The sequence below is a fragment of the Pedobacter sp. ISL-64 genome (assembly GCF_018613605.1).
In the GTDB taxonomy this organism is placed as follows: Bacteria; Bacteroidota; Bacteroidia; order Sphingobacteriales; family Sphingobacteriaceae; genus Pedobacter.
Genome location: NZ_JAGGPU010000019.1, coordinates 115,343 through 230,685, shown reverse-complemented (window position 1 = coordinate 230,685; position 115,343 = coordinate 115,343). Strand labels below are relative to the sequence as shown.

The window sequence follows — 115,343 nt, the reverse complement described above, 5'->3', positions numbered from 1 at the left end:
CTTTTTGCTAGCATTTTATCGAATTTTTATGGTTATAAAACTAAAACAATTACTATTTCAACTGTCTAGCAAGTGCTATTTTGGATAGAGTTAATCGTACGCCCACTCTGTTGACATTATTGCATTTAACAAATTCTATTGTTTTGCAGGTATATTATATTGGAGCAAATAGTAATTTTAGTTTAACAGGCCACTATGACTCATCATAGTGACCTGTTAAAGGTTCTCTTATTTTTTCTTAAAAGTTATGGTGTAAGTTCCCTGGTTTACGTTGGCACTATCAAAGTGCTGTAACCTTACCCCAATGGTTTGACTGCATGGAAGTACAACATTATCAGCGCTACCGTCTACACTAACGGCCGAATAGTTCTCTGTACCATATTTTCCATAAGTAACGTTTGTAACAGAGGTACTGTTATTACTCGCATTAATGGCTATTACAATCGGAATTGGGTTACTATCAACCAGATATACAAACGAAAGGTGCGTTGCATCAATTATCTTCAGATTTATTGTGGCGCCTACAGCATAATCTACCCATTCATCTTTAACTATAGTAAAAGGTACGGAGGTACCAATTGCACCAAAATCGCTCATGTTAAATAAACACGATGCCGTAAAAGAAACATTTGCGTTGTAGTTCGTTAATGATGCCGTATAGGCGTTACTCCTACTACCACTAGCCGGAAATGCATCAATTAAAGTACCATCGGTTAAAATGACATCTGCACCGAAAGTGTAATTATCTCCCAAAACCGTTGATGTTCCAAAAAGCTCCTTTAATTTACTTTCGGTAACCACTACCGTTGCCGGAAAAGTGGTAATATTAGTCTGCAAAGTTTTAACATTGGTTTTAACCCCATTTTTGATCACAACTATATTTAATTTGGCACCTTTAGTATCTTCAGGCTTAAATATGCTTACCGTAATTTTACCGTTAAATGCGCTTGGATTAGCAGCTGAAATTTTTGTATCACCTGTGTTATCTATAAGCAATTGAGGGAGTGGCGTCCTATCAAAACTGGGCAATTTTTGATCTTCGTTTTTTTTGCAGGCAGAAACCGAAAGCAAAGCCATTATGATGTAAAAAAATGTTTTTTTCATTTTATATTTTAATTAATGCTTAGAATTTATTCATGAATGATAATTTATGAATCTACATATCCTAACCGAATGGTCTGAATATGTAGAATTTCATTTCAATACAGGTCAATTTATTGGACTACAAGCTTGAATTTTTGGGCTGCAGATCCATTAGAAATATAAATTTGCACCTTCGTGCCATTAGCTGAACTGCCATTATTTAAATCCAGTACAGTCTAAAATATGCGCTGAATATACTATTGGCATTTGTCCAACCCGTAATACCCGCACTTGTTATCGCTTCTGCGCCCCCTGTAACGCCTGTGGTAACATAAGCATTGCCACCAAGGGGCACATTTAGGGAGCCCCCACCTGTTGGGGTGGTGACCAATGCCCTACTGCGTAAAGGTTCTGGTTGGCTATTTAAAACTGTTTTCTTACACGGCACGAGGCTAACTACCATAAATAAAATCACAGGAGTTACTAAAAAAATTGATTTTTTCATTTTATTTGAAATTTCAATGATCTCTTAAAAAGGTTAATTTTGTCAATTACCAACCCGGTGTTTGGGTAAAACCAGGGTTTTTGCCAGTTAACTTATCCATCTCAGATTGGGGAACAGGCATAAAGTAATGTTTTGAGGCATCGAACACCCTGTTCTGAGCTTGGAAATAGGTAAAAGTAGTGTCAGTTGCGTTGGTTGGTGATAAAGTATAATTTACACCAAAAACAGGTTTATTATCAACAATTTCGGCAATTTTCCATCTTCTTACATCCCAAAAACGATGACCCTCAAACACCAATTCTATCCTTCTTTCGTGCCTAATTGCCGTTCTCATCTGGCTTTGGGTTAAACCGGGAGAAATATTAGGCATCCCCGCTCTTGTTCTAATTGCATTAATAGCGCTATATACCGTTGCATCTGGCCCAACAGCTTCATTTTGCGCTTCAGCATAGTTTAGCATAAGTTCTCCGGTTCTAAATATGGTCCAGGTCTTATTTGACCCTCCTGTGTTACCAGGCAATACCAAGCTTTCGGTCATAAATTTTTTCCACCAGTAATTTGTACCAGGTTCACTAGCATTGTCCTTATCGTTGGTATAAATATTTATGGTACGGTTTTTCCATTTTGCACCAGGATATAAAATAGAAGCATAAAATCTTGGGTCCCTATTTTTATAAGGATGTTTGGGATCCCATCCCGATCCTACTGCGTTAATAGCTACACCAGTTTTCATTTCATATTCATCAACTAGGTCTTGTATTGGTCCACAGTTGGTATAACCACTATAACCAAGAGGCTGCATCACCTGATCAATTGCTGTAGCACCGCCGCCGCCGCCGTCACCCATGTTTCTGCCCCAGATACACTCTGTTGGTGCATAGGTTAAAAAGGCATCGGCATATTTTGGGGTTAAGGTATAACCGTTCGCCAAAGCCATATCTAGCGCTTGCTTGCTTAGTGTTGCAGCAGTTTGCCACCTTGTAATATCATTGTTAGGGTTAAACAATGCACTGGCATAAAATAAAGACATTCTGGATTTTATAGCCATACATATCGTTTTTGTACCCCTGCCCCATAATGCATTACTGCTATGCTTCTCGGGCAGTAATGCCATAGCATCATCCAAATCTTTATTTATAAAAGCAATTACTACAGGTAAATCACTTCTTTCTAAAAATACTGCATCACCATCAGTAGCTGGAGCCAAAGGTTTAGCTAACAATGGGATTTTACCCCAGCCTCTAAATAGTACAAAATGATAGTAAGCTCTTAGCATCAAAGCTTCACCTTTTAACCTCGTTCTTCTATCTGGGTCATTCGGATCTTCTGGAACTTTGTCATAATTAGCCAAAAAAGTATTAATAGATCTTATAATGGCATAACCCTGAGTCCAATCTAAACTAATTGGGGAGAAATTAGAAGGATTCCATGCTGCTGTGTTAAAAAGTATGGCCCCGTTTGCCCATCTTTGTTTTGACTCATCTGTCATGGCTGAGGTAACATAGGAAACACCACTACCATAATTCCAAGAACCAATGTTTACGTAAAAATTATTAACAAAACCTTCGGCGTTGTTAATGTTATTAAACACCTCATTTTCACTAATGTAATCACTCGGCACTCGGTCTAAAAAGCTCTTTTTACACGATACGCCTGTTATAACTATAATTGTAATTATAATTGTATATATGTTCTTTTTCATCTATATATAATTTGTTTTTAATGGTGATGAAATCTTCATGATATTATTTTTCATAAACTTTTGAAGTTTAAAGACCATGATGGTTTCTAAAAATAATATCATTAAAATGTCATGGATACACCTAGGTTATATATTTTCTGCGTAGGGTAAAGTGCTGTACCGTTTGCAGTTTGCTCTGGATCAAAATCTTTATACGGCAATTTATCCCATGTAAATAGGTTAAGACCTGATAAAAATACTCTGAACGTATTGATCTTTATTTTACTTAGTACCGATTTTGGAAGGGTATAACCAAGCTCAATGTTTTTCAATTTTAGATAATCAGATGAGTAAGCAAAAAAAGTATTTAGTTGAGCATTATTCTGGCCACCTGATAAGCTATAATGTACCACAGGATAGGTAGCTGTTTCTGCCGTCGCTACTGTCCAAACATCATTTAATCTGGCCGGGCCTAAATATGGCACATAGGTTTTACCACCCATGGTACCTTGAAAAAGAACCGAAAAATCAATTCCTTTATAGCTAGCCCCTAACGATGCCCCAAAGGTGTTAAACGGAAAGTTACTCAATTGGATGGCAACCCTATCATTTTCGTTAATTAAATTATCGCCATTCATATCTTTAAAGCGTATATCACCAGGGATTACCGAGCCAGCAAAAGCCTGTTTCGGTGATGCATCAATTTCTGCCTGATTTTTAAACAGACCGAGTGCCTGGTATCCCAGCTGATACCCAACTGGCAAACCCGTTAATGTTTGGTAAGGATAAGCTAAGTTGGGTTCATCTCTTTCTAGAATTTTGCTTTTGTTGTAACTCCAGTTCACGTAACCAAATACACTTACTTTATCAATAGCAGTATTAAAGTTTAAAGAGGTCTCAAAGCCTTTATTTAAAACACGGCCCACATTAATGGCTGCTGGATTGGTAATACCCAAATAAGTTGGTATAGTTAAAGGGCTACTTAAAATATTTTTACGGTCTTCCCTAAACACATCTGCTTCAAATTTTAAGTGGTTATTAAAGAAACCGGTTTCTATACCAATATCCATCTTTTGTGCCTTTTCCCAGGTTACATTTGGATTTCCAATCCTATTGGATAGATAACCTCCTGCTGTAGTCGCAGAAGTACCAAAATCAAAACCACCTCCACGGGCATAATCGGTAATAAACAACCAACGGGCACCGCCAATCTGATCGTTACCTACATAGCCAAAAGAGCCACGCAATTTTAAAAGATTTACCGTTTTTGATTTATACCACGATTCGCCAGAAATTACCCAGCCTGCCGAAACTGCCGGAAAAAATCCATACCTACTTCCTTTAGGGAAATTTTCTGATCCGTTATAACCAACATTAAAGTCAACAAAATATCTAGAATCATAATTATAAGCTAGCCTGCCCACAAAACCTTCATAAGTTCTTGGTAAATCGTTGGCAACCGAAGTATAGTTTCTGTTAAACAAAGCCAGCCCTGTAAAATTATTCTTAGCAAATGATCTATTATAATTTAATTGAACATTATAGTTAAAATACCTATTAGCGCTTGTTGAATAGCTTTTTGACAATGAGCTTACCTGGCTAAAAGGCGTATAGGTTTCCACACCAGTTACTGGATCTTTTTTATATCTAAAGGCATCGAAAGACTGTGTTTGAAGATAATTTATTGCAGAATAGTTTTCGAAAGAGTATAGTGCCTTTGCACTTAAACCTTTGGTAATAAATGCTAATTTATGGTTTACCTCAACTGTTCCGTTGGTGCTGTTCCAGTAATTATCAAAATACCCGGCATCTTTTGTTTGCCCTAATGGATTGTTAATATTCGAGGTTGTCATTCTACCGGCCGCATATGTACCGTTAGGATTAAAAATTGGTGTAGTATAGTTTTCCAAAAGGTTTACATAGGTAAAAACAGTTTGGTAAGAACTACCTGGCCCTGTTCTCTGTTCCAACCGGGAAGCCAAATCTACCCTAACGTCCATCATGTCGGTTGCCTTAATATCGATATTGGATCTGAAGTTATATCGATCATATTTCTGGCGAATACCATACCTATTATCATCTGCTGCTTTAAAAAGGTTGCCCTGATTTAAATAACCCAATGAAACAAAATATTTTACATATTCGTTACCACCATTAATATTGGTGTTATATTGTTGCTGTGGTGTGTATTTTTTAAAAATCACATCATACCAATTAATATCCGGGTAAGTATATGGGTCTTGCTGACTGGCAAATAGCTCTAATTCTTTATCCGTCCAAATTGGGGCAAGTCCATCTTTATACGCACCTAAATTTTCTATATATGCTTTTTGTGGGCTACTAAATTTCTGCTGAAGGCGTTGGGGTGTTTGTACGCCATAATTAGCATTAAAACTAATATTGGTTTTACCAATAAAACCACGTTTGGTAGTAACCAAAATTACGCCGTTTGCACCCTGTATACCATATAGTGAGGTTGCTGCTGCATCTTTTAATATACTAATAGATGCTACTTCGTTCACATCAATATCACCAAAATTTGCATCCCCTCTGGGCAAACCATCAATTACAATTAGAGGCGAGGTAGCCGAGCCATAAGTACCTATACCCCTTATGTAAATTGTAGAGGCGTCTGACCCTGGTACTCCTGATGATTGGATAGAGGTTAATCCCGGGAGTCGTCCGGCGAGGGCATTACTTAAGTTTGCAACTGGACTTTGCTTTAATTCTCTGGTTTGAATAGTAGAAATTGCTGCAGTTACACTAATTTTCTTTTGTGTTTGCCCATATGCCGAAACGACCACCTCATTCAAACTTCCTGCCTCCGCCAACAACTGGATGAGCATTTCATCTTTAAAACGAGCTTTAACTTCCTGAGTTTGATAGCTAACAAATGATATAGAAAGAATAGCACCTTCTTCGACATTTTTAAGGTTAAATAGGCCTCCATCACCTGTTACCACAGCTTGGGTTGTACCTTTTACCTTGATTGTTGCGCCCGGCAAACCCAATCCCTGCTCATCGATAACTTTACCTTTTATATCTCCGGTAGTTTTATTGTTAATAGATTTATTTTTTTTGTCGTCATTTGGAACTGCTCGTTCTCTAACTACAATAGTTGAGGCCTCTATAGTATAAGTTAAAGGCTGCCCGGAGAAACATTTATCCAAAACACTGTTTAGTGTTGCATCTTTTACATTGATAGAAATGGCATTTGTTCTTTTTACCCCTTTTGAGTTATAAAGGATATCGAAACCACTTTGACTACTTATTTTTTCTAAAGCCTTTTCCAAAGAAATATTCTTCTCTGCAAGGGTAATCTTATTCTGAGCAAAGCTACTGGCGCTTACCTGAAAAACAAGGCTAAAAAGTAGAAATACAGTAAATTTCATGGTTAGTAGGATTTTATTTTTGATACAGGCGTTCCTGTACGACTTAAAATCGTAAAATTTCATACATTTGATTAGGTTAGTTTGTTAACTGCATTCTAGAATAGAAAACAGTGTACTTAGTTGGTTCTTGAAACAATAATTGAGGTACGAACTGATCATATAACCGGGAGTGTTTCAGCACTTCCGGCTTTTAACAGTTTGCATATATCTATAATCTATGGCATAACTGTTACTCTCCTTTCTTTGACTTTAAATTTAACATCATTGGTAAGCGTTAATATGTTTAATACCTCTTTTAAGCTCTTGGACCGAGAAATTTGACCACTAAAGCTTAGGTTGTCAGTAGATTTAGTATTATATTCCACATCAATGTTGTACCATCTGGATAACTTTCTTAAGATACTGGCAAAATCTTCGTCCCTAAAAATAAATCGCCCATCTTTCCAATCAGTTTCGGCCATGATATCAACCTGATGCACATTAAAATCTTGTCCTGATAAAACGGCCTGCTCTCCAGATTTAAGATAGCCCTGCTTGGCATTAATTTTTGAAAACACTTTTACCTTTCCTTCCAGCAGGGTGGTTTTTACCGCTGGCTCATCAGTATAAGCGTTTATATTAAAATGAGTTCCTAAAACCGTAACTTCTTGCCTGTTCGTAACTACGATAAAAGGTTTTGATTTCTCATGTGCCACTTCAAAATAACCTTCGCCAGTTAACTCAACCTTTCTTTGTTTGCCATTGAACTCAACAGGATACCGCAATGAAGAAGCTGCGTTTAGCCAAACCACAGTTCCATCGTTTAGAACAACTTTATATTGCCCTCCCCTTGGAGTTTCAATTTTATTATAAACTTCTTCTTTTGTCTCATCTAACTGATGAGCGGAGGTCACGTGAACATATTCTAACAATCCATTGGCAACTTTCTTTATGCCGACACCATTATTGATAGCAATCATTTTATTCTCAGAACTGTCCAGCACTACTTTACTCCCATTTGCCAATGTTAATACCGCTTTGTCTACCCCAGCTTTAATTAGACTTGCATAGTCTGTAACGACAACTGCATTCTTCTTTTGAATTCTGTAAATCCAAAAACTCAAACCAGTAGTAACCAGTAGTATTGCAGCAATACCAATCCATTTCCAGTTAATTTGCCTTTTAAGTCTGATATTACTACCTGATTTATATTTTGATTCTTCTTGGATCTTCCGCTTAATCTGATTATATGTTTTTGCTTTTAAAAGCTCTTCATCATTTAATTTCAACTCATTTTTTTCCTGAGCTTCCATTCGATTATAATACTCCTCAACCAGAAGCTTTTCAGATTCAGTAGCTAAGTTGTTGATGTATTTATCAATTAAGGTTAGAAATCGTTCTTTTTTCATGCTATATAAACTATACGTACCAAAAATCAACCGATACCCTACGGCAAATCCTAAATTATTCACAATTAACTGAATACAGTTGATTAAAATTATTCAATAACAACTTTGTATTGCCATACTCTTGGAGTTTCAATTTTATTTTAAAAATTCTGCTTTGCCCTTATGTAACCGAGTAGAAGAAGCTGCATGAATATATAACAACAATCCATTGGCAACTTTCTTTATGCTAACGCCATTATTCGTTTCAATCATTTTGTTCTCAGAACCGTCTTATACTAATCACATCCACTTGCCAATGTTAAAACGGTTTTGTTGACCCCAGCTTTAATCAGACTTGCATAAGTTATATCCCTACGGCTTTCTCCTCTTGAATTTTGTAAATCCAAAAACTTAAACCAGTAGTATTATAACAATATTAACCTATTTCCAATTACTTTGCGTTTTAAGCCTGAATTACTACCTGATTTATGTTTTTGGTTCTTTATGGATCTTCTGCTTAATCCTATTATATGCTTATGCTTTTAAAGCGCTTCATCATTTAATTTCAACTCATTTTTTTCCTGAGTCTCCATTCGATTATACTCTTCAACCAGAAGTTTTTCAGATTCAGTAGCTAAGTTGTTGAAGTATTTATCAAATACGGTTAAAATTGTCCTTTTTTCATACTATATAAACTATTTTCATACTATATAAACTATACGTACCAAAAATCAATAGATACCCTACAAAAACTCCATGACTAATTACAATTAACTGATATACAGAAAATTAAAATCAAGCTAGATAGTGAGAAATTAAAATGAGCAGGCACAAATCCACACTTAGCCCTGACCGGATGATTTTTAAAGATTTAGACATCTTTTTCTCAACAGTTTTTTCAGAAATATTTAATTTAATAGCAATTTGTCTATAAACTAACCCATCTTGTCTGCTCATTAAAAAAATTTCTCTGCAATCAGATGGGAGTTGGTTAATTATTCCTTCTATTAATTGTTGCTGTTCCTTAAATAAGGTTGGATTTTCTGTAATTATTTCTGTTGTAATATTAGCCAATCGTATGTAAAAATGACGATCTGTTTTTTGGGCGCGAATGGCCTTTAACACGGTAAATCTTACTGATTGATGCAGGTAGGCCTTCAAAGTCACGACTTCCAATTCAGCTCTGCGCTGCCATAAACTGACAAATACCTCCTGCAGTGCGTCAGCAGCAGCTTCTCTATCCTTTAAAATTGTAAATGCAGTGTGATAAAGCTGTTTCCAGAAGTGATTGTAAATTTCAGTAAATGCAGATTCATCCCCATTTTTCAATCTGAAAAAGAGATCATTCTGCATCGAAATTTGATAATTGGACATTGCTTATTGTTAACTAAAGGTAGTAGAAAAATTACAAAACAACTTATTTAATATTTTAACAAAGGAAATAATATCTAATTAAGGAGGCGAGGTAATCTAAACTCCTAAATCTTTGGGAATTTCAGAAAAAACGGCCGCCTGTTCCGCATTTACACAGTCCTTTCTCACTTTCGGTGAAATCGAAAGATGCATTTAGTCTCAAGCAGGAAAAATTCTTAATTTTGATGAGATTTTTCTGTAGTAAAACAAGAATTAAATGCCTAGCAAAAACACAGCACCTTAATTACTCACAAACCTTTCGTTACATCTCAGTATCTATTTAATTTTCCAACCTCCGAAAAACTGCATCAAAATTCTCCGATCATTATCCAAAAACATAATCCTTATGGAAATCAACATCGAAAAACCAAAAAGGAAAGTTTTGAGAAAAGGGATGAGAAGCAAGGCCCGAGCAGCAGTACCGCCCAATATCAAACAAAAAACCTTCAAACAGAAAGTAATCCATACTGACAAAACAAATTCAAACAAACCCTTGCCATCAACACACTTGGACTTCTCAAAACTTGATATAAGGAACCAGAAAAGTATCGAAAAAACTGATGACACTATTACCAGTTTATCCAACGAAAAAGAAGAAAAATTGCTAAATTTAATAGTTAAAGTCCTGGTCAGAGCAACATTAGACGAAATATATGGAAAAGAAAGCAATTAGATATTTAAGGTTCAGCGACAAAAAACAGAGTGAAAATTCGATTGAACGCCAGCGGGTAGTCACCGATCATTATATCGAATTCAATAAAATCAACCTGGTCGATACCTTTATTGACAGAGGCAAAAGCGCCAAAACATTTGACAGACCCGATTTTATTAAACTACAGGAATTTATAGGCCTATATCATAAAAACGTTGATTACCTATTGGTAGATCAGATGGACAGGTTCAGCCGCGATGCAGGAGAGGCCATGGGCATGGTCAAATCGCTACAATCTAAATATGGCATTCAAATCATAAGCGTTTCCGAAGGCATTGAATTTGACTATGATAAACCTGGGAGTTTTTTTAGGGCAGGACTACAGCTACTATTGGCAGAAGAGGACAATATCAACCGCAGCATTAAAATAAGGTCTGGCATATATTCCAAAAAAACAAAAGAAGGAAAATTCGTTTTCCGCATTACACCCTATGGATACAAAAAACTAGGCGAGCCACGGGACCGCAGACTAGTCATCGATGAACCTGAAGCAAAAATCGTCAGATTCATTTACGAAGCTTACTTAAAGAATGTACCACTTTACCTGATCAAACAAAAGGCCAAAGAACTCGGATTTGACAGAAAGGGTAACATGGCAATTGAAAGGATTTTAAACAATGCAGTTTATGCAGGCCTGTTAAAAGCCAAAGCTTATAAAGAACACCCCGGAGGACTCTTCCCTGCTATTCATGAGCCGATCATTGACATGATTTCGTGGAAAATGGTGCAGAGTAAATTCAACAGGGTTTCTAAAGCACGCACCATCGTAGATGATTCACTCCCACTGAGAGGTATTTTAAAATGTCACTGTGGTAATTTTTTAACCGGTGCACCATCACGCGGCAAATCCGGACAATATTTCTATTACTATAAATGTAGGTTTTCAAAACATAATAATATCAGTGCAAGAAAAGCCCATAGTCAGTTCGATATTGCACTAGAGCTGATGAGCCTCCCTTCCAGATCAATAAAAAAAATCAGAGACAGTGCAAACCAGGAAATTGAAAAAGAGCTTGCAAACAACAGGAAAAGACTGGCGGAAAAACAATTGGAACTTACAAAAGAACAGGAACTGCTGTATGCTGTGGAAGAAAAATGGATAAAAAGTGAAATTGATCAGGCGACCTACCAAAGATGGCACATTAAATACAAAAGCAATATAGACAATCTGGAAATTGCAATAGGAAGGCTAAATACCAATCACAGCGAGGCTTACGAAATACTCAACAAACAATTGGACGGATTAACAGATATAAAATCCGTCTTTCACAAATTTGACACACTCGAAAAGCGGGAATTTATAGATCTGGTGTTCGACTCAAACCTCTACTATGAAAGTGGCATCTATCGAACACCCACAATGCTAAACATCCTATCGATTAATTATCTCAAAATGAGAGAATTAGGAGTTATGATAGTAGATAAAAAAAGGGATGATTTAAAAATCATCCCTTCAAGTGCACTTGTAGGGATTCGAACCCCAAACCTTCTCATCCGTAGTGAGATGCTCTATCCAATTGAGCTACAAATGCGTTTCCGTATCGTTAACGGACTGCAAAGGTATAATTTGATATTTTAATTTCCAATTAAATTTAAAAAAAACCTTAAAATAATTCTTTGCAGAATATGCTTTATGCGCTTAATGCATCATTAATTGCTTTAAAATCAGGCAAATCATGTGCATCCTCTAAAACTTCAGCATAAGCAATTTTTCCTTCCTCGTCGATTACAAAAGCCGCTCTTTTGGAAACACCTTTCAATCCGAACACAAATTCATCATAAAAAGCACCATAAGCTGCCGACACGTCTTTGTTAAAATCTGATAATAATGGGAACTGGTAACTTTGTACTTCTTTGAACTTAGCTAAAGAGAATGGGGAATCGACAGAAATACCGATTACCTGTGCATTTATTCCTTCGTAATAGCTAAAATTATCACGCATGGTACATAATTGTTCTGTACAGGTTCCGGTAAAAGCCATCGGAAAAAAGTGAATAATTACTTTTTTGCCTTTGAAACCGGAAAGCGAAATTTCTGCCAAATCAGAACTATATAATTTAAAATCAGGGGCGGTATCGCCAACTTGTAATGCCATTATGTATTTTTTAGTTAAAATAATATATTTTTAAATTTTTTTATTGTTCAATTGCTTTGAGGCTCACGACTTAAGGTTACGGACTCAAGACTATTTTTTCATCTGTTGATCTAAAATTATCAACCCTCTTCAAAACTATGCGGACGGTAATCTAGATCTTTAATGGTCTTATCTAAAACAAAACCAGTTCTAATCGGTCGTTTAGCCGATTGATTTAAACTTGTCGAACTTACTTCATTAATAAATGATTGACCAAGGTTCCAAAACTCGGCAACTTTTCGCACTAAATCTGCAATACTCATGTAATCTTTACCCGATACATGGTAAATTCCTTTTGCATTTTTTTCTACAGCTAACAAGCAGGCTTCAGCTAAATCCTCGGCCAAAGTGGGCATGCGCCACTGATCGTTTACTACGTTAATAGGTGATGCTTTTTCCAAGGCCCCTTTAGCCCAAAGTACAATATTGCTCCGGCTCATATCACTGCTTATTCCATATACCAATATTGTTCTTAAGATTGCCCAGTTTGCTTTTGAGTTCTTCAACAGCTCTTCAGCCAGCACTTTCGATTCGCCATAATAACTTACAGGATTAACTGCATCCTCTTCTTTATATGGTCCGTCGGCACCATCAAAAACAAAATCGGTACTTAAATGAATAAGTTGAATGTTCTTTTCTTCACATATTGATATCAGCGTTTGAACTGCATCTACATTTAGATGACGACAAACTGTTTTATTGGCTTCACAAATATCAACATTGGTCATTGCGGCGGTGTGCACAATGGCATCAGGGCTGTATCTTTCAATAACTTCCCTAACCTGAACAGCATTTAAAATATCCATTTCTGCATATCTATACCCATCCTTTACCTGATAACGATTTGTTCCTTTGGAAGTGACAACAAGCTTTACCCTGCCTTCGGCGAGAATTTTTTCAGTTAATTTCTGCCCTAAAAGACCGTTGCTACCTGTTGTTAAAATGGTTTTCATACGCCTTATTTATGGCTCTAAATTATCTATAAAAACCATGTTGAAAAAATTTATAATATATATTTAAAATTAAGTAAGAAAAACTTAACTTTGCCAACCGAATTGGAGCCCCTATAAACAGCTTTAATTCATTGACTGTAATAAATTTACTCACAACAGATATGCCTAACTTAGGAAAAATAGCACAAATTATCGGCCCTGTGGTTGACGTTAGCTTTGCTAATGATGCCCATCTACCTAAAATTTTTGATGCGTTAGAGATAACGAAAGAAAATGGACAAAAAATTGTTTTAGAAGTTCAACAACACTTAGGTGAAGATCGTGTACGCGCAATCTCGATGGACTCTACAGATGGTTTAGTTCGTGGAATGGACGTAGTTGACACTGGTGCTGCGATTAAAATGCCAGTTGGCGACCAAATTAAAGGTCGTTTATTTAATGTAGTTGGTGAAGCGATTGACGGTATCAACACAGTTGATAAAACTGATGGTCGTCCTATCCATGCTACTCCTCCTAAGTTTGAAGATTTATCAACTGAAACTGAGGTACTTTTTACAGGTATTAAAGTTATCGATTTATTAGAGCCATACGCGAAAGGTGGTAAAATCGGTTTATTCGGTGGTGCTGGTGTAGGCAAAACTGTATTAATTATGGAGTTGGTAAACAACATCGCTAAAGCTTATGCTGGTTTGTCGGTATTCGCTGGTGTTGGTGAGCGTACTCGTGAGGGTAACGATTTACTTCGTGAGTTTATTGAGTCAGGTGTTATCAACTATGGTGACGAATTCTTACACTCAATGGAAAAAGGTGGTTGGGATTTGAAAGCTGTTGATACTGAAAAATTAAAAGAATCTAAAGCAACATTGGTTTTCGGTCAAATGAACGAGCCTCCTGGTGCACGTGCACGTGTAGCATTATCAGGATTAACTGTTGCTGAATATTTCCGTGATGGTGATGGCGAAGGCGCTGGAAAAGACATCCTTTTCTTCGTTGATAACATCTTCCGTTTTACGCAGGCAGGTTCTGAGGTGTCGGCTTTATTAGGTCGTATGCCATCAGCTGTAGGTTACCAACCAACATTGGCAACTGAGATGGGTTTAATGCAAGAGCGTATTACTTCAACAAAACGTGGATCAATTACATCAGTACAAGCGGTATATGTACCAGCGGATGATTTAACTGACCCTGCTCCGGCAACAACTTTTGCCCACTTAGATGCTACTACTGTACTTTCGCGTAAAATTGCTGAGCTAGGTATTTATCCTGCGGTAGATCCATTGGATTCTACTTCACGTATCCTTTCTCCTGCTGTTTTAGGTGATGAGCATTATAACACAGCACAACGTGTTAAAGAAACTTTACAACGTTACAAAGAATTACAAGATATCATCGCGATCTTAGGTATGGACGAATTATCTGAAGAAGATAAATTAGTTGTATCAAGAGCACGTCGTGTTCAGCGTTTCTTATCTCAACCTTTCCACGTAGCTGAGCAATTTACGGGCTTAAAAGGTGTATTGGTTGACATTAAAGATACCATCAAAGGATTTAACATGATCATGGATGGTGAAGTTGATGAGTATCCAGAAGCTGCATTTAACTTGGTTGGTAGCATTGAAGATGCGATCGAAAAAGGTAAAAAATTATTAGCAGAAGCGAACAACTAGTATCAAGATATACTGTATCAAGTATCAAGACTAGAAATTCTATCTTGATACTTGATACTAAATACTTCCTACTCAATCTAAAGAAAAATGAATTTAGAAATATTAACTCCAGATAAAAAAGTTTTCGAAGGTGAAGTAACAGCAGTTACGGTTCCTGGTACTTTAGGCTCTTTCCAGATTTTAAAAGACCATGCCCCTATCATCTCTACTTTAGAAGATGGAGAAGTTATTATAAAAGCAAACAAAGCTGATGAGCAACGCTTTTTTATTAAAGGCGGTGTAGTAGAAGCTATTCACAACAAAATTGTGGTTTTAGCTGAAGGCGTCGCTTAATCTAATTATTCGTCATGCTGAATTTATTTCAGCATCTGTAAAAAGACTCTGAAACAAATTTAGAGCGACGAAAACAAAAAGCCTCCTAGATTTAAAAATCTGGGAGGCTTTTTGTTTTATTGGTATTTCAAAAAACAATTACCTACCTTTACCGTTAGTAACGTAAAAAGTTAGCATGATACTTTCTTTTGGCTCTAAAGACACAGAAAAAATATGGAATGGCATCAGAGTTTCTAAAATGCCATTAGAAATTCAAACCATTGGGCGTAGAAAATTAAGAATGATAAGCAATTCCCAAAACATTCAAGATTTAACTATACCACCATCAAATAAATTGGAAAAGAAAAAAGGTAACCTAAAAGATTATTATAGCATCCGAATTAATGACCAATGGAGAATAATTTTCAAATGGGAAAACGGAAATGCAAGTGAAGTTGAAATTATAGATTATCATTAAAAAGAAACAATGGAAAAGCTACCAAACATACATCCCGGAGAAATTCTGAAGGATGAATTTCTTATTCCTTTAAATATTACAGCTTACCGTTTAGCGAAAGAAACAAATATTCCTCAAACCCGTATTTCTGAAATAATTAAAGGCAAGAGAAGAATTACAGCAGATACAGCATTGCGTTTTAGCATCTTTTTTGGAAACTCTGCAAAATTTTGGCTTGGTTTACAAGATGACTACGATATTGAAAGTGAATTGAATGAAAAACAAAAAGAATTTCAAAACATCAAACTTTTCGCAATAACATCATAGTTAGTAAAAATCTGGGAGGCTTTTTGTTTTGTGTTATTATTTAACAAAATCACAAACTGTTGCCGTAAATTCCTTATTGTTTTCATAATAAAGCATATGCGAGCCGTTTAACTGCACTACCTTTTGGTTTTTAAATTTATAATTTTTGTAATAGTTCGGTCCAACAGCGTGATCATCCTTACCCGTTATAATCAAGGCCGGTGTTTTAATTTCACTGGTAAGTAAAGCATAATCTTTAAAATATTCCGAATACTTCTGCACCTTTGTGCTATCCATTAAAGGCATAAAAAGAGTCATTCCGAAATCCGATGTACGTTTATAGGAATTTTCGATGCTGTCCATTTTGATAACGGTATTTACATCATTGGCAATATATTTATATCCAAGATGCACCGCGCTTAACTTTTTTCTAACCAGCGCCGCTCCATTCATTAATTTTTTAAAATCTGTTTCATTTATAGTGGTATCCTTTTTTAGTAACCGATATCCATATTCAATTTGTTCCTTCACCTGGTTTGGATTCATGAAATGAGCTATTGTATTCGCCATGATGATGCCAGATAAATGTTCTGGATACTTCAAGGCATAGTTAATGGCCAGAATACCACCAAATGAATGACTAAGTAAGTACACTTTTTCTACACCCAATTTTAACCGCAGTTCTTCAACATCTTGAACAATCCGGTCTAAACTATATTTTTTTGCATTTTGCGATTGACCAGATCCTCTTTGATCGAGGTAAACCATCGTTAAACATTTCTCTAAACTTGCTCCACCCATTTTCTCAAAAGAAAGAAAGTCCTGACCAGGGCCTCCATGCAAGTAGATACAAACAGGTCCTTTGCCTGCTACCTTAATAGATAATTTTACCGCATCAGAAGTTGAAATGGCCTGGTTTCCCATTTTGAGATGTGAGTTTGAATCTGACTGGGAACAGCCACTAAATAACACGATTAAAACAACAAAAAAGATATAAATTGTTCTCATAGGAATAGTTTCTAATATTAAATTACACCGCTTTACAATAAACAATCAAGCAAGTTTAATAATACTTTAATATCTAAAAAAAACACCAATAATTCTTGGCATTTTAACATCAAAATACAACCTGAATTTTCAATTTCATACAGCCTTTAACTCGTTTTAGGCAGAAAAATAGAAAATTTATAATGCAAGCATAACAAACAGACTGTATACCGTTTTGATATTTGGTCTACGGCTATCGGCATTAAATAACTAATCCAACTCTAGTTAAGAATAATATTCTGATTATTAATATATTTTCAAAATAATATTCTTATTTAACTTTTTTCTGATTTCTCTTGCATATTAATGAACCAAAAACTAAATTGGTTTTTATAAACAATAAGATAACAATGACTATTCAGAACAACATATTTTCTACCGCTACTACTGCAAAAGCAGCTGGCAATGTAGTGTTGTTACCTGTCATTTTACTTAACCTCCTACTCCTAAACATTTTATGGGGTAATAAGCGGACGCAGTTTAAATAGATTTTAAAAAACTAAATATACCTAAAGCGTCCCGATACAAACGGGACGCTTTTTTTAAATAACAAAAAGACAGTATTATGAACCGCCCATGATAAATAGTCAAAATAAAAAATGGAATGCTTATTTATCATGGTAAGCTCCATCTGACGGTTAAAAACAATAAGAATAAACAGATGAAATACTATAATTCTAATACGATTATTTACCTTGATGGACAGTTTGAAAAAGCTGTAAATAGCAGTACCGACCTTTACGGGCAGTCGCTACACTACGGCTATGCTGCTTTCGAGGGTATTAGAGCCTATAAAACACACAACGGCAACCGCATTTTCAAAGCTGCTGCCCATTTCGATCGCTTAGAGCGTTCTTGCCAGTTGGCAAACATTCCTTTCCCTTGGGATAAACAGGAGTTAATTGCAGCAACCTATAAATTACTTCAGTTGAATAAACTGAAAGATGCATATATACGTCCCCTGGTATTTTGCCACCCGAACATGAAATTAAACGAGCCGAGTGGGGTTTCGATCTTAATCTGTGCCTGGGAATGGGATGCATATTCTGGTAACAAATTGTTAAAATTAACAGTTTCTGATTATGAAAGACCAAACCCAAAATCGATTCCAATGGAGGCGAAATTGAGTGGAAACTATGTTAATTCTATTTTAGCTACTACTGCGGCAAATATTAAAGGTTATGACGAGGCTTTGCTTTTGGATATGCACGGTTTTGTTGCCGAGGCATCTGGTGCAAACATCTTTCTTGAAAAAGACGGAAAACTGTTTACACCATCTTTAGGAAATATTTTACCAGGAATTACACGTGCAACCGTAAAAGAACTTTGCACCGTTCTGGATATAGAATGCATTGAGAAAAAATTAACCACAGAAGATTTAAAAAATGCCGACAGTGCTTTCTTATGTGGAACAGCAACCGAAATAGCAGGTATAGCATCAATTGATGATATTGTATATCGCCCGTTGTGGAGAGAATCTCTCGGTTATACCATACAGCGAGCTTATAAAAACCTGGTACTGGAAAAAGTGAATTACGAAGTGATTATATAGTCCAAAGTCGAAAAATCAATAAAATAACTGAATATTAAGTAAAAAAAAGCATCCAAGCAGTAAAACAGATGACTGAAGAAATCAATCAACACCTCCCGAAGGCTTACCAGCAAATTAATGGTGCAACAAAAGCATCAGGATTTGACATGGCATCTGATGTGTTGACTTGCTCTTTGCTCAGAACACTTGCTTCTACCAAGCCTTCAGGTAAATTTCTGGAACTTGGAACAGGAACAGGCCTATCTACTTCCTGGATATTAGATGGTTTAGATCAAAATAGTACACTTACCTCGATAGATAATGACGCTAAATTTTTAGCGATTGCCAAAACTTTTCTTGGTGAGGATGAACGCTTAACATTAGTTGATACCGATGGTGCTGAATGGATTGAAAAGAATAAAGACAAAAAGTTCGATTATATTTTTGCTGATACATGGCATGGGAAATATTTGCTTTTAGATGAGGCGATATCTATGCTTAATACTGGCGGACTTTACATCATCGATGATATGTTGCCACAATCGAATTGGCCTGATGGCCACCAGGATAAGGCTATAAAATTGATCAAAGATTTAGAATCCCGTGATGATCTGCACTTAACCAAGCAGGTTTGGGCAACAGGAATCGTGATCGGAGTAAAAAAATAAATAAGATTAAATAGTTCTTTACTTTTTTAAATAGTTAGTATGTTTGTGATTCATCAAGACATGAATATAAACACAAACATTATTAGCAACCTAATTATTGTCATTTCTCAAAAGAGAGGTGGAAATCGTTGCGTATAATATAAAAATATACCATATCGAAACCGCCTCCCACAAGAGGCGGTTTTTTTTTGCCTCAAAAAGAAATAATTGAAATACAACAGAATACATACAATTTAAACAATGAGCGAATTAAACAAGTACAGTAAAACATTTACACAAGACCCTACACAACCGGCAGCGCAAGCTATGCTTTACGGAATCGGATTAACTGATGCTGATATGGCTAAAGCACAGGTCGGTATTGCAAGTATGGGTTACGATGGTAACACCTGTAATATGCACCTTAACGATCTTGCAAAAGATGTGAAAAAAGGGGTCTGGAATAATGATTTAGTGGGCTTGGTTTTTAATACCATTGGCGTAAGTGATGGGATGAGCAACGGTACAGATGGTATGCGTTACTCGCTGGTAAGCCGTGATGTAATTGCTGATAGTATCGAAACCATTTGCGGTGGCCAATATTACGATGGAATTATCTCTATCCCTGGCTGTGATAAAAACATGCCTGGCGCGATTATGGCCATGGCACGTTTAGATCGCCCTTCAATTATGGTTTATGGTGGTACGATTGCGCCTGGCCATTACAAAGGCGAAGAATTGAACATCGTTTCAGCTTTCGAGGCTTTGGGACAGAAAATATGTGGCAACCTTTCTGAAGAAGACTATCAAGGCATCATAAAACATACTTGCCCTGGTGCAGGTGCTTGTGGAGGGATGTATACTGCAAACACAATGGCATCAGCAATTGAGGCTTTAGGTATGAGTTTGCCTTATTCATCTTCGAACCCAGCAATCAGCGAGGAGAAAAAACAAGAATGTTTAGATGCAGGTAAATACATCAAAATTTTATTAGAGAAAGATATCAAACCATCTGATATTATGACGAGAAAAGCATTCGAAAATGCCATTCGTTCTATTATCATTTTAGGTGGCAGTACGAATGCAGTATTACATTTTATTGCAATGGGTAAAGCTATCGGTATCGAAATCACCCAGGATGATTTCCAGCGCATGAGTGATGTAACACCCGTACTTGCCGATTTCAAACCTAGTGGAAAATACTTAATGCAGGATTTACATCAATATGGAGGTATTCCGGCAGTATTGAAATATTTATTAAACGAGGGTTTATTACATGGCGATTGTTTAACTGTTACCGGAAAAACCATGGCTGAGAATTTAGCCGATGTAAAATCGGTTATGGATTATGATCAAAAAATCATCCAGAAACTAAGTGAGCCGATTAAAGCCACTGGTCACCTACAGATTCTTTACGGAAACCTGGCTGAAAAAGGTTCTGTTGCAAAAATAAGTGGAAAAGAAGGTGAGAAATTTGAAGGCCCTGCACGTGTATTCGACGGCGAACACGATTTAATTGCCGGAATTTCAAGCGGACGTGTTCAACCTGGCGATGTAATCGTAATTAAAAATTCAGGTCCGGTAGGTGCGCCAGGTATGCCAGAAATGTTAAAACCAACTTCAGCAATTATTGGTGCTGGTTTAGGAAAATCAGTGGCTTTAATTACCGACGGACGTTTCTCTGGTGGTACGCATGGATTTGTGGTTGGTCACATTACACCTGAATCCTACAAAGGTGGCTTAATAGGCTTGGTAGAAGATGAAGACCGGATTTTGATCGATGCGGTAAACAACATCATTAGCTTACAGGTAAGTGACGAAGTGATTGCAGCGCGTAGAAAAAACTATGTACAACCAGCATTAAAAGTAACAAAAGGTGTTTTATATAAATATGCTAAAACCGTTTCAGACGCAGCTAGTGGTTGCGTAACTGACGAATATTAAAATCAAAAAATCATCCCCCAGATTAATTGATTACTAATAAAATAGATTATGCAAATAATTAAAAGTATTCAGAATAGGATTTATGAAATCCGGGGAGAAAGAGTAATGCTGGATTTCGATTTGGCATCGCTTTATGAAGTTGAAACGAAGGCACTGAATCAGGCGGTAAAACGTAACATAAAGCGTTTTCCTGAAGATTTTATGTTTCAGTTAACTTCTGCTGAGTTTGAAGAGATAAGACTTCAGATTGGGGCAAGTAATCAAGGTACATCATCACAAATTGTGATGACAGGCGGAACCAACTTGAAGTCACAAATTGTGACTTCAAGTTGGGGTGGTACCCGAAAATTGCCCTACGCTTTCACTGAGCAAGGGGTAGCCATGCTGAGTGGTGTTTTAAAGAGCGATAAGGCGATTAATATGAACATTGCCATTATGAGAACCTTTGTTGACGTTCGGAAAATTTTGCTGAAGCAAAGCAATCTTAATGAACAGTTAACAGAAATTAAAGAACGGATTGGTGAACATGATGTTCAGCTCAACGAGCTGTATGATGCAATGGAAAATTTAATAGACGAGAAAATTGCTCAATTAAAATGGAACGACAGACAAAGAATTGGGTTTAAAATTAAAGAATAGTAGAACCGCAAAAACATAACTATGGAAACTGCACAAGATACAATACAACAAAACGAGGCGAAAGCAGAAACCTCAAAAACCTTATTCAAAGGAACAGGCTCGCAAGTTTTGTTGAATGGATTAATTGAAGAAGGTGTAACCACCATTTTCGGTTATCCGGGAGGAGCAATCATGCCTATTTATGATGCTCTTTATGATTATGCTGATAAATTAGAACACATCTTAGTTCGCCATGAACAAGGTGGTATCCACGCTGCTCAGGGTTTTGCAAGAGCAAGCGGCGAAGTTGGTGTTGTTTTCGCAACCAGCGGACCAGGTGCAACCAATTTGGTTACTGGCTTGGCAGATGCGCAAATCGATAGTACGCCATTGGTTTGTATCACGGGACAGGTTTTCGCCCACCTATTGGGAACGGATGCTTTTCAGGAAACTGATGTGATTAACATTACTACTCCCGTTACAAAATGGAACTATCAGGTTACTGATGCCAAAGAAATTCAAGAGGTATTGGCTAAAGCTTTTTATATCGCTAAAAGCGGCAGACCAGGTCCTGTTTTAATCGATATTACCAAAAATGCACAATTACAATTGGAGGAATTTCCTGAATATGTAAAGTGCAACCACATCCGCAGTTATCGCCCGAAGCCAAAAGTTAGGGTAGAATATATCGAGCAGGCAGCCGAATTAATCAATTCAGCAAAAAAACCTTTCATTTTATTTGGACAAGGTGTTATTTTGGGTAAAGCTGAAGAAGAATTCAAAGCTTTTATCAATAAATCAGGAATCCCTGCTGCATGGACCATTATGGGCGAAGGTGCTATTCCAACTTCACACCCACTAAACGTAGGCATGTTAGGTATGCACGGTAATTATGGCCCGAATGTATTAACCAACGAAGCTGATGTAATTATTGCCATCGGTATGCGTTTTGATGACCGTGTAACCGGTCGTTTAGATAAATATGCCAAACAAGCTAAAGTGGTACATTTAGATATCGACCCTGCCGAAATTGATAAAAATGTTAAGGCAGAAGTTGGTGTTTGGGGCGACTGTAAAGAAACTTTGCCCCTATTAACCAATTTAGTTAACGAAAACAAACACGAAGATTGGTTAGCTAAGTTCAGACAATATAACCAGGAGGAAATAGATCAAGTCATTACTCCGGAGCTTTATCCAACTGGTGATGAAATGACCATGGGCGAAGTATTGCGCAACATCAACGAAATCTGTGGTGGCGATGCCATAATCGTTACCGATGTTGGTCAGCACCAAATGGTAGCCTGTCGTTATGCTAAATTTAACAATACCCGCAGCAACATTACTTCTGGTGGTTTAGGTACAATGGGCTTTGGTTTACCAGCAGCAATTGGCGCTAAATATGGTGCACCTGATAAAACCGTTATTGCCATTATCGGTGATGGTGGTTTCCAGATGACGCCTCAGGAATTGGGTACCATTATGCAATTTGGCGCAGCAGTAAAGATTCTGATCTTGAACAACCGCTTTTTAGGTATGGTTCGCCAGTGGCAACAGCTTTTTCATGATAAACGTTATTCTTTCGTGAATATCACCAGCCCTGACTTTGTTGCTTTAGCAAAATCGTACTATATCGAAGCGAGCAAAGTTGATGAGCGTGCAAACTTAAGACAGGCATTAGAAACCATGATCAACCATGAAGGTTCTTATTTATTAGAAGTAATGGTTGGCAGAGAAAACAACGTTTTCCCAATGGTTCCTCAAGGCATGAGTGTAAGCGAAATCAGGTTAAAATAAGTAGAAAGGTAAAAACTAGCGTAATCGTCATCTCGACTGTAGCGCAGTCCCGAACTTTCGGGAGAGAGATCTTTCTTAACAACATTTAAAGATTTCTCCACAAGGTCTAAATGACGAATAGGTAAATAAGAAATTATCATGAGTACTGAAAATACAATAGAACATAAAATAGATAAAGCCGATTTAGACGGAAAGCAGGAATATACCATTACGGTTTACGCCGAAAACCGCATTGGTTTACTCAACAGGATTGCGATTATTTTCTCGAAAAGAAAAATCAATATCGAAAGTTTAAACAGTTCCGCATCAGAAATTGAAGGAATACACCGTTTCAACATCGTCATCCACGAAGGTTACGAAGTAGTGAGAAAGCTGGCCCGTCAGATAGAAAAACAGATTGAGGTATTGAAAGTTTATTTCAACACCAACGAAGAAATTATCTGGCAGGAATTGGCGCTTTACAAAGTTTCTACAGATGAAATTGCAGAAAAAGTAACCGTAGAGCGTTTATTAAGACAATACGGTGCAAGTGCGGTAGTGATCCGTAAAGATTATACCGTTTTTGCAGTAACTGGTCACCGCGAAGAAACTGATGCTTTGGTAAAAGCTTTAGAACCTTACGAATTAATTGAATTTGTGCGATCTGCAAGAGTAGCCATTATTAAAGACAGTGCTGGATTCCACGAAAAACTAAAGGAATTCGAAGCTTTCGAACCAGGTGAAGAATTGGTAGAAAACGAGTTTTTAGAAAAAGGCGGAAAGATTTTTACCATGTAATATGAAATGCAATAAAGCCATACCGATTTTAAGAATTTTCGATTACGATAAAGCAGTAGAATTTTACGTAAACTGGCTGGGCTTTAAAATAGACTGGGAACACACGTTTGAAGAAAATACCCCCGTTTATATGCAGATTTCATTAGGTGGCATCGAACTACATTTAAGTGAGCACCATGGAGATAGTTCTCCCGGTGCAAATGTATATGTAGATTGTGTAGGATTGAAAGCGTTTCATAAAGAAATAATAGATAAAAAATATAAGTACAACAGGCCAGGTTTGGAGAAAACTTTTTACGGAACCTGGGCAGTAACAGTAAACGACCCGTTCTTTAACAAGATTACCTTTAACGAAACATTAACCGAAGCTGAAAAACAAAACGATAAGTAGATAGATACGAATTATATATGATGAACGAGGTATTTGATTTTATAATAAACTCACGCAAGGCATTTATTAAGTTGATAGATGATTTAACAATCGAAGAATTAAATAAAATTCCGGATGGTTACAACAATAACATTATCTGGAATTTTGGCCATGTTGTAGTGAGCACACAAACGCTTTGTTATGTTCGTACAGGTGTATTGCAAGATGCTGCTTCGGTAAAATTTAACGAGTATTATAAAAAAGATACAAAGCCAACTTACACCGTAACAGAAGAAGAAGTAGCTGAATTGAAAGTTATAGCATTGGAAAGCATTGAAAAAATAAAGGAAGATTATGCAAGCGGAAAATTTTCAAACATCACTCCTTTTACAACAGCTACCTATGGCGTACAGATGAACAGCATTGAAGAAATTCTGATCACAACTATTGGTCATGATAATGTACACCAAGGTTATGCATGGGCACTGAAGAAACTGGTATAAAATAGGAGATGTAAGATAGATGAGATATGACTGATAAAAAAAAAGCCAGTGTAATCACCTCATCTGTATAATCAACCCGAAGTAAAAAAGAATATATAACGATAATTAAATAGAAATTAACCAATAAAAACAATGGCAAATTATTTTAACACATTACCTCTTAGAGAAAAATTAAACCAATTAGGTGTTTGCGACTTCATGGACAGTTCTGAATTTTTAGATGGCGTTAGCGCATTAAAAGGCAAAAAACTGGTAATTGTAGGTTGTGGCGCACAAGGCTTAAACCAAGGTTTAAATTTAAGAGATAGTGGTTTAGATGTAAGCTACACTTTACGTAAGGAAGCAATTGAAGGCAAACGCGATTCGTGGAAAAATGCAACTGAAAACAATTTTACAGTTGGCACTTACGAAGAACTGATTCCAAATGCAGATGTAGTAATTAACCTTACTCCAGATAAACAACACACCGCTGTTGTAAATGCAATTATGCCTTTAATGAAAGAAGGTGCTACTTTGTTATATTCTCACGGTTTCAATATCGTTGAAGAAGGCATGCAGATCCGTAAAGATTTAACCGTGATTATGGTTGCACCTAAATGCCCGGGTAGCGAGGTTAGAGCAGAATATGTTCGTGGTTTTGGTGTGCCTACCTTAATTGCAGTTCACCCTGAAAACGATCCTCAAGGTAAAGGATTGGCACAGGCAAAAGCATATTGCGCTGGTACCGGTGGCCATAGAGCTGGTGTGTTAAAATCATCGTTCGTAGCTGAGGTGAAATCTGATTTAATGGGCGAGCAAACCATCCTTTGTGGTTTATTGCAAACAGGTTCTATCTTATCATTCGATAAAATGGTAGAAAAAGGAATCGACGCAGGTTACGCCTCTAAATTGGTTCAATATGGTGTTGAAGTGATCACAGAAGCCTTAAAACAAGGTGGTATTACAGCCATGATGGATAGATTAAGTAATGTGGCTAAAATCAAAGCTTTCGAAATTTCTGAAGAATTGAAAGACATTATGCGCCCATTGTTCCAAAAACACCAGGATGACATTATGAGTGGCGAATTTAGCCGTACCATGATGGAAGATTGGGCAAATGGCGATAAAAATTTATTAAAATGGAGAGCTGAAACTGGCGAAACTGCTTTTGAGAAAACTCCGGCTGGCGATGTGAAGATCGGTGAGCAAGAATATTTCGACAACTATACTTTAATGGTTGCTTTTGTTCGTGCTGGTGTTGAATTGGCTTTCGAGACAATGGTACAGGCAGGTATTAAACCAGAATCGGCTTATTATGAATCGTTACACGAAACACCACTTATCGCAAATACCATTGCACGTAAGAAATTGTTCGAAATGAACCGCGTAATTTCTGATACTGCTGAGTACGGTTGCTACTTGTTCGATCAGGCTTGTAAACCACTTTTAGGTGATTTCATGAAAAAAGTAGATACTGATTTAGTTGGTAAAAACTTCAACGAAGGTAAAGATGGCGCTGTTGACAACAGAAAATTAATCGATATCAACGAGGCTATCCGCTCTCACGAAGTAGAGCAAATTGGTGCTACGTTGCGTAAGGCAATGACTGCAATGAAAGCGATTAAAACTGCATAGAAAACTTACAAACCTCGCAGGTTTTAAAAACCTGCGAGGTTTAAATAATTATATAAAAAGATGTCAAAAACATTAGTAGAAAAAATTTGGGATGCACATGTTGTAAAAAGTGAAGAAGGATTTCCTGATATTTTATACATTGATACACACTTAATACACGAGGTAACCTCTCCGCAGGCATTTGATGGCTTGCGCAAAAGAGGCTTACCTGTTTTGCGTCCGAAGCAGACTGTAGCAACTGCCGATCATAATGTACCTACGTTAAATCAATTGTTGCCGATTAAAGAGGAGCTTTCGCGCTATCAGGTTGATATGCTGACCAAAAATTGTGCAGAATTCGGAGTGGAACTGTATGGTTTAGGGCATCCTTTCCAAGGGATTGTGCATGTTATCGGTCCTGAACTAGGCATTACTTTACCTGGCAAAACAATGGTTTGCGGCGATAGCCATACCTCTACTCATGGTGCTTTTGGTGCCATTGCATTTGGTATCGGTACATCGCAGGTAGAGCAGGTTTTTGCAACGCAATGTTTATTGCAGTCGAAACCTAAAACCATGAAAATCGAGGTAAATGGCGAACTTGGAAAAGGCGTTGGTGCAAAAGACATTATCTTATACATTATTGCCAAAATCTCTGCCGCTGGCGGTACAGGTTATTTTATAGAATACGCAGGTTCGGCAATCGAAGCTTTAAGTATGGAAGCCCGTATGACGATCTGTAATATGAGTATCGAAATGGGTGCACGCGGTGGATTAATTGCACCTGACCAAACCACTTTCGATTACATTAAAGGAAGAGAATTTGCTCCAGCTGGCGAAGAGTGGGATAAGGCTTTAGCTTATTGGAAAACATTATATAGCGATGTTGATGCGAAATTCGATAGTGTTTTAACTTTCGATGCGGCAGATATTGCACCTATGATTACCTATGGTACAAACCCAGGAATGGGTATGGGTATTCAGGAACATATTCCGGCAACTGGTGCACAACCAGAAAAAGAAAAACTTTCGTACCAGAAAGCGTTAGATTATATGGGCTTTGATGACGATTCTTCATTAATCGGGAAACCGGTTGATTATGTATTCATTGGAAGCTGTACCAACTCACGCATTGAAGATTTACGCGAAGTTGCCGATTTTGTTAAAGATAAACACAAAGCCGATAATGTTACGGTTTGGATTGTTCCAGGCTCGAAACAAGTTGAGCAGCAAGCTAAAAACGAAGGTTTGGATAAAATTTTCGAAGCCGCTGGTTTCCAGTTACGCGAACCAGGTTGTAGTGCCTGTTTAGGAATGAACGAAGATAAAATCCCGGCAGGTAAATATTGTGTATCTACATCAAACAGAAACTTTGAAGGCAGACAAGGGCAAAATGCACGTACGTTATTGGCCAGTCCGCTTACCGCAGCAGCAGCTGCAGTAACCGGAAAAATTACTGATGTGAGGGATTTGCTGGAGAAGGCTTAAAATAAAGTCATACTGACGAATGAAGCATCTGCAAGCTAAGAAACAGATTCTTAGTTCCTCAGAATGACAACTTTTAAAATATATGATACTAGAAGTTGCCATATTAAATGTAAAAGCCGGATTATCGGCTGATTTTGAAAAAGCTTTTAACAAAGCACAAAAAATCATTTCCTCAATGGAAGGTTACATTTCACATCAGCTTCAAAAATGTATAGAGGTAGAAAATAAATATATCCTGTTGGTAAACTGGAAAACACTGGAGGCACATACCGAAGGTTTCAGAGGATCAGCAGAATACCAGGATTGGAAAAAGTTATTACATCACTTTTATGATCCTTTCCCAACAGTTGAACACTTTACTAAGGTAGAGGGCTGAAGGTTTATAATAAATATTAAATCAGTGAAATCACCCCAATTGGTGAAATCATTTAAATCTGTGTAATCATCATTAATAATGAAAAAATTCACAAAATTAACATCGGCAGTAGTGCCTTTAAATATAGAGAACATCGATACCGACCAGATTATCCCTGCGAGGTTTCTAAAAGCGACAACACGCGAGGGTTTTGGCGAAAACTTGTTCCGCGATTGGCGTTATGAAAACGATAACCAGCCTAAAGCTGATTTCGTGATGAACAACCCAACCTATAGCGGTCAGGTTTTAGTGGCAGGAAAAAACTTTGGTTGTGGCAGTAGTCGCGAGCATGCTGCATGGGCTATTCAAGATGCTGGTTTTGACGCGGTAATCAGCAGTTTCTTTGCCGATATCTTTAAAGGAAATGCCCTGAACAATGGTTTATTACCCATCCAGGTAAGTGATGAGTTCTTGGCGCAGATTTTTAACGCGGTTGACAGCAATCCAAAATCAGCCCTAGAAGTTGATTTAGAAAATCAAACGGTTACCATTGTAGAAACCGGTGCTCAAGAATCATTTGAGATCAATCCTTACAAAAAATCGTGTTTGATAAACGGTTATGATGATATCGATTTCATCTTGGCCCAAAAAGAATTAATCGCAGAATTTGAACAGGCAAAGTAATGCTTAAACCATTTGTCTACATACAAAACCTAAACTTAAGTTACCGCAATAAAGCGGTGCTAAAGGATTTGTATTGGGAAGTAAATGTGTGCCAAAACTGGGTTTTATGGGGCGAAAGTGGCAGCGGAAAAACTTCTTTGGCTAAGGCGATTGCAGGTTTAATTCCTTCACAGGGCAGCATTGAAATCAATTACGACGCCCAAAGTAAATTACCGGCCGAAGTTTTATTTGTAGAAAGCTGGTATCAGTTTAAAAACCTCGAAGGTGTTGCAAACTTTTATTATCAGCAACGCTACACCAGTTTACAGGCCAATGATACTTTAACAGTACATGCAGAACTGGTAGCTTACGGCAAAGAAAAAGGACTTCATTTCGATCTGGTTGAACCCATTTTAGAAGCACTGGGCTTTGCTACTTTTGCCAGTTCACAGCTAATCGAATTATCAAGCGGCGAACATAAAAAACTGCAGTTGGTTAAAGCCTTATGGTTAAAACCCCAATTGTTAATTATCGATCAGCCTTATACTGGTTTAGATAAAGCATCGCGCAAAAACCTGAATACACTTTTAGACCAGATTACAGCAGAAGGTGTACAATTAATTTTAATCTGTAACGATTTAGAATTTCCAGAAAGCATCGATTCTTTTGCAGAGATTATAGACGGGCAGATTGCAAGTTCATTCTCAAGAGAAATTGGAGACCTTCCACCTGAAATACATAAAAGGAAAATCCCCGCTTTTTTAAAGGAGTCGCCAATTTATTCATCAACTGATATGGTAACGATGGTTGATGTCAACATCAGCTATGGCGAAAAACAGGTGCTAAAAAACATCAACTGGGAAGTTAAAGCTGGCGAAAAATGGTTATTGCAAGGCCCTAATGGCTCAGGAAAATCTACTTTATTGAGTTTAATCAACGGCGATCACCCCCAATCTTACGCCAACGAGCTTTATTTGTTTGGCAACAGGCGTGGAACTGGCGAAAGCATTTGGGATATTAAGCAGCATATTGGTTTAATATCGCCGGAGTTTCATTGGTACTTCGATGCCACTTCAACTGTTTGGAAGTGTATTGCTTCGGGCTTTTACGATACCGTGGGCCTGTTTCAGCAATTGCCTTATAGCAAAAGAGCACAAGTTGATGAGTTGATTGAATATTTTGGATTAACCGAAAACAAAAATGAATTATTAACCGCACTTCCACTCGGTAAACAGCGATTGGTATTATTAGCGCGAACGATTATAAAAAATCCGGAACTGTTAATTCTGGATGAACCTTGCCAGGGTTTAGACCAACAGCAAACACGGTATTTTAACCAATTGGTTGATGAATTGTGCAGCAACGGGATGACCTTAATTTACGTTGGCCATTTTGAATCGCAGCTGCCAACCTGCATAGAAAAAAGAATATTGTTAGAAAAAGGCGAGGTAAAAGTCGTCGAAACTATACTAGAAAGCGTTTAGTACAATGAAGAAGAACATTTTAGTAATACCTGGAGATGGTATTGGGCCCGAGGTTACCACTTGGGGAAAAGCAGCATTAGAAAAAATTGCCGAAATTTTTGGCCATGAATTTGTGTTCGAAGAAGCTTTAATGGGCCATGCGGCTATTGAAGTTACCGGCGAGCCTTTGCCAGATGAAACGTTAGAAAAAGCAAGACAAAGTGATGCTATCCTTTTTGGAGCCATTGGCCACGCCAAATATGATAACGACCCAAGTTTAAAAGTTAGACCAGAACAAGGTCTGTTAAAAATCCGTAAGGAACTGGGGTTATTCGCTAATCTCCGCCCAATATTACTATTTGATGAACTTCTTCAGGCATCGAGCATTAAACCGGAAATTTTAAGAGGAACCGATATTTTGTTCTTCCGCGAATTAACAGGTGATGTTTACTTTGGTGAAAAAACACGTTCGGAGGACCGTAATACGGCTTCAGATCTAATGATTTACCACCGTTATGAAGTAGAACGCATTGCACATAAAGCTTACCAGGCTGCACAGCAACGTAACAAAAGATTATGTTCGGTAGATAAAGCCAATGTTTTAGAAAGCTCTCGCTTATGGCGCGAAACCGTTCAGGAAATTGCAAAACAATATCCTGATGTAGAAACTGAGCATATGTTTATCGACAATGCAGCCATGCAGTTGATCAAAAACCCTAAAAAATTCGACGTGGTTTTAACCGCCAACTTATTTGGAGATATTTTAACAGATGAAGCTTCACAGATTGCAGGTTCAATGGGTATGCTGGCTTCGGCATCTGTTGGCGAAAGCACTGGGTTCTTCGAGCCGATACACGGTTCTGCACACGATATTGCAGGTAAAGATTTAGCTAATCCATTGGCTTCTATCCTATCGGCAGCACTAATGTTAGAAATTGGCTTCGGACTAAAAGAAGAAGCCAAATTATTGGTTGACACCATCGACCAGGTATTGAAAGAAGGTTTTAGAACACATGACATTGCCGACCAAAATACAAACCGGTTTAAAGTTTTAGGCACAGCCGAAATGGGCAAATTGGTTCTTAAATTCTTATCACAAAAATTAATCACTTCCTAAACTTAAGATTATGATTCACGACCCGAACAAAGTTTATATTTTCGACACGACATTGCGTGACGGTGAGCAGGTTCCAGGCTGCCAGTTAGATACAAACCAAAAAGTAGAAATCGCTAAATCACTTGAGCTTTTAGGTGTTGATGTGATTGAAGCAGGTTTCCCGGTATCTAGTCCAGGAGATTTTAATAGCGTAATTGAGTTATCAAAAGCGGTTACCAACCCAATTATCTGCGCCTTAACCCGTGCAAATAAAAATGATATCGATGTTGCTGCAGACGCTTTACGTTATGCGAAAAGACCACGTATCCACACCGGGATCGGTTCATCCGATTTCCACATTAAACATAAATTTAACAGTACCCGCGAAGAAATTTTAGAACGTGCTGTTGAAGCCGTAAGGTATTCGAAAAAATTTGTGGAAGATGTTGAATTCTACGCAGAGGATGCCGGCCGTGCCGATATCGAATTTTTAGCTAAAATGGTTGAAGCAGTAATTGCTGCCGGTGCCACCGTGGTAAATATTCCAGATACCAACGGATATTGCTTACCAGATCAGTATGGCTCGAAAATTCTTTTTTTGAAAGAGAACGTAAAAAATATTGATAAAGCCATTATCTCTGTGCATTGCCACAACGATTTAGGCTTGGCTACAGCGAATTCTATCGCAGGCCTACAAAATGGTGCCCGCCAGGTAGAATGTACCATTAACGGCATCGGAGAGCGTGCAGGCAATACATCTATGGAAGAAGTCGTCATGATTTTGAAAACGCACAAGATTTTAGGCTTAAACACCCAAATTGATGCTACCCGTTTCTATGAAATGAGCCATATGGTGCGGAACCAGATGAATATGCCGGTACAACCGAACAAAGCAATTGTTGGTGGAAATGCATTTTCACATAGCTCAGGCATCCACCAGGATGGTTTCTTGAAAAACCGTGAAAACTACGAAATTATTAAACCAGAAGATGTTGGTTTCCCTGATGCAACTATTGTATTGACTGCAAGAAGCGGACGCCATGCTTTAAAACACCATTTAGACCGTTTAGGCCATAAATTGGAAAAAGATCATTTAGATATTGTTTACAAACAATTTCTGGTTTTAGCCGATAGCAAACAAGGCATTAACGATTACGATTTAAACCAATTGGTTGCTTTGCATTTGGCGTAAAAGCTGAAAGGTTAAGGACCAAAGCTAAAAGCGATCGGCGAATTGCCTTAAAAAAACTTTGAGGGGTGCCCCCCTTTGGAGGGGGCAGGGGGAGGATTTAAGTTTGAAACACAAACTTAGTTCACCTAAACCTGATTGAAATGAGCATGAAGCGCAGCGAAATAAAATGTAAAGCAGGACAGCTGCAACCGATTGAACACCAAACCCTGCTTTACAAAAAAATACAAGTGAAATATTAGTCTCGATACTCATATCTCTCTTCTTGATACTAAATTATGAATACTACAACACCGAATACATTAGATTTTTTATCTGCATCGCAAAGGTTAAAAGGAGTGGTAAAACGTACGCCTTTAGAGTTTAACGCCGGACTTTCTGCTCATTACAATGCCAATATTTATTTAAAAAGAGAAGACCTGCAAATTGTACGCTCGTACAAATTGCGTGGTGCCTACAATAAAATTAGCTCCTTGCCACAAGATGCATTAATTAATGGTGTAGTTTGTGCAAGTGCTGGTAACCATGCACAAGGTGTGGCCTATTCATGTAAAAAACTCGGCATTAAAGGGGTGATTTTTATGCCAGAGATTACACCGAAACAAAAGGTTAAACAAACTTACATGTTTGGTGGCGACAATGTTGAAGTGGTTTTAGTAGGCGATACTTTTGATGATTGTTTAAAAGAAGCTTTAGCTTACAGTGCCGAAAAATCAGCCACTTTTATTCCACCTTTCGATGATGAAAAAGTAATTGAAGGACAGGCAACGGTTGGTGTAGAAATTTACGAAGATCTACCTGACCTGGATATGATTGTAATGCCGGTTGGTGGAGGCGGTTTAGCATCGGGTGTAAGCGCTTACATGAAAACCGTTAAGCCTGAAGTGAAATTAGTTGGTGTTGAACCACTTGGTGCACCATCAATGGTTACGGCGATGGAATATGGTGGTCCGTTTACCTTAGAAGAAATAGACCGATTTGTGGATGGTGCAGCTGTAAAAAGAATTGGCCATATCACTTACGAATATTGTAAGGAACTGCTTGATCAGATGCATTTAATCCCTGAAGGAAAAATCTGCACGACCATTTTAAAATTGTATAACGAAGATGCTATTGTGGTTGAACCTGCCGGAGCGCTGTCTGTGGCTGCATTAGATCAGCTTAAAGACCAGATTGCAGGCAAAACGGTAGTTTGTATCGTAAGCGGTGGAAATAACGATATTGAGCGCATGCAGGAGATTAAAGAGAAATCTTTGCTTTTTGAAGGCTTGAAACATTATTTCATTGTACGTTTCCCACAAAGACCAGGTGCTTTAAAGTTATTTGTGAACGAGGTTTTAGGTCCACAGGATGATATTACCCGTTTCGAGTTTATTAAAAAAACAAATAAAGAAAATGGCCCTGCGTTGGTTGGTATCGAACTTTCTAATAAAAACGATTATGCAAGTTTATTACAACGCATGAAAGATTTTAAATTTGAAATTATTGAGCTAAACCAGGACCAGACTTTGTTTGAGTATTTGGTTTAAGGTTCTTTAACTGCCAAAATAATTTCGTCATTTCGAGCGGAGTACAACGACGTCGAGAAATCTATTCTAGATCTCTCTCCCGAATGTTCGGGACTGCGCTGCAGTCGAGATGACGTTTTTTTTGCACCATGACACAACTTATAAAAATGAATTTCAAAGACTTAAACAACAAGGCATTAATTTCTGACAGCGGTATTGATTGGGAAGATTTAGGAGCCGGTGTTAAACGCAAAATTATGGCTTACGATGACCAGTTGATGTTGGTTAAAGTAAAATTTGAAAAAGATGCCATTGGTACCATTCACAATCATCCTCATTTACAAATGAGTTATGTAGCCAAAGGAAGTTTTGAAGTAACCATGGGCGATGATAAGAAAATCTTAAATGAAGGTGATGTTTTCTTTGCCCCATCAAATGTATTTCATGGTGTGGTTTGCTTAGAAGCCGGATTACTGATTGATATTTTCAACCCACATCGGGAAGATTTTTTAAAATAAATTTTAATTAGGTCGTCATTTCGAGCGGAGTACAACGCAGTCGAGAAATCTATCTCGAGGCAGATCTCTCCACTCCACTGCGTTCCGGTCGAGATGACGACACTATGTGAAGATCGCCTAAACCTTCCACCTTAAACCTCCTAAGCCTTAATCAAAAGTAAACTTCACATTCTTATAGCCTAAACCTTCTATAATCGGTTTAAGTACCGTTGTAGCATTGGTTTTAGTCTGCGTTAAGATACTCGATTTTTTAACCTCAGCAGTTACTTGTCTTTCGGCGGCTTTATACGCTTCATCTACCAAACCGGCTTCGCGGAAGAAAGCCATTTTCGTATCGTAAACACGCGAATTTTTATGGTCGATTTTTACATAACATATTTCAGGCTGTGGCAAATTTACTACAGCGGTGTCCGCATCAATATCAATATCTTCACGGGTAATTTTTGTTAAGTCGATACAGCCTACTGCTTCGGCTTTAACAATCAATAAAACACTGGCTTCAGGTAAAAAGTCTGTTTTATTTTTATGTTCTAAAACATCGCTGATCTGGTACCTTACCAGCTCCAATTTACCAATGGCCTCAATTTTCCCTACCAGAAGCTGATGTTTGCTCTCTACAGAGGTATTGATGCTGAACTTTTTGGAGATAAATAAATACCCCGCAACGACTAAAATTAACCAGGGTAAGAGGCGAAAAAAGAGCTTCATGTTTTAAAAAAATAAGGTACCAACATTTATGTATTTAATCTGTTGCACAATAATTAATCCATTAATCCACAATTATATTTTTTTGGCAACAGATTTGTAATACCAATATCACACACACAAATAAACATTAATCAACATGAAAAAATTTACCATCTTAATGCTTTGCGTTGCCACACTAGGTCTGGCTTCCTGCAAAAAAGACACGATTGTTCAGCCGAGCAATGCCATTTTAACTGTAGTTAAAGATATATCTCCCAATGCATGGGTATTAAGTAATGACCAAAAAACATTTACTGCAGATATTTCTGTTCCTGAAATCGACCAGTATCATGTCGACAATGAAGGAACTTTGGTTTACATTTCCTACAATAGCGGTGCAAGTTATATTGCATTACCATTTGTTTATAATGTTGATGCATACAGCTTCGAAGTATATAAAGGTGGAGTATCTATCGATGTACAAAGTTCAGATTACCAGGCAACAACTCCAATAAAACCTACATCAACAGTAAGGGTAAAAATAGTTCTTGTTGGAAACGATTTATAACTAGTATTTAAAACTCCAAAAAACGACTGATGTTCAATTGAACGTGGTCGTTTTTTTTATGCTCTCCCCTGTTTAGTTGCAGGGCACGGATGTTCACTCCATTTCTTTCCAAAAGCAGTTCATCATAAAAACCTTTGTAGTACACATCTTTTACCTCATAGCGCCTGCTGCTCCAACTATTGCTTACTTCGGCCCACTCGGGGTAAAAAACAACGAATTCTTTTTCCGTTTTTAAACCAATTTTTTCGGCATCGGCTTTTGATAAAACCACAGCATTGCCTAAAATCTGAGCAGTGTAAATGTGTTTTGGGTGCTGGTAAATGTCAGCTGGTTTTCCAGTTTGCAGCAATTCTCCATTTTTTATTATAAGTAACTGATCTGCTAAGAATAAACCGTCGGCCGGATCGTGAGAAACTAAAATTACGGTAACGCCAGTTTCGGAGGCCACACGTTTGATATCGGCACGCAGTTGATTCTTAAGTAGCGCATCAACCTGGCTAAAAGGTTCGTCTAAAAGTAAAACCTGTGTATCGGCAACCATTGCTTTTGCTATGGCTACACGCTGCTGCTCTCCTCCGCTCAGTTCGATGATTTTTTTGTTCTGGAGTGGCGAAATCCGAAGATGCTCCATAATCTGAAGCGTTTTTTCGGCTTTGGTTTTAAGATCGGTATTCGATAGCTGTGAGGCAATATTATCGTAAACCTTCGCATAAATATTTAACGAAAAATCCTGGGTAACCATTTTCATCTGTTTGTGGCCCGGGATGAGCTGTTCATCAGGCCCTTTAACCCTTTGATCTTCGAAAAAGATTTCACCCTCATCGGTTTTCAGCAATCCGTAAATGGATTTCAGCAAGGTCGATTTTCCACTGCCACTCTCTCCGATTATGGCCACTATATCGCCTCTTTTGATTTCGAAACTTACATTTTTAATCCCACCGGCCTGTTCTGCCTGATATTGCTTGGTTAAATTTTTAACGCTGATTATGGTATTGCTCACGTGGTAAAGATAAGAAAAGGTAGAGGGTTTTAAGGTGGAAGGTTTAAGGTAAATATGAGACGAAATAAAAAATCCTGTCTCGCCTAACCGAAACAGGATCTGTTTTATTTGTGTGCTGCAGTTTTAATTTAAGCCGAAGGTAACCCCGAAACTCATATTTTTTAAGCCAGCTTGTTGCGAGGTAGTAAACATGTCGTTAAAATAATACTTGGTAAATAATCCTATACCACCATAGCCAAATCTAATTGTACCTCCATAACGAACCGATTGAAAGTGGTAGCTATCATATTGTTTTTCTTTACCACGTTCTTCGCTTATCTGTTTAATTTTTCCGTTTAACAAAAAGCTAACCTCCGGACCTAAAACCAGGTAAAATCTTTTGCTGTTTTTGTTTTCGCTGGTACGGAATTCGAAGTTTAAGGGAATATGTACATAACTGCTCGAGAATCGGTTTTTTGAAAAATGTACAGGTGCCTGATCGGTATATACAAATTCGTTAGAATTTTTAGCAATAGTAATGTCTTTTCGTAAGCGGATCAATGTCCAGTCGAACCCACCGGCTACATAAACCTTAAAGTTAGAATTGAAACGATAGCCAAATTGCAGAACATCGAAAGAGAAAGCACTGGTTTTGCCGCCTTTATAATCCAAAAAATCGTTGTTTGGAGATAAGTTGAAACTGCCATTGTCTATTAGCCTGGAGAAACCCCAATCAACTCTGGTAAAAGTAATTCCGCCCACGAAACGGCCTTTTTTAACTGAATCTGTAGATTTGGTTTTAATGATGATACCATGCCCTTCACTATAATCCATTTTCTTTTTGGTAGTATCTTGTTGAGCAAAAGCTCCTGGAGCCATAACACCGGCAAGCCCGCTTACCAAAAGTGTTGTATAAATTAGACATTTCATATATGTGTGTGTTGTTGAGTTATTGAATGAGTGAATTATTGAATGGTTTGAATGTCGTATCCTAAAATCTGTTAATCCTGATCAATACTGGCTTACTTCTTATTTCGTTTACCTATTTTAAATGGGCCGATATTAATCGATGCCAAAGAAGAATCATCATCATCAGTACGGAACTGTATCAGTTTATCTTTTCTTTTGTCCATTTTATTAACAATGAGGTTTACCACATCGCCAACATTACGGATACCTTTATTGTTCTGTTCGTTTTCATTAACAGGTTCATCCGTTTTAATTGGCGTTGCAACAACCGCAGTTACAACCTCTTCTTTCGGCTGTAAAATCGCCTCTAGTATTTTTGTTTTAATATCTTTTTTAGGTTCTTCAGCTTTAGCTATAGTTGTTTCTTGCTTTTGCATTTCAGGGGCCGTAACTATGCGTGGTTGCTCCACAGCTGGTTTAACTTCATGTTTCACCTTTGTTTTGGCAATAGCACTTACCGCCTTAGGTTGAACTGGCAAAACTGGTGTTATATTTTCAACTGGAGCAACAATTGTAACCGAAGAATCTTTAACAACCGGCTCTTGTACCAGTAGTTTCGTTTTTTCAATCGTGTTACTGGCCAGTTGTTTACCTCCGCTGCTTATATTTTGCTGTTGATAAACCAAAACGCCAAGTGTAGCAATTAATAACACAGCGGCTGCCGATAACCAATAAATCGGCATGATTCTTCTTTTCTTAGGTGCTATTTCGCTTTCAATATTGCTCCATAAATCCCTCGAAGGTGTTACTTCCGCATCAGCAAAAGCATCTTTAAATAACTGATCAAAATCCTTATCCCGTATAGGTTGCATAACCAAATCCCTCCATTTTTATAATTTCTTCTTTTAATATTGCCCTTGCTCTCGATAGTTGCGATTTACTCGCGCCTTCTGAGATTCCAAGTGTTTCTCCAATTTCTTTGTGCGAATAGCCTTCAATTACGTACATGTTAAATACCATGCGGTAACCATCTGCCAATTTTTGTATCACCTTCATTAAATCCTGCATCCCTAAAGTGCCAAAATCAAATCCGGTTGATGGTTGCTCGTAAGCTTCATCTATTTCAACCACATTTAAGCTGCGTAAATTTTTACGGTAACTTTCAATTGCAGTGTTCACCATAACCCTTCTAATCCAGCCTTCAAAAGAACCATCGCCTCTATACTCCTTTATTTTCTGAAAAATTTTAATATATCCCATCTGCAGCACATCTTCTGCCTCCATCCTATCTTTGGCATAGCGCATACAAACGGCCAACATCTTCGATGCAGTTTGCTTGTAAAGCAGCTCCTGCATCTTCCGGTCGCCAGCTTTGCAGCCTTCCATCAAATCGTTTATCGTATAGCTTCGCGTCAATTTCATTGTGTGTTTGTATATAGAAGATGGCAGATTACAAACAATGGTTGCATGGGGAGAGAAAAAAAGTTAAATAAAGTTAAATTCAGAAATATGACTACTGATTATCAGACAGATATAATTAAAATATTTTTTAAGAAAGATATAGATTTTTTATTTGAAAATGAACATGCAGCATTTCATCGGGGGCAGCAGTCCCGTGCCAAAGGCACTCCTTTGGAGCTATCCGCTTCAAAGCCTAGGTTCGTTCCTCACCTTCGTGTTTTTCGCTACTATCGGGTTTAGTTGGCAGGGACTTCCGAAGTTTAAAAGGAACAAAGCGCTGGGGAACTTCGGAAGTCTATAAAACACAAAACCCCGTAGGTTTTAAAACCTACAGGGTTTGAAATCTTATGAGACTAATCACCCTCAACCTTCCTACCTTCTACCTTCCATCTTTTTTCACTTTAAACAATTTGAAATCCTGCTTGTAGGTTAAGAAGAATGAATGGTTAAACTGAAGTTGTTTATCGGTATGATCAAGATCGATATGCGGTTCGAAACGTACATCAAGGTATAAATGTGGAATTAATTCTTTTTGGTATGCATAACGCAACGAAACAATGTTTCTAGCACTTTGCTTTAAGCCTGGACTGTACAGGTTATCTGAAACCGATTCATAAAGTGGCATACCTTTAATCGAAATAAAGTTATTGCCTTTCCAGTAAGAAGCCACCAAGCTGCCCCATTTACTTTCTACACCCGCATTTAACCATAAACCAAAGCCACCTTGATAAGCCCTTCTTTTATCAGGTGAAAAATCCTTATACACCGCAATATAGTTATCGGTATATACCTGTTTAATGTTGGTATTAATTGCTTTGTGCAGTTTTAAACCAGTTGCCCCGTTAAACATAGTCGTAATCGGAATTTCTTTAAGTACATCAATTTGTCCACCTTGATGGAAAGCCAAAAATTGGGCAGGCAAACTAAACTTCCAGCCATTACCTTCCGCAATGATGCTTTCGGTAGATAAACCGCCAACAATTTCTTCTTTGGCAGGATCACCCTTATAAATCATTTTCTGCCAGGCAATCCAGGCATCTAAAGTAAACTTCTTGCGCTCAACCAATAACTGTGTTCCGTATTCAATTGGCGTAGTTAAGGTCCTTTCGAAATCGTATAAAGGTTCGATATACTTATGCTGAATATTACCTTCTAAACTTCCGAAAATTAAAGTAAGGTTTCTTTTGTGGTATTTTACGCTGAATAAAGGTTTCGCATCGGAAATCCCGTTTCTACCAAAATCCTTTCTGATAAAAGCACCGGCGGTAATCGCCAGATTAGGATGCGCGTAGTAAACAATTTGAGGCTGTAACTGTGTTCCGTACAAAGTATAACCATCATGAAAATCGTTGGTATACTCGTAATTACGGACGTAGTTTAAATTGTAAAAATTAAAATGAACCTCGTTGGTTAAGCTGCTATCGGGACGTATCCGATTTTCGAAAGCCGATTGATCAAACTGTGCCGAAGCGAAATAAGCACTAAAAAGAAATGGTATTAGCAGTAAGGTCTTTTTCAGACCTGTAGTTGTAAACATGCGCTTGAATTTTATCGCCCAAATTTAAAATAGTTTTTGGTTTATTTAACCGCGAGGCACGCGAAGTTTACGCAAAGGAAACAAAGTGATTTACGAGTCGACCACCAAGGTACAAAGGACACAAAGCTTTTATTAACACCTCTAATTACAAACAATATTCTCGGTGCCCTAGTGAATTGTGGTATAAAGATTATTCGCCACGTTTTTTACGATAGTTCTTGTACAGTTTAACCGCAATCATAATGGCCATTGCAATGCCCATTATCCCTATTAAACCGTAAATCCAGTTAATGGCGTTTTTCAGGATTACCACGAATACAATGCCAATCATAAAAATCGTCGCCAATTCGCGCCACAACCTCAACTGAAAGCTGTTTAGCCTATATTGGTTGTTTTTAAGCTGTTTAACGATGTTCTGACAGATGAAATGATAAATGAGTAAGCCAACAACAAAACCTAGCTTAACCCACATCCAATCGGCTTGAAGCAAGCCTTGGTTTAAAGTCAGCATAGATACACCTGCCAAAACAGAAATGATCATGGCTGGGGTGGCAATAATTTTCCATAAAGTAGCCTCCATTTTAACAAACTGTTTTTGGAGGATACTTTTTTCGGGTTCAGGTTTATCGTTTGCCTCGGTATGGTAAATAAAAAGACTCAGGATATAAAACAGTCCTGCCATCCAGCTGATTACAAATACAACATGTACTGCTATGAAATATCGATAATATGGCAATAAGGTTTCTATCATTTATCTATTATGGGTTGACGAGAATTTAATACCTAAACTCTTTAACCACTTCAATTGCGTATTTAACGTTATCGAAAGGAATATCTGGCATTATACCATGGCCCAAATTGAAGATAAAACCTTCGGTACCACGCATACGTTCAAACAATTTATGGATCTGTGCTTTAATTACTGCTTTATCTGCATATAAAATATGTGGATCTAAATTTCCCTGTACGGCAATACCTGCTGGCAAAGCATTTTTAATGTTCAATAAATCAGCATTCCAGTCAACTGAAATTACGTCTGGTTTAGCTTCTGCCATAATCGGAGCAAAAACCGAACTTCCTTTACAAAAAGAAATCACCGGAATATCTTTTCTGTTTAAGTTAGCAATGATTTCCTGAATGTAACGGTGAGAAAACTCCTGGTAATCATTCCATGATAAAGCAAGTGCCCAACTATCGAAAATCTGAACAGCATTAACTCCAGCAGCAATCTGAAGATTCAAATAATCTGCCGTTACTGTGGCAATTTTAGCCAAAAGTTTGTGCGCCAGCTCTGGCTGATTGTGTATAAAGAGCTTGGTTAATTTAAAATCTTTAGATGAACCTCCTTCAATTAAATAACTCATTACGGTAAATGGTGCTCCTGCAAAACCGATCAATGGAATTCTGTTATCCAATCGTTGTTGAATCACTTTAATCGCATCGGCAACGTATTGCAATTCGTCCAGACAATCAACATTTAAGTTTTCGATGTCTTTAGCGGTACGTACCGGATTTGCAAATTTAGGTCCAACGCCTTGAGTAAAACTCAAATCACCACCCATAGCCTCTCCGGTTACCAAAATATCACAGAATAAAATCGCGGCATCAATATCCAACAAATCAACCGGTAACATGGTCACATCTGCTGCAATTTCTGGGTTTTTACACATCTCTAAAAAAGAGTATTTGTTTTTAATTTCCCAATATTGTGGCATAAAACGACCTGCCTGACGCATCATCCATACTGGTGGGCGTTCGGTTTGTTTTGAAAATGCTGCGTCTAAAAATAAGTTATTCTTCATGATTGTATTTGGTGTCGCACTACGCGTCATGCTGAATTTATTTCAGCATCTTTCTTTAGTTAGATCCAGAACTGAGTTCAGGATGACGGGCTGCCTAAAATTTTAATTTTGCAAAGGTATAAATAAAAAAAAAACGAAGTACCTTTTTATCCCTAAACTGGTGCTTCGTTATTCAAAATGACAATATTAATATTATAACTTGCTTATTTCTTTTTCAATTTTAACGATAATGTCTTTCGAGCGTTGTGTTTCGGCAAGCTCTTTGGCCAATTTCGTATAAGTTTCTGCCCTTTCTCTATCTTTCTTCCGCAAAGCGAGATTAGCCAAATGGATCAGTACATACGATTTCTCGTTCTTTCCTCCCACAGGAAAACGACTGGCCAACTGAAAGTGATACTCGGCTTTATCATAGTCTTCTTCCTTCAAAGCCATATTGCCTTGCATAAATTCATAATAACCCCTTCGGCTTTTAGCCAAGCGCTCAGGCTTAACCACCTCAGCCAATAAGGCTTTGGTTTTACCGAATTCGTTATTCTTGAAATGTTTTGATGCCATCAAAACCGAACTATGCTTAAAATGGCTCCAAACAACAAAGGCAAACAACAGTCCTGAAACAGCGGCCAGCTGATATTGATTGTAAAATACACAAACCAATGCAGCAAGCGCAAAAACTGCCATTAAAGCATATCTGCCTTTATTATTGTACATTAATGACTATCAGTAAATTTATAGCCTACACCGCGGATCGAGTGGAAATAAACTGGATTTTTTTGATCTGGTTCGAAATACTTACGGAAAGTTAAAATGAAGTTATCGATTGTTCTTGTTGAAGGATAAACATCATAATTCCAAACGGTTTCTAAAATCTGCTCTCTTGAAACCGCATCGTTTTTACGCTCGATCAACAGTTTCAACAACATCGTTTCCTTTTTGGTTAACGGAGTGATGGTACCATCATCGTGTTTTAATTCGAAAGAGTTAAAATAAATTGTTTTATCACCGATTTTGTAAGAATTCAATTCTTTTAAATCATCAGATTTTAAACTGCGTTTAACCAAAATACCAACACGAAGAATTAATTCTTCTAAGTTGAAAGGTTTAACCAAATAATCGTCAGCTCCCTTTTTCAAACCTAAAACACGGTCTTCTGAAGTGTTTTTAGCTGTTAAAAACATAATCGGAACTTCTGCATTCTCTAAACGGATTGTTTCGCAAACCTGGAAACCATCCATTTCAGGCAACATTACATCTAAAATAATTAGATTAAAGCGTTCTTCTTTAAAAATTTTAAGAGCGGTTTTGCCATCTTTAACGGCGTGAACTTTATAACCCTCAAGTTCCAGGTTTAATTTGATAGCATCTAACAAGTGATCCTCGTCTTCTACCAATAGAATTCTTAATTTTTGTGACATAATTGAGATTAACTAAATGTTACTTCAAAAATACTTCCTTGAGGCAAATTGTCTTTTACTGTAATATCTGCATCATGGTATTGTAAAACCTCTTTCACAATAAACAAGCCTAAACCTGTTCCTTTCGCTTTTCTGACATTCTCGTTACCAACGCGGTAAAACTTATCAAATATCAACATTTTTTCGGCATCTGAAATACCTGGCCCCTGATCACTCACTCTTAATTGAATATGTCCATCCACATCGTTTAAATGCACATTTATCTCATCACATGGGTTAGAATACTTTACTGCATTCTCAATCAGATTGGTTACTACTGACGATAAGGCAAATTTGTCACCCATTATCTGCAAATTTGGCTGAATTTTAGCATTAATGATCTGCTCGCATCCGCAAGAGTGAACCTGTAGCCTATCCGTGATTTTATATACCAGCTCCGAGAAGTTAAATTCTTCCTTCGGAAAAGTATAGGAACGGTTTTCGATCTTGGTGGCCAACAACATATTTTCGACCAGATCATCCAAACGTTCAATGTCTTTTAGCGAATTGTTAAGCAATGAAGTTTGACGTGCTTTATCCAGATCACGTTTAACAATGGTTTGGATAGAAAGTTTTATCGCCGCCAAAGGCGATTTCAGCTCATGTGTAATTGACATCAGAAAGTTCTGCTGCTGTTCCCTCAATTTATCTTCACGTTTTAACGATTGATGAAGGAAATAACCACCTATACAGAGCAAAAACAAAAACACCGAACCTTCGCCCATAATCATGGTCATGCGGCTTGGCTGCAAACGCACCACTAATGTTCCCCACGAAATGAGTTGAATCAATGCGTAAAGCAATAATGCGTAAAATATAATTATAGATTTCTTCATTCGTCGATTTTTCCTTCGGGTTGATTACACAGATTTTTGGATTTCACAGGTTCTTTTTCCTCATCCTAGCTTAAAAAAAGCCTTACTTCTTAAACACTAAATCTAATGCTTCAAAAATAGCACGTTTCGCTTTTTCCAATTCGATCTTAGTATGTGCTGAAGATACGAAACCAACTTCATATCCCGATGGGCCTAAATAAATTCCTCTATTCAATAACTCGCGGTGCATAATTTTGAATTTCTCCATGCTGCTGGCATCAATATCATCAGCCGATTGGATTTTATCTTTATCGGTAAAAGCAAACCAGAAGATAGAACCAATGGTAAATACCTTAAATTTATAGTTACGTGCGGTTGCAAAACGCTGAATGCTAGCCACAAATTCTTGCGCTTTGGTATTCAGATCCTTATAAAAGCTTGATTTGTTCAGCTCTGTTAATGTTGCAATGCCTGCTGCCATAGCCACCGGATTTCCAGACAAGGTACCTGCCTGATACACACCACCATCAGGAGAAATATGTGCCATAATTTCAGCACACGCACCATACATACCAACAGGTAAGCCACCACCAATGATTTTACCATAAGTAACAATATCTGGTGTGATACCATAATGCGCTGCTGCGCCCTCAAAACCAACCCTGAATCCGGTAATTACCTCATCAAAAATTAACAGAGAACCGTTATCAGTACAGATTTTGCGCAAGAAATGGATATATTCTTCATCCTGAATAATCAAACCATTATTTGCAGGGATACCCTCAATAATTACCGCAGCGATCTGATCTTTGAACTGAGCAAAAGCTTGTTCAATAGCTGTTTTATCATTTAGGGGTACAACGATGGTTTCTTCAGCAAAAGATTTTGGCACACCCGCAGAAGAGGTTTCACCAAAAGTAACCAAACCAGAACCTGCTTTAACCAAAAGCGAATCGCTATGACCGTGGTAACAGCCTTCGAACTTTAAAATTTTATCGCGACCGGTAAAACCTCTTGCCAAACGAATGGCCGACATTACCGCTTCTGTACCTGAACTCGTAAAACGGATTTTCTCTACAAAACGGTTGTTTTTGATAATCAGCTCAGCCAATTCATTTTCTAAAGCCGTTGGCGCACCAAAGCTCATTCCGTTCTGCATTACCTCGGTAACTTTTTCGCGGATTTTAGGATTGTTATGCCCTAAAATTAATGGCCCCCAGCTACCACAGAAATCGATAAACTGATTACCATCGGCATCCCATATATAACAGCCATCACCTTTTTCGATAAAAAGTGGTGTACCGTAAACAGATTTAAAAGCCCTAACAGGTGAGTTTACCCCACCGGGGAAATACGTTTTTGATTTTTCGTACAGCTCAGCAGATTTTACCCTCGAAATATCAGGTTTACTACCTGTATTTACAGGAATATCGGCTTCGTTGCCTGAAAACATTTTCTTTAATGAATCTAACATTTTTGTTGAGGTGTAAGGTAAAAGCTGTAAGGTTTAAGGCTAATAGCATGTGCTAGAAAACCGAAATATTACATTTACCTATGTTTTTTATACGTTACAGATAAAGGATTGGCAATGAAACCCTACGCCCTAAACCCTTTACCTTTAGCCTTTTTAAAGCCAGTTGTTATTTAAAATATCTTTAATATGGTAGGTGGTAATAATACTTGCACCTGCACGGGCGAAAGCATGCATGGTTTCCATTACTACTTTTTGTTCATCTATCCAACCGCGTTCGGCAGCTGCTTTTACCATCGAGTATTCACCTGATACATTATAAACCGCAATGGGCAAATTGGTATCCTGTTTTAACCTTTGGATAATATCCAGATAAGCTAAACCTGGCTTCACCATTAACACATCAGCGCCTTCTTGCTCATCCAAAGCGGCTTCGCGTAAAGCCTCTAATGGATTTCTGAAGTCCATCTGATACGCTTTTCTATCGCCTTTGCTTGGCGCACAGTCTGCAGCCTCTCTAAAAGGGCCATAATAGGCAGAAGCAAATTTTGTGGCATGGCTCATAATAGCGGCATTTACAAAGCCATTTTCATCTAAGAGATTACGTATGGCTTCAATCCTTCCATCCATCATGTCAGACGGCGCAAACATATCGGCACCAGCTTCGGCATGTGTTAAAGCCATTTTAGCGATTACCTCTACTGTTTTATCGTTTTGAACATAATCGTTCTCTAAAATACCGCAATGGCCATGAGTGGTATAAGAACAAACGCAAACATCGGTAATTACATATAAATCATCACCGAACTGTTTTTTTAATTCACGAACAGCAGTTGGAACCAAGGAATGATCATGATAAGCAGATTTCGCGTCTTCAGATTTTTCATCGCCCACACCGAAAAGCATAATTTTGTTGAGTCCTTTTTTCATTCCGGCCGCTACATCTTTAACCAGGGTATCAACCGAATAATGGTTTACCCCTGGCATGGCATCAATGGCGTGGGTAACATTGCTGCCTGGCACTATAAAATAAGGGTACACAAACATATCTTTCGATAACCGGGTTTCGGCTACCATCTCTCTCACCAATGGGTTTTTCCTTAATCTACGCGGACGATTTAACATTTTATTTGTATCAAGTATTTAGTACCAAGTATCGAGACCTGAATATCTTTTTATTTTTTCCTTCGGGGTGATTGCACAGATTGAATGATTACACAGATTTTTGGATTTCATAAATGACCTTACGCTTTCTGCCTTTTACCTTATGCCTTAAACCTTACTTAATCTCAATCCCAAACACTGCCTCAGCTAGTCCAATTTCATCAGGCGAATAAGGCAAAGCATATTTCACACCCATTTCATCAAATTTCTTACCGGTAGAGTTTCCAATAGCAATTACCTGTTGGCCTGGTTCCAATAAATTATCAGCGAAATAGGCATCAACATTTGACGGACTGGTAAAAATCAGCACATCAGCATAACTTTGGTCAATATCATCTTCGATTACTGTTTCGTAAATCGGCAGATCGATTATTTTAGCATCAGCTGGTAATGATTTTTGAATCGATTGTAAAGAATCCTGTGCTCTTGGAAACAGTATTTGCTGACCGCCAACCAATTGCGCAAAATCTTCGGCAACTTCGGTAATATCGCCACTTTCACCAACAAAATCGGCAATATGGCCAAATTTACGCAAGGCATCTTCAGATCCCCTTCCTACCACACCAAACCTTGTTTTCTTTGGCATTACCGGTTTTAGGTTGAAAAAATATTCTACGCTGTTGCGGCTGCTGAAGAAAACCCAATCTACGTGTCTTAAGATAAACTGATCTAAAACCGTTACTATCGGGAATGTACGGATTAATGAACGTCCTTCTATTTCAATATTATTATTTTCTAATGCCCTACGGAAATAACTGTGCTCGCCAATTTCGCGCGAGATGAAAACCTTTGCAGGCTTTTTTCTTTCCGCATTAAACTTGGCCACAATTTTTTCTGCTAAGCCTTCGGTACTTTCTGCACGTAAAAACAAACGCTCAGGAAAATGATCGGCGGTTTCGGCCTTTGAAGTCCAAATTTCGAATTTTCCGTTTTCCTTTTTGCAATAACAGCCCAATGGCATGTGGCAACCACCTTCGAAAAGGTTTAAAACTTTACGTTCTATATTTACGGTTTCGGCTGTTTCCGGATCGTGCAATTTTTGCAGTGCATCAAAAAGTTCAGTATCGTTTGCCCTGATCTGAATTGCCAAAGCGCCTTGTGCAGGTGCAGGAATAAATTCGGTAGTTTCGAGTTCTTCTACATGCAAATCGCTCACATCAAGATTTAAGCGTTTAACGCCAGCTTTTGCAATCAGAATGGCATCATAATCTTCATCACGAAGTTTTTGGATACGGGTGGGTACATTTCCGCGTAAATCTTCAACCTCCAAATCGGGACGTAAACCCAATAACTGGGCTTTGCGGCGATTAGATGAAGTGCCAACCATTGCGCCTTTTTTTAACGAAAGCTTTTGCGAAACATCTACACAATCTTTTAAAATCAATAGGTATTCGCTTGCTTCTTCACGTGGTGGTAAAGCGGCGATGATCAATCCTTCAGGGTGTGTAGTAGGTAAATCTTTAAGGCAATGTACAGCCAGATCAATTGTTCCACCCAAAAGCTCTTCTTCCAATTCTTTGGTAAAAAAGCCTTTGCCTTCCAGTTTATCCAATCTTAAATTCAGGATTTTATCGCCCTGCGTTTTAATGATTTTTATTTCTGCTTCTATTCCAATCGCAGCCAATTCATCTTTTATATGATTTGCTTGCCATAAAGCCAGGTCGCTACCGCGTGTTCCAATGGTTAATTTCTTCACTATAAAGGTTAAATGAGTTGCAAATTTAATTTAATTAGTGGTTTATACCATGAATTGTTTAAAAATGAGACAGTGAGGTTACAGAACCTATAATTTAAAGGATTTCTATGACATTATGCAATGGGTATCACATTTTTTAGTCATTCGGAAAGTTGATTGGAGTGATAAGCGAATCTAAATCGGTCTATAAAGATCTCTCCATTTCGCTGCGCTTCAGTCGAGATGACGATTTTTCTATTGGGCCCCCACTAATATATTGGTGAAGCGAATGACAGAAATAAGAATGGCAAAAATAAACTTGATGTTCTTTGCGGTAAAATTAAGGTTGATTTACCAAAATTTCTTTTGCCATTACCATTGGAACGCTGATGTATTTTTTCTCCATGTAGTTCATTACACGTTCTAAAACTTCGCGTGAGGCTTCATCCATCTGACTAATTTCATCGGCAAATACACCATTTATGGCTGTATTTTTGATTTCTTTAATCTTTCTTGGCACTTCCTGCATCGCCAGTTCGATACGGCGTTGTTTTAAAACAGAGAAAAATTCGGTAATGTTATTGCTGATAATTTCTTCGGCGTGCACCAGTTCGTTGTAACGTTCCTGGATATTTTTGCGCGCTACCTCTTTTAGTGATTCTACTTCGATATAATGTACAGGGTTGTTATGGATCACTGCGGGCGTAACATCATTCGGAATGGCCAAATCTACAATTACCTTTTTGCCCTGATCGCCATTTAAAAGTTTAGCGTATAAGGCTTCGTTAATAATTGCCTCGGTTGAGCCGGTGCAGGTAATGATCACATCAAATCCTTCATTAAAATCTTCAAGCGCTGCTAAAGGATAAGCCTTACCACCCAGCTCTCCTGCCAAAGATTCAGCCTTAGAAAAGGTACGGTTGAAAATCGAGAAATTTGAGTATTTATGTTTGTTGAGGTACTTTGCAATGTTCTGATTGGTTTCGCCAGCGCCAATAATCAAGATACGTGAGTTGCCACACATATTTAACTCTTTTAGCTTCCGGTAGGCCAATGAAACAACAGAAACCGGATTTTTTGAAATATTGGTGTGCGTATAAACTTCTTTTGCAGTTTTAACCACACGCTCCATAATCATACGCATGTAATCGCCAGTAAAACCTGCATCGCGGCAGTTTTCATAAGCTTTACGGATCTGGGCAAGGATTTCCTTTTCGCCAACCACCAAACTCTCCAAAGAGCACGATGTTCTGAGCAAATGGTTAAAAGCTTCTTCGTTTTCGTATACCGTAACATTATCAAGAAAACGCTCCATAAATTCAGGAGGCAGTCCCATGTCTAAAACAGTAAGGAATCTGGTTACAAATTCTTTGTCGGTTTTCTCTTTGGTAAGGAAAACAAACTCCACACGGTTACAGGTTCCGATGTAGAAGATTTCACTAACGGGAAGTTCTGTTTGAACATTCTTCAACCTGCTATCTAAACTCTGATCACAAATAACCAATTTCCCTAAAGATTTCAGATCGATGTGGTGATGCGTAAAAGCTATTACTTTTAAATATTCCAAGTGCTTCCGTTATTAACTATTATCGGGATACAAAAGTAACAGGGTGAACGCATGTGACTGTCATTAACCTGTAATTTACATCAATTTAGAACGGTTTTAAATAAAGAGCTTAAAGACTAATCAAACCATATTGATTTATATGAACAAACCAATCGTAAAATTTTTCTTTGAATTTACGCCCTCTTCTATGTCCTGACTGAATGTAACCACTTTTTATCCATTGCAGTATATTACGTGATTATGCCAAAATGGTTGCCTTCATCTGGCTTTTAATTTATTTTTCCGGAATATTAGAAATTGTTTTTGGGGGTTATTGCTGATTAAGATGAGCGGAAAGCTAGCGGCACTGTTAATTATACTGATGTTGATCACCTTTTTACCAGTACATTTCTACATGATCCAGGTTATTATTAGATAATGTATTTCCTTTTTTTGAAGCGCAGTCCCAGTGCTAATGGGAAAGGTCCTGTCCTGCTGTGCATTCCAATCCTTTTGGATAAACTTCGCAAAACAACAATTAACCTATCCAAAAGGGATTTCCATTTCCATCAGGGCCATTATACTCACAGTTGTGGTCAATATCCTTCTATTTTAAACACAAAAAATACACAACAAAATTGTATTTTGTAGGTTTATAATTTGTATCAATTCCTTAAATTATGATTACACAAAGCAATTTTAGCCTTAGCGGTTCTGACGGAAAATTAATTATTGGTGATATCACTTTTGATGAAAAAAACCCTAATACGCCCATTGTACTTTTTGTTCATGGCTTTAAAGGTTTTAAAGATTGGGGCGCACACAATTTAGTGGCCAGGCATTTTGCCAGCAATGGCTACCGTTACATTAAGTTCAATTTATCGCATAGCGGTGTGCCAGTTAATCACCCAAAAGATGTAACCGATATGGATGTCTTTGCCAATAATACCGTATCAAAAGAACTTTTTGATTTAAATGCGGTACTCGATTTTATCGAAAAAGCATACGGTAAGGATACAAAGGTAAATCTGATAGGCCATAGCCGCGGTGGCGGATTATCAATCATTGAGGCTGCGAACGATTTAAGGATCAACAAACTGATTACCTGGAGTGCCATTGGCGATTTTGCCAGCCTATGGAAAAAAGAACAGGAAGCCGAATGGAAAAAAAATGGCAAAATCTTCGTTACCAATGCCCGTACCAAAGAGCAAATGCCATTAAATATTGGTTTATTGGAAGATCTGGAAGAGAATGCAGCAGCATTGAATATTTTAGATGCTGCAAAACGGGTAAACATCCCCTGGTTGATTATCCATGGCGATGATGATGTAAATGTTCCTTTTGAAACCGCACAAACTTTGGCGGAGGCCAATCCGAATAGCAGATTAATTAAAATTGAAGGCGCCAATCATGTGTATGGGGCGACACAGCCTTATAATAGCGAAACTTTACCACCGCTTTTGTTTAAGGTTTGCGAAAAGGTAATCACTTTTATAAGTGAAGTATAAATTAATTATCTTGGGCCATCATAAATTATGGCTCAAGATAAAATCAACTTCTCAGGCTTCAATCAAGCTCTATTTAAGAAGATCTTAATTGGATTAACATTATTTTTCTGTTTTATCATTTTTCTTGACAGTAATTTCTCGCCCGTAAAATCAAATACTGAATTTATTGTTGATTTTGAGGGCTATCGCTCCAAAAACGGAAAGGAACGCATTTTTAGTGTTCAAACCCTTCATGAAAAATATAGGATCCCACCTAAACTTTTCAATGAAATAAACGAGAAAGATTCCCTGCTAATCTATAGATCAAAAGTAACCGGCATTATCCTTTATTATGGTTTAAGGAAATCTGATGTAATTATTGTTTGTAAAACCCGGTTTTTTAAGGGTGATTTTTTTGGATTAGTTACCAGTACTTTAGGTGTTTTGCTAGCGATAATTCTCTATTTTAACAGTAAACTAGCACAAAACGTTACCCTTCAAGGAATTTTAGTCTTTTTGATTATCATTTCTTTGGTTTTCCTAAGAAACTACTTTGGTGGAGATTATTTATGGGAGTTCTAATTTCTCAATACTAATCATCCCCTCTCCTTACAAAATTTCGCATATCACTACCACTAGGACTTTGGAAAATTTCCAGGTCGAAGTAGGGAACAGCCGCCAACAAATGATCAAAAATATCAGCGGCAACTTCTTCAAAACGTTTTAAGCCTTTTTCTTTCGAGAATACATAAATTTCGATCGGCAATCCATTCTCTGTAGCCTGCAACTGGCGCACCATAAACGTTAAATCGGTATTGATATAAGGATTACTCTCCAGGTATTTCTCGGCATAAACCCTAAAAGTGCCAATATTAGTCATGTGGCGGCCATTAACCAGATTATTGGGATTTACCGTATTTTCGGCATTATACCTCTCTATAAAAGCCTGCGTTTCTTTAAGGTAATCTTTCAAAAAATCAATACTCTGCAACCTTCCAATCAGCTCTTCATCGCAGAATTTAATACTCGAAATTTTAATATTAATGTGGCGTTTAATCCTCCTGCCCTCACTTTCCTCCATTGCCCGCCAGTTCTTAAACGACTCACTAACAATAGCGTAACTCGGTACAATAGTTACCGTTTTATCCCAATTCCGCACTTTAATGGTTGTTAAATTAATTTCGGTTACTTCACCATCTGCCCCATATTTTTCTACGGTAATCCAATCGCCTACCCTAACCAGGTCAATAGCACTCATTTGTACAGAAGCTACAAAACCTAAAATCGGATCTCTGAAAACCAAAATAAAAACAGCGGTAACTGCGCCAAAACCACCAAAAACATAAAGCGGCGATTCGCCAAGAATAATGGACAGGATGAGCACAAAACCAACAATATAAAATACAATTTTGGCTACCTGTTTGTAACTCCTAATGGGTTTATCGGCGTATTTCTTTGATGATTCCATGATGGATACCAAAGCATTCAGAAATGCATTTACAGCAAACATTACGGCTAAAACCATGTAGATTTTAGCAAATATTAAAGCATAAAATAACCCGTTTTTAAAATCGATAAAAAGATAAGGAACAACATTATAGATGATATAGGCGCCAAATATTAAAGCAAAAGCCCTGAAAACCCTAAATTCAAATAAAGCTTTTTGCCAGTCTGACTTTGTTTTTGCACTTTTTACCACACCGATAAAAAGCTGTCGGGTTAAAAATATGGTGATGAACAGAAATAGAATAACACCAAGCAACCCGATAAAAAAGTAAGAATAAACGAGTTCGCCATCAGCAAGGCCTTTGCCAGCAAGCCAGTTTCTAAGTTCGTTAAACAGGGATTGAAACTCCGGGATATTCATTAAGGCAATTTAGTGTTTATTGATTAGAAATTTAAATGGTGCTCAGAATTGATTTTTTCGAATGTCATGTTGAGCTTGTCGAAACACATTTACAACTTAAGGCTCTTCGACAGGCTCAGAATGATATATGGCAAAATGATTTGAAAATTCCGTGGCCTAAATCCCTGGTCTGTGTTCTTACAGGCCGAATAAACTAGTAATTATATAATGGTAATCTGTGGGGACACAGACCAAGGAATAAGATTTCTCGACTGCGCTGCACTTCGCTCGAAATGACGATCTAACGCCCTCGGTCTGTGTCCTCACGGACCGAAATAAAAAAGTAAATTATAAAAGTGGTCTATGGGTATACAAACCACGGAGCGCATTTTAAACCTTCTCTACCCAGTTGCCATCATCTTTAATGATGTCGATCAGTTCATCAAGCGCATAGGCGGTAGTTACATTTTTCTTTACCACTTCTTTACCGCGGTACAGGGTAATTTTATCTGGCCCTGTGCCTACATAACCGTAATCGGCATCGGCCATTTCACCTGGCCCATTAACAATACAGCCCATGATACCGATTTTTATTCCTTTTAAATGATCGGTACGTGACCGGATCAGCTGAGTGGTTTCTTGTAAATCGAAAAGTGTTCTTCCGCAGCTTGGGCAAGAAATATATTCTGTTTTACTGATGCGTGTACGGGTAGCCTGTAAAATCCCAAAACTGGTAGAATTAATCAACGAAAGGTTTTGACCTTCTGCATCAATCCATACCCCATCTCCAAAGCCATCGGTAAATAAGGCGCCAATATCGGTTGCAGCATAAAGCATTAAATGATCTGTGTCAGCATCCTGATAAGTTCTCTTAATAATTACCGGGATCTGAATATTTTTCTCCTGCAAAGCAACAAAAAATGCCCTTTGCTCGGCCATTCCATGTGTTGAAGAAGTTTCTAGAATTAAAACAACCGTGTCATCCAACTGTGCAATTGTTGTATTACTAAATTGTTTTGAATCAATCTGTACGAAATTCAAAAATTCGTCTTTAACATCCGCAGAACCATATTCCGTAAGCGTATATAAAGGATGACAGTTGTTTTTATCGTTAAGTTTTAACCAGGTTTCGTAATTATAAACTTGCTTTAAATTCCCAGGGAAAGAAAAAGATGGCAAATTATCAGCTAAGAAGGCTAAATCGCAAGCCTGATCAGCGAGGTTATATTTATCTAAACCTGCACTGTAATTGTAACCAATTGAACTTAAAAAGTAAGGATCTTTTAAGTTTTCCTTCGAAACATCGATCATCACTACAGGATGATGATGCCCACCAATATGCTGTACAGGTGTTGTAACGCGACGGTTGTACTCATAAGGGCTATAAGTTGGGAGTTGAGAGTTGAGAGTTTGGACCTTTGCAGGCGACTCAAAACTCTGAACTCCAAGCTCCGAACTCCTTTTAGAGTATCGATCTGCTAAAGCCTTAGCTACTGGTGCTTCAAACTCAGGATCTTCTGTTAGTGAAACACGAATGGTATCACCCAGTCCATCTTCTAATAAAGTTCCAATACCAACGGCTGATTTAATACGGCCATCTTCTCCATCACCTGCTTCGGTAACGCCTAAATGTAAAGGGTAATTCATCCCTTCTTTAGCCATGGTTTCTACCAGCAAACGGTAAGCCTGAACCATCACCTGGGTATTACTGGCTTTCATCGAGATCACCAGATTATAGTAATTCTGGTCTTCACACATGCGGATAAACTCCATTGCCGATTCAACCATTCCGCGGGGAGTATCGCCATAATGGCTCATAATCCTGTCAGAAAGTGATCCGTGGTTGGTGCCAATGCGCATGGCAGTGCCATACTCTTTACAAATTTTTACTAAAGGAATAAACTTTTTGTAAATCCGGCTTAACTCCGCATTGTAAGCGTCCTGTGTATATTCTAGATTCTCGAATTTCTTTTTATCTGCATAATTGCCTGGGTTAACCCTTACTTTTTCTACAATACGCGCAGCCATTTCGGCAGCATTAGGCGTAAAATGGATATCAGCAATTAACGGTACATTATAACCTCGGAAACGCAGTTCTTTTTTAATATTGGCCAGATTTTCGGCTTCTTTAATGCTCGGTGCGGTAATACGAACATACTCACAGCCAGATTCTACCATGCGAATCGTCTGTTCTACAGTACCTAAAGTATCCATGGTATCGGTAGTAGTCATCGATTGAATCCGGATTGGATTGTGCCCGCCTAAAGCAATATCACCTATGTTAACTTCTCGGGTTAAATACCTCGAATAAGCCGTTAAACTGTTGCAATATCCGCCTGCCAAATCATGTTTTGCCAATATATTTTCCATCTGTTTGCAAAGATAAGGATTGTTGGAATGTTTTAATGTTGGAATGTTGTAAAAGATAAAGCCAGGAAAGGCGAATAGCCTTCATTGTTTTTTATTTATCCAAAAACAAAAGTACCTTATTATTAAATTCGGAAACCATTTCTACAGGCACGTAATGCGAAGCGCCCTTAAAAATAAACAGTTGTGATTTAGAGATATTAGCCGCAATAAATTTAGTGTGCTTCTCTAAAATCATATCCCGCTCACCTGCCATTACCAAAACTGGTGCTTTAATCTTCTTCAGGTCAAAAGCAGTAATATGCGGTTCGGTAAGCAACATGGTAAACAACCTAACCTGATACTTAGATTTAACATCTTGTCTGGTTTTTAAACTTTCAATTGCTTTGCTAACCTCTTCTAAAGTACTGGTCGAAACTGCTTCATTTGGGTTTGTACATGCTCCGGTAACGGCGAGTTTCTTTATATATGTAGGATATTTAGCAGCCATAATCAATCCTGTATTTCCACCATCGCTCCAGCCTAAAATATTGGTTTTACTGATATGTAAAGAGTCAAGTAATGTTTTCATATCCTCAGCGTAGAGGTCATATGAAAGTGGCTGAGTACTGGAATCCGTACTTTTTCCTTGTCCACGGGTATCTACTGCAATAACCTTATAAATTTTTGAGAATGCTTTAATCTGTTTTTTAAAAACGCTGATCGATTGGCTGTTTCCATGCAATAATAATAGGGGTTCGCCTTTTCCATAGGTTTCATAATATAATTCGGCATCCTTTACTTTCACCCTGCCAGCTGCTGCAGTATTGCCTCCGTAATTAATGGGTTGTGGGGTATTAGGATTATAATCTGGTTTTATTTTTGCCTGACTGATATCTACACCATCAATCAATATCTGAACGTCATCAATCCATAACTTACCCGAGCCATACAGGGTTGGCCAAAAACAAATCCTTCTTACGTCATGGTTTAATGGCAATGTTAAACTATACTGCTGCCAGTCTACATTACCAGATATTCGGGTTTTTAATGAATTTTTGTATTGTAACATATCATAATCTTCGTCATCAATACGAATCGCAAAATCAACATGATGTGCTACATCTTTAAGCTTGGCATATAATCTTATCTCTACTTCACGGCCTTCGTATTTTGAGGGGATAAAAATTCCAGATTGCGTATATTTTGCAGGTCCATCGTTATTGAGGTTTTCAATTAATAGAGAATGTTGCCCACCATGTTTTTCTGTTGTATCGGTAATTATCGAAACTCCTTTTGAATTATTGATGCTAAACCATTTTGAAGCAAATTTTGTATTGGGTATTAACTTTTCAAAATCTAAATTATACTCATCCTTTGCAGATTTTAACGAATCTGATGAGATTTGGCAAAAAGAAATAAGTTGATAAAAGACAAAAATTGTGGTGAGAAGGATACGTAACATATTAGATTAATTTTACTAAAACTAATCAATAGAATAGTAGCTTAATTCTTATTTAACATTTTTTAACTGAAAGCAGAAATTGAAATTGGCTTATTTTTTAACGGTAGGTGGGTTTGGCATGCTTGCACCGACCAAAGTTTCATAAACGGGATGGCAGCGGCATCCTTTGGCTGTAAGCCTGAGCTTAATCTAAGGACAGCCAAAGATATAGCGTACAGCCCGAGTAACGAAAATAGTTGTATTGACTTTGCTTTTCTAACTTATATCAACCTATCTTTTATCACCAACGTATTGGCTGCAATATCGTGCCAACACTGGTTTTTCTTATTGAGGAAACTGTATAAATAGCCAAAGAAAACAGGAATTACAGATAAGATTTTAGAAAAATTCCTGACTAGAGAAACACCAAAAGAAACCCGGCTACCTTCTAGATCGGTTACTTTAATATTGAGGAGTTTTTTACCTATAGTGGCCTGACTGGCTGATGCTTCGGCAATACTGCCATAAATTAGCTTAATGATAAATATAGATGGAAATGGGATTAGAAAAGCCATAATCCGCTGATCTTTGCCTTCAATAAAAATATAACTCGTTAAAATGATAATGCTATATATTCCAAAAATAATAAAATGATCAATTACCGATGCCAACAGCCTTTGATCGAAAGCGGCAAAATATTGGGGTGCTGTTTTTTGATAACTAAAACCCAGAAGCTCACGCAATTCGGGAATTGCGTGAGCTTCTTTATAATCGTCCATTCCGGGCTTACGTATAAACGTATTCGCACTGATGTTTAAATCTTTCAGTTCGGTTAAACTATACGGCCCCTGTGGCTTTCCATTAATTACAACTATATATTGATCAGGATTCATTGGATTGGATCAGGATGATGAGATTTTAGGATTGTAAGATCCGCATTTTATAAAAATTTCTTCTACAAGAATAAGCCTTACACCCTCCACCTTAAAACCTTCTGCCTTTTTAATATCTGCTTACTTCAAAGTTACTCAATCCGCCATCTAAATTAATAAAGATTTTTTTGGTTGAGGTTTTATAGTTTGAGGTTTCGTAAACACCATCGCTCAATTTCTCAAAACCATCGAAATCTTTAGCTGATAAACCTGTTTTGGTTTTAATTCGGCAGCCTGAATTAGTAGGCACCTTAATGTTAACATCGGCCACGCCAGATTTCACAATTACGTCGGTTATTGGCAATAAATCTCCGAATTTAATATCCAAAGCTGCTGCTCCACCATCAAAGCGGAAGGTACGCACTTTGTAATTGGCAAAATCAAAGTTCGCTTCGCCAGCTCCCAGTTTCATTAAAATATCCCAGTTGGCTTCTTTATTCAATTTAAAGTTAACATCGTTACCACCATCACCAAAATTCCATTTACTCTTTTTATCGTCCATTTGGAAAGTAAGTACGATAGTGCTATCGGTAAGCAATTTCTTTAAAGAGAAGTTACCATGTCTTTTCTTTACGTCGGCATTAATCAACTCGGTTGTTTCACCATCAAGATTAAATGAAATGCCACCTCCAGAAATATTTAGTACTGTTTTTTTCGCATTATCTGCAGCTACAAATGGCTCAGATAAACTTAAGTGATTATATGAGGTATCACTATCGTTATCATCATCGTCGTTGTCGCCATCATTATGGTCGATATTAACATCGATATCTTTTTTGAAATGGTGCCCCCACCAGTTACCATGCTCGGGTACTTGCTGTCCTTTGTAAAAAAGGAACGACAAAGCCACTACTAAAACGCCAATAGAAATGATACTACCTGTTTGCGAGTTGTTTTTATTGAACAGGATATTTAAACCTGCTATAATTAAGAACACTGGCCAAAAGCTCCAAACGTTGCGCCAATAAAAGTTGATTACACCAAAGTTTTCGAGTAGAAGTACACCGCCAATAAAAAGCAGGATAATACCCCAAATTAATCTATCTAATTTCATTCTATTTATACTTGAGGGTTAGCGGATGTTGAATTATCATCTTTGTTAGCTGGTGCTGTAGGTTCATTTTCTACAATAGTTTCAGAAAAATCAGCTGTTTTTTGTTGTTCAGCTTCTTTTTGTTGTTCAGCCTCCTGTTGGTTCTGAAAAGCAGCCCAGTCATTCTTTCTTTTTGATTTAGCTATAATACTTACACCTAAGGCAATAAATATCAATGGCCACATGTACTTGAATAAATTGTGGATACTAAACCAGTCGGGTATAAAATCCATTTCGCGCATCAGGAAAAAACATCCTATCACTAGCAATACCAATCCGCCTATGGTGCGGCCAGTATCGTTAGATTTATTGAATTTGTCGAAATTGGGCTGTGTTTCGAAAGGCGTTTTTTGTCCACCATCAACAGGTTGCGTCCAATTCTGGTTTCCCTGGTTCGCTGGTCCTGCAAAAGGATCGGCAGTCCCAAAGGGTTGTGCATTTGGGTTTTTCTTGCCAAAGTAATCGTTAAATTTAGAAAATCTTGCTGCCGGATCATTATTAACCGGAACAATAATCCACATTACTATATAGGCAACCAAGCCACCTCCAGCCATAAATATAGCCGATAATGCAAACAATAATCTAATTATGGTAACCTCCACCTGCATATAATCTGCAAGTCCCGAAGCTACACCGGCAATCATCTTATCGTGTTCGTTTCTAAAAAGCTTCTTTTCCATAACGTTGTTCATTTTGTGTTTAAAAATCAAGCGGAGTAATCAAAACCTCGTCTACATTTACCCCTTTACTTAAGTTTAAAATGGTAAACAAAGTTTCTGCAATATCTTCAGGCTGTACAAATTTTTCATCCGGAATTGTTGTTCCTTCCCAGGATGAAGTTTTAGTAGAGCCTGGCAAAAATGCAGTTACTTTAACATTGTGAGGTGCTAACTCTTGCCGCAATACATGATTAAGACTTAACATCGCTGCTTTTGTTACACTATAACTGCCTCCATTTTTCATAGGTGCTTTACTGGCCACCGAACAGATGTTGAATATATGGCCTAGCTTGGCTGAACGCATTTTTTTTCCAAAAAATTTACTGATGTAATAACAGGCATTTGTATTTATATGCTGCTGTTTTTCGAAGGTTTCGTCATCCTCATCGAGCATGCTGCCAGGCAAAAAGATCCCCACATTATTTACTAAAACATCTACTTGATCAAGATTTATAGCAGTCGAATTTAAAAAAGCATACACCTCTTCTTTAACAGAACAATCTGCTGTCTGCGTAAAAATAGCATTCCCATAAGGGGTTAGTTCCTGTCGAAGCCTGTCGAGTTCATCTAAACCCCTTGCTACCAAAACTAAATCGTACCCATTTTGGGCTAATTTAGTCGCAATAGCTCTACCAATTCCTTTAGTTGCTCCGGTTATTACAGCTTTCATTTATTTATGGTTTAATTTTTGTTAACAAAAAACCATATTTATATTCAAAACCACGAATATTTTTACAATTAGCAAAGTGCTCCAAATTTTTATTGTTTCTTTGTAGTAGTATAGAACGATCATTTAAATTAAGCAAATACATACGGAATGAATTTTACCAATTTCGGCAGATACATCCTGCTACTCAAGTCTGTATTCAGAAGGCCGGAAAAACTGAAAATATACCTAAAAGAAATCGCCAAACAAATGGATTATGTTGGTGTAGGCTCTTTAGGTTTAATTGCTATCATCTCTACTTTTATTGGTGCAGTAATGACGCTACAAATTGCTTTCCAGTTGGTTAGTGATTTTATTCCAAAAACAATTATCGGTTCTGTAAACCGCGACTCGAGTATATTAGAGTTAAGCCCAACCATTAGTGCAATTGTACTGGCAGGAAAAATCGGATCGGCCATTTCATCAGAAATTGGTTCGATGCGTGTTACTGAACAGATTGACGCTTTAGAAATTATGGGTATAAATGCACCAGGCTACCTCATCCTTCCTAAAATTATTTCGGGCATAACCATGGTACCCATGCTGGTAATCATTTCTATGTTTTTAAGTATTACCGGTGGATATATTGGCGGTTCTATTTCAGGTGCCGTTACCCCTGCAGAATATATTCAAGGTATAACAACTGATTTTAATCCTTACACCATCACGGTTGCTTTGGTAAAGGCATTTGTATTTGGTTTCATTATTACATCAGTTCCAGCTTACGAAGGTTTTTACGTTCGTGGTGGTGCTTTAGAAGTTTCGCAGGCCAGTACAAGAGCAGTTGTAATTAGCTGTATCTCTATTCTTGTTTGCGATTATTTAGTTACTCAACTTTTATTGTAATGATCGAAATTAAAGATATTTATAAATCTTTCTCCGGAAATGATGTATTACAAGGCATTTCTGGAAAGTTTGAAGAAGGTGTAACCAATTTAATTATCGGTGGTTCTGGATCAGGAAAAACAACTTTATTGAAATGCATGGTTGGCTTGCATCAGCCAGATTCGGGCTCGGTATTGTACGATGGCCGTGATTTTACGCCGATGACCTACGAGCAGCGGATTGAGGTGCGTAAAGAAATTGGCATGCTGTTTCAAGGCTCTGCCCTGTTCGATAGTATGACTGTTGAAGAAAACATCATGTTTCCTTTAAACATGTTTACGGATCAAAGCAGAAAAGAAAAGCTTGAAAGAGTTGATTTTTGTTTGGAACGGGTAAACCTTGCAGGTAAAAACAAATTATTCCCGGCAGAATTATCTGGAGGAATGAAAAAACGTGTGGGTATTGCACGTGCTATATCTATGAACCCGAAGTATTTATTCTGTGATGAGCCGAACTCAGGTTTAGACCCAAAAACTTCGATTGTAATTGATGAGTTGATTCAGGAAATTACCGAAGAATACAAAACCACTACTATTGTAGTAACACACGATATGAACTCGGTTATGGGTATTGGCGATTATATTTTATTCCTACACGAAGGAAAAAAATTCTGGGAAGGCAGCAATAAAGAAATTGCACATACTGATATCCAAGAATTGAACGATTTCGTATTTGCCAGCCGCTTCATGAAGGCAGCAAAAGATAAGTTTTAAGAAAATTCTTATATTTGTAATATGACAACGGCTACAAAAAATATCATTCACAAATTGGAAACCTTACCAGAAAGCATGGTAAATGAGGTAGAAGATTTTATTGATTTTTTAAAAGCTAAACAATCGAAGAGCTTTCCTAAATCAGCAAGTGAAAAAGCAAATGTTGTTGAAGAACCAAAAAGCTTATATGGCGCTGCAAAAGGTTTATTTATCATCCCTAAAGATTTTAATGATCCGATAAATTTCTACTAAATAAAATCGTCATTGCGAGGCACGCCTCGTGCCTCGCAATGACGGACTATACATAATAATACATGATACAATTACTTGCCCCAACCCACTGGAAAGATTATGAACTGATTGATTGCGGGGATTTTGAAAAATTGGAACGTTTTGGAAATGTAATCCTTATCCGTCCTGAACCACAGGCGGTATGGAAAAAAACATATTCAGAACAGGATTGGAAAAAAACGGCCAACATTACTTTCAGGGGCCGTTCAGCTACTTCTGGCGAATGGGTAAAGAAAAATCAATCTATTCCTGATCGTTGGCATGTAGAATATAAAAATGATGAAGTGGCCATTAAACTCCGCTTAGGTTTAACATCTTTTAAACATGTAGGCGTATTCCCTGAGCAGGCAGTAAACTGGGATTTCATCTCTTCGTCGATTAAAAAATTTAAAACGCCACAGCCTAAAGTTTTAAATCTTTTCGCTTATACTGGTGCGGCATCACTAATTGCCAATGCAGCAGGTGCTGAAACTACCCACGTAGATTCGATTAAACAGGTAGTTACCTGGGCAAACGAAAACCAGGAGCTTTCAGGCTTGAAAGATACCCGTTGGATGGTAGAGGATGCCTTAAAGTTTGTAAAAAAAGAATTAAAAAGAGGCAAAAAATACAACGGAATCATTTTAGACCCTCCTGCTTATGGCCACGGCCCTAATGGCGAAAAATGGAAACTGGAAGATCATATTCAGGAAATGATGCAGGATGTAGTACAGCTGCTGGATGAAAAAGAACACTTCTTAATCCTAAATACTTATTCATTAGGATTTTCATCGGTAATTGTAGAAAATTTAATCCGTACCTCATTCCCATCAGTTAAAAACCTCGAAACCGGAGAACTGTTTCTACAGGCTACTTCGGGCATTAAATTGCCATTGGGTGTTTTTGGCAAATTCTGTAATGTGTAAATGTTGATTACTTTATTTTAAACTACCAGATTTCCACCCTACTTTCATCAAAACAGATTCGGAAACTGTCTAAACTTTAATTATCTATATAATATTTATGAAATTCCCTCAATTAGCAGGCACACTAATACTTGGTTTTGCCGCAATCAGCTTATTTGCCAACTGTAATTCAGACGGTAAGAGCAGTGGCGGTATCGGCAAAATCTTCTCTTCTGATTCAACTAAAAAGAAAACGGACTCAACGGTAAACGTAATGAAACCGGTTGACCCAAAGCTTTACGATTCGTTGGTAAAAAAACTGGCAAACGGAGATACTACCGGAAGATGGCCAGTAAAAAAACAACCATATCCTTTGGCGGGAGCCATTTTACCTTTTAAACGCATCGTTGTTTATTATGGAAACCTACATTCGAAAAAAATGGGTGCACTTGGCGAATATGCGCCTAAAGAAATGTGGAAACGTTTAAATGCTGAGGTTAAACATTGGGAAAAGGCTGATCCCTCTACCCCTGTACAACCAGGATTACACTATATTGCTGCAGTAGCAAGCGGAACACCGGGGAAAGATGGAAAATACATCAACAGAATGGGCAACAAACAGATTGATTCTGTTTTGAAAATTGCCAAAATGCAACCCAACACCATTGTATTTTTAGATCTTCAGGTAGCTTTAAGTACCATAAAAGCCGAGTTACCGCATATCGAAAAGTACCTGCAATTGCCATACGTTCACTTAGGCATTGATCCTGAATTCTCAATGAAAGATGGAACATTACCAGGAAAAAAGATTGGTACTTATGATGCAGCCGACATTAATTACGTAACGGGCTATTTAGCAGATCTTGTTAAGAAATACAATTTGCCTCCAAAAGTATTTGTATTGCACCGTTTTACTAAGAAAATGGTAACCAATTCTCCAAGTATCAAATTACGCCCAGAAGTTCAGGTGGTAATGCATATGGATGGATGGGGTGAACCTGAATTAAAAAAAGGTACCTATCGCCACTTTATACAGGGTGAACCTGTACAGTTTACGGGTTTTAAAATATTTTACAAGAATGATCTAAAGAAAGACCCTAAACGCCTGATGACTCCAGAAGAGCTGTTAAAACTTACTCCAAAACCGATATATATCCAATATCAATAATATACCAGACGCCCGTGACCCGAAATTACGGGCGTTCTTAATTTAATCATATAATCCGCTCTCAAAATGAAAAACCTTATTGCACTAGCGTGCGTCCTTTTAGCAGTTTGTACTTCAGGCTTAGCCCAAGAACTAAAAACCTCAAAATCGCTGGAAACGGCTTTAGAACAGTCGTTCCTATCCAAAAAGCCTGTACTGCTAATTATAAATGTGACAGGAATATCAAAACCAGTCAATTTGCCTGCCAATGTAAAAGTTAATTTTAAATCGGCTCTAGAAGAACCTGAAGTTGTAAACAAGATTGACGAAAACTTTATCGTTTATAAAACCACAATGACAGACACCAACATTAGGTCGATCATTAGAGAAGCAAACATCAAATCTTTTCCTGCATTTGTTTTCCTTCGTTCAAACAAGGATGTCTTTTTTAAAGATTTCGGAAACTCTACCGATCAAAAAAAATACATCTCAATGATTAATAATGCCTTATTAGCCTCAAAAGAAGAATCGATTTCTGATATGGAAACTAAATACAATGCAGATAAGAGCAATAATGTATTGTTAAAAAAATTAATCGATACCAGGAAAAAACTTGGAATTACGAACAACGCGCAACTTATTGAACAATATGCAAACAACCTAAAAATAGGAGATTTTAACGACTATCAAAACGTATTGTATATTTTGGAGGCCGGTCCATATAGCGATGGAAGTGCTTATAAACTAGCTTACACAAATAGAAAGATAATTGACAGCTTATACAGGACTGAACTGCCTCAAAAAAGATCGGCAATTAATAATGTCATTATCTCCAATACGATTGCTGATGCTGCAAAAAACAAAAACACCGCTAGGGCAATTTCTGCAGCTTCTTTCGCAAGAAATACATGGACAAAAGACTACAGACGAGGAGACAAAGCATACAATACCCAGATTTTATGGTACTACAACACCGTAAAGGATACCGCAAGCTACTTAAGAACAGCCAGTTACTTTTACGATAATTTCTATATGAATGTTAGTGCCGACAGCATAAAGAAAATTGAGGCTAAAGACCGTGAAGCTTTAACCCAAAAACACATAGCTTTTAGCCCTTATAAACAAACCATTTCTAAAGAAAAATTAGACAGCTTACAAAAAACCGCAGGAGCAAAAGTAATCACACAATCATTTGTCAGTGTTGGATCTCCATCAAACTCATATGCAAACGAATTAAATAATGCCGCATGGAAGTTTTATGAAATTGGTACTAAAAACCTTAATTACCTTAGTAAAGCTATGATCTGGAGTAGACGTTCTATCGAGCTGAATCCTATTCCTGGATATTACGATACTTTAGCGCACATTCTTTACCGCCTAGGCTATAATGAAGAAGCAATAAAAACCCAAGAAATGGCAATAGACAAAGCAAAGAGTGAAAAGACTTCTACAGCTAATCTCGAATCAGAGCTGAAGAAAATAAAAACCAAAACACTCTAGATCACATCCATCTTTTTAATACAAAGGGATTTGTCGATATAAGAACGAAGCCCATAACCGAAAACCGCGGGCTTTTTGCTTACCAAATAATTTTTAACAGAAAAAGTTTATAGTTTGCCATATAGTGTATAAATACTATATTGATCCCCTGTAAGTTACCGGCTTTTAAAACTTTTAGGAATAATCGACAGCTAACCAAACTTTAATACCAAAAAAATGTCTTTTTTTGATAGGTTAAAAAAGTTGGAATAGATTTTAGATAGGTAGAATATGCAAACAGCAACATTTGGCGGGGGCTGCTTTTGGTGCACCGAAGCCGTTTTTCAGACGTTAAATGGAGTAATCCAGGTTACATCAGGCTACATGGGGGGAGATTTAAAGCATCCCACCTATATGGAAATTTGTAATGGTAATACCGGGCATGCAGAAGTAATTCGAATCGCATTCGATGAAAGTATTATTTCGTTCAGGGAGCTTCTATTGGTATTCTTTAAAACCCATAATCCAACAACCTTAAACAGGCAGGGTAATGATGTGGGTACACAATACCGCTCGGTGGTTTTTTACGATAATGAGGATCAGAAAAAACAGACAGAGGAAATGATAGAAGATTTAACCCAACAACATATTTTCGATAAGCCCATTGCTACCGAAGTTTCCCCCATAGCCGAATTTTATGAGGCTGAAGATTATCATCAAAACTATTTTAGCAACAATCAGGGGAAATCCTATTGTGCATTTGTGATACAACCTAAACTTAATAAGTTTGCTACTGATTTTAAAGATAAAATTAAACCAGCGCTTTTGGAATAATTAAATTTCGAAAGTAAGTAAAGCATGTTGGCTTGCCGTATGAATATCTCTCCAAACCCTATTAATTTCTGATTCCTTTTTTGCAGCCGCTAAGCCACAGTATGGGAATAAAGTAGCTGCCGATTTCCAACAGGCATGGGCCAATTTACGACTGATTGAACTCACCTCCATTAAGATATCCTCCTTAATTTCACCATCGCCCATTAACTGATCCCAGGACTCCTCAAACGCATGGTAGAATTTGGCGCGAAGATTTAGTACCTCTTCTTTACAACGGTTAAGTTCGTTGTTAAAAAACAAAATTTGCGCTTCATTATATCTCCCCAATCCAGAACGCGAATAAAAAGATTGCTCTACCAGTTTGATAAAATGATTGGTCATTCCTAAACTATTTACTGTTAACGTGGTTTCTGCGAGCTGTAAAAAGGGATAATCAAAGCCTGAATCTGCCACTTCAATATGCTGGTTAATTTTAAAGGTCCTATTTTCGTCGACGTTTAAATCACAAACTTCAAAAGCATGACTGCCTGTTGCAATTAAACCAAAGTAAGACCACCCAGGTAAAATATTTACTTCCTCCTTTTTAAGGATAAATGATTTTATTTCAGGTTCTCCATTTTCATCTAAAATATCATCACCATTTTCGTTTTTAAGCGTGCAGTTGGCTGTAAATATAGTGGCGTGTAATGCCCCGCTGGCATAGCTCCATTTTCCATTAAGCAGATACCCGCTTTGCGTTTTAATGGCCACCCCACCAACGGCACCACTCCCGGCAAAACAAACTTCACGATCGGCAAAAATCTCTGCAGCCAATTCAGGATTTAAAAACCCTGCAAACCAGCCTGCACCTGCACAGAGTGTAATGGTCCAGCCTAAACTTCCATCAGCTTCAGCCAATTCTTCTTCCAATCTTAAAATTTCAGGAAGTTTTTTGTTTGGTCCGCCATAAATTTCGGGTACAAAAAGCTTAAACCAGTTTTCCTGATAGGCCAGTTCTAAAATTTCGGGATGAAGTTTGCCCAGTTCTTCCGAAATTGCTGCATAAGCTTTTACTTTTTCCTGCCAGGTGGTGGTTAATGTTTCTTGCATGATTATTTTTTGCTTTGCGTATGAAGGTAATTAAGCCAATTTGAGTCTGCTTTTGTTAATGATCTTCTTCCAGTCTAAAAACCCAAATATGGCTACAGTGAACAAAAACGTAGTTAAACAGGCCATAAGTGGAAGCTTTTTATGAAACAGCAGCGGAATGGCCACAATATTCGAAATGTTCAGGAATATCCAGTTTTCTATTTTACGCTTGGCCAACAGCCACATACCTGCCCATGCTGTTGAAGATACAAAGGCATCAAAAACAGGCACATCCGAATCGGTATAATGCCTCAATACAAGGTAAAGTACGCCGAAACCAATCACAGAAATTAAAACAGCAATGGTTAATTCTTTATTGCTCGACCATGAAACCTGATTTTCTCCGTCCTGTTTTCTTTTCTTCCAGATTATCCATCCGTAAACACTCATCACCAGATAATAAATGCTCAGTAAGGTTTCTGCATACAGCTTTACATTTAAGAGTAGAAACATCGATAACAAGATCGAAATTATTCCTGTTGGATAAAGCCAGATACTATTCTTCTTCGCCAGTAAAACTTCAGATACCCCAAAACCTACAGCCAACCATTCGATTAATGAGGTGTGTAAAATTTGCTCCTGAAAAAGCTTAAACCAATCTTGAAAATTCATTTACAATAATTTGCGTTGTGGCCGGTAAAAATAATTTGATACCGTTTTCGGGGCGAAACAGTTTTGTAAATTTTAACCTCTTCCTACGGCGGCATTACCCGCATCAGGTTCATTAGAAGGTGTAAGGTTTGAGGTATAGGGTGTAAGGTTAAACCCTATACCTTAAACCTTTTGGCTTAAACCTCTAAATGGGTATAATCTCAGCAAATTGATGGCAACAGAAATTGCGGAATCAAAAAGCACCCCTTTGAGCAAGGCAAATATAGGTTTAAAAATGAAAGATTTTGATTTTTATTCGACTTTGCAGTTCTGAGAGGTTAATTTTTAGCAAAACATTAGTTCGTCATTCCCAACTTGATTGGGAATCTTAAAGCTATTGCATTAGGATTCCCACCTGCGTGAGAATGACGAACCGCCGGGGACTATATATCGCCAAATCAATTAAATTGACAACTCTGGAATCTATTTAGAACAAGCCTAACTGCCCTTTATCGTCGATATCAATATCATCCGGGTTGGTGATTTCAAAATCTATTTTTTTAACAGGTTTATCTTCCATTTCGGGTTTATCTCCGGTTTTAACTTCTTTTTTAACAGGTTCGGCTTCTGGCTTAGACTTTTCTACTAATGGCTTTTCTACAGTAACAGGTTTTTCTTTTACCTCTGGTTTTTCTGGCTTAACCACAGGCACTTCTTTAGGTTCTTCTTTGCGTTCGAACTTTGGTTTTGGCTGCGCTACAACAGGTTTTTCTTTTACCTCTTCCGGCACTTCTGGTTCTGTTACGGTTTCCTCGTTCGCAATCGCCTCTTCGCTTGTAACCACCTCATCTAGTGTTTCTTCAGCATCCTCTTCCTCGTCAATTGTTGCTTCCTCAACCGCCTCAATTTCTATCTCAGGCTCTTCTAACACTACTTTTTGAACGTCGTGCGGCGACAGTCTATTGCCATTTGCTTTTAGTCCTTTAACATCAATCAGTTCTGCTAAGATTAAATCCAATGTTTCTGGGATTTGGGTTTTACCTTTTAAAACATCAACAATAATTTTCGCTGCCGGATTTGAAGTAAGGAACAACAACCTCGATTTCTGCTCCTCACTAATGAAAATGGTTTTCCTACCATTAGCTTGCAGTTCGAACGCAAAACGTTTAATAAAATAATTTTGTGCTTTGCCTTCAAAATGGACCGCGGCAAAAATTTTCTCCGGATCAAACTTCTGGATCAAGATCAGGCCATCATCAAAGTGGTTACTCAACTCGAAAGAACTTAACTCATAGAAGCCATCCTTGTGTACCTGTAAAATGCGGTCATCGCCATCAAATTCGCCCAGGTATTTTCCGCGACCATCAACATTTAAGCGTTTTAATAAATCATCGTACCAGATTTTCAGCCCTGATAAGGTAGAAACCCCTTTACTCTTCAGGATGATTTTTTTGACAGGATATTTCGAAATGATATTTCCCTGCGATCCGCGCCCTTTAATCGCAACTTCTGCAAAATCCTGATCGAACTGAAGTTTGCGCAATTTAGAGTGCGGTTTTAATGCAACATTTACAATTTCCGCTTCGCCATTAGGGTTAGCAGTAAAATATAAAACCTTCGAACCTTTCGATCCTTTGGTTAAATCGTACTCCTTATCGCGGGTTACGCCAACAACTGCAAACCTTTTAATGTAAGATGTACCACTAGCGCCATCTTTATAAACCATATTGTAAATGGTCCGCTCGTCGTTTTTCTTAAAAACCTGTGCGTGTATGATGCCTTTACCTACAAAGGTCTTATCGGCTACCTTGGTGATAATGCATTTACCATCCTCACGAAAAACAATTACTTCGTCTATATCCGAACAATCGGCCACAAATTCATCTTTACGTAAACCCGATCCGATAAATCCATCTTCACGGTTCATATACAGTTTTACGTTGGCCAGTGCTACTTTCGACGCTTCTACCCGATCAAACAAACGGATTTCGGTTTTACGTTCTCTTCCCTTTCCGTATTTATCCTTCAGTTTTTGATACCAGGCAACAGCATAATCGGTAAGGTGTTTTAAGTGATTTTTAACCACTTTAATTTCATCTTCCAGATTTTTCATCTGCTCATCAGCCTTTTTCACATCAAAACGGGTGATGCTACTCATTGGCTTATCAATTAGTTTCTTAAAATCTTCAGGTAAAATTTCGCGATATAACGATGGTTTAAACGGATCGAATAAAAGATGTAATACTTCTACAACCTGATCAAAATTGGTTGAGTTTTCATATTCAGGATTTTTGTACATCCCCTCCTGAATAAATATTTTAAGTAAGGAACTAAAGAAAATCTTCTCCTGCAACTCGTGCAGGCGAATCTCCAATTCCCATTTTAATAAGTTTTTGGTGTGTTTTGTATTCTCAATAAGAATATCGTTCACACTTAAAAAAAGCGGCTTATCCCCTTGAATAATACAGGTATTTGGCGAAATAGACACTTCGCAGGCCGTAAAGGCATAAAGTGCATCAATGGTCACATCGGGCGAAATACCAGGTGCCAGATGCACCACAATCTCTACATTGGCTGCAGTGTTATCTTCAATCTTTTTAATTTTGATTTTGCCTTTATCATTGGCCGATAAAATACTATCGATAACAGAACCTGTGGTGGTGCTAAATGGAACTTCGGTAATCACCAAAGTCTTTTTATCCTTCTCGGTTATTTTTGCACGCACGCGGATTTTGCCTCCACGCTGCCCCTCATTATAATTCGAAAAATCGGCCATACCACCCGTAAAAAAATCGGGTAGAATATTTGGGCGAACATTTTTCAATGCTTCTATCGATGCATCTAACAGTTCGATAAAATTGTGCGGCATTACCTTGGTAGCCAAACCTACCGCAATACCTTCAGCCCCCTGCGCCAATAACAAAGGGAATTTAACCGGTAAAGTAATGGGTTCGTTGTTACGGCCATCATAACTTAACTGCCATACCGTAGTATCTGCATTAAATACCACATCATTGGCAAATTTTGATAAACGCGCCTCGATATAACGTGGTGCCGCAGCACTATCGCCGGTAACCGGATCGCCCCAGTTACCCTGCATATCGATCAGTAAATCTTTTTGACCAATCTGCACCATCGCATCACCAATAGAGGCATCACCATGCGGGTGGTATTTCATCGTATTACCGATTACATTGGCCGCCTTATTGAAACGCCCATCATCCATCTCCTTAAGCGAGTGCATAATGCGTCGCTGAACGGGCTTTAAACCATCGTTGATGTGTGGAACTGCCCTATCCAGAATTACATAAGACGCATAATCGAGAAACCAGTTTTCGTATAAACCGTTGATTGGGGTTATGGTATGTTTGTGCTCTTCGTTTACGTTTTGATCTAATTCTTCACTCATTTATTTACAAAAATTGGCAGCCGTAAATATAATAAAAATGATTTCATAGAATGAAGAGAGGTTATTCACATTTCGAGATGGGAAATTTGTTAAAAGACAAGGGCAAGGTGCGTTTTGCTTAGCTCTTGCCGTCATTCCCGCGCAGGCGGGAATCTTAATCTTGGATCTTATAAAATGATTTCTCATCCTATCGGCTGGTGTCTCACCTGCCGAAATCTAAATTTGTTTGTATTGATTTGGAAAGCAGGGTTCCGTAAATTTTGTTTAATGTTTCCTCCGGCTTTCCGATGCGATCTTTTTTGCTCTCCAGCTCAGCCCAAGGCAGCAAAAAAGGATCTTCTCTTCAATCCGGTTTAGAAAAATAGTTTCGTGCTGCTATTTAGGGTTGCAGGATGCATAGAAATATCCCTAGACACTATTTGAAAAGTAAAAATAAATAAACAATTATAGGGTCAGCCGAGCTTATATTCCCTTATATGTCTTATATGGTAAAAAAGAGATAAGAAAAGATCCTTCACCGCATGCAGGATAAAAGATTTAATAGAAAAGTCGTCATCTCGACTGTAGCGCAGTCCCGAATTTTCGGGAGAGAGATCTATCTAGACAGATTTTGCTTCGCAGAGCCTTTGGGTTCTCGACTGCGTTGCACTCCGCTCGAAATGACGATTCGCGTGAAGGTACTCATCTCCCGAAAAAATATTGCACTATTCCACCCCCAACAGCACACCCGAAACATTCCATGCGCTTGAACTCGAACCTTCGGGTTTACCCATCGGGATGGTTACTTTTATGGTATGCGGTCCGGCTTTTAAATCACCCAAACTTATCCATTCGGGATTGGTAACTGTGCCTGGGCACCAGTTGGAACGGCTTAAATCTGACGAGGAAAGACCCGTTTCGAAATTTCCAGAGGCAGGATTCGATAATCGGTACGAACCGCAATCCTGGCGCCATGGCGTAAAAGCGAATGTTTCTTTTTCATCCAGCCAGATGGTGTTTTTCCGTGGTACAAACTCATCGCCATTTCCCCAGCCACCATGCCCGGTTGTGATGTAGCGCAGTTTTGCATCTTTTAGGTCTTTTGCTAAGGTGAAAGAAACTTCCAAACCCTTATCGCTGCTAAACATGGTTGCATATTCTTGTCCAGCCATTTCCATTACATTGGTCGAATTAAATAAAGGCAAAATCACTTCTTTGGCTTCCTTTTGTCTTCCTCCATTATGCAGTGTTATATTTAAAGAAACTTTATGACCGCCCTTGTCATAGTTACCAACAAAAACAGCTATCCAAACTTCTTTTCCATTTACCAGCGGGAACAGTTCTGAAACATCCTGTCTGTAATAAACTTTCTCCGCCCATTTTTTATCCTTCAGTTTTAAATTATTGTATTTGCCAACACCGAAAGGGGTAAAAAAGCGCATCAATTCTATAACGGGATTATAATTTGCTGTAGCCACAACACCCTGGTATTTCTTTCCATTACCATTGTCGTAAACCGGTAGGTCTTTAACAGAATTTTTAAGTGCATCCATTAAACTGATCTGTTTATCGGTTGGGATGATAAATACCGATCCTGTTCGATCATAAGCATCGCCGTTCGATTGTTCGGTTAAATCGACAAAAACATTGGGGCTGGACTGAAGCTCAGGAAATTTAACTTTCCTGGCAATCACGGTCCCTCCAGCAAAGCGGAATACAGAATCGTTCGATTGTGGTTTATCTATAAAATTGATTGTTTCGTTATTAAAAACACTTAGCGTGGTAAACCTGCTTTTCCAAAGCAAATCTTTATATGTTAATGCATCGGTAAGCTTAGCACTTATTTTATGCAGATCGATCAATTTCGAATTTTTAACTTCTTCAATTTTTGTAGCCGTTACAAAGCTACTGCCGTTACGCACCTGCTCTAAAACCAAACCAAGGTTCTGGCCCAAATTGGTTGGTGCCGCTTTAATACCTGCTTCAGTAGTGTACCACAGATCAATTCTATTCGAATTAACTACCGTGGTGGCCTTTTTGCAGGTATAACCCAAAATCACTTTGGTTTCGTTGCTCAACTCAAAAGTTTGCTTGCCAATTGCAAGGCTATCGGCAGTTGCAATCTGCTTATCTATACTTAAATCGGCAACCTGAAACAAAATTTGTGCAGGTTTCGCAACAATGCTTTGTTCGTAAGGATACTTTGCTTTACGATCGAGAATAGCAGTATTACTAATTAAATTCTGGTTTGCTGAAGCCATTACCACAGTTGGATTACGGTCTTCCCTGGGCTTCCCATCAGCGGAACGGAAGTAGACTATTTTATAAACCGCACTATTTTTAAGGACGGCCTGCGCATTTGCGCCAAAAGAAATAAAGAGGGAGAAAACGAGGGTGTAGAGTTGCTTCATTATGGCTAAAAAACCAAATATAGGGAATAAGATAAGAATATTATTTTAGCCTCATTTATAGAGAAAAGTCGTCATCTCGACTGAAGCATAGTCCCGAACTTTCGGGAGAGAGATCTACCTCGATAGATTTCTCGACTACGTTGCACTCCGCTCGAAATGACGGCCGACCCTATCTCTCCAATCTATCTTCAACAAAAGAAAAGGGCAACAAGCTCTTAACACTCGGCACTTTAAGCACTTCGCCGTTTAAACAATAAAAAATCACTTCAATCGGTGTATTTTGCTTACGCTCAAACTCTGCCATCACCTGTAAACACCCGCCACATGAGGTGATTGGTTTTAAAATCTCAAAATTATCAGTTTGGGCAGTAATGGCCATACTTTCAATAACGGCATTTGGGTGAGCAGCACCAATGGTAAAAAGTGCAACACGCTCTGCACAAAGTCCTGAGGGATAAGCTAAATTTTCCTGGTTGCTGCCTAATATCGTTTCGCCAGAGGCCAAACGGATTGCTGTACCAACCCTAAATTTAGAATAAGGAGAATATGAGGTATTTAAAGCCTCTGCTGCAAGTTCGCAAAGCGTTTTATCTGCCAATGTTAATTCTGTAATACTTTCGTATTGTTCAAAAGTTATATTTAGATTTATTGAATTCATTTGTAACTAATTAGGAAACCGCCAATATTAAATTTTTATAGCGGGCGAACAATTTAAGTTATTTTTTGTATTATTTAGTAAAACATGCCTTAAAATTAATTTTAATGGCATGCTTTTGGCATTTATCAAACACCAAACACGCTTAGCTTTGAATAAATACGTACGCAAAAGTCTAAAAATTTTATTGTGGGTAATTGCTTCCATCATCATTCTGGTTGTTGGTTTGGCGCTATCTTTAAATATTCCAGCAGTTCAGAATTTTGTTAAAGACAAAGCTATTAACTATCTTAAAAACAAAACCAAAACCGAGGTAAGTTTAGAAAGCATTAAAATTGCACTGCCAAAAGATGTGGTTTTAAATAAATTCTATATCGAAGATCGCAAAGGCGATACCTTATTATATGCCGAAAAACTGGCGGTTGATATTAGCTTATTCAAACTGTTAAAAAACACCATTGAGGTTAACAATATTGAGCTGAAAAACATACGTGCAAATGTTAAACGTATTAGTCCCGATACAACATTCAACTTTTCGTTCCTGGTTGATGCTTTTATGAGCGATCAGAAAAAGCCTGAAGAAAAAATAGATAAAGACACCACCTCTACCCTTAAATTCTCTGTCGATAAAGTTTCATTTGAAGATATAGGCATTAACTATCGTGATGATGTGGCCGGTAATGACGTGAAATTATATCTGGGTGCCTTTAAAACCAAAATCAAAGATTTCGATTTAGCCAATCAGCACTACGTAATTAAAGAATTAAGTTTAGTGAACACTTCTTTACGTTATCTGCAGCAAAAACCACTAGTCCACCTGGTGCAGCACATTACAAACAGTGTTGATAGCAGCGAGAAAGAACAGGGCAAACTGCCATTAATAGAAGTGCAAAACTTCATTTTTAGTAAGGTAAAGGTAAATTACGACGATCAATTATCGACCACCAAAGCCGTTGCCGATGTAAACGATCTGGGTCTGGTAAACCTAAAAGTAGACTTAACCAACAGTAAGTATGCTGTTGATGATGCCCATTTAAATAAATCGAATATCCTTTTTGCTTTTAAACCAGCGCCAAGTAACGATTTAAAGAAAGTTAAAGATACCGTAGTTCCCGAAAAATCGCCTTTGGGTTTAATCATCAAAAACATCAGTTTGGCCGATAACAATGTACAGTTTGATAATATTGGGGCAAAGCCTGTTCCTAAAGGCACGGACTTTAACCACCTTAAAATTACCCAGCTAAACTTAGGCGTTAGTGATGTAAGTTATAGCGCCGCTGGTATAAAAGCCAATGTTAAAAATGGATCGTTAAAGGAAAAAAGTGGTTTTGTACTGGATCAGCTGAGAGGCGATGCGGTGTATAACGACAAACAGATCAAACTGAGCAATTTCATTTTAAAAACACCTAATACTTCAATCGAAAATGCGACTGAATTAAATTTTACCTCGATGGAGGATTTAACCAAACATCCTGAACGCGTAAAATTGAATTTGACCTTCAAAAACACAAGCATTGGTTTAAAAGATGCTGGCTTTTTCAGCAATGCCGTTCCAGCAAATTACCGCAACGAAAAAATAAAACTAACAGCAGATGTTAATGGCTATCTGAACAACCTGAATATCCCAAAACTGCAGATCAGTGGGTTAAAAAATACACAGATAGATATCAGTGGAAAAGCGAAAGGTCTACCTGATATCAAAAAAACCTATCTCGATTTAAATATCAAAAAGTTTCACCTAACCAAGGGAGATATTTTGGTGGTAGTACCCAAAAAATCGCTGCCACCGACGATCGAATTGCCAAATGTAGTTGATGCGAAAGGCACATTTAAGGGTTCAATGACCGATTTCAACACTAACCTGAACATCAACACCGATATGGGTGGAGCGGTTTTGGTAGCCGGTATGAAAGGACCAAAAGGTAAGGAAAGTTATAAGGCCGACATTAACTTAAACAACTTTAACGTTGGCAGGCTATTAAAAATGCAACCTAAACTGGGTAGGATTTCGGTTAAGGCAAATGTAGCAGGCACAGGACTCGATCCTAAAAAAATTAATGCAAAATTTAACGCCAAAGTAATTAGTGCCTATTACAACAAATACACTTACTGCAATTTAAATCTTGCCGGGAATTACAGTAATCAGAACATCAGCATCAAGAGTAGCATGCCCGATAGCAATGCCAACTTTAATTTAGATGCTAAAGTGAATCTGGCAGGAAAATATCCTGCTGTAAAAGCCGACCTAAACTTAAAGCAGATAAATTTACAGGCATTAAACTTTAGTCCAACGGTATTAAGTGCAGCAGGTATAGTTAAAGTAGACCTCGCTACCGCCGATGCTGATTATTTAAATGGGTCGGTTGATATTACGAGCTTACAATTGGTAAAAGACAAACAAAAAATCAATGTAGATACGATTTCCATCCGGGCTAAATCAACCGCGACAGAAAACGAGCTGACCTTAAAATCTGAAATACTATCAGCAAAAATTGATGGCAAGTACCAGCTCACCAAAGTTGGCGATGCCATTATCAACGAAATTAACAAATACTATGCTTTTGGCACCGTTGCGAAAGTTCCCGACCAAAGGTTAAGGTTTTTTGTACAGGTTTACGATTCTAAATTATTAAAGGAGTTTGTGCCCGAGTTAACGGTATTCAAACAATCGCAGTTTTATGGATTGATCGATACACAAAAAGACAGCTTACAGATTAAAGGGAATTTCCCACAGGTGGTTTATGGCGATTTTAAGGTAGATACTACGGTTTTAAACATCAATAATGATAACAATAAACTGGCTTATAGTTTAACGGTTAAAAGTCTCCAAAGTCCAGCTATTGCACTCTTTAATACGGAAGTAAGTGGCGATGCTTCAAATAATAACTTAGGCGTTAACATCTTCTTGCGAGATAGAAAGCTTAAAAATAAATATGTAATTGGTGGTACCTTTCAATCGATTAATAAGGATTTCAAATTCACTTTAGATCCGCAAAAACTATTGCTCGATTATCAAAAATGGGTGGTTTCGCAAGATAATTACATCCAGTTTGGTGCATCAGGCATATTGGTTAACCAGTTCCAGATTAGTAATAGTGGTCAATCACTTTCCATCAATAGTAATCCTACCGAACCAAATGCGCCCTTGGCAGTAGAATTTAAAGATTTCCAATTAGAAACCTTAACCAAATTTGCAGAAACCGATACCACTTTGGTTGGTGGTCGATTAAATGGAACAGCGAATGTTAAAGATTTAGCCAGCACACCGAAATTTGAAGCAAATTTAACCATCGATCAGTTGCGTTATCAAAAAGATCAACTGGGCACTTTACGCCTGGCCGTAAACAACAATACCGAAAACGCCTTTGAGGTAAACGTTGCTTTAACTGGGGTGCACGAGTTAAGGGTTAACGGCTTCTATTATACTGCACCAGAAAGCGCTTTAGATCTTACGGTAAACATCGATAAGATTGAAATGAAAAATATAGAGAGTTTATCTGCAGGTCAGCTTAAACGTGGTACTGGTACCTTAACAGGCGCGTTAACAGTTAAAGGTGCACTAACAGCTCCGAAAATACTGGGCGATTTAACTTTCAATAATGCAGGCTTTAATGTGGCTTATGTAAATTCATATTTCCGCATGCCTAACGAAAAGATTTCATTCACAAACGAAGGCATCAGTTTTAACAATTTTACACTCCTTGACTCCTTAAACCAAAAAGCAACCATCAATGGAAAAGTTTACACCACCGATTTTAAAAATTATCGTTTCGGTTTAGATATCCGAACAAACAATTTCAGGGCAATCAATTCGACCGCAGCTGATAATGATATGATTTACGGAACGGTATTCTTAACAAGCAATATTAAAGTACGCGGAGATTTGAACCAGCCAGATGTGAATATGAACATCAATGTGAATAAAGGCACAAAATTCTTCTTCGCTTTACCTTCGAGTGATCCGGCGATTATTGACCAGGAAGGTATAGTACAGTTTATCGATGCGGATGCACCTCCTTTTAATGGGCAAAAAGCGCTTAAAGTAGATAGCATCAGCAAATCACCTATTAAGGGTCTAAACCTGGTGGCATCGGTTAAGGTAGATCCAGAAGCAGAACTGAATGTGGTTGTAGATCCATCTACTGGCGATAACCTAAAAGTTAGGGGTGATGCAGACTTAAATGTAACGATGGATCCAAGTGGTAAAATCAGTATGACCGGTCGCTATGAAATAGTTGATGGTTCATACAATTTAACAATCGCAGTTGTAAAAAAAGAATTTAAACTGGTTAAAGGCAGTAGCATCGTATGGACAGGGGAACCTACTTCTGCAACTGCAAATATTACGGCATTGTACGAAGTTAACGCAGCTCCTATCGACCTGTTAAATCAACCAGATCTTTACGAGGCCAGAACCAAATTGCCTTTCCAGGTTTATTTGATGATAAAAGGTGAATTATTAAAACCAACCATTTCATTTAAGCTCGATTTACCAGAAAATGAGCGTGGTGCCTTAAGTGGCCAGGTTTATACCAAGCTGATTAATGTAAACCGCGATGAAAGTGAGTTGAACAAACAGGTTCTTGCTTTACTTGCCCTAAACAGGTTTATTGCGAATAATCCCTTCCAAAGTTTGGCCGGCGGTGGCGGCGGCGTTTCTACCCTTGCCCGTTCGAGTGTAAGTAAGCTGTTAACGGAACAATTGAATAATTTAACCTCCGATTTAATCCAGGGTGTTGATCTTAACTTCGGTGTAAATTCATCTGAAGATTACTCAACAGGTTCGATGCAGCAAAAAACAGATCTGGAGGTTGGCTTATCGAAAAAACTGTTGAATGACAGATTAACCGTTAGCGTAGGAAGCTCTTTTGCTTTAGAAGGACCACAGGCTCCAGGGGAAAAATCGACCAATATTGCAGGAAACGTGAACGTAGAATATGCACTCTCTGCCGATGGACGATACCGTTTAAGGGCCTACCGCCGAAACCAGAACGATATGATTGTACAGGGACAGATTGTTGAAACAGGTTTAGGTTTTACGCTGGTGGTAGATTACAATAAATTTAGAGAGATATTCCAAAAGAAAAGAATAAGAAGAATAAGAAACATTGAACAGAAAGCACAAGATGAGAAAACTAACTAGACCGCTTTTATTTTTATTGGCCTGTTTAGTTTGGGCGGCTTGCAGCAGTACCAAATCGTTAAAACCAGGGCAGATTTTGTATACCGGTGCTGAAGTAAAAATCAATCCTGATTCATCAGGGAAAATTGACAATGAAAAACAGGTCAAAACCGATCTTGAAGCCAAAACAAGACCACGTCCCAATAAGTCGATTTTGGGTATAAAATATAAGCTTGGTATTTACAATCTTGCAGGAGAACCCAAAAAGCCAAAAGGCTTTAGAAACTGGTTGCGCAGACAAGGCGAAGCGCCTGTGTTATTGAACGATGTAAAGTTGAAATACAACAATGATGTATTATCCAGTTATCTTATTAGCGAAGGATATTTACAGGCAAATGTAACCGGCGATACCGTTGTAAAAGGAAAAAAGGGTAAAGCTATTTATACTGCAGTTACCGGGCAGCGATATAAAATCAATAAAATTAATTTTCCTCCTGATACCGGGGTAATCACAAAAATCATTAATGCCAACAAAGATAAAACCTTGCTAAAAGTCGGCGATTATTACGATATTGATACCTACAAAAATGAGCGGATCAGGATTGATAACGACCTGAAAGAAAACGGCTATTTCTATTTCAGTCCTGATTATTTAATTATGCAAGTGGATAGCACCATTGGCAAAAACCTCGTTAATGTTTCGGTTAAAGTAAAGGACATTGCTCCAGATGCAGCATTAAAACCCTATACCATTAAAAACATTAACATATACCCTAATTATTCGTTAAGAAGAGATAGTACATTAAGAAAACTAAAGCCGTTACAGTATAACGATTTCAATATATACGATGACCGGAATACCTTTAAACCAAAGCTTTTCGACCGCTTGGTGTTCTTTCAAAAAGGCGAACCTTATAACCGTAAAGATCATAACCAATCATTAAACCGCATGGTAAATGTAGGTGCCTTTCAGGATGTAAGGGTTGAATTTTTACCGCTTGATAGTTTCAAAAACAATCAGCTCAACCTTAACATTTTTTTAACCCCATTAAAGAAAAACTCTCTTACCTTTTCGGTGGTAGGAACAAGTAAATCAAACAATTTCGTTGGTTCGGAAGTGAAAGTAACACAAACCACTAGAAACTTGTTTAGAAATGCAGAACAATTAGATTTAAGTGTTAGTGGTGGTTTTGAAACGCAAACCAAAGGCACTTCATTAGGCAAAAATTCGCTTTCATTAACTGCTGAAGGAAAACTGACCTTCCCCAGGTTTATTGTGCCTTTTTACAAACCGAATAGCACCAATGCTTTTATCCCGAAAACCATTGCCTCGCTTTCTTACCAGATGCTCAACCGTGGTTCTGAATATACTTTACATGCATTTAAGGGACAATTTGGGTACAACTTTAAAGAAAATCTTTACAAGGAGCATAATTTCAATCCAATATCAATAAGTTATGTTTCTACGAGCTTCCCTGATTACGATACCGAGGTAAGAATATACCAAGAAAATCCATTATTAAGAACTACGTTAGAAAAGCAATTTATCATTGGCAGTAACTATAATTTCACCTATACCAACCAGATGGAAGATAGCCGGAGAAATAATACTTATTTCTTTGGGGGGTTAGAAACCGGGGGTAATGTTTGGGGAGCTTTTGTACCAAAAGATGATGAAGGAAAACGTACGCTTTTTAACATACCACTAACGCAGTTTATCAGGGTAGAAGCTGATTTAAGAGACTATTATAAAATCACCAGAAACTTAATCTGGGCAAACAGGTTAAACCTAGGTTACGGTTATGCCTATGGTAACTCTACTTCACTCCCATTTGTTAAACAGTTTTTTGCAGGCGGCAGTAACGATATCAGGGCTTTTCCGGCCCGAACTTTAGGCCCTGGTACTTACAAAGTTCCTGATGATGCTATTTTTGCCGATCAGGGTGGTGATATTAAGTTAATGTTGAACTCAGAACTGCGTTTTAAAATAGTGAGCGTACTTTATGGGGCATTATTTGTTGATGCCGGAAATATCTGGCTAAGGAAAGAAGATCTTGGAGAGCCTGGCAAACCTGAGACGGCAAGACTTGGATCTGGTTTTAAGCTAAAAAATGCCTTTAATGAGCTGGCCGTGGGTACCGGTGCAGGTTTACGGGTAGATGTCAGCATTTTTGTAGTCCGCTTAGATGTAGCTTTTCCAATTCGTAAGCCATATTTACCAGAAGGGCAAAGATGGGTATTCGATGATATCGCTTTCGGAAATAAGGATTGGCGTAAACAGAATTTAATTTTTAACATTGGGATAGGGTATCCATTTTAATTTTTCAATGAAAATAAGAAGAATAGTACATAAGGTTAAATATTTCTTCATTGCCATTTACCACCTTTTTATTGCCGCTGGTAAAGGTTTTGTAGAAGACAGGGTTACTAAATTGAGTGCTTCGCTTGCTTATTACACCATTTTTTCACTTACGCCGCTGATTATTATCATGCTATCTGCCGCTACCCTATTTTTTGGCGACAAAAAAAATGAGGAAACAAGAGGTCAGTTTTATGGGCAGGTTACCAAAATGGTTGGCAAAGAGGCAGCTACACAAATCCAAGGTTTTGTAGAACATGCAAACAAATCCGGGCAATCTACCATTGGTTTAATTATTGGGATTTGTACATTGATTATTGGTTCAACTGCTATTTTTATTGAGATACAAGATAGTATCAACATGATCTGGAAAGTAAAGGCTGTGCCCAAAAAAGGCTGGATAAAAATGCTTTCTAACAGATTATTGTCTTTCTCTTTAATTGTTTCGATGGGCTTTCTGTTGCTTGTTTCACTAGTGGTTAACACTGTAGTAGTTGGTTTGGGTTCTAAATTGGCCAACCTACTTTCGCAAAGTAAGATAGATGAAGTAATCCCCGTTGCAAACGATACAATGGCCATTCTAATTTATATTTTAAACAATGTAATTACGCTTGCGGCTGTTACAGCGGTATTTGCTGTTATATTTAAGGTATTGCCGGATGTAATCATCCGCTGGAAGTCGGCAATAATTGGCGCACTATTTACTGCAGTTCTTTTCAGTCTAGGTAAATACCTGATTGGGATTTACATCGAAAAAGGCAATCCAGGTTCTGCTTTTGGAGCAGCCAGTTCGATCATCGTTATTTTATTGTGGATTTATTACACCTCGATAATACTCTACTTCGGCGCTGAATTTACACAGGCCTATGCCGAAAAGTATGATAATGGTATTTCACCTAGTAAGTACGCCGTATTTACAAAAATTACTATAGTAGAGAAAAAGGTAGATGTTCTGCCACCGCAGCACCCGGAAGATACAGTGAATGTGCCTAAAGAATAAGTCGGTCGTCATCCTGAACTTGTTTCAGGATCTTTCCAAAACGTGATCGTCAAGCTATCCCGAAGCTTTGGGATCAACATCTTTCCTGCAAAATAGACCCTGAAATAAATTCAGGGTGACGATTTACATAACAAACGCCTTAAACAAAAAAGTCAAGTTCTTTTAAAACTTGACTTTCCTTTTTTATGCTACTTCTTCAGTAATCACTTTCGGTTCTTCAGTTACCTCATCCTTCTCTACCCTTAGGTTGCGGATAATATGCTGCTGCCTATCAGGCGTATTTTTACCCATGTAATATTCAAGCAAACTTTTAATCGTTTGATCTTTCAAAATAACGGGGTCTAACCTGATATCTTTCCCGATAAACAAACCGAATTCATCAGGAGAAATTTCTCCCAAACCTTTAAATCGGGTAATTTCTGGCTTATTTCCTAATTTTTCGATTGCATTTCTGCGTTCTTCATCACTATAGCAGTAAATGGTCTCTTTTTTATTCCGAACCCTGAAAAGCGGCGTTTGCAAAATGTAAACATGGCCTGCTTTTACCAGATCGGGAAAAAACTGAAGAAAGAAAGTCATCATCAACAAACGGATGTGCATACCATCCACATCTGCATCTGTTGCAATTACAATATTGTTGTAATGAAGTCCTTCTAAACCATCTTCGATATTTAAAGCATGTTGTAGCAGGTTAAATTCTTCATTTTCGTAAACCACTTTTTTGGTAAGTTCGTAACAGTTAAGCGGCTTACCTTTTAAACTAAACACCGCCTGACAATCTACATCACGCGATTTTGTGATCGAACCTGATGCCGAATCTCCCTCGGTAATAAACAAGGTAGTCTCATATCGTTTCTCGTGCGTAGTATTAAAATGCACTTTACAATCGCGCAGTTTTTTATTGTGTAAGGATGCTTTTTTCGCCCTATCGTTCGCCAGTTTCTTGATGCCTGCAATATCTTTACGCTCGCGCTCCGATTGCATAATTCTTTTCAACAAGGCATCAGCAACATCCGGATTTTTATGCAGATAATCATCCAATTCTTTTTTAACAAAATCGTTGATAAAAGTAGCTACCGATGGTCCTTCTGGTCCCATATTTTGCGAACCTAGTTTTGTTTTGGTCTGCGATTCGAAAACGGGCTCCTGTACACGCACAGAAATTGCTGCTATAATGGATGAACGAACATCGGCTGCATCAAACTCTTTTTTGAAAAACTCCCGAACGGTTTTCACGACAGCTGCCCTAAAAGCCGCCTGGTGTGTTCCACCCTGTGTGGTGTGCTGTCCGTTTACAAACGAATGGTAGTCTTCGCCGTATTGTTGACCGTGGGTCATCGCAATTTCGATATCCGGTCCAATCATGTGGATAATTGGGTAACGGATTTCTTCTGGCTTATTAAATTTAGAAAGCAGATCGTACAGCCCTCTTTCTGAAAAATATTTCTGATTATTAAAATTTACGGTTAAGCCTGTATTTAAAAACACATAGTTCCAAACCATACTCTCCACAAAATCAGGGATGTAATGGTAATTCCTGAAAATGGTTTCATCTGGGTAAAAAGTAATCGCCGTACCATTGCGTTGAGTGGTATCGATAATTGGCTGTTCATTTACAATTTCTCCCTTAGAAAATTCTACTTTTTTCGTTTTTCCATCACGATACGACTGCACCATAAAACTAGTAGAAAGTGCATTTACAGCCTTAGTACCTACCCCATTTAAACCAACAGATTTCTGGAAAGCATTGCTATCGTATTTACCACCGGTATTGATCTTGCTTACACAATCGATTACCTTGCCGAGTGGAATACCACGACCGTAATCACGTATATTTACCTTTTGTTCGGAAACAGTAATTTCGATGGTTTTTCCGGTACCCATTACAAACTCATCGATAGAGTTATCGACAATTTCTTTTAGCAAAACGTAAATACCGTCATCCTGCGCAGATCCATCGCCAAGTTTACCAATGTACATCCCCGGACGAAGCCTGATGTGCTCTTTCCAATCTAATGAACGGATACTATCGTCGTTATAAATTACTTCTGCCATACTGTATTTATCTGTTCTTCAATGAAAAACCTTGCATTTTTTGGTTTGCAAAGCAATGAAGAATTTGTAGAAATAACCCTGATGATTGAAATAAAAATATTTTCAAATACCTTCTTCAGAATTATTATACAATAATAGATTTATTCTGTGAGGCTCGCAAAAGAAAATTTCCACATGTAAACAATGTATGGCGAGTGGTTCATTAGTCATTGGTTCATTTGCTAACCTGTTTAATTGCCTCTGAGAACTGCCAATTGGTAATTGCCAACTGATTATTGTTCATCGTCTCTTTTTCATCTTACATTCCCCATTCAATCATTCTCTCACCCATCATCAAATTTCCCTATCTTCAACCCAATATTCATAATTCTATTTAATGCAACAAAAGAAGCAACTTTCGCTATTCGATTTATCCATGATTGTGGTGAGTTTGGTTATTGGCATGGGTGTATTCCGTACACCTGTAAACGTAGCAGCTAAGGCACAAATTCCCGAACTGTTTTATTTGGCCTGGTTTATCGGTGGTTTTGTAGCCTTTTGTGGCGCGTTAACTTATGCGGAAATTGGTTCCCGCTTTCCGGTAACAGGAGGATACTATAAAATATTTTCAGCAGCTTATCACCCATCCATTGCCTTTGCCATTAATTGTATCGTGATCATTTCGAGCGCAGCATCGGTAGCGGCAATTTCAATTATTGGTGCAGAATACCTGAGCAAAATTATTTTACCTGTTGATAAACAGAATGAAACCTATCGGGTTGCCATAGCCATTACCACCATTTTGGTATTTTATTTCATTAATCTGTTAGGCTTAAAAGCGAGTTCTAAAACGCAGAATGTGTTAACGGTAATTAAAATCGGAATGATTTTAACACTTATTTGTGCTATATTTTTTGGCGGACAAACACAAACAGTTACCCCAATTTTTAAAACAGCAACGGGTGCTTTACCTACCTGGTCTGATTATGGAAAAGCCTTAGGACTGTGTTTAATTGCCGTTTCTTTTTCTTACGCAGGTTACGCCCAAACCATCAATTTTGGTGGCGAAGTTAAAGAAGCTAAAAAAGTAATTCCACGTTCCATTATTATCGGCTTAACCATCATTGTAATTCTTTATCTGGCCATTAACTATGTGTATGTAAAGGTTATCGGTTTTGAAGAATTAAAATCAGCAGAAAGCATAGCTGCAATATTGGCTTCGAAGATATTTGGTCTTGCCGGATTTAACGCACTTTCCGTAATCATCTTTTTCTCCGTAATGGGTATGTAAATGTAAATCTGCTGAGTAACCCAAGGGCCATGTTTGCCATGGGCGAAGAAGGGGCACTGCCAAAAATATTCAGCAGGATGAACAAAAAAACAGAGGTAATTACCATTAGCTTAACTGTTTTTACATTAATTGCTGTGGTAATTATTTTCTATGCCAAAACCTTCGACAAGATTTTAAACTATACTATTTTCTTAGAAAGCATTAGCATGGCCAGTTCGGCAGCTACGATTTTCATCCTCCGGAAAAGAACGGCAAATCTTGATAAAAAAACCATCTATACTGTTCCTTTATATCCTATATTGCCTATAATTTTTATTGCTGCTTATACTTTCGTGGCCTTTAGCATTTATGCCGATGATCCGAATGCAGCTTTGAACGGGTTATATATTTTTGTTGGCTTTCTGGTAATCTATTTTGCGAGCAGATGGTTTAATAAGAAATAATTTTAATTTGAAAAGCAGTTGCGGTGCTGGTCGGTTTCGATAGTCCCGCCATACGCTACAATCTTTTTGTCATTGTCATCCTGAGCCTGTCGAAGGAGCTAAAAAAAGTATTTCTGCTACTGTCGGGTTTAAGATAGAAAGGCAGACCAATTAACAAACCTGATTGGAATGAACATGAAGCGCAGCGAAATAAAATGGAAAGCAGGGCTGATCTAACCGATTAACACTGAAACCTGCTTTACAAAAAACATAAAACAACCTAAAATAATTAATGAATAAAACACTCTCCTTAAAACAAGAAATTGCTTACGCTGCTGGTATGATTGGATGGAGCACGATGACAAACATTATCATCGTAATGCTTCCCTATTTCTATCTTCCCCCAAGCAACGCTGGCCTGCCACCTTTGGTACCACAACTCGTTTTATTGGGTGCGTTTAATATCCTTTCTATTATTGCTGCTTCAGGAAGGCTGGTAGATGCCATTTACGATCCGTTTATTGCGTCTAAAAGTGATGCATGTACCAATAAAAACGGTCGCAGGATGCCCTTTATGAAATGGGCAATTGTTCCTGCTATGCTTTTTTGCGGACTGGTTTTCTACCCGATCCAAAAAATGGAGAGCCTGCATAATGCCTGGTGGTTAACCATCACACTTTGTTTATTTTTTGTATCGGTTACCACTTATATTATTCCTTATAATGCGCTGCTGGCCGAAGTAACCAATACGCCAAAACAAAAAGTTAAATTATCGAGTTATCAGCAGGTTGGTTTTGTAGTCGGAATCATTTTATCGGCCTGTACCAACAACTTTGCCGATCTGGTTGAGGCTCATTTTCATGTAGCCAACCGCAGCGAAGCCATCCAGACCGCGATATGGGGTTTGTGTATCTTATCCGGACTGGTGATGTTATTGCCAATTTTCTTCATCAATGAAAAGGAATTTTCGGTTGCAAAGCCTACCCATGTGCCTTTATGGCCAGCAATTAAAAGCACCTTTAAAAACAGCAATTTTAAATATTACCTGATATCAGATTTCGCTTTTTATACGGCCCTGAGTATTATTTCAAGCGGTTTATTGTTTTTTTGTACGGTTTTATTGGGTCTACCAGAATCGGAAGGTGGAAAATTTATGGCTGCCATGGTTTTTGCGTCCTTGCTATTTTACCCGTTGGTTAATTTTGGTTCGGCTAAAATCGGCAAAAAACCTTTTGTATTACTTGCATTTGGCGTGTTGTGCTTAATCTTCGTCACCATTTTCTTTTTAGGCAAATTACCATTTGGTCCACATACACAGATTTACATCCTGGTACTATCCGCTTCGTTTCCATTAGCTGCTCTTGGTATTTTACCAACGGCTATTTTGGCCGACATTGCCCAAAGAGATACCTTAAAAACCGGAGAAAACCACGAAGGCATGTTCTTCGCAGTAAAATACCTTTTTGTAAAACTTGGACAAACATTGGGTATCGCTATTTTCGCCATGCTTACCATTTACGGTAAGGACCCCGGCAACGATTTCGGATTACGATTGAACGGAATTGTAGGCTTCGCACTTTGTTTGATTGCCCTATTGTTTTTTAGCAGGTTTAAGGAGGAGAAATAATCCGTCAGTAAAATAACTATAAAAAAAACGCATGGATGGCTGGTGCCTGTCCATGCGTTTTGATTTAAGCAAATTAGAATTAATAACCCGGGCTTTGTTTTAGGGTACCGTTACTTCTATCAATCTGATCTTGCGGTAAAGGGAAATAATCATCTCTGGTTTCGATGGTAATGCCTTTTAAGTAATTGAAGTACCCACCTTCAAAAGAAAAATAACTTTCCAGTGTTTGTTTTGTTACACCCCAGCGTACCAAATCGAAGAAGCGATGACCTTCTAATGCCAACTCTAACCTGCGCTCGAAACGCACCGCATTTCTTGCATAGGTATCATTTGGAAACGAGATGTACTGGCTAACTTTGTAAGCCGCCGCAGGAGTTCCATTTATATCACGAGGGGTAATTTTAGCAGCACGGGCTCTAACTGCATTAACCAATATTAAAGCTCTGCCCAAATCGCCTTTTTCCACGGCGCATTCTGCCGCCATCAGGTAAACATCAGCTAAGCGGATCAGGTTTACGTTTAATCCGGTTACGTTGGAACTTCCTGGAGCTGTTCCGCTCGAAATCTGAGCAGCATCAATGGTATTCTTAACAGCCAGGAAAGGGCCGCCATTGCTGGCGTCGCGAATCCAGGTATCACCAGGCATTAAACCCCAATCGCGATATGGAACGCCACGTCTTCCTATTGTCGATTCAATTCGTGGATCTAAAGGTAAAGTCTTATCTACTGCATAATTTGTTTTATCCGTTCCGGTTAATCCATAATCAGATTTATATGGATTAGTACGATAGCTGCCGTCCAATAGCGGTAAGCCAAGGGCATTTACCTTAAAGGAGTTGGCCAGGTCTATCGTTGGCTGAAAGAAACCGCAACAGTTAATCGGCGCATTACCGTACGGGAAGTTAAGCATATCGCCTACATTACCATTATCGCCGCCTGTGCCATCTGTTCCAACTGAATGTTGAACAGACATAATCGTTTCTGGTCCGTCTTCCTTGGTAATGTCAAAATTATCGCCGTAAGGCATATCAACCAAACTTGGTTTGGCCAAAATTACGGCATTCAACAAATCGTAAGCTTCAGGATATTTCTTTTGATATAAAAGCACCTTTCCAAGATAAGCCTGAGCTGCATATTTATCTACTCTACCTTTTTGATTTTTTGGTTTGGTTGTACTTAAATTGGCTACGGCAAACTGAAGATCATCTACAATATTAGGATAAATGTCTTTATCATTAGGAACAAAAGCACCACTATTCGCCTCAGTAACATAAGGAACCATTTTAAATATGCGAACCAAAAAGAAATAATAATGTCCACGCAACAATCGGGCTTCGCCCTGAATTTCTTTTGCACGGGCATCATCAAATTTGGCCGATCCCGAACCTGACTGTAAGCTAGCAAGGACTTTTAGCGTACGGTTACAGCGTTGAATTCCTTCAAAACATCTGTTCCAAATATTCGATAAATTATCATTTGTACTGGTTGGCGAATGCTGTTCAATGGCATTCATAGGCGGCTGATCTCCTGTGCTACTCCCTTTATGGGCATTATCAGATGCAACCTCGCCAAATAACCATTGGCTTGGTGCTGCACCATAATTACCCCATGTTCCGTCTAAATTCCCATTAAGTAAACTATAGGAACCTATTAAAAGTCCTTCAACCCCCTCTTGGCTCATTAACTGTTCCTCGGTGAGTTCGCCCTGCGGTTGCAATGCTAAAAATTCCTTTTTGCAGGAAAAAGTACTGCAAATTAATAAGGAAAGAAGAATATATTTTATATGTTTCATTTTGATAATTTTTAATTAAAAACCAACATTAATACCGATTAAAAACTGACGTGGTGATGGGTAAACACCCTGATCTACTCCTGGCGCAGAGAAGCCATCTACAATTTGACTTATTTCCGGATCCAATCCTGTATATTTAGTGATGGTAAATACATTGGTTGCACTAACATAAACCCTAATCTTATTGATGCCAGAATTTGGTCCAAAAGCTTTGGCTGTTGGGATGGAGTAGCCGATTTGCAAATTTTTCAGCCTTAAAAAACTTCCGTTTTGAATATAATAACTCGAAGAAGCAAACTCCAGATCAGAGGCCCCGGCATAAGCAGAAGGAATCAGGCTTGATGTATTGGTTGGGCTCCAGGCATCAAGTAATCTAACACTTTTGGCTCCATCAAAGGAAGGGAAATCTGTAAAATAGCGTGTAGCTTCAAATATATCATTTCCTTTTACACCATATAAGAAAGCTGAGATATCAAAATTCTTGTAAGATGCGTTCAAATTTATACCGTAAGTGAAATCAGGATGTGGGCTTCCAATAATGGTCCGATCTTTTGGATCAATAACACCATCACCATTAATATCCTGATAACGTAATCCACCAACCCGGGCACCTGAATAAGAAGGATTATTCTGAATATCAGCAGTACTCTGATAAATTCCTGCGGTTTTATATCCAAAAAATGAACCCAGTGGGGCACCTTCTTGTAAAACGCTGGTTTGTAAGCTCCTATAATTGCCATAAACCTGATTGAGAATACCTGGTGCCAACCTTACGATTTTATTGTTATTTTTGGAGAAATTTGCACCAATATCAAATTTAAAAGGGCCATCAGCGCTTCTTCCATAATGATAAGCGACATTAAATTCGACCCCTTTATTACTCATATCGCCGATATTTACAAAAGGTGAACTTCCCATTCCTACAATGCTTGCTGGCAGCGGTACCGGGTAAAGCATGTCAGTCGTTTTCTTGTTATACCAATCTACTGATCCATCAACAGCCCCACCTAACAAAGTAAAATCAAGACCAATATTTAAAGAATTTACAGCTTCCCATTTTATATCAGGGTTTTGATAGGCATTTTGTCGCACACCAGTTGTAAGACCATTACCGCCACCAAGCGCATAAGCTGAATTAACAATAGAACTTTGAAATCTATTGATATATTGATATCCCGGTATCCGTTGGTTTCCGGTTTGTCCGTATCCAACACGAAGTTTCAAATCGCTAACCCAATTGAGACTTTTCATAAACTCCTCTTCAGATAATCTCCATGCAGCACTTGCTGCCGGAAAATTACCATACTTATTAGCAGAACCGAAGTTAGATGAACCATCCCTACGGATAGTAAAACTGGCGAGATAACGATCATTAAAGGAATAATCAAGCTTTGCAAACACGGAGAATAGCGACCCTATTGCTCCGGTACTGGCATTGCTGATATTTGAAGAACCTGTATTTAAATAATAATAATCCGGATTGCCCAAAAGAAAGAAATCATTTCTTCCTGCAGTTAATTGTCTGGTTCTGGATCTGATTGCCTCTGTACCAATTAATGCATTTAAACTGTGTTTTTCAGCAAATTTTTTGTTATAATTTAAAGTATTAGTCCAGGTCCATTCTGTATTATACCCTTGGATTTCGCTTAAATTATTTGAATTATTGCCTTCAGAGAATTCCAAATTTGGATAACGCATAGATAAGCTATTGTAATTTTCGTAACGTATCCCAAAATTGGTTTTTAATACTAAACCCGGAATAATATCACCCTCACCGAAGATATTTCCAAAAAAGAAGTTGTTTTTATTAACATTATCCTTTGCCCTGAATAGAAATGCGAGTGGGTTCTCTGCATTTCCCAACTGACTACCGCGGCTACCGGCAAAGTTTCCGGCAATGTCATAAACAGGGATAATTGTTGGGATACGGTATGCCCATCCTAAAGCACTTCCCTGATCCTGATAACCGCCTGGAGTATTCGGGTTAACACCAAACCCAACACCTTCAGAGTAACTATATTGTGCATTTTCTCCGAAACGCACCCTTTTATTAAAAGCAGATACCGCAGTATTGGATCTAAAACTATAACGTTTAAAACCTGTGTATTTTATCGTTCCTTTTTGGTTCAAGTATCCGGCACTAATAGAATAGGTTGCATTGTCTGAACCACCCAGTGCACTAATATTATAATTCTGAACTGGTGCAGATTCGGTTATCTCATCAAACCAATTGGTACCTTGCTTATTTGCTTTTGTAATCTGATAAAACAGATTTGGATCACGGCTATAGTTGTACTTAGAAGGATCTGCATCTGCAGCAGTAACATTCTGACCGAGTTTTAAACCTGCCACCAAATATTCAGGTAATACCGGTACTGCGCCCGAACCATAGTTATCTCCAGCAGCAATAGGCTTTCCGGCATTAGTATACCCATTAAATACATATTGTGCATATTGTTGAGGATTCATCATTTGTGGGAAGCTATTTTTTCTTGGCGACTGTGTGCCATAGTAAGAATCGAGCGTAATTTTTGGTAGTCCTGCTGAGCCTTTTTTTGTGGTAATGATAACCACACCATTATTTGCTCTTGAACCATAGATAGAAGCTGAAGAAGCATCTTTCAATACTTGCATGCTTTCGATATCATTTTGGTTAAGCCAGGATAGTTTTCCCTCAAACGGAACCCCATCAATTACATAAAGTGGGTCATTGTTATTAATGGTACTAAAACCCCGGATTCTGATTTGTGGCGTTGAACCAGGAGCCCCGTCATTTACAATTTGTACCCCTGTTGCTTTTCCTTGCAACGCTTCTACAGCACTTGCTGCAGGCTGGGCCTTTAACAGTTCCATACTTACTACAGCCACAGAACCAGTTAAGTCTTTCTTCCGTTGAGAAGAATAACCAGTTACCACAACCTCTGTAAGGTTATTATTGTTGGCTTGTAATACAATTGAAATGTTAGTTTGGGTACCCACTGTTACTTCTTTACTGCTATAGCCAACAAAAGAAATAACCAACACATCAGTAGGTTTTACGCTCAGCGAGAAGGCCCCATTTGCATCAGTAGCGGTACCACCGCTACCATTTTTAATTTTGATCGTGGCGCCAACCACAGGCAGTTTATCATCACTTGCAATAACTTTACCAGTGATTTTTGATTGGGCCATTGCGCCGAGGGCAAATAACATCCCCAAACACAAGAGAAGAAAACTCCTCTTGATACAAGATAGATTTTGTTTCATAGGTTATAAATGATTAGGTGAAATAATGCGTACTCAATACGACTGATGTACTTCTAGGTTAATAAACTTAGCAGTATCAGGTGATCTCTGTCAGTTATGACGAGGTGTTTAAGTGGTTTAGTTTTTTGCTGGATTATGCCAATGCACAAAAAAAGGCAGGCATGCAAGAAAAATGGATTTCTCCTGAAGAGTGGTAGATTTTTTCTCATAAGTAAGTGGTTAGATAGGTTGTTAGGTATTTTTATTAATGATTTACATAATGATATTTTTTTAATTAAATAATGAATTAGTGTACAATATACACTTGATTAAAAATAAATATACATATAAAAATAATAATACTACAAAAAATACATAGACAAACAGACTATAAAACACTAACTAAAAGGATTAAATGCATTAGATCAATAACAGATCTGAGTAATAGATAACGATTTGAAGTTACATTTATCAAAAAATAAATTCTCATACATTTTTTTGTATCTTTGCCGCCGAAGCAGGAATAAGGGCTTGCCATTCTGAATGGCATATTCTCTCCGCAAGTTAGTCCTTCAACAATTGATTGTTCTAGCTTCTTCGATAAATATTACACAGAAACATACATGTTATTCAAAGAATTAAACCTCATTGAGCCAATTTTAAAGGCCCTTGAGACCGAAGGTTATACACAACCGACACCAATACAGGAGCAATCCATCCCAACGATATTAAAAGGTAAAGATTTATTAGGTTGCGCGCAAACCGGTACCGGAAAAACCGCCGCCTTTGCTATCCCGATGTTGCAGTTATTGCACGAAAAACACATCAATACCAAGGCAACCAAAAACATAAAGGCTTTAATTTTAACGCCAACACGCGAGCTTGCCATCCAGATTGAAGAGAGTTTTAAGGCTTACGGCCGTCATTTAAATTTACGCCATTTAGTAATTTTTGGTGGTGTAAATCAACACTCGCAGGTAGAAGCTTTAAGAAAAGGCGTTGACATTTTAGTTGCAACACCAGGCCGTTTATTAGATTTAATGAACCAGGGTTTCATCAGTTTAAATACCATCGAATTGTTCGTATTGGATGAAGCCGACCGCATGCTAGATATGGGCTTTATTCACGATGTGAAAAAAGTAGTGGCTAAATTGCCTGCAAAACGGCAGACTTTATTTTTCTCGGCAACCATGCCAGATGAAATCCAGAAGTTGGCAAATACGATTTTATCTAGTCCGACAAAAGTAGAAGTTACCCCCATTTCTTCTACAGCGGAAACAATTGTTCAATCGGTTTATTTTGTAGACAAGCCTGATAAAAAGAAATTATTGATCCATCTTCTTGAGGATAAAAAGATCGAAACTGCTTTGGTTTTTACCCGTACCAAACATGGTGCAGACCGTATTGTTAAGGATTTGGCACATGCTGGTGTTAAAGCTGCTGCCATTCACGGCAATAAATCACAAAATGCCAGACAAAGGGCATTAACTGATTTTAAAGACAGGAAAATCCGCGTTTTGGTAGCTACCGATATTGCTGCACGTGGTATCGATATTGATCAGTTATCGCACGTTTTCAATTTCGAATTGCCAAATATTCCTGAATCTTATGTACACAGAATTGGCCGTACTGGCCGTGCTGGTGCAAACGGGATTGCCGTTTCTTTCTGTGATGCAGAAGAAAACGAATACTTATTGGATATCCAGAAACTGATTAAAATTACGCTCCCGGTTGTTGATGATCATCCTTATCCATTAAGCTGGGAAAGTATGCTTGCTAAAAACCAGGTTAAACGTAAACCACAAGCCCAATCTAAAGGCGGTGGCGGTGCTAAAAAAGGTGCTGATGGCAATATGAGCGGTAAACCACGCAATGCCAGCAACAACAGAAGATTTGGCGGAAATAGAAAAAGAGGCGAAAGATAGTTCTTGAGGTGAAAGGTTTAAGGTGGGAAGATAAGGGGCTTAATTCATCTTCAACCATGAATATCCAGAATTGATATAATTAGTTCCGTCACCCTGAATTTATTTCAGGGTCTTTATAGCATGAAAGATGCTGAAATAAATTCAGCATGACGATGCACGTAAAAACCCGAGTTGTAAAATACAGCTCGGGTTTTGTTTTTTATACCCATCGGCAGTTGAGGGCGAAAAATAGGTAAAAGTGGTCCGTCATTGCGAGAAGGCTTTTTCAGCCGACGAAGCAATGACAATCGCACGAAAATAAAAAACCGGATTACGAAATGTAATCCGGTTTTTTCTATTTCTGGTTTAAGGCAAAAAAAAGGAATCCCTAAACCTTCGGCCTTCAACCTTACTAAACCACCACATTAATAATCTTTCCTTTAACGAAAATAATCTTTTTAGGTGCTTTACTATCCAAGAATTTCTGGAATTGCTCATCAGCCAATAAAATGCTTTCTACCTCTGGCTGAGCTAAAGTTAAGCTCAAATTCAGGTTCATTTTCATTTTGCCATTGATTGAAACCGGATAGGCAAACTCATCTTCTACCAAATACTCAGGTTTAAATGTCGGGAAAGCCGTATACGATAAAGTTCCGGCTTCATTACCCAACAATACCCAAAGCTCTTCGCAGATATGTGGCGCATAAGGTGAAAGGATAATCACCATATCTTCCAAAATCTGACGGTTTTTGCATTTCAGATCGGTTAACTCGTTTACTGCAATCATGAAACTCGATACAGAAGTATTGAACGAGAAACGCTCTATATCATCCTGCACCTTTTTAATGATTTTATGCAGCGATTTTAATTCGGCTTTTGTAGGAACAGCATCGTTTACATGGAAAGCCCATTCTTCGTTGTGAAACAAGCGCCAGAATTTACGCAAGAACTTAAATACACCTTCAATACCATTCGTATTCCAAGGTTTACTCTGCTCTAACGGACCTAAGAACATCTCGTACATCCGCAAAGTATCAGCACCATAGCGTTCAATCAAATCATCGGGATTAACCACGTTGAATTTTGATTTCGACATTTTCTCGACCTCAACACCACAGATGTATTTCCCGTCTTCAAGAATAAATTCTGCGTTAGCATATTCTTCTCTCCAGGCTTTGAACTTAGCGATATCTAAAGTATCGTTCTCAACAATGTTTACATCAACGTGCAATGCTGAGGTTTTATATTCTTTTCTTAATCCAGCTGATACATAAGTGTTAGTAGGTTTTCCATTCTCATCGTTAATGCGATAAACAAAATTACTTCTACCCTGAATCATGCCCTGGTTAATCAGTTTTTTGAAAGGTTCTTCTTCTTTGGTGTAACCCAAATCTTTCAAAAATTTATTCCAGAAACGGCTGTACAATAAGTGACCGGTTGCATGCTCAGAGCCACCTATGTACAAATCGACATCTTTCCAATATTCAACAGCTTCTTTTGAAGCAAAATCGTTATTGTTATTGGCATCCATATAACGGTACCAGTACCAGCTGCTTCCTGCCCAACCTGGCATGGTGCTCAATTCATAGTGCCCGCCATCTTTTGGCACCCAGTCTTCGGCCCTCGCCAAAGGTGGTTCTCCTGTTTCAGTTGGTAAATATTTATCAATTTCAGGAAGTAACAATGGTAATTCTTCTTCTTTTACCAAATAAGGCAATCCATCTTTAAAGTAAACCGGAATCGGCTCACCCCAATAACGCTGGCGACCAAAAATCGCATCACGTTGGCGGAAGTTTACTTTTGCTTTCCCTACTTTCTCTTCTTCCAACCAGTTATTTAAAAATGGAACAGCTTCTTTATATGTCATTCCGTTTATGAAACCAGAATTAATGTATTTCCCTTCTTTTGTCGGGTCTGCCTGAACATCTATCTCTTTTTGTCCGTCCAAAATCTGGATAATTGGCAAATTAAAATGTGTGGCAAATAACCAATCGCGTTGATCGCCGCTCGGAACGCCCATTACCGCACCAGTTCCGTAACCTGCCAACACATAATCAGCAATCCACAACTGCACACGTTCGCCACTTACAGGATTAATTACATAGGTACCCGTAAAAGCACCAGACACCGTTTTGGTATCGGCCATACGGTCTAACTCTGATTTCTTTTTAGTTAAAGCGATGTAGTTTGCAATGTCCTCTTTTTGTTCAGGAGTAGTTAATTCTGCAACCCACTCATGCTCCGGAGCTAAAACCAGGTAAGAAACTCCAAAAATGGTATCTACTCGTGTAGTAAAAACTTCAATTTGTTTATCGTTTCCTTCAACCTGAAACTTAACTGATGCTCCAACACTTTTACCGATCCAGTTACGTTGCATTTCTTTAATTGGTTCTGGCCAATCGATGGTATCCAAACCCTGCAAAAGTCTATCAGAATAAGCTGTAATCCGCATGCTCCATTGCATCATTTTCTTTTGCTCAACAGGGAAACCGCCACGTTCCGAGAAGCCATCTTTAACTTCATCATTCGCCAAAACGGTTCCTAAAGCCGGGCACCAGTTTACAGTACTCTCGCGAAGATAAGTTAAACGGTATTTCAACAATTCAATCTGTTTCTCTTCATCGGTAAAGGTTGCCCAGTCGCTCGGCATAAATTCTTTAGTATCTTCATCACAAACTGCTTTAACATCAGCTGTACCAGAAGCATTAAATTTTTCGATCAACGTGGTCATATCTTCTGCCCTATCGTTTTCGATATTGTACCATGAATTGAACAACTGCATAAAAATCCACTGTGTCCATTTATAATAAGATGGTTCACTGGTGCGTACTTCTCTGCTCCAATCGAAAGAAAAACCAATTTGGTCTAACTGCCTGCGGTAGGTTGCAATGTTTGCCTCGGTGGTAATGGCAGGGTGCTGACCGGTTTGTATGGCATATTGCTCTGCAGGTAATCCGAACGAATCGTATCCCATTGGATGCAATACATTGAAGCCTTTAAGGCGTTTATATCTTGAAAAAATATCTGATGCAATGTAACCCAGTGGGTGACCAACGTGCAGGCCTGCTCCTGATGGATAAGGAAACATATCTAACACATAATATTTTGGTTTATCAGAATTGCTTTCGGCTTTAAACGTTTGATGATCTGCCCAAAATTTCTGCCACTTTTGTTCTATTTCTTTGAATTGGTAATCCATTGCAAGTTTTAAATTTTTAAAGGGGCGAAAATACGGAAATTAAGGGGCTTAAAAAAGCAGATTAATGATAATATTTTGCCAGCAGAAATGCAGAATTAGAAGAAGTTAAGGGTAAAAACCTACACGTCTTTTGTGCACTTAGATATCATCCGATGCTTTATGCCAAAATAAATGTTTCGCTAAATATTTATCATAATAAACAATTTTAGCTCTATTACCCAACGAGATCGGCACCCTGAATTCATTTCAGGGTCTATCTTGCTTGGAAAGATGCTGAAATGAATTAAGCATGACGGCCCTAAGATTTAACACAAAAAAAAGCGCCATTGATGTTAAAAACCAATGGCGCAGCAAATAATCGGGGGATTAAGATCTTATCTTGATAAAGAATATACTTTAGTAACGTTTGTCTTATCAATTTTAGCAGTAAACTCTAATTTGTTTGCAGTAATACTGTTTATTTTACAATAATTCAATCCATCATTAATATCCATGCTGAACTGATCAGAATAAATGATCACATAAGTTCCGATTGTTCTGTTACCAGATAAACTCAACTCTACCTGATCGTCATTATTTGATTTGTAGTCAACATAATCACTTGTTGTACCATAGGTAACAGTCCCATTAATCTTTTTTGGATCTTTCAATGTTTCTTCAGCAGTATAACCGGAAGTTACAATTTTATTTAACGTCCATCGGCCTAACATCTGGGCTTTTAAAGAAGTATCATCTTTTTTGCAAGAAATAATTGTCGAGGCGATAAGTAAGAATAGGCTCAGAATAGTAATTTGTCTTTTCATAGTTAAATTTAGTTTTAAGATATCCATAATTAACGCCGTTTCAACAAATTTCGTACCGCGTTTTCACAAAAAGTAAATTTAATTAAAGAATTAATACTCAAACTAAAAGCAAAAGCTTTCCGTTAATATTCATTTAGCAATCATTAATTGGTGTTTATCAGGTATAATTTATATTTTCGCAGAAACAAAAATGAAATACATGGAAGAATTCGAAGTAAGTGATGCATCTAAGAAAACCAAAACCGTTTATATCTCCACTATAATCAGTATTGCTTTGGTTTTATTAATGCTGGGACTGCTTGGTTTGGTACTTGTACATGCCAAAAACCTGTCTAACTACGTTAAAGAAAACATCGTTTTAAACATTATTGTTGATGAAGGTGCAAAAGAAGCCGATGTTTTGGCCTTTCAGAAGGAATTAAATGCAAATCCTGCAGTAAAGCAAACTCAATATGTAAATAAAGAGCTTGCCGCAAGAAACTTAACGCAGGATTTAGGTGAGGATTTTGTTAACTTTTTAGGATACAACCCGCTAACATCTACCTTCGACGTGTATTTAAAAGCAGAATATGCGAACAATAAAAGCATCGATGCCTTAAAAGCAAGTATTTCTAAAAACCCTGTTGTTAAAGAAGTGGTTTACCAAAGCTCTTTAATTGATATGGTAAACAAAAATATCAGTACCATTGGCTTAATTATTTTAGCCTTTGCTGCACTCCTATTAATCATATCTATCGCACTGATTAACAACACCATAAGGCTGGCAATCTACTCACAACGCTTTTTAATTAAAAGTATGCAGCTGGTTGGTGCAACGAAAAACTTTATTCGACGTCCTTTCTTATTGTATGCTGCTTTACATGGCTTAATTGCTGCATTTATTGCCATCATAATTTTGTTGGCAACTTTAATTTACGCCCGCAAAGAGGTACCTGAGATCATTATTTTAAATAACTACCAGGAATTTGGCTTCGTATTTATAGGCCTTTTAATTGTGGGTATTTTTATAACAGGCATTAGTACATGGTTTGCAGTAAGCAGATATTTACGTTTAAAATCTTATCATCTTTATAGATAATGGCAGAAAAAAAAACAGGTCCGGTTGTAAAGGACGTTAAAAGCGAATTGGTGTTTACCAAAAAAAACTATCAGTTATTGTTAATCAGCATTGCAATTGTAGCAGTTGGCTTTATATTAATGATGGGTACTACTGGCGATATTTATGATTTCAGAAGGACTTTATTGGCACCGATAGTGGTGTTGGCGGGTTTTGCTTTTGGCATTTATGCTATCCTAAAAAAATAACTTTATCCTAAAGGATTATACTTGAAACGCTTAATTTATTAATTAAGCGTTTTCTTTATTTCTTATCTTTTCTAAACATATGAACTCTTTTGAAGCCATTGTCCTTGCCATTGTTGAAGGACTAACTGAATTTTTACCTGTATCGAGCACCGGACACATGATTATTGCATCATCTTTTATGGGCATTGCATCAGAACCATTTGTAAAACTTTTCACCATTGTGATACAATTGGGTGCAATACTTTCTGTTGTTGTACTCTATTTCAAAAGATTTTTCAAATCAATAAATTTCTACATTAAATTACTGGTTGCATTTATCCCAGCTGCCATATTTGGTTTGTTATTGAGCAAAAAAATCGACGAATTATTAGAAAGCCCAATGGCTGTTGGTATTTCGCTGTTAGTTGGCGGTGTTATCTTATTATTTGTAGACAAGTGGTTTAATAAACCAACTATCCATGAAGAGGAAAAAATAACCTATTTAACTGCTTTAAAAATTGGTTTCTTTCAATGTATTGCTATGTTACCAGGTGTATCGCGCTCGGGAGCCACTATTGTTGGCGGCATGAGTCAGAAATTAAGCAGAAAAGTTGCTGCAGAATTTTCATTTTTTTTGGCTGTACCTACCATGTTTGCCGCAACAGCTAAAAAACTGTACGATTTTTATAAAGAAGGGCACACCATTACCCATGAGCAGACTAACCTTTTAATTATTGGTAATGTTGTTGCTTTTGTAGTGGCACTTTTGGCGATAAAAAATTTTATCGGATACTTAAACAAAAATGGTTTCAAGGTTTTTGGATGGTATAGAATTGCGGCAGGCTTAATTATTATCATTCTTCTATTAAGTGGCCACAACCTACAAATTATATAATCTATGTAAATATTAAATGACTATCTGCTAATTGAACCGCTTTAAAATAGCAGCGATCTGCTTGAACTGTTATTTGAAAAGCAATTGCTGAGCGTATAGGTTAATATAGCCCCGTTATTCACTTTATACCGATAAAGAATCGGTATGCCCACTCCTATCGGGTTTAGCCTGGCGGGGCTTGTTCTGTTATGCCGTTTTACTCTGCACAAGCCTTGATTTTAGCCCTGACAGAAGCGGGCACGAATCCCGATTTTTCATCGGGTGAGTAAAGCGGATGGCAGGAACATGCTTTAAAAAAAGTGGATAACCTTGCGCTTCTAATCAAAAAACGCCCGATTCCAGATTATAGATAGTCATTAAAAAAATGGAGTAAACGACATTGAATCTGTATCTTTGCGCAAAAAAGATTTGTGAGTACTGAAAATTCAAAATTCAAAGATTTCAATTTTGCTGAAGGCGAATTGCTTTTAATCAACAAACCATACAAGTGGACTTCATTTGATGTGGTGGGCAAAATCCGTAATTCTTTAAAACCGCTAAAACTAAAGGTTGGTCATGCCGGCACTTTAGATCCCCTTGCTACAGGCTTGCTCATCATCTGTACAGGCAAATTAACTAAGCAGATAGACACTTTCCAGGCTGAAGAGAAAGAATATACCGGAACAATGATTCTGGGTGCTACTACCCCATCTTTTGATATGGAGACTGAGGTAGATCAGACTTTCGATATCAGCAAGACTACTGAAGGCGAAATTTATGCAGCCTGTAAACCTTTTATTGGCGATATAGAACAATATCCACCCGCACACTCAGCAGTAAAGGTAAATGGCGAACGTTTATACGTAAAAGCACGGTTAGGTGAAGAGGTAGAGCTGCGTAAACGTTTTGTAAGTGTTCCAGCGTTCGAAATCACACGGATCGAACTACCAGAGATCGATTTCAGGATTGTATGCAGTAAAGGTACTTACATCCGCTCCTTAATATCCGATTTTGGTAAAACTTTAAATAGTGGGGCTTATCTTTCTAAACTTACCCGTACACGAAGCGGAAACTTTTTGCTTAAAGATGCGTTTGAGGTATTAGAACTTGTTAATTATATTCGTAGCAAAAAAGAAGAAGTTAAAACTGCAGCAGAGGCATGAACCGCATCAAAAATAGGAACATCAGGTTTATAAAAGAAATTCTTTTAATTATTGCAGGTGTAACTTCGGCATGTTTTGGCTTAAAAAGCTTTTTAATGCCCAGTCATTTTATTGATGGTGGTGTTACCGGTATTTCCCTTTTGCTAAGTACCTTAACAGGCTGGAATTTATCGTACCTTATTGCAATCATCAACATTCCCTTCGTTATTTTAGGCTACAGACAGATTGGTAAAGGTTTTGCCATTAAAACGGCTATCGCTATTGCTGCACTTTCGCTGGCTTTAATTTTTCTGCCTTTTCAACCCATTACACATGATAAATTGCTTATTGCATTTTTTGGCGGTTTGTTTTTAGGAGGAGGAATTGGATTGGCCATGCGCGGAGGCTGCGTAATTGATGGTACAGAGGTTTTAGCACTTTACATCAGTAAAAACAGCATTTTAACCGTTGGAAATATCATCCTGATTTTAAATATCATTATTTTTGCCTTCGCAGCTTATTTCCTAAACATCGAAACTGCGCTGTATGCCATTTTAACGTATTTATCTGCTTCAAGCACTATCGATTTCATCGTAAACGGTATAGAACAATATACTGGTGTTACCATTATTTCAGAACATCAGGAAGCCATTAAAAGTTTTATCATCAGCGAAATGAAACGTGGTGTTACCATTTATAAAGGCGAAGGTGGTTACGGAGAAAAGAAAGATATCGATATTATTTTCACCGTGGTTACCAAGCTAGAAATGAGCAAATTACAAACCGCTATCCGCCAGATCGATTCGGATGCCTTTGTAATCCAACAACAAATTGCCGACTTAAAAGGCGGGGTAGTGAAACGCCATGCTTTACATTAATAAATAACAGAAATTTGGGCATGCCCCTAAGCTGTGCAAAGGGTCGGGCTGTACGCTAAATCCCCGATGAAACCTGTGAAACAAGCAAGCATGCCACAAAATAATAACAATAATGCTTAAATCGGGGGATACCGCTTCCATCCCTCATGCAAACCCCACACCGATAAAATAGATTTACCATTGAAAATATATCATAACCTTTCGGATTTTAAAAAATTAGATAATGCCATTGTAACCATTGGCACTTTTGATGGCGTGCATTTCGGACACCAAAAAATCATTAAACAACTGGTAGAAAAGGCAAAATCCGACAACGGAGAAAGTGTAATATTAACTTTTTTCCCGCACCCTAGAATGATTATAGATCCTGAAAACCAGGAGCTAAAAATGATTAATACCATTAATGAAAAAGCCGAAATTTTAAAAGGGTTAGGTGTAGATCATTTAATCATCACGCCATTTACCAGAGATTTCTCTAATCAGCTTCCTGAAGATTATATAAAAAATACATTGGTGAACAACATTGGCACCAAACATATTATTATTGGTTACGACCACCGCTTTGGTAAAGACCGTTCTGGAAATTTAAGCGATTTAAAGGCTGCAGGTTTACATTATGGTTTTAGTGTTGAAGAAATTATGGAGCAGGATATTCATGATGTTGCAGTAAGCTCTACCAAAATCCGCCAGGCACTCTTAGCGGGTGATGTAAGCTTGGCCAACGATTATCTGGGTTATCCTTTTTCTATTTATGGAAGGGTAATTAAAGGCGATAAAATAGGCAGAACTATTGGTTTCCCCACGGCGAACATCTTTGTTGAGGAGACTTATAAACTGATTCCGGGCGATGGCATTTATGCGGTTACCGTAGAAATGGAGTCTGAAGTCCCAAACCCTAACCCCTCAACCTTAAACCCTCAACCATACAAAGGAATGGCCTACATCGGGCAGCGACCAACCATTAACGGGATGACCAGAAACATTGAGGTTAATATTTTCGATTTTAACCAGGAAATTTATGGGCAGGATATTAAGATGAACTTTTTGAAATTCTTACGTCATGATGTGAAATTTACCGGATTAGAAGCTTTGACTCTTCAGTTACAAAAAGATAAGCAGGCTACTTTAGCTTATTTTAATGGGTAGGTAATTTTCAGCGTACCCAACATGGTCGTCATCTCGACTGGAACGCAGTGGAATGGAGAGATCTATCTAGGCAGATTTCTCGGCTGCGCTGCACTCCGCTCGAAATGACGATAACTCAAGGGGATGTTATTTCACAAACTCAATGTTAGTAATCTAAGTTAAAATAAGCTTCAAGCCCATTTTTAATCAGACTTTCCTTTCAAAAAAGCCTCTTTTTCATTATATTAGCAGCAATGAGGCTTTTTTACATCATCTTCTTTCTATCTATCTCTATTAATTTTGCGGCCTTCGCATCGCAGGAAAAAAGAAATGATGTAATATTTAAAAACACCAAAATAAGTTTCATTTCAAGTAAAAAAAACATCAAATCCAATTCTGATTTCAATCAGGACAGTGAAAGTCTGCAAAAAGATTTTATCAACAGTTCAATTGTAAAAATATCTTCCAGTGCTTTTGTACTCATCACTTTTTTGCTGCTCCTTTTTTTTAAGAACAAGATCATTAATGCTAGAGTTGTAATCAAAAGATTAAAGCATAATTATTGGTGTTTGTTTAAGGTGCTTTATCCAAAACATGTTTTTTGGTAAGTAATTTCATTTTAACCACTTTAACGTGGGATTATCAATAAAATGCCAGGTAATAAATTATATCTGGAAATAAATTATTTAAACATCATTACCCTTTTATATAGATGCATTTACCCGATTTAATAGCCGATTTAGGATTAATCCTTGCTGCTGCAGGAATAACTACTCTCATATTTAAACGAATTAAACAACCGCTGGTTTTAGGCTATATACTGGCCGGCCTGTTGGTTGGCTCACATTTAGATTTTTTCCCTTCAGTTACCGATACAAAAAGCATCAATATTTGGGGCGAAATAGGCGTAATTTTCCTTTTATTCAGTTTAGGTTTAGAATTCAGTTTCAAAAAACTGGTTAAAGTTGGTGGTTCTGCCTCCATCACCGCGATTGTAAAAGTTTTATTTATTATTTTGGCCGGTTATCTCGTTGGTAAAGGTATGGGCTGGAAAGACATGGACAGTCTATTTTTAGGTGGAATTTTATCCATCTCATCAACCATGATTACCATTAAAGCCTTCGAAGAACTTGGCTTAAAGCATAAAAAGTTTGCTGGTCTGGTTTTCGGAGTTTTAATTGTTGAAGATCTGGTTGCCATCTTGTTATTGGTACTATTCTCTACCCTGGCGGTTAGTCAGCAATCGGCAGGTACAGAAATGCTGTATTCCATTTTAAAACTGGCTTTTTTCCTGGTACTTTGGTTCTTGGGCGGAATATTCCTGGTTCCTTCATTTCTTAAAGCAACCAAGAAATTAATGAACGACGAAACCATGTTGGTGGTATCTTTAGCGTTATGTTTGGTAATGGTATTACTGGCCGATAAGGTGGGCTTCTCTCCTGCTTTGGGTGCGTTTATAATGGGCTCCATTTTAGCCGAAACTACACAAGCAGAAAGAATCGAACATTTAACCAAATCGGTAAAAGACTTATTCGCAGCAGTATTTTTTGTTTCGGTTGGTATGCTGATTGATCCCGCAATGCTGGTTAAATACTGGGTTCCAATTTTAGTGGCTACCATGGTTATTATCTTCGGGAAAATTATATTTACCATTTTAGGTGCGTTATTATCTGGCCAGCCGTTAAAAACTTCGGTACAATCGGGCATGAGTTTGGCGCAGATTGGTGAGTTTTCATTCATCATTGCCTCATTAGGCTTAACCCTTAAAGTAACCAGCGATTTCCTTTACCCTATCGCGGTAGCAGCAGCGGCGATCACTACATTTACCACGCCATATTTAATTAAACTATCTGAACCTTTTTACCAGTATTTGAACCGTGTTTTACCCAAAAAATGGTTAGATGGTATAGAAAGATACAGCTCCAGTACCGAAGGAATTACTACGTTAAGCGATTGGAAGGTTTTATTAAGGTCTTATATCTTTAATACGATTATCCACTCGGTAATCATCATAGCCATCATATTTTTGGCCTACAGGTACGTTCAGCCATTTATTGTGAGCAATATTGCCAACAGTTTAACTTCTATTATTATCAGCGTAGTGGTTTCGTTCATTTTAATGTCGCCATTTTTATGGGCATTATCGATCAGAAGGATTCAAAGAACAGCCTATTCTCACCTTTGGTTGAACAAAAAGTATACCCGTGGTCCGTTAATCGCAATCGAGTTTTTCAGAATTGCCTTAGGCATTTTCTTTGTAGGTTTTTTAATGTATGAGTTTTTTGATACCTGGATTGCTGCTGTGATTGCGCTGGGACTGATCATCTTAGGAATGGTTATCTTCTCCAGAAAACTGCAGTCTTTTTATGATAAACTGGAAAGGCGTTTCATGCTGAACTTAAATGCACGTGAGAGCCAAAAACCGAATATTTTACCCTGGGATACCCACTTAACAGAACTCACTGTCTCTCCCGAATCGGAAGTGGTTGGAAAAACGCTTACCGAATTAATGATCAGGGAAAAATACGGGGTAAATATTGCCTTAATCGAACGCGGAAGAAACAATATCCCAACTCCCGGAAGAGATGAACGGCTTTATCCAAACGACAAACTGTTGGTGATTGGTGCGGATGATCAACTAGCAGCCGTAAAAGCACTTTTAGAAATAGACAGCCCAGAAACAGCCGAAGAAAGTAATTTTCCGAATAAAGAAATGACCTTACAAAAGGTTATTGTTCATGCCGAATCGCCTGTTTATGGCCTGAGTATTAGAAATGCAGGTATCCGCGAAAAAGCACAGGCCTTAATTGTTGGTATAGAAAGAGGTACTGATCGGATATTAAATCCTTCTTCTGACTTTGTTTTCGATAACGGTGATGTAATCTGGATTGTAGGGAATAACAAGAAGATCAAGGAGGTTATTTAGTTAGTCCCAAGTCATTAGTCCGAAGTCGGGAGTCTAGATGCATAGATAGTATGTTTTTTCTCTTGCGGCCCTCTGACTTCTGACTTCCGACCAAAAAAACTATCTTCGTATATAACCTAACCTATGAAAGTTGATAGAGAAAAGAGTGAGTTTCTTGATGATATGATTGAGCAATGGCAAAGTGACGGCTTAATTAATAACGAAACCGGCGATAAACTCCGCAAAAGTTATGAAGCCAAAAACTTCGATTGGTTACGCCTGGCACAGTATGCTTTTTGGGTAGCTTTGGCTTGTGGTTTTATTGCACTAGGTTCGCTACTCATTGATAACTCCATCTTAAACTATTTAAAACGGGTTTACAATACACCAAACATCGTAATTGCTATTGTTTCTGGCGGATTGGCAGCATGGCTTTATATCTTAGGTTTTAAGCGAAAAAAGAAACTGGCCCATTTAAAGTTTAGTAATGAAGCTATCGTTTTCTCAGCAATTTTACTTACCGCAAATGCCATTGCTTATTTCGGGAAGGTACTAGACAATGGATCTGGCAATTTCTCCATCCTTATCCTAATATCAGTTTTCATTTATGGTGCTTTAGGTTATATATTCAATTCGCGTTTAATCTGGATTTTTGCTTTGATATCTTTAGGTGCCTGGTTTGGTACCGAAACAGGTTATTTAAGCCGTTGGAATTATTACTTCCTTGGCATGAATTATCCTTTGCGCTTTGTAGTTTTTGGCGCTGCATTAACCGCAGCGTCGTTTATTATGAAAGCTTTCCCCAAAACACACAACTTCTTTCAGGTTACTTATATCGCAGGAATGGTTTATTTGTTTGTCTCGCTTTGGGCCTTATCAGTATTTGGCAACTTTGCCAGTTTAGAAGAATGGTATAAGGTTAGGCAACTAAGCTTGTTTTATTGGGCATTAATTTCAGGAGCTGTCTGTGTAGCAAGTACGCTCTTTGGTTTAAAATACCGTGATGACATTGCCCGCGAATTTGGCATTACCTTTCTCTTCATTAACCTCTACACGCGCTATTTTGAGTATTTCTGGGACAGCTGGCATAAAGCTTTGTTTTTTTCTGTAATGGCTGCATCTTTTTGGTTGATTGGCAGAAAAGCAGAGAAAATATGGAATGTAGAATTTTTGAAATAAAATCTTATGGTTAATTTAAAGGGTGATTTTAAATGGAATTTCTTACGATCGTCACCCTGAATTCATTTCAGGGTCCTAAACACAAGAAAGATGCTGACCACGAAGTAGCTACAAGACAATTAAAGTACTATTCTGCTTTTAAAATAAATTCAACATGACGGATCGCCCTGAATTGAAAAAGTCAGACAGCGTCTGACCAATCTGAAAATATATCAATTTCCGCGATACAATGTTCCAGAAATCTAAAATGAATTAAAATCAATGAAAATATACCAACAAACTTTAGCACTTAGAGAAAGAAGAAGGGGTTTCCATATCATTACCGACGAGGTTGAAGATGCTTTACCTCAAATTGATGAGATTAACATTGGCATTTGCCAGGTTTTTATACAGCATACTTCTGCTTCGCTTACCATCAATGAAAATGCAGATCCTACGGTTAGGGTTGATTTTGAAATGTTCTTTAATAAAACTGTAAAAGAAAATGATCCCGATTATGAGCATGACTATGAAGGATCGGACGACATGCCTGCCCATTTAAAATCGGCACTTTTGGGCAGTTCAGTAACCATTCCGATTAGAAACGGTAGATTAGCGCTTGGTACCTGGCAGGGCATTTATCTTTGCGAGCACCGCAACCATGGCGGCCAAAGAAGATTAATCGTTACAGCTTGGGGCGAATAAATAATTTTAAACTTTCTTAACCTCTTTTTTAATTTCGGGATGATTATCCTGAATGGATTTACGCCCTGTTTCTATCTCAATTTCTTTTGTGGTAACCGCATAATGAGAAGGGTAAATTTCAGATCCAAAAGCAACTGCATAAGCCTTGGTAAATTCGGCACCAAAATATAAAATGATAGAAGAATAATAAGTCCATAAAAGCACAACTACCAATGAGCCTGTTGCGCCATAAGTACTCCCAACATCGCTCTGCCCTATATAAAGTGAAATGGCAAATTTACCAATCATAAATAGTAAAGCGGTAACTATTGCACCAGCAATTACATCATGCCATTTTATAATTGCATCTGGTAATACCTTAAATATTACACCGAATATTAATGAAATAACAGCCAAGGTTACAATTTGATTAAGGATGTAAAATACGACAACAGATATTTCGGCAAAGCGGGCTTGCAAGCGATCACTAAAGGCATCGAGTACAGATGTAACCGCTAGCGAAACCAGCAGTACAAAACCTAAACTGATAATTACAGAAAACGATAGGAAACGGTTTTGCAACAGCTTCACCCACCCTCTTTTCGGCTTCGGTTTTAAACCCCATATGGTATTAATAGAATCCTGAATATCGCCAAAAACGGTAGTCGCCCCAATTAATAGGGTTATGATACCGATAATTAAAGCGATTGTACTTTTTCCATCCAAATAAGCATTCTTGATTAACTGCTGTAAGGAAACGGCCGATTCTCTACCTAAAAATCCCTCAAGCTGGGCATAAACCTGTCCTTCGGCTATTTCTCTCCCTAAAAATATACCGCACAAAGAAATAATAACCACGAGCAGTGGCGCCATGGAAAACACCGTATAATAGGCTAATGAGCCACTAAGTTTCGTTACTTTATGATCATTAAATCCTGTAAACGATGCTTTTAAAATGCCCCATATTCCTTTTAATGTGATTTTATTCTTTGCCATAACAAACGATTTAAGATGAGATGCTCTAAACTTAAACCGCTCATATTTTGAATTGTTTGTTAATTAATGGAGCGAATACAGGATGTAAAGAAACTAAATGCACAAAAAAAGCTCCGAATTTGGTCGGAGCTTTTCTTTATCGATTAGATGATTTAATTTTATTTGGCCTTAATCCATGATGCAATATCGTTAACTAAAGTTTCGGATACGCTTACCGCTGCTTGATACTGGGCCATTGTACCCTTTTCGGTTTGAGAACTTAACAGGTGGTTTAAATCCGGGTAAAATTTAAGAACCACATTTTTCTTTTTACTTAAGGCAGCATTCCATAAATCAAAATCTACTTTGCCCACCTGAAAATCATTACCGCCCTGTAATACGTATATTTTAGGTTTCGAAAGGCTTTTTGCTACAGCAACCTGATTGTAGGTATTTAAATCTGTCCAATATTTTGCAGGCAGTCCTAAAATTAAAGAATCAGGTTTTATGGTAGTTCCCAACTGCGAAATCCTGCTTTTATCAATTTCCACGTAAGCATCTGCCAGTTGCTTTTTAAAGGCAGCTGTTGTATCGTTAGCCTGATCGAACATATACTTATTCTGATCAACAATAATATCTGTTAGTTTTCTGGCAGGTGTTGCTGCCAAAATAATTCCTGCTAAATCAGGTGTAATGGTGGCCATTTTAGGTGCCAGCATTCCGCCTAAACTATGGCCAAATACATAAACAGCTTTAGGATTAGCGCCAACAACAGTTTTTGCGAGTGCAATAGCTGCAGTTGCATCATCCAGCACTTCTTCTTTTACTGTAAATGCTTTATTAAATTCATTCGGATAGATTAAGGTCCGTTTTACATAACGAACAGAAGCAATGCCTTTGGAGGCTAAACCGCCAGCTAAATCTTTAAAGGGTTTATTCGCACCAACTGATTCATCCATATCTGCCGGACCAGAGCCATGCACAAAGACCACGATAGGGAAATTTTTAGCATTTTTTGGCGTGGTGATAATGGCTGCCAACTGTTTTCCTGCCGGCCCAATATATACCGATTTTTCTTTGTATAAACTGGTATCACCATAAGTTGGTTTTAAATAAGCGGCCGCTTTTCGCGACGGCGCGAGGAAGATTCCGACGATTTTCTGTAGTTTATTAAAACCTAAAATAAAGTTCTGATCCCCGTTGGCAAATTTACCTTCTACCGTTACTGCGAAAAACTCGCCCTGAGCTTTACTTTGAACGGCATCTAGCGATTCTGCCTTCCCATATTTTGCTCCAATATCTCCCCAAAGTTTCTTTAAACTTTCTTCCGTTAACTTCGTTTTTAAAGTATCGTCAAAGAAAGCGTGGGCATCTTTAAACTTCTCTTCCTGCAACAGTTTAAAAAAGTCGTTTGCACCGTTGAACAGCTGGATCACATTTTGAGAAAATGCTGTACTTGTAAATAATAAAGCGATTATAAATAAAAGGCTTTTTTTCATCCGTGTTTTGTTTTAATGGTAATGAGACTTCATGATTAATCCTTTTCTGGATTTAAAAAATCATGATGGTTCATGTATTGTGTTTGGTTGTTTACAATACCCAAAGTTAACAATATTTGGTTCTGAAAAGCCGCAACCTAAACTAGCCGTTTAGTTTTAACTAATTTTAACATTTGATGCCAGTTTCTTCCACAAAATGTATGGGATAAACATAATTAACAGGGCAATAAGTGGAGGGATTAAAAGCGATATGCCATCGCCAACAAATGCCCTGGAGGCAAAGGCGCCGATAAAATTAATGGCAAAACCTGCATAGGCCCATTCTTTAATGACTTTAAATTTATTTTGAAGGATGGATGCCGCCCCAAGCAGTTTTGCAATGCCAACAATGATGAGCAGATACATCGGGTAACCGAGGTGTTTAAGCACTTCTTTGCCTGCTTCCTGTTGAGTAATTCCGCCAACGCCATCCATAATCATCATTAATGCAAAAATAATGGTGGCAATCCAATACCATGTTTTTAGCTTCTTCATATTTATTTGTTTTTATCGTAGTTTATTAACCAGTTATTCCCAAAGCGATCTGTTAAATCGCCAAAAAGTGCTCCCCAAAATGTTTCCTGTAATGGATGCGAGGCCTTCCCTCCTGCTGAAAGTTTACGGTAAAAAGCCTGGGCCTCTTCTTCCGAATTACAATTCAGCATCATAGCAATCGAATTTCCCTTAATTAATCCGCGTTCTTCTACCATATCTGTTGCCATAATCACCAAATCATCTTTAGCCAAAACAGCATGCATAATACTCCGCTTCATAATATTGGGCATTTTGTCAACAATAAGCGATTCTCCAATGGTTTCGAAGGTCAATTCTCCTCCCAAACAACCCTGATAGAATGTCATTGCTTCGCGGCAGTTGCCATTAAAAGTGAGATATGAATTTATACTTGCCAATTGATTTATTTTTTGATGCCTACCATTAAGCGCACATCGGTTTCGTTAATATACATTTCGAGGCAATAGCCGTTTGGATCAATGTTGGATTGATTGAGCAATTTTTCGAAGCTCTTCCCAATCTGGCTAACATCTTTCATAAAATCGGAAAGCACTTCACTAATAAATGTTCCTTTCTTTATGGTAAAGGCTTCGACATCAAATTTCTCAGCTTCGCCATCTGTTATTTCTTCAACGGCAGCCTTATAAATAATCTCCCGCTTTTCGTTAGGCCTGCTTATTCCAAAATACCTGCGTTGCTTATCAAGTGGAAACAGGGCATGAAGTTTTTGATGTGCCGCTAAAACTCCGTTTGGGAAAGATTCGGCAGTAATACACATTACCTTAATATCCTCATTTAAAATATACTCTTCCATTGTCATTATCGGCATTACCGCTTTAAAGATTCAACTGTAAACGATTAACAACACAAACATACGGGCAGAAATTAACAAGCTAAATATGTAGAAGCGACAATTGCGGGGGTTGTTTACGACAATTAGCCTCGTTATATTTGGATTATGAAACATGTATCTATCTTAATTCCAGAGACTGCCGTGATTGAAGCCATTGCAGATCCCCGCTATCTATTTACCGCTGTTAACGAGTTTTTACAGGCATCGGGCAAACTCCCGCTTTTTAAAGTTGAGCTTATAGGGATGACGAAAGAGGTGAGGTTAAACAATAGCCTTTTTTCGGTGCACGCCGATAAACTGTTGCATGAGGTTGAGCATACCGATCTTATATTTGTACCAGCCATTAGCGGCAATATAGGTTATGCGATGGAAGCTAACCAGGAGCTACTACCCTGGATTATAAAACATCATGCTAAAGGTGCAGAAGTAGCTTCGCTCTGTATGGGTGCATTTTTACTGGCTGCAACCGGCTTGTTAGATGGGCGAAAATGTTCTACGCATTGGC

General features: G+C 37.9%; 96 protein-coding genes, 1 tRNA gene and 1 pseudogene (1 of these 98 cut by a window edge). 51 read left to right on the top strand and 47 right to left on the bottom strand.

Annotation, left to right across the window (positions count from 1 at the left end; all coding sequences use genetic code 11):
- Positions 1–228 precede the first annotated feature (228 nt).
- The 6 genes from J7E57_RS21145 to J7E57_RS21120 form a co-directional block, all read right to left on the bottom strand.
- The gene (locus J7E57_RS21145; protein ID WP_215125577.1) at positions 229–1,104 is read right to left on the bottom strand and encodes a hypothetical protein; all 876 of its coding nucleotides are present in this window, start codon (positions 1,102–1,104) and stop codon (positions 229–231) included.
- Positions 1,105–1,303: 199 nt separating this feature from the next.
- A complete protein-coding gene (locus J7E57_RS21140; protein ID WP_215125576.1) occupies positions 1,304–1,588 on the bottom strand; it encodes a DUF5077 domain-containing protein in 285 nt (94 codons plus the stop codon).
- Between the two features lie 46 nt (positions 1,589–1,634).
- Complete coding sequence (locus tag J7E57_RS21135; RefSeq protein WP_215125575.1) at positions 1,635–3,290, bottom strand: RagB/SusD family nutrient uptake outer membrane protein; 1,656 nt, start codon at positions 3,288–3,290, stop codon at positions 1,635–1,637.
- A 101-nt stretch (positions 3,291–3,391) separates the two neighbouring features.
- Positions 3,392–6,661 (bottom strand): TonB-dependent receptor, encoded by a 3,270-nt coding sequence (locus J7E57_RS21130; protein WP_215125574.1) that lies wholly within the window; start codon positions 6,659–6,661, stop codon positions 3,392–3,394.
- Between the two features lie 215 nt (positions 6,662–6,876).
- Positions 6,877–8,112 carry a FecR family protein gene (locus J7E57_RS27365; RefSeq protein WP_215166263.1) on the bottom strand — a complete coding sequence of 412 codons (1,236 nt, stop codon included), beginning with the start codon at positions 8,110–8,112 and terminating at the stop codon, positions 6,877–6,879.
- A gap of 711 nt (positions 8,113–8,823) precedes the next feature.
- The gene (locus J7E57_RS21120; protein ID WP_215125572.1) at positions 8,824–9,381 is read right to left on the bottom strand and encodes a sigma-70 family RNA polymerase sigma factor; all 558 of its coding nucleotides are present in this window, start codon (positions 9,379–9,381) and stop codon (positions 8,824–8,826) included.
- 406 nt (positions 9,382–9,787) lie between these two features.
- Between J7E57_RS21120 and J7E57_RS21115 the strand changes: the two genes are divergently transcribed.
- Together J7E57_RS21115 and J7E57_RS27505 are read left to right on the top strand one after the other, a co-directional pair.
- A complete protein-coding gene (locus J7E57_RS21115; protein WP_215125571.1) occupies positions 9,788–10,114 on the top strand; it encodes a hypothetical protein in 327 nt (108 codons plus the stop codon).
- Positions 10,095–10,883: pseudogene (locus tag J7E57_RS27505) on the top strand (recombinase family protein); the annotation flags it as partial. The gene J7E57_RS21115 and the pseudogene J7E57_RS27505, both read left to right, overlap by 20 nt.
- A 728-nt stretch (positions 10,884–11,611) precedes the next feature.
- On the opposite strand, the gene J7E57_RS21105 reads toward J7E57_RS27505, so the two are convergent.
- The 3 genes from J7E57_RS21105 to J7E57_RS21095 all read right to left on the bottom strand — a co-directional run bounded on the left by J7E57_RS21105 (position 11,612) and on the right by J7E57_RS21095 (position 13,241).
- A tRNA-Arg gene (locus J7E57_RS21105) sits at positions 11,612–11,685 on the bottom strand.
- Positions 11,686–11,784: 99 nt separating this feature from the next.
- Positions 11,785–12,249 (bottom strand): redoxin domain-containing protein, encoded by a 465-nt coding sequence (locus J7E57_RS21100; RefSeq protein WP_215125570.1) that lies wholly within the window; start codon positions 12,247–12,249, stop codon positions 11,785–11,787.
- Positions 12,250–12,368: 119 nt separating this feature from the next.
- A complete protein-coding gene (locus J7E57_RS21095) occupies positions 12,369–13,241 on the bottom strand; it encodes an SDR family oxidoreductase (protein ID WP_215125569.1) in 873 nt (290 codons plus the stop codon).
- 161 nt (positions 13,242–13,402) lie between these two features.
- Here J7E57_RS21095 and atpD point away from each other — a divergent pair, with 161 nt between their 5' ends.
- The 4 genes from atpD to J7E57_RS21075 all read left to right on the top strand — a co-directional run bounded on the left by atpD (position 13,403) and on the right by J7E57_RS21075 (position 16,004).
- Positions 13,403–14,908, top strand: coding sequence for a F0F1 ATP synthase subunit beta (gene atpD / locus J7E57_RS21090; protein ID WP_056088622.1), 1,506 nt, complete (start codon positions 13,403–13,405; stop codon positions 14,906–14,908).
- A gap of 87 nt (positions 14,909–14,995) precedes the next feature.
- A complete protein-coding gene (atpC, locus tag J7E57_RS21085) occupies positions 14,996–15,241 on the top strand; it encodes an ATP synthase F1 subunit epsilon (protein WP_029276466.1) in 246 nt (81 codons plus the stop codon).
- A 175-nt stretch (positions 15,242–15,416) separates the two neighbouring features.
- Complete coding sequence (locus J7E57_RS21080; protein WP_025145831.1) at positions 15,417–15,698, top strand: type II toxin-antitoxin system RelE/ParE family toxin; 282 nt, start codon at positions 15,417–15,419, stop codon at positions 15,696–15,698.
- A gap of 9 nt (positions 15,699–15,707) precedes the next feature.
- Positions 15,708–16,004 carry a HigA family addiction module antitoxin gene (locus tag J7E57_RS21075; RefSeq protein WP_215125568.1) on the top strand — a complete coding sequence of 99 codons (297 nt, stop codon included), beginning with the start codon at positions 15,708–15,710 and terminating at the stop codon, positions 16,002–16,004.
- A 36-nt stretch (positions 16,005–16,040) separates the two neighbouring features.
- On the opposite strand, the gene J7E57_RS21070 is transcribed toward J7E57_RS21075, so the two are convergent.
- Positions 16,041–16,907: an alpha/beta fold hydrolase gene (locus J7E57_RS21070; protein WP_215125567.1), complete on the bottom strand. Its 867-nt coding sequence runs from the start codon at positions 16,905–16,907 to the stop codon at positions 16,041–16,043.
- Between the two features lie 727 nt (positions 16,908–17,634).
- Between J7E57_RS21070 and ilvE the strand changes: the two genes are divergently transcribed.
- The 17 genes from ilvE (at position 17,635) to J7E57_RS20985 (ending at position 35,087) form a co-directional block, all read left to right on the top strand.
- On the top strand, positions 17,635–18,582 hold the full coding sequence (ilvE, locus tag J7E57_RS21065) for a branched-chain-amino-acid transaminase (RefSeq protein ID WP_317196564.1): 948 nt from the start codon (positions 17,635–17,637) through the stop codon (positions 18,580–18,582).
- 68 nt (positions 18,583–18,650) lie between these two features.
- Positions 18,651–19,229, top strand: a complete 579-nt coding sequence (locus J7E57_RS21060) for an O-methyltransferase (protein WP_215125566.1) — start codon at positions 18,651–18,653, stop codon at positions 19,227–19,229.
- A 240-nt stretch (positions 19,230–19,469) separates the two neighbouring features.
- Positions 19,470–21,152, top strand: coding sequence for a dihydroxy-acid dehydratase (gene ilvD, locus J7E57_RS21055; protein WP_215125565.1), 1,683 nt, complete (start codon positions 19,470–19,472; stop codon positions 21,150–21,152).
- Positions 21,153–21,200: 48 nt separating this feature from the next.
- Entirely contained in the window at positions 21,201–21,791 is a 591-nt protein-coding gene (locus tag J7E57_RS21050; protein ID WP_215125564.1) for an ORF6N domain-containing protein, read from the top strand.
- Positions 21,792–21,812: 21 nt separating this feature from the next.
- Entirely contained in the window at positions 21,813–23,564 is a 1,752-nt protein-coding gene (gene ilvB / locus J7E57_RS21045) for a biosynthetic-type acetolactate synthase large subunit (RefSeq protein ID WP_215125563.1), read from the top strand.
- A gap of 138 nt (positions 23,565–23,702) precedes the next feature.
- Complete coding sequence (gene ilvN / locus J7E57_RS21040) at positions 23,703–24,341, top strand: acetolactate synthase small subunit (protein WP_029276474.1); 639 nt, start codon at positions 23,703–23,705, stop codon at positions 24,339–24,341.
- 1 nt (position 24,342) lies between these two features.
- The gene (locus tag J7E57_RS21035; RefSeq protein ID WP_215125562.1) at positions 24,343–24,732 is read left to right on the top strand and encodes a glyoxalase superfamily protein; all 390 of its coding nucleotides are present in this window, start codon (positions 24,343–24,345) and stop codon (positions 24,730–24,732) included.
- 17 nt (positions 24,733–24,749) lie between these two features.
- Positions 24,750–25,214 carry a DinB family protein gene (locus tag J7E57_RS21030; RefSeq protein WP_215125561.1) on the top strand — a complete coding sequence of 155 codons (465 nt, stop codon included), beginning with the start codon at positions 24,750–24,752 and terminating at the stop codon, positions 25,212–25,214.
- 132 nt (positions 25,215–25,346) lie between these two features.
- Complete coding sequence (ilvC, locus tag J7E57_RS21025) at positions 25,347–26,828, top strand: ketol-acid reductoisomerase (RefSeq protein ID WP_215125560.1); 1,482 nt, start codon at positions 25,347–25,349, stop codon at positions 26,826–26,828.
- Positions 26,829–26,888: 60 nt separating this feature from the next.
- Positions 26,889–28,295 (top strand): 3-isopropylmalate dehydratase large subunit, encoded by a 1,407-nt coding sequence (leuC, locus tag J7E57_RS21020; RefSeq protein WP_215125559.1) that lies wholly within the window; start codon positions 26,889–26,891, stop codon positions 28,293–28,295.
- A gap of 82 nt (positions 28,296–28,377) precedes the next feature.
- Complete coding sequence (locus J7E57_RS21015) at positions 28,378–28,671, top strand: antibiotic biosynthesis monooxygenase family protein (protein ID WP_215125558.1); 294 nt, start codon at positions 28,378–28,380, stop codon at positions 28,669–28,671.
- Positions 28,672–28,749: 78 nt separating this feature from the next.
- Complete coding sequence (gene leuD / locus J7E57_RS21010) at positions 28,750–29,334, top strand: 3-isopropylmalate dehydratase small subunit (protein ID WP_215125557.1); 585 nt, start codon at positions 28,750–28,752, stop codon at positions 29,332–29,334.
- Complete coding sequence (locus tag J7E57_RS21005; RefSeq protein WP_215125556.1) at positions 29,334–30,797, top strand: ATP-binding cassette domain-containing protein; 1,464 nt, start codon at positions 29,334–29,336, stop codon at positions 30,795–30,797. Before leuD ends, J7E57_RS21005 begins: the two co-directional genes overlap by 1 nt.
- A gap of 4 nt (positions 30,798–30,801) precedes the next feature.
- Positions 30,802–31,893 (top strand): 3-isopropylmalate dehydrogenase, encoded by a 1,092-nt coding sequence (leuB, locus tag J7E57_RS21000; protein ID WP_147224934.1) that lies wholly within the window; start codon positions 30,802–30,804, stop codon positions 31,891–31,893.
- Between the two features lie 10 nt (positions 31,894–31,903).
- A complete protein-coding gene (locus tag J7E57_RS20995) occupies positions 31,904–33,064 on the top strand; it encodes a 2-isopropylmalate synthase (protein WP_083488690.1) in 1,161 nt (386 codons plus the stop codon).
- Between the two features lie 275 nt (positions 33,065–33,339).
- A complete protein-coding gene (gene ilvA / locus J7E57_RS20990; protein WP_215125555.1) occupies positions 33,340–34,590 on the top strand; it encodes a threonine ammonia-lyase IlvA in 1,251 nt (416 codons plus the stop codon).
- A gap of 146 nt (positions 34,591–34,736) precedes the next feature.
- Positions 34,737–35,087 (top strand): cupin domain-containing protein, encoded by a 351-nt coding sequence (locus J7E57_RS20985; protein WP_215125554.1) that lies wholly within the window; start codon positions 34,737–34,739, stop codon positions 35,085–35,087.
- A gap of 147 nt (positions 35,088–35,234) precedes the next feature.
- On the opposite strand, the gene J7E57_RS20980 is transcribed toward J7E57_RS20985, so the two are convergent.
- Positions 35,235–35,795, bottom strand: a complete 561-nt coding sequence (locus J7E57_RS20980) for a DUF4230 domain-containing protein (RefSeq protein ID WP_215125553.1) — start codon at positions 35,793–35,795, stop codon at positions 35,235–35,237.
- Between the two features lie 136 nt (positions 35,796–35,931).
- Between J7E57_RS20980 and J7E57_RS20975 the strand changes: the two genes are divergently transcribed.
- Complete coding sequence (locus J7E57_RS20975) at positions 35,932–36,342, top strand: hypothetical protein (RefSeq protein WP_215125552.1); 411 nt, start codon at positions 35,932–35,934, stop codon at positions 36,340–36,342.
- Between the two features lie 7 nt (positions 36,343–36,349).
- On the opposite strand, the gene J7E57_RS20970 is transcribed toward J7E57_RS20975, so the two are convergent.
- From J7E57_RS20970 to J7E57_RS20955, 4 genes are all read right to left on the bottom strand, one after another.
- Complete coding sequence (locus J7E57_RS20970; protein WP_215125551.1) at positions 36,350–37,342, bottom strand: ABC transporter ATP-binding protein; 993 nt, start codon at positions 37,340–37,342, stop codon at positions 36,350–36,352.
- A gap of 123 nt (positions 37,343–37,465) precedes the next feature.
- Positions 37,466–38,251 carry an outer membrane beta-barrel protein gene (locus tag J7E57_RS20965; protein ID WP_215125550.1) on the bottom strand — a complete coding sequence of 262 codons (786 nt, stop codon included), beginning with the start codon at positions 38,249–38,251 and terminating at the stop codon, positions 37,466–37,468.
- Between the two features lie 92 nt (positions 38,252–38,343).
- On the bottom strand, positions 38,344–39,102 hold the full coding sequence (locus tag J7E57_RS20960) for a hypothetical protein (protein WP_215125549.1): 759 nt from the start codon (positions 39,100–39,102) through the stop codon (positions 38,344–38,346).
- Complete coding sequence (locus tag J7E57_RS20955; RefSeq protein WP_025146912.1) at positions 39,083–39,652, bottom strand: RNA polymerase sigma factor; 570 nt, start codon at positions 39,650–39,652, stop codon at positions 39,083–39,085. Before J7E57_RS20955 ends, J7E57_RS20960 begins: the two co-directional genes overlap by 20 nt.
- Before the next feature lie 45 nt (positions 39,653–39,697).
- Here J7E57_RS20955 and J7E57_RS20950 point away from each other — a divergent pair, with 45 nt between their 5' ends.
- Positions 39,698–39,931 (top strand): hypothetical protein, encoded by a 234-nt coding sequence (locus J7E57_RS20950; protein WP_215125548.1) that lies wholly within the window; start codon positions 39,698–39,700, stop codon positions 39,929–39,931.
- 139 nt (positions 39,932–40,070) lie between these two features.
- On the opposite strand, the gene J7E57_RS20945 is transcribed toward J7E57_RS20950, so the two are convergent.
- The 10 genes from J7E57_RS20945 to hemA all read right to left on the bottom strand — a co-directional run bounded on the left by J7E57_RS20945 (position 40,071) and on the right by hemA (position 51,173).
- On the bottom strand, positions 40,071–41,228 hold the full coding sequence (locus tag J7E57_RS20945; protein WP_215125547.1) for a hypothetical protein: 1,158 nt from the start codon (positions 41,226–41,228) through the stop codon (positions 40,071–40,073).
- Positions 41,229–41,418: 190 nt separating this feature from the next.
- Positions 41,419–41,979, bottom strand: coding sequence for a CopD family protein (locus J7E57_RS20940; protein WP_215125546.1), 561 nt, complete (start codon positions 41,977–41,979; stop codon positions 41,419–41,421).
- 25 nt (positions 41,980–42,004) lie between these two features.
- Entirely contained in the window at positions 42,005–43,030 is a 1,026-nt protein-coding gene (gene hemE, locus J7E57_RS20935) for a uroporphyrinogen decarboxylase (RefSeq protein WP_215125545.1), read from the bottom strand.
- A 192-nt stretch (positions 43,031–43,222) separates the two neighbouring features.
- Positions 43,223–43,738, bottom strand: coding sequence for a hypothetical protein (locus tag J7E57_RS20930; RefSeq protein ID WP_215125544.1), 516 nt, complete (start codon positions 43,736–43,738; stop codon positions 43,223–43,225).
- The gene (locus J7E57_RS20925; protein ID WP_025146905.1) at positions 43,738–44,442 is read right to left on the bottom strand and encodes a response regulator transcription factor; all 705 of its coding nucleotides are present in this window, start codon (positions 44,440–44,442) and stop codon (positions 43,738–43,740) included. Before J7E57_RS20925 ends, J7E57_RS20930 begins: the two co-directional genes overlap by 1 nt.
- Positions 44,443–44,450: 8 nt before the next feature.
- Positions 44,451–45,317: a sensor histidine kinase gene (locus J7E57_RS20920; protein WP_215125543.1), complete on the bottom strand. Its 867-nt coding sequence runs from the start codon at positions 45,315–45,317 to the stop codon at positions 44,451–44,453.
- 82 nt (positions 45,318–45,399) lie between these two features.
- Positions 45,400–46,770 (bottom strand): glutamate-1-semialdehyde 2,1-aminomutase, encoded by a 1,371-nt coding sequence (gene hemL, locus J7E57_RS20915; protein WP_215125542.1) that lies wholly within the window; start codon positions 46,768–46,770, stop codon positions 45,400–45,402.
- 153 nt (positions 46,771–46,923) lie between these two features.
- Positions 46,924–47,892, bottom strand: a complete 969-nt coding sequence (gene hemB, locus J7E57_RS20910; protein ID WP_215125541.1) for a porphobilinogen synthase — start codon at positions 47,890–47,892, stop codon at positions 46,924–46,926.
- Between the two features lie 154 nt (positions 47,893–48,046).
- The gene (gene hemC / locus J7E57_RS20905) at positions 48,047–49,627 is read right to left on the bottom strand and encodes a hydroxymethylbilane synthase (RefSeq protein WP_215125540.1); all 1,581 of its coding nucleotides are present in this window, start codon (positions 49,625–49,627) and stop codon (positions 48,047–48,049) included.
- Positions 49,628–49,946: 319 nt separating this feature from the next.
- The gene (gene hemA, locus J7E57_RS20900; protein ID WP_215125539.1) at positions 49,947–51,173 is read right to left on the bottom strand and encodes a glutamyl-tRNA reductase; all 1,227 of its coding nucleotides are present in this window, start codon (positions 51,171–51,173) and stop codon (positions 49,947–49,949) included.
- 659 nt (positions 51,174–51,832) lie between these two features.
- On the opposite strand from hemA, the gene J7E57_RS20895 reads away from it, so the two are divergent.
- Both J7E57_RS20895 and J7E57_RS20890 read left to right on the top strand, forming a co-directional pair.
- Positions 51,833–52,660, top strand: coding sequence for an alpha/beta hydrolase family protein (locus J7E57_RS20895; RefSeq protein WP_215125538.1), 828 nt, complete (start codon positions 51,833–51,835; stop codon positions 52,658–52,660).
- A gap of 27 nt (positions 52,661–52,687) precedes the next feature.
- The gene (locus J7E57_RS20890; RefSeq protein ID WP_215125537.1) at positions 52,688–53,221 is read left to right on the top strand and encodes a hypothetical protein; all 534 of its coding nucleotides are present in this window, start codon (positions 52,688–52,690) and stop codon (positions 53,219–53,221) included.
- Positions 53,222–53,231: 10 nt separating this feature from the next.
- Here J7E57_RS20890 and J7E57_RS20885 read toward each other — a convergent pair whose 3' ends face one another.
- From J7E57_RS20885 to J7E57_RS20855, 7 genes are all read right to left on the bottom strand, one after another.
- A complete protein-coding gene (locus tag J7E57_RS20885; RefSeq protein ID WP_215125536.1) occupies positions 53,232–54,506 on the bottom strand; it encodes a mechanosensitive ion channel family protein in 1,275 nt (424 codons plus the stop codon).
- A gap of 369 nt (positions 54,507–54,875) precedes the next feature.
- Entirely contained in the window at positions 54,876–56,855 is a 1,980-nt protein-coding gene (gene ispG / locus J7E57_RS20880) for a (E)-4-hydroxy-3-methylbut-2-enyl-diphosphate synthase (protein ID WP_215125535.1), read from the bottom strand.
- A 91-nt stretch (positions 56,856–56,946) separates the two neighbouring features.
- Positions 56,947–58,296: an alpha/beta fold hydrolase gene (locus J7E57_RS20875; RefSeq protein ID WP_215125534.1), complete on the bottom strand. Its 1,350-nt coding sequence runs from the start codon at positions 58,294–58,296 to the stop codon at positions 56,947–56,949.
- Between the two features lie 260 nt (positions 58,297–58,556).
- Positions 58,557–59,168 (bottom strand): RDD family protein, encoded by a 612-nt coding sequence (locus J7E57_RS20870; RefSeq protein ID WP_215125533.1) that lies wholly within the window; start codon positions 59,166–59,168, stop codon positions 58,557–58,559.
- Between the two features lie 109 nt (positions 59,169–59,277).
- Complete coding sequence (locus J7E57_RS20865) at positions 59,278–60,261, bottom strand: LiaF transmembrane domain-containing protein (RefSeq protein WP_215125532.1); 984 nt, start codon at positions 60,259–60,261, stop codon at positions 59,278–59,280.
- A gap of 5 nt (positions 60,262–60,266) precedes the next feature.
- Positions 60,267–60,980 (bottom strand): PspC domain-containing protein, encoded by a 714-nt coding sequence (locus J7E57_RS20860; RefSeq protein WP_215125531.1) that lies wholly within the window; start codon positions 60,978–60,980, stop codon positions 60,267–60,269.
- A 19-nt stretch (positions 60,981–60,999) separates the two neighbouring features.
- On the bottom strand, positions 61,000–61,689 hold the full coding sequence (locus J7E57_RS20855; protein WP_215125530.1) for an SDR family oxidoreductase: 690 nt from the start codon (positions 61,687–61,689) through the stop codon (positions 61,000–61,002).
- A 147-nt stretch (positions 61,690–61,836) separates the two neighbouring features.
- Between J7E57_RS20855 and J7E57_RS20850 the strand changes: the two genes are divergently transcribed.
- The 7 genes from J7E57_RS20850 (at position 61,837) to msrA (ending at position 67,958) form a co-directional block, all read left to right on the top strand.
- Positions 61,837–62,571 carry an MlaE family ABC transporter permease gene (locus J7E57_RS20850; RefSeq protein WP_057932019.1) on the top strand — a complete coding sequence of 245 codons (735 nt, stop codon included), beginning with the start codon at positions 61,837–61,839 and terminating at the stop codon, positions 62,569–62,571.
- Positions 62,571–63,323, top strand: coding sequence for an ABC transporter ATP-binding protein (locus J7E57_RS20845; protein ID WP_057932020.1), 753 nt, complete (start codon positions 62,571–62,573; stop codon positions 63,321–63,323). The genes J7E57_RS20850 and J7E57_RS20845 overlap by 1 nt, the downstream gene beginning before the upstream one ends.
- A 21-nt stretch (positions 63,324–63,344) precedes the next feature.
- Positions 63,345–63,575, top strand: a complete 231-nt coding sequence (locus tag J7E57_RS20840) for a DUF2281 domain-containing protein (RefSeq protein ID WP_215125529.1) — start codon at positions 63,345–63,347, stop codon at positions 63,573–63,575.
- 62 nt (positions 63,576–63,637) lie between these two features.
- The gene (locus tag J7E57_RS20835) at positions 63,638–64,519 is read left to right on the top strand and encodes a class I SAM-dependent methyltransferase (protein ID WP_215125528.1); all 882 of its coding nucleotides are present in this window, start codon (positions 63,638–63,640) and stop codon (positions 64,517–64,519) included.
- A 97-nt stretch (positions 64,520–64,616) separates the two neighbouring features.
- Positions 64,617–65,666, top strand: coding sequence for a hypothetical protein (locus tag J7E57_RS20830; protein WP_215125527.1), 1,050 nt, complete (start codon positions 64,617–64,619; stop codon positions 65,664–65,666).
- A 66-nt stretch (positions 65,667–65,732) separates the two neighbouring features.
- Entirely contained in the window at positions 65,733–67,145 is a 1,413-nt protein-coding gene (locus tag J7E57_RS20825; protein ID WP_215125526.1) for a hypothetical protein, read from the top strand.
- Between the two features lie 270 nt (positions 67,146–67,415).
- Positions 67,416–67,958 carry a peptide-methionine (S)-S-oxide reductase MsrA gene (gene msrA, locus J7E57_RS20820; RefSeq protein ID WP_215125525.1) on the top strand — a complete coding sequence of 181 codons (543 nt, stop codon included), beginning with the start codon at positions 67,416–67,418 and terminating at the stop codon, positions 67,956–67,958.
- Here the strand turns inward: msrA and J7E57_RS20815 are convergent, their stop codons facing one another.
- From J7E57_RS20815 to J7E57_RS20795, 5 genes are all read right to left on the bottom strand, one after another.
- A complete protein-coding gene (locus tag J7E57_RS20815; RefSeq protein WP_215125524.1) occupies positions 67,959–69,047 on the bottom strand; it encodes an acyl-CoA dehydrogenase family protein in 1,089 nt (362 codons plus the stop codon).
- A 30-nt stretch (positions 69,048–69,077) separates the two neighbouring features.
- Positions 69,078–69,698, bottom strand: a complete 621-nt coding sequence (pnuC, locus tag J7E57_RS20810) for a nicotinamide riboside transporter PnuC (protein ID WP_029275787.1) — start codon at positions 69,696–69,698, stop codon at positions 69,078–69,080.
- A gap of 466 nt (positions 69,699–70,164) precedes the next feature.
- Positions 70,165–73,086 (bottom strand): DNA gyrase/topoisomerase IV subunit A, encoded by a 2,922-nt coding sequence (locus J7E57_RS20805; RefSeq protein WP_215125523.1) that lies wholly within the window; start codon positions 73,084–73,086, stop codon positions 70,165–70,167.
- A 704-nt stretch (positions 73,087–73,790) separates the two neighbouring features.
- Positions 73,791–75,476, bottom strand: a complete 1,686-nt coding sequence (locus J7E57_RS20800; protein WP_215125522.1) for a PNGase F N-terminal domain-containing protein — start codon at positions 75,474–75,476, stop codon at positions 73,791–73,793.
- A gap of 169 nt (positions 75,477–75,645) precedes the next feature.
- Complete coding sequence (locus tag J7E57_RS20795) at positions 75,646–76,134, bottom strand: cytidine deaminase (protein WP_215125521.1); 489 nt, start codon at positions 76,132–76,134, stop codon at positions 75,646–75,648.
- Between the two features lie 109 nt (positions 76,135–76,243).
- On the opposite strand from J7E57_RS20795, the gene J7E57_RS20790 reads away from it, so the two are divergent.
- Genes J7E57_RS20790 through J7E57_RS20780 form a run of 3 tightly spaced genes read left to right on the top strand, consistent with a single transcriptional unit; the run spans position 76,244 to position 84,612 of the window.
- The gene (locus J7E57_RS20790; protein ID WP_251029990.1) at positions 76,244–81,274 is read left to right on the top strand and encodes a translocation/assembly module TamB domain-containing protein; all 5,031 of its coding nucleotides are present in this window, start codon (positions 76,244–76,246) and stop codon (positions 81,272–81,274) included.
- Entirely contained in the window at positions 81,258–83,573 is a 2,316-nt protein-coding gene (locus J7E57_RS20785) for a BamA/TamA family outer membrane protein (RefSeq protein WP_215125520.1), read from the top strand. Before J7E57_RS20790 ends, J7E57_RS20785 begins: the two co-directional genes overlap by 17 nt.
- A gap of 7 nt (positions 83,574–83,580) precedes the next feature.
- On the top strand, positions 83,581–84,612 hold the full coding sequence (locus tag J7E57_RS20780; RefSeq protein WP_215125519.1) for a YihY/virulence factor BrkB family protein: 1,032 nt from the start codon (positions 83,581–83,583) through the stop codon (positions 84,610–84,612).
- A 183-nt stretch (positions 84,613–84,795) separates the two neighbouring features.
- Here the strand turns inward: J7E57_RS20780 and J7E57_RS20775 are convergent, their stop codons facing one another.
- A complete protein-coding gene (locus J7E57_RS20775; RefSeq protein ID WP_131032388.1) occupies positions 84,796–86,667 on the bottom strand; it encodes a DNA topoisomerase IV subunit B in 1,872 nt (623 codons plus the stop codon).
- 376 nt (positions 86,668–87,043) lie between these two features.
- Here J7E57_RS20775 and J7E57_RS20770 point away from each other — a divergent pair, with 376 nt between their 5' ends.
- The 3 genes from J7E57_RS20770 (at position 87,044) to J7E57_RS20760 (ending at position 89,986) form a co-directional block, all read left to right on the top strand.
- Positions 87,044–87,937 carry an amino acid permease gene (locus J7E57_RS20770; RefSeq protein WP_215125518.1) on the top strand — a complete coding sequence of 298 codons (894 nt, stop codon included), beginning with the start codon at positions 87,044–87,046 and terminating at the stop codon, positions 87,935–87,937.
- A 77-nt stretch (positions 87,938–88,014) separates the two neighbouring features.
- Positions 88,015–88,380 carry a hypothetical protein gene (locus tag J7E57_RS27500; protein ID WP_410522692.1) on the top strand — a complete coding sequence of 122 codons (366 nt, stop codon included), beginning with the start codon at positions 88,015–88,017 and terminating at the stop codon, positions 88,378–88,380.
- 271 nt (positions 88,381–88,651) lie between these two features.
- Positions 88,652–89,986 (top strand): MFS transporter, encoded by a 1,335-nt coding sequence (locus J7E57_RS20760; protein ID WP_215125516.1) that lies wholly within the window; start codon positions 88,652–88,654, stop codon positions 89,984–89,986.
- Positions 89,987–90,065: 79 nt separating this feature from the next.
- Here the strand turns inward: J7E57_RS20760 and J7E57_RS20755 are convergent, their stop codons facing one another.
- Together J7E57_RS20755 and J7E57_RS20750 are read right to left on the bottom strand one after the other, a co-directional pair.
- On the bottom strand, positions 90,066–91,778 hold the full coding sequence (locus tag J7E57_RS20755) for a RagB/SusD family nutrient uptake outer membrane protein (RefSeq protein WP_215125515.1): 1,713 nt from the start codon (positions 91,776–91,778) through the stop codon (positions 90,066–90,068).
- 15 nt (positions 91,779–91,793) lie between these two features.
- A complete protein-coding gene (locus J7E57_RS20750; RefSeq protein WP_215125514.1) occupies positions 91,794–95,024 on the bottom strand; it encodes a SusC/RagA family TonB-linked outer membrane protein in 3,231 nt (1,076 codons plus the stop codon).
- A gap of 602 nt (positions 95,025–95,626) precedes the next feature.
- On the opposite strand from J7E57_RS20750, the gene J7E57_RS20745 reads away from it, so the two are divergent.
- Positions 95,627–96,928 (top strand): DEAD/DEAH box helicase, encoded by a 1,302-nt coding sequence (locus tag J7E57_RS20745; RefSeq protein ID WP_215125513.1) that lies wholly within the window; start codon positions 95,627–95,629, stop codon positions 96,926–96,928.
- A 391-nt stretch (positions 96,929–97,319) separates the two neighbouring features.
- Here the strand turns inward: J7E57_RS20745 and leuS are convergent, their stop codons facing one another.
- Together leuS and J7E57_RS20735 are read right to left on the bottom strand one after the other, a co-directional pair.
- Positions 97,320–100,106, bottom strand: coding sequence for a leucine--tRNA ligase (leuS, locus tag J7E57_RS20740; RefSeq protein WP_215125512.1), 2,787 nt, complete (start codon positions 100,104–100,106; stop codon positions 97,320–97,322).
- A gap of 374 nt (positions 100,107–100,480) precedes the next feature.
- On the bottom strand, positions 100,481–100,909 hold the full coding sequence (locus J7E57_RS20735; protein ID WP_215125511.1) for a hypothetical protein: 429 nt from the start codon (positions 100,907–100,909) through the stop codon (positions 100,481–100,483).
- A 199-nt stretch (positions 100,910–101,108) separates the two neighbouring features.
- Here J7E57_RS20735 and J7E57_RS20730 point away from each other — a divergent pair, with 199 nt between their 5' ends.
- From J7E57_RS20730 to J7E57_RS20690, 9 genes are all read left to right on the top strand, one after another.
- A complete protein-coding gene (locus tag J7E57_RS20730; RefSeq protein WP_029275800.1) occupies positions 101,109–101,987 on the top strand; it encodes a cell division protein FtsX in 879 nt (292 codons plus the stop codon).
- Complete coding sequence (locus J7E57_RS20725; RefSeq protein WP_029275801.1) at positions 101,987–102,214, top strand: DUF3098 domain-containing protein; 228 nt, start codon at positions 101,987–101,989, stop codon at positions 102,212–102,214. Before J7E57_RS20730 ends, J7E57_RS20725 begins: the two co-directional genes overlap by 1 nt.
- 79 nt (positions 102,215–102,293) lie before the next feature.
- Positions 102,294–103,088 carry an undecaprenyl-diphosphate phosphatase gene (locus J7E57_RS20720; RefSeq protein WP_215125510.1) on the top strand — a complete coding sequence of 265 codons (795 nt, stop codon included), beginning with the start codon at positions 102,294–102,296 and terminating at the stop codon, positions 103,086–103,088.
- A 410-nt stretch (positions 103,089–103,498) separates the two neighbouring features.
- Positions 103,499–104,230, top strand: coding sequence for a tRNA pseudouridine(55) synthase TruB (gene truB, locus J7E57_RS20715; protein WP_215125509.1), 732 nt, complete (start codon positions 103,499–103,501; stop codon positions 104,228–104,230).
- Positions 104,227–105,087 carry a YitT family protein gene (locus tag J7E57_RS20710; RefSeq protein WP_215125508.1) on the top strand — a complete coding sequence of 287 codons (861 nt, stop codon included), beginning with the start codon at positions 104,227–104,229 and terminating at the stop codon, positions 105,085–105,087. Before truB ends, J7E57_RS20710 begins: the two co-directional genes overlap by 4 nt.
- A gap of 180 nt (positions 105,088–105,267) precedes the next feature.
- Positions 105,268–106,233, top strand: a complete 966-nt coding sequence (locus J7E57_RS20705; RefSeq protein ID WP_215125507.1) for a bifunctional riboflavin kinase/FAD synthetase — start codon at positions 105,268–105,270, stop codon at positions 106,231–106,233.
- Positions 106,234–106,924: 691 nt separating this feature from the next.
- Complete coding sequence (locus J7E57_RS20700) at positions 106,925–109,138, top strand: cation:proton antiporter (protein WP_215125506.1); 2,214 nt, start codon at positions 106,925–106,927, stop codon at positions 109,136–109,138.
- Between the two features lie 123 nt (positions 109,139–109,261).
- Positions 109,262–110,296 carry a DUF2157 domain-containing protein gene (locus J7E57_RS20695; protein WP_215125505.1) on the top strand — a complete coding sequence of 345 codons (1,035 nt, stop codon included), beginning with the start codon at positions 109,262–109,264 and terminating at the stop codon, positions 110,294–110,296.
- 261 nt (positions 110,297–110,557) lie between these two features.
- Entirely contained in the window at positions 110,558–110,980 is a 423-nt protein-coding gene (locus J7E57_RS20690; protein ID WP_215125504.1) for a secondary thiamine-phosphate synthase enzyme YjbQ, read from the top strand.
- A 6-nt stretch (positions 110,981–110,986) separates the two neighbouring features.
- On the opposite strand, the gene J7E57_RS20685 is transcribed toward J7E57_RS20690, so the two are convergent.
- The 5 genes from J7E57_RS20685 to J7E57_RS20665 all read right to left on the bottom strand — a co-directional run bounded on the left by J7E57_RS20685 (position 110,987) and on the right by J7E57_RS20665 (position 114,799).
- Entirely contained in the window at positions 110,987–111,955 is a 969-nt protein-coding gene (locus J7E57_RS20685; protein WP_215125503.1) for a YihY/virulence factor BrkB family protein, read from the bottom strand.
- Positions 111,956–112,113: 158 nt separating this feature from the next.
- Complete coding sequence (locus tag J7E57_RS20680; RefSeq protein ID WP_215125502.1) at positions 112,114–113,433, bottom strand: DUF3887 domain-containing protein; 1,320 nt, start codon at positions 113,431–113,433, stop codon at positions 112,114–112,116.
- 156 nt (positions 113,434–113,589) lie between these two features.
- Positions 113,590–113,967, bottom strand: a complete 378-nt coding sequence (locus tag J7E57_RS20675) for a DoxX family protein (protein ID WP_215125501.1) — start codon at positions 113,965–113,967, stop codon at positions 113,590–113,592.
- 2 nt (positions 113,968–113,969) lie between these two features.
- The gene (locus tag J7E57_RS20670) at positions 113,970–114,383 is read right to left on the bottom strand and encodes a VOC family protein (protein WP_215125500.1); all 414 of its coding nucleotides are present in this window, start codon (positions 114,381–114,383) and stop codon (positions 113,970–113,972) included.
- 5 nt (positions 114,384–114,388) lie between these two features.
- Positions 114,389–114,799, bottom strand: a complete 411-nt coding sequence (locus tag J7E57_RS20665; protein ID WP_215125499.1) for a transcriptional regulator — start codon at positions 114,797–114,799, stop codon at positions 114,389–114,391.
- A 144-nt stretch (positions 114,800–114,943) separates the two neighbouring features.
- Between J7E57_RS20665 and J7E57_RS20660 the strand changes: the two genes are divergently transcribed.
- Positions 114,944–115,343 carry the start of a GlxA family transcriptional regulator gene (locus J7E57_RS20660; RefSeq protein WP_215125498.1) on the top strand. Its footprint extends 587 nt past the window's final position, so the window shows 400 of its 987 coding nt (coding positions 1–400); its start codon is at positions 114,944–114,946; its stop codon lies off the right edge, out of view.

Coding starts and splice junctions, on each gene's coding strand:
- J7E57_RS20760 (WP_215125516.1), top strand. CDS start 88,652: ATGAATAAAACACTCTCCTTAAAACAAGAAATTGCTTACGCTGCTGGT.
- J7E57_RS20890 (WP_215125537.1), top strand. CDS start 52,688: ATGGCTCAAGATAAAATCAACTTCTCAGGCTTCAATCAAGCTCTATTT.
- J7E57_RS27500 (WP_410522692.1), top strand. CDS start 88,015: ATGAACAAAAAAACAGAGGTAATTACCATTAGCTTAACTGTTTTTACA.
- atpC (WP_029276466.1), top strand. CDS start 14,996: ATGAATTTAGAAATATTAACTCCAGATAAAAAAGTTTTCGAAGGTGAA.
- J7E57_RS21050 (WP_215125564.1), top strand. CDS start 21,201: ATGCAAATAATTAAAAGTATTCAGAATAGGATTTATGAAATCCGGGGA.
- J7E57_RS20675 (WP_215125501.1), bottom strand. CDS start 113,967: ATGAAGAAGCTAAAAACATGGTATTGGATTGCCACCATTATTTTTGCA.
- J7E57_RS20975 (WP_215125552.1), top strand. CDS start 35,932: ATGAAAAAATTTACCATCTTAATGCTTTGCGTTGCCACACTAGGTCTG.
- J7E57_RS20870 (WP_215125533.1), bottom strand. CDS start 59,168: ATGAATCCTGATCAATATATAGTTGTAATTAATGGAAAGCCACAGGGG.
- J7E57_RS20945 (WP_215125547.1), bottom strand. CDS start 41,228: ATGTTTACAACTACAGGTCTGAAAAAGACCTTACTGCTAATACCATTT.
- J7E57_RS20865 (WP_215125532.1), bottom strand. CDS start 60,261: ATGAAATTAGATAGATTAATTTGGGGTATTATCCTGCTTTTTATTGGC.
- J7E57_RS21005 (WP_215125556.1), top strand. CDS start 29,334: ATGCTTAAACCATTTGTCTACATACAAAACCTAAACTTAAGTTACCGC.
- leuS (WP_215125512.1), bottom strand. CDS start 100,106: ATGGATTACCAATTCAAAGAAATAGAACAAAAGTGGCAGAAATTTTGG.
- ilvE (WP_317196564.1), top strand. CDS start 17,635: ATGCTTATTTATCATGGTAAGCTCCATCTGACGGTTAAAAACAATAAG.
- J7E57_RS20785 (WP_215125520.1), top strand. CDS start 81,258: ATGAGAAAACTAACTAGACCGCTTTTATTTTTATTGGCCTGTTTAGTT.
- J7E57_RS20860 (WP_215125531.1), bottom strand. CDS start 60,980: ATGGAAAAGAAGCTTTTTAGAAACGAACACGATAAGATGATTGCCGGT.
- J7E57_RS21060 (WP_215125566.1), top strand. CDS start 18,651: ATGACTGAAGAAATCAATCAACACCTCCCGAAGGCTTACCAGCAAATT.
- J7E57_RS20790 (WP_251029990.1), top strand. CDS start 76,244: ATGCTTTTGGCATTTATCAAACACCAAACACGCTTAGCTTTGAATAAA.
- J7E57_RS20925 (WP_025146905.1), bottom strand. CDS start 44,442: ATGTCACAAAAATTAAGAATTCTATTGGTAGAAGACGAGGATCACTTG.
- ilvA (WP_215125555.1), top strand. CDS start 33,340: ATGAATACTACAACACCGAATACATTAGATTTTTTATCTGCATCGCAA.
- J7E57_RS21130 (WP_215125574.1), bottom strand. CDS start 6,661: ATGAAATTTACTGTATTTCTACTTTTTAGCCTTGTTTTTCAGGTAAGC.
- J7E57_RS20955 (WP_025146912.1), bottom strand. CDS start 39,652: ATGAAATTGACGCGAAGCTATACGATAAACGATTTGATGGAAGGCTGC.
- J7E57_RS21030 (WP_215125561.1), top strand. CDS start 24,750: ATGATGAACGAGGTATTTGATTTTATAATAAACTCACGCAAGGCATTT.
- pnuC (WP_029275787.1), bottom strand. CDS start 69,698: ATGAATTTTCAAGATTGGTTTAAGCTTTTTCAGGAGCAAATTTTACAC.
- J7E57_RS20690 (WP_215125504.1), top strand. CDS start 110,558: ATGAAAATATACCAACAAACTTTAGCACTTAGAGAAAGAAGAAGGGGT.
- J7E57_RS20800 (WP_215125522.1), bottom strand. CDS start 75,476: ATGAAGCAACTCTACACCCTCGTTTTCTCCCTCTTTATTTCTTTTGGC.
- J7E57_RS20855 (WP_215125530.1), bottom strand. CDS start 61,689: ATGAAAGCTGTAATAACCGGAGCAACTAAAGGAATTGGTAGAGCTATT.
- J7E57_RS21135 (WP_215125575.1), bottom strand. CDS start 3,290: ATGAAAAAGAACATATATACAATTATAATTACAATTATAGTTATAACA.
- J7E57_RS21075 (WP_215125568.1), top strand. CDS start 15,708: ATGGAAAAGCTACCAAACATACATCCCGGAGAAATTCTGAAGGATGAA.
- J7E57_RS20850 (WP_057932019.1), top strand. CDS start 61,837: ATGAATTTTACCAATTTCGGCAGATACATCCTGCTACTCAAGTCTGTA.
- J7E57_RS20835 (WP_215125528.1), top strand. CDS start 63,638: ATGATACAATTACTTGCCCCAACCCACTGGAAAGATTATGAACTGATT.
- J7E57_RS20665 (WP_215125499.1), bottom strand. CDS start 114,799: ATGGAAGAGTATATTTTAAATGAGGATATTAAGGTAATGTGTATTACT.
- J7E57_RS20840 (WP_215125529.1), top strand. CDS start 63,345: ATGACAACGGCTACAAAAAATATCATTCACAAATTGGAAACCTTACCA.
- J7E57_RS21100 (WP_215125570.1), bottom strand. CDS start 12,249: ATGGCATTACAAGTTGGCGATACCGCCCCTGATTTTAAATTATATAGT.
- J7E57_RS20930 (WP_215125544.1), bottom strand. CDS start 43,738: ATGTACAATAATAAAGGCAGATATGCTTTAATGGCAGTTTTTGCGCTT.
- J7E57_RS20940 (WP_215125546.1), bottom strand. CDS start 41,979: ATGATAGAAACCTTATTGCCATATTATCGATATTTCATAGCAGTACAT.
- J7E57_RS20895 (WP_215125538.1), top strand. CDS start 51,833: ATGATTACACAAAGCAATTTTAGCCTTAGCGGTTCTGACGGAAAATTA.
- J7E57_RS20750 (WP_215125514.1), bottom strand. CDS start 95,024: ATGAAACAAAATCTATCTTGTATCAAGAGGAGTTTTCTTCTCTTGTGT.
- J7E57_RS20680 (WP_215125502.1), bottom strand. CDS start 113,433: ATGAAAAAAAGCCTTTTATTTATAATCGCTTTATTATTTACAAGTACA.
- J7E57_RS21115 (WP_215125571.1), top strand. CDS start 9,788: ATGGAAATCAACATCGAAAAACCAAAAAGGAAAGTTTTGAGAAAAGGG.
- J7E57_RS20720 (WP_215125510.1), top strand. CDS start 102,294: ATGAACTCTTTTGAAGCCATTGTCCTTGCCATTGTTGAAGGACTAACT.
- ispG (WP_215125535.1), bottom strand. CDS start 56,855: ATGGAAAATATATTGGCAAAACATGATTTGGCAGGCGGATATTGCAAC.
- J7E57_RS20770 (WP_215125518.1), top strand. CDS start 87,044: ATGCAACAAAAGAAGCAACTTTCGCTATTCGATTTATCCATGATTGTG.
- J7E57_RS20710 (WP_215125508.1), top strand. CDS start 104,227: ATGAACCGCATCAAAAATAGGAACATCAGGTTTATAAAAGAAATTCTT.
- J7E57_RS20685 (WP_215125503.1), bottom strand. CDS start 111,955: ATGGCAAAGAATAAAATCACATTAAAAGGAATATGGGGCATTTTAAAA.
- ilvC (WP_215125560.1), top strand. CDS start 25,347: ATGGCAAATTATTTTAACACATTACCTCTTAGAGAAAAATTAAACCAA.
- J7E57_RS20995 (WP_083488690.1), top strand. CDS start 31,904: ATGATTCACGACCCGAACAAAGTTTATATTTTCGACACGACATTGCGT.
- J7E57_RS20735 (WP_215125511.1), bottom strand. CDS start 100,909: ATGAAAAGACAAATTACTATTCTGAGCCTATTCTTACTTATCGCCTCG.
- J7E57_RS20725 (WP_029275801.1), top strand. CDS start 101,987: ATGGCAGAAAAAAAAACAGGTCCGGTTGTAAAGGACGTTAAAAGCGAA.
- J7E57_RS20755 (WP_215125515.1), bottom strand. CDS start 91,778: ATGAAACATATAAAATATATTCTTCTTTCCTTATTAATTTGCAGTACT.
- J7E57_RS20695 (WP_215125505.1), top strand. CDS start 109,262: ATGAAAGTTGATAGAGAAAAGAGTGAGTTTCTTGATGATATGATTGAG.
- J7E57_RS20830 (WP_215125527.1), top strand. CDS start 64,617: ATGAAATTCCCTCAATTAGCAGGCACACTAATACTTGGTTTTGCCGCA.
- J7E57_RS20885 (WP_215125536.1), bottom strand. CDS start 54,506: ATGAATATCCCGGAGTTTCAATCCCTGTTTAACGAACTTAGAAACTGG.
- ilvB (WP_215125563.1), top strand. CDS start 21,813: ATGGAAACTGCACAAGATACAATACAACAAAACGAGGCGAAAGCAGAA.
- J7E57_RS20920 (WP_215125543.1), bottom strand. CDS start 45,317: ATGAAGAAATCTATAATTATATTTTACGCATTATTGCTTTACGCATTG.
- J7E57_RS20825 (WP_215125526.1), top strand. CDS start 65,733: ATGAAAAACCTTATTGCACTAGCGTGCGTCCTTTTAGCAGTTTGTACT.
- ilvD (WP_215125565.1), top strand. CDS start 19,470: ATGAGCGAATTAAACAAGTACAGTAAAACATTTACACAAGACCCTACA.
- hemE (WP_215125545.1), bottom strand. CDS start 43,030: ATGAAGAATAACTTATTTTTAGACGCAGCATTTTCAAAACAAACCGAA.
- hemL (WP_215125542.1), bottom strand. CDS start 46,770: ATGTTAGATTCATTAAAGAAAATGTTTTCAGGCAACGAAGCCGATATT.
- J7E57_RS20845 (WP_057932020.1), top strand. CDS start 62,571: ATGATCGAAATTAAAGATATTTATAAATCTTTCTCCGGAAATGATGTA.
- leuB (WP_147224934.1), top strand. CDS start 30,802: ATGAAGAAGAACATTTTAGTAATACCTGGAGATGGTATTGGGCCCGAG.
- J7E57_RS20795 (WP_215125521.1), bottom strand. CDS start 76,134: ATGAATTCAATAAATCTAAATATAACTTTTGAACAATACGAAAGTATT.
- msrA (WP_215125525.1), top strand. CDS start 67,416: ATGCAAACAGCAACATTTGGCGGGGGCTGCTTTTGGTGCACCGAAGCC.
- J7E57_RS20815 (WP_215125524.1), bottom strand. CDS start 69,047: ATGCAAGAAACATTAACCACCACCTGGCAGGAAAAAGTAAAAGCTTAT.
- J7E57_RS20985 (WP_215125554.1), top strand. CDS start 34,737: ATGAATTTCAAAGACTTAAACAACAAGGCATTAATTTCTGACAGCGGT.
- J7E57_RS21140 (WP_215125576.1), bottom strand. CDS start 1,588: ATGAAAAAATCAATTTTTTTAGTAACTCCTGTGATTTTATTTATGGTA.
- J7E57_RS21095 (WP_215125569.1), bottom strand. CDS start 13,241: ATGAAAACCATTTTAACAACAGGTAGCAACGGTCTTTTAGGGCAGAAA.
- J7E57_RS21080 (WP_025145831.1), top strand. CDS start 15,417: ATGATACTTTCTTTTGGCTCTAAAGACACAGAAAAAATATGGAATGGC.
- J7E57_RS20700 (WP_215125506.1), top strand. CDS start 106,925: ATGCATTTACCCGATTTAATAGCCGATTTAGGATTAATCCTTGCTGCT.
- atpD (WP_056088622.1), top strand. CDS start 13,403: ATGCCTAACTTAGGAAAAATAGCACAAATTATCGGCCCTGTGGTTGAC.
- leuD (WP_215125557.1), top strand. CDS start 28,750: ATGAAAAAATTCACAAAATTAACATCGGCAGTAGTGCCTTTAAATATA.
- J7E57_RS20950 (WP_215125548.1), top strand. CDS start 39,698: ATGGGGAGAGAAAAAAAGTTAAATAAAGTTAAATTCAGAAATATGACT.
- J7E57_RS21015 (WP_215125558.1), top strand. CDS start 28,378: ATGATACTAGAAGTTGCCATATTAAATGTAAAAGCCGGATTATCGGCT.
- J7E57_RS20980 (WP_215125553.1), bottom strand. CDS start 35,795: ATGAAGCTCTTTTTTCGCCTCTTACCCTGGTTAATTTTAGTCGTTGCG.
- J7E57_RS20960 (WP_215125549.1), bottom strand. CDS start 39,102: ATGCAACCTATACGGGATAAGGATTTTGATCAGTTATTTAAAGATGCT.
- J7E57_RS20965 (WP_215125550.1), bottom strand. CDS start 38,251: ATGAAATGTCTAATTTATACAACACTTTTGGTAAGCGGGCTTGCCGGT.
- J7E57_RS21120 (WP_215125572.1), bottom strand. CDS start 9,381: ATGCAGAATGATCTCTTTTTCAGATTGAAAAATGGGGATGAATCTGCA.
- J7E57_RS21070 (WP_215125567.1), bottom strand. CDS start 16,907: ATGGGAAACCAGGCCATTTCAACTTCTGATGCGGTAAAATTATCTATT.
- ilvN (WP_029276474.1), top strand. CDS start 23,703: ATGAGTACTGAAAATACAATAGAACATAAAATAGATAAAGCCGATTTA.
- J7E57_RS21145 (WP_215125577.1), bottom strand. CDS start 1,104: ATGAAAAAAACATTTTTTTACATCATAATGGCTTTGCTTTCGGTTTCT.
- J7E57_RS21035 (WP_215125562.1), top strand. CDS start 24,343: ATGAAATGCAATAAAGCCATACCGATTTTAAGAATTTTCGATTACGAT.
- leuC (WP_215125559.1), top strand. CDS start 26,889: ATGTCAAAAACATTAGTAGAAAAAATTTGGGATGCACATGTTGTAAAA.
- J7E57_RS20875 (WP_215125534.1), bottom strand. CDS start 58,296: ATGTTACGTATCCTTCTCACCACAATTTTTGTCTTTTATCAACTTATT.
- J7E57_RS20805 (WP_215125523.1), bottom strand. CDS start 73,086: ATGAGTGAAGAATTAGATCAAAACGTAAACGAAGAGCACAAACATACC.
- J7E57_RS20730 (WP_029275800.1), top strand. CDS start 101,109: ATGGAAGAATTCGAAGTAAGTGATGCATCTAAGAAAACCAAAACCGTT.
- J7E57_RS20775 (WP_131032388.1), bottom strand. CDS start 86,667: ATGGCAGAAGTAATTTATAACGACGATAGTATCCGTTCATTAGATTGG.
- J7E57_RS20745 (WP_215125513.1), top strand. CDS start 95,627: ATGTTATTCAAAGAATTAAACCTCATTGAGCCAATTTTAAAGGCCCTT.
- hemB (WP_215125541.1), bottom strand. CDS start 47,892: ATGTTAAATCGTCCGCGTAGATTAAGGAAAAACCCATTGGTGAGAGAG.
- J7E57_RS20780 (WP_215125519.1), top strand. CDS start 83,581: ATGAAAATAAGAAGAATAGTACATAAGGTTAAATATTTCTTCATTGCC.